This window comes from Paenalcaligenes sp. DL 309, from assembly GCF_057475285.1.
On record NZ_JBYBKW010000005.1, the window covers coordinates 114,062 to 229,404 of the forward strand.

The window sequence follows — 115,343 nt, forward strand, 5'->3', positions numbered from 1 at the left end:
TTGTAATGGCTATGGAAGAGGGCAAGCCCTGACTTAACACGATGAAAGCAATTTCGCACTTCTTCTAGCATGATTTTTCCGGCTCGTATAGCCACTAGTTCTGGGTCAAAAGGCGATAAACCGGCCGCGATATAATCCGCATTAATAAACCGAATTGAGTCTTTAAGGGGCGCAAGAAGGGTTCGTGCTAAAGTGGTTTTACCCGCTCCGTTGGGGCCAGCAATAATAATGACGCGCTTAGTCTCGCTCATAGATAGTGTGTATTTATTTTAATGGTTGAGAAGGAGGGGTAATCCACGTGGTTCTCATTATAGTCTGATATTGGGCATGATGACCCGGTCTAACTATTTTTGCCATAACCACCAATCATTTAGCCTTGATGATGCGCTCCTTACGCAAACGCAAAGGCTGGACGCAAGCTGATTTGGCAAAACGGCTCAACGTCTCCCAGCAAGCGGTGTCTAGAATGGAGGTGAACGCGGATAACCTATCGTGGGCGCGTTTACACCATGTGTTAAACGTTTTAGACGCTAAGGTGTCAGTGGTAACCGATGAATACCTAGGGGCCACACGGTCACAGACGGAGTGGTGATGAGCGTCTTAGCTATCTGGATTAATAGGGTTCTGCTAGAAGAGACCCATTTTAGGTCTTATCATACCCATATTGGGTCTTTTCGAGGGGTGTCTAGTGGGGAAGGTTTGAGCTATAGCGAAGTCATGCAGCTATTAGAGCAAGCCGAGTTGGAATTACAACGCAGCGTTAATCCCACGATTTACACGCCCGACGAGTTTGCAAAACGGCTAGCAGAAGGGCAGAGTTTTTTGACTAAGGTTTTGGCAGAAGAAACGATTGATTTATTGAAGGAAATCTAACCGAAAAAACATTGCCACTGCTACAAAGAACTACTACAATATAAAAATCAGCTTGTAGGTCATTGAAAGTAAACGAGTTTTCTGGTTCGGTTTTGGTTTTCACCAAGTCAGGGATGAGCCACCAAGAATTCTGCAAGCTGCCCCGTATCGTTAAGATGCGGGGCAGTTTTCGTTTAAGCCCCCCGTAGAGACCACGCCCGGTCTAACACCCGCACTTCGCTACTTATTATCCCTGTGAAAGTCAGGTCGTGCCCGGCCTGATTCTTTCTCCCGTAGTGGCCCTCGGTGCTGTTTAGTTTGTGGATCTCGATGCATACGATGCTGGTCTTGGTAGTGGTGCCTATCTTGTGGGCCCTGGTGCATTCTATGCGGTTCTTGGTGGCGGTGGAATCTATCTTGTTGATCTCGGTGCATACCTCGTGGCTCTTGTTGCATACGCGTTGAGGGTTCTTGCTCGCGAGTCGGTGAGTTTTGCGCCTGCACGGAAGAATAAGTCGTGATTGACAGTAATGAAATAAAAGAGAGTGCTAATAGGTTTTTTCTGCTAATCATAATGAAAACCCCATAATTCAAAGAATATGTATTAACCGTAGCACAAATGAAGGGAATATTCTGCCCGATGACGGCGTTATCAAGACGGATTAACTAGGTGGTAGAGACTAACAGTCTGTCTGCCGCTGCGCTTAAAGCCAATACAAGTAATACAGGGAGTATCCAGCCTAAGCCGAGTTGAGCACCAGGCAACTCTTGTAACCCATTAGGCAAAAAACCTCCTAGGCCCGCGGCACGTAAACCATCCATCAAACCAAATAGAGCGGCTACCCCTAGAGTTGGGATAAAAACGCGAGAAGCATTACGCCAGTAAGACATAGCCAAACATAAAAACACTAAGCTAATAGCAATGGGGTATAGCGTGAGCAATACAGGAGCAGCAATAGCAATTAACTGAGTGAGTCCTTGGTTTGCAATTAGGGTACTCATTAGGCTCAAGGCCAGTACCGCCTTGGTATAGGAAATATTCAGCAACTGACTAAAATACAAACCACAAGCAGAAATTAAACCAATGGCGGTGGTTAAACAAGCTAAAGCAATAATCAAAGCCAAAAGTAAACTGCCCATAGAACCAAAAATATGGTTCACAAAAGCACTGAGTATGGGGGCTCCCGTGGGCGCATCCGGGGCTAACGTGCCGCTGCTGGCGCCCAGCCAAATGAATGACACATAGACTAAGGTCAAACCAATGGCTGCAATTAAACCGGCAATAATGGTGTAACGTGTTAAGCGCTTAGTTTCTGTAATGCCTTTATCGCGAATGGTTTTAATAATTACAATGCCGAACACTAATGCGGCAAGAGCATCCATGGTCTGATAGCCTTGCGTAAAACCTTCGGCAAAAGCATGTGCTAGGTATGGGCCATTGGGTGTGCCAATGTTGCCTGCAGGCCAAAAAATCGCAGCCAATGCCAGCGCACTTAGTGCCACGATTAGAATCGGTGTGATGAGCTTACCTACCGTATCTAATAGGCGACCTGGATACAGCGCAATCAGCATCACAATAAGAAAAAAGAGGGTACTGTAAATAGCTAAAGCCAGTGCACTCTCTCCGACATAAGGCACCAAACCGATGGAGTAGGACACAGTAGCGGTACGCGGCGTGGCAAATAACGGGCCAATAGTGAGGTAAATTAAGGTGCCAAAAATTGTACCTGCCACTTTACCTATAGGCTGTGTTACGGCAGTTAAACCACCACCTATACGAGCTAAAGCGACTACGGCCAGCAACGGAAGACCCACCCCAGTTAACAGAAAACCCAGCGCGGCAGACCAGAGGGAGTTCCCTGCTAGTTGGCCAACTAGCGGGGGGAAAATGATGTTCCCCGCGCCTAAAAAAAGAGAGAAGGTCATGAAACCCAAGCTAATCAAATCTCGGGTGTTAAGAGTGGAGTTCATAAAAAGACACACGTATGAAACAGAAGAGAGGGGCTCATCATACCGTAAATCAAGAGTTAATAATCGTTATAAAACATCTGTAAGTGCTCTTGAAATGCTAGGCTAGAAAGTATTAACTAATAGCAATTGCTTGCTGTGTAAATGTCTACTACTTAAGGAAGAGCCATGATGTCAAAATTAAACCGTCCGGATTTGTTTCGTCAACAGTGCTATTTAAATGGGGAATGGGTTGATGCTGAAAACGGAAATATCACCGATGTATTTAATCCCGCCACCGGTGAAAAAATAGGTACCGTTCCTGAAATGGGGACGGAAGAAACCCGTAATGCCATTGAAGCAGCCAGTCAAGCCTGGCGTCAGTGGCGCGATCTAAGTGCAAAACAGCGTGGCGATATTTTGCATCGTTGGTTTGAGCTTATGACTGAGCATGCCGATGATTTAGCGTTGATCATGACGGTAGAGCAAGGCAAGCCGCTTGCGGAGGCTCGAGGTGAGATTGCCTATGGGGCTTCTTATTTCGAGTGGTATGCCGAAGAAGGGAAACGAGCTTATGGTGATGTGATTCCCGCTGTCTCTAAAGATCAAAAAATTGTAGTGACTAAAGAACCCATCGGCGTATGTGCTGCCATCACGCCTTGGAATTTTCCCACCTCCATGATTACGCGTAAGGCAGGGGCTGCATTAGCTGCAGGTTGTCCCATCGTTATTAAACCCGCCCCAGCAACCCCTTATTCTGCTTTAGCTTTAGCTGTTTTAGCTGACGAAGCGGGTGTGCCTGCTGGCGTTTTTTCAGTGGTTACGGGTAATGCGACTGAAATTGGCGCAGAGATGACATCCAGCCCCATCGTGCGCAAGCTTTCTTTTACAGGATCCACAGCTGTAGGCAGTTTGTTAATGAAGCAATGTGCGGAAAGCGTGAAAAAAGTCAGCTTAGAATTGGGTGGTAATGCCCCCTTTATTGTTTTTGATGATGCGGATTTAGATGCTGCCGTTAAAGGAGCCATCGCCAGTAAATTTCGCAACTCAGGTCAAACATGCGTGTGCGCTAATCGTTTTTATGTACATGCAGATGTGTATGAGGAATTTAGTAAAAAACTGGCCCAAGCTGTTTCTCAGTTAAAAGTAGGTAATGGTTTGGATGAAGGTGTTACTCAAGGTCCTTTGATAAATAGTGCAGCAGTAACTAAAGTCACCGAATTGGTAGAAGATGCCGTATCTAAAGGTGCCACTGTATTGCTTGGAGGCAAATCTCAAACCCCAGAGTCTTTGTTCTTTGAGCCCACAGTGCTAACGCACATGACTTCTTCCATGAGAGTGGCTCAGGAAGAAATATTTGGTCCGGTGGCTCCTTTGTTCATGTTTTCTTCTGATGAAGAGGTGGTTCACATGGCGAACGATACGAAATTTGGCTTGGCTGCTTACTTTTATAGTCGTGATATCGGGCGTGTGTGGCGTGTGGCCGATGCGCTCGAATACGGCATGGTAGGCATCAATACCGGTCTTATTTCTAATGCTGCGGCCCCCTTTGGTGGCGTTAAACAATCGGGTTTAGGTCGTGAAGGTTCTTTTTATGGATTGGATGATTATTTAGTCATTAAATACATGTGTATGGGTGGATTGGAGGGTTAACGCCGTTTTTTCTTTGTAGATTTTTTTATTTTGAGCGTAACCGATCTCTATTCAATAACATTGTACTTGTATATTGTTACGTTTGGTTTCAGGAAAGGTTGCGCTCTTAAAGCAAAAATTACTGCTTGGCTTAGGCTGTTTAGCGCAACAGTAATAGTTTTAAAAAGGTATTTAAACAGCCTAAAACACCTTAAAAAATCAGCATTACAACATTTTTTATTAATAAAGAGTTCTCCCACTCGCTCTCTTTGGCTTAGGCCATCTGGTTTGCTGTCATCGCTTAATAGCTTAAGACATTAAGCTAATTACTAATTAATACAAATACTTCTAGCATATCCCTTAAGCCTGCAAATTATTCAATGCTTAAAAAAAAGCAATAAATAACAAGTAATAAAGCAGGAGTTTATAGAATAAACAAAGGGGAAGAGCAGTGCTTAGGCGCATAATCAAAAGACGAGTGAGACAGCCCCAGTATTTACTTTCAGACATCCATGTAGGAGGGCGCTGGTTCTGTTTGTGTTCTTTTACGTTATTAACCTTAACCACGGTTCCGGTTAAGGCTCAAGCAGATACTTATGATCACTGGATATTACAAGCACGACAAGGTTTGTATGCTCCCGCCCTTCAGGGATTACAACAATACCAACGTCAGCATAGTGGTGATTTACGTGTACAGTTGGATTTAATTCGGGTGCATTATTGGGCCGGAAATGCTGCCGAGGTTTTAGAGGGCTATCAACGTCTGCCCCGAAATGTACATATACCGGTCGATGTGTTGCTTTTTGTTTCACGTACTTATAGGGTATCAGGCCAACCTTACGAAGCCTTAGGTGTCAGCCAGAAAGCCTTAGCACGACAACCGCATAATACGGAAGTTATTCGCAATCACGATCTTGCTTTACATGCGGCCGGTTTATATCGTCAAGCCTTGGAATGGCAAACGCAGCATGCTTCGGTGTTCTCAGATAAGGAAAAAAGAAACCGACAGGCGGATTACGCTGCTGAGTTGACCCGCTTAGCCCCTCAACCTACGCGAACCTTAGCCGAACGCTTTGTTCTGGCTGAACGTGCTGTGCAGATGCAAGATCAGCTATTAGAAAATAGCGATACGAGTCTGGAATCTTCTTTATTTCTCCAACGTCTCCATGGGGACCGCTTAATGGCAGTGGATGTGCGCGAGGAGATTGTTCCCAGTGTGGATATTAACTCTCTTCATGCACATCAATATCCGGGTTATGCCTTAGGTGCCTTGGGTGCATTACAACTGCGGGCGCGTCAGCCTGAGCAAGCCATAGCCAGTTATCAACAAGCGTTGGCGGAACCTAAGCTGGATGCAAAAACTCGTCTGGAATATCAAACAGGTTTGGCTTTTTCGCTACTAGAAGCAGGTCATGAATCGGAGGCTCTGGCATTAACGGAAACCATGGAGCGTGAAGCGCCCACCACTTACTTTTTGCCCGGTAATCCGGAGGCTTTACCCAATCCGGATCACACTGATGCCCTGATTCTGAAAAATTCTCTTTATATTTATACCGGTTTACTTCGCTCTGCCCGGGAGAACTTGGCGCAAGCCAGTGCTCTGGCACCAAACAATGTCAACTTGCGTGTGTCGCTGGCAGATGCGCAGCGTATGTCTACGCTTCCTCGTCACGCTGAGCATAATCTAAAAATTGCTGAAACCTCATCTCCACGCCAAGAAGATGTGGTCATCAGTCAAGCTCAGACAGCTTTGGATTTGCAGGAGTATAGGCAAACCGAAGAGTTGCTTGACTATGCAAAAACGCATTACCCCACAAACACCCGTGTACACGAGTTAGAGAAAGATTGGCATACGTATCGCAAAAATGAGCTGGTTATACGTAGTGGCTTTGAAAGTGGAAATGGGGCGGACGTCTCTGGGCAAGACGGACTGACCACTGAAGCACAGTGGTATAGCGCACCGTTTGCTTACAACTGGCGCGCTACTGTGCTGGCTGGTTACTTGAAAACCGATGATGATTTGGGCCATAACGTGAGCTGGCAAGGGGCGGGAGTGGAATGGCGTGCTCGAGATTGGAATTCACTGATGCTAGTGAGGAGTCAGGATTGGGGGCAGGGCGTCAAGGTTGGGGCCAGTGTGCAAGCGGATTATGACCTCAATGATTATCTACGCATAGGTACCACAGTAGATTATCGCACCTTAGATATCCCTAACCGAGCCCTAGCGCAAAACATTACGGCGAATTTAGCTCAAATACGTCTAAGAGGACAAAACGGACCAGAGCAATGGGTAGAAGCGGCTTACACGGCCACAAAGTTTTCAGATCATAACTTACGACACAGCTTTCAGCTCACAGCTAATCAGCGCTTGTACACCACCCCGCGTTTTCGTGTTGATGCCCAAATGGAGCTTTGGGCGTCGGGTAACAATGCCATCAGTGCACCGTACTTTAATCCACGTCGTGAATACATGGCTGTCCCTATGTTGCGGTTAGAGCACTTGCTTTATCAACGGTATGAGAAGCGTGTCAGCCATGCGTTGAATATTGGAGCAGGCGTCTACCATCAGCAGGATTATGGCCGTGGGGGGGTGGCTAAAGCGGGCTATGAAATCACCTATCAACATGATCGTAACCTAGAAATAGGCCTAACACTGCAAGCCTTGAGCCGTCCCTATGATGGGAAACGCGAGCAACAAGTCAGTGGCGCCCTTGAACTGAAGATCAAATTTTAGGTAATACAACATGAGAAACAAATCAGTTTTTACTTTTTTTCTGTTGATGATCAGTCTGATGTTAGCCTCTTGCAGCATCAGCACTCCAGCAACCTATGTCTCACCTGAGCAGCGTCGTATACCGCCACAGGAAGAAGACTGGAAAGAAAATGAGCTACTTGTTATTGCATACCATGATGTGGAAGATCACAACCCTAATCAAGCGTATTTAAGTGTTAGTACAGAGCATTTACGTCAGCAGTTTTCTTGGTTACATGAAAATAATTATGTACCGGTAAGCGTCGATGAAGTGTTAAGTGCTCGTGATGGCAAAAGTGTGCTACCCAAAAGAGCAGTGATGTTGACCTTCGATGATGGTTACCGCAGTTTTTATACCCGCGTTTTTCCTTTGCTGAAAGCCTATAACTGGCCGGCAGTTTTGGCTCCTGTGGGTAAATGGCTGGATACGCCTGCGGATCAAGAGGTGGATTTTGGTGGGCAACTTACCGAACGTGAACGCTTCTTGAGTTGGGAACAGGTAGCTGAAATGGCGCAGTCGGGTCTGGTGGAGTTTGGTGCACATACACAGGATATGCATTTTGGCGCTATTGCTAATCCACAGGGAAATACGCAGCCCGTAGCGGCCGCACATCGTTATTTGCAGGAATTAAAACGTTACGAGACCGATGAGGAATTTCAGGCGCGTTTTCGTAAAGACGTACGCGCCATTTCCGCTAGCGTTAAAAAATATACAGGTGTTGCTCCCCGTGTTTGGGTCTGGCCTTACGGTCGGGCGAGTGGATTGGGTTTGGCTATTCTCGAAGAAGAAGGCTATCAGATGGCCATGACTCTCACGGATGGACTAGCGACCACTGATGATTTGATGAATATGCCCCGTTATTTAGTGGATAACGATCCGAAAATTAGTACTTTTGCCGGTTTTATAACGTCGCGTGAGGACGTGGGATCTAGTCGAGTCATACACGTAGATTTGGATTATGTGTACGACACAGACCCCGTACAAATGGAGCAAAACCTGGGCGAGTTGGTGCAACGCATCGCTGATCTCAGACCACGCAGTGTTTATTTACAAGCCTTTGCTGATCCCACTGGTGATGGTTTAGTGCGTTCCGTCTATTTTCCAAATCGCCATCTGCCTATGCGAGCCGATCTTTTTAATCGGGCGGCTTGGCAGTTGCACTCACGTGCTCATGTAGAGGTATATGCGTGGATGCCTGTGTTAGCTATTGAAACAAAAGAACCAGTGGATCGGGTGCTGCAATGGCATCCCGACGGCTCGGTCTCATTGCCTCTTGCAGAAAGCTATCTACGCTTATCTCCTTTTGATCCACGAGCACGGCAATTGTTAGGGGATTTATATGAGGATTTAGGACGCAGCAGTTACTTTCATGGCGTGCTTTTTCATGATGATGCCACCTTAAATGATTTTGAAGACGCGTCGCCTTCCGCTCTGACGGCTTATGAGCAGGCCGGCTTTGGTCGTGATATTGGAGCCATACGAGCCAATCCTGAGCAAATGCAAGCTTGGACACGTTTTAAATCTCGCGCTTTAACAGACTTAACACTGGAGCTTGCCCAGCGCGTTAAAGATCAACATGGCCCGCAAATTGTTACTGCACGAAATATGTATGCCTTACCTGCATTAGAACCTGAAAGTGAAGAGTGGTTTGCACAAAATTTAGATGATTTTTTAGAAGCATATGACTGGACCGCGATTATGGCAATGCCTCTTATGGAAGGTGTAGCACCCTCAGAGGCCATAAGTTGGCTAAAGGAATTGGTCCAGGCTGTAGCCCGTCATCCTCAAGGTTTACAGCGCACTATTTTTGAAGTTCAGGCGGTGGATTGGGCAGCTAAAGGCGATGAACCTCGAGACATTAAGTCTAAGCAAATCGCTCAATGGCTAAATGTCCTAAGCGCACAGGGGGCCCGCCATGTGGGCTACTACCCTGACGATTTTGTGCGCAACCACCCTGAGATGAACGTGATTCGTCCGGAAATCACGACTAACTGGTATCCAATAAAAAATGATTGAACGACTGATTGCTCTATTGGCATTAAGCCTCATCGTAGGTATCCCGTTTGGGATCATCTTCGCCTTAACTAGTCACTTATTACTGTATTTCATTTTTATGTACCCACTTTTCATGTCTGGGTTGTGGATAGGTGGTGGGCTGATTTTCTGGTTTCAGCATGAACGCGGCTCGTCCTACAAGCCTGACCCACCGCCTCAGCTTGAAGGCATGCCTTTAGTTAGTATTTTAATCCCCTGCTTTAATGAAGAGCTAAATGTAGAGCAGACCATACATGCCGCCTTAGCACAGGTCTATCCGAATATTGAAGTTATCGCTATTAATGATGGTTCTAGTGATAACACCGCTAAAGCACTGAATCAATTAAGTGAAAAACACGAAAAGTTGCGAGTGATTCATTTAGCCACTAATCAAGGCAAAGCGATGGCATTACGCATGGGTGCGGTGACCGCTAATGGAGATTATTTAGTCTGTATAGATGGCGATGCGTTATTAGATCCAGAAGGAGTGAATTATTTGATTGCTCCTCTGTTAGCGAATCCTGAAGTAGGAGCGGTCACTGGAAACCCCCGTATTCGAACACGTTCAACCCTCATTGGGCGTATTCAGGTAGGCGAGTTCTCTTCCATTATTGGTTTAATCAAACGTACCCAACGTGTATATGGCAAGGTTTTTACGATATCCGGAGTGATTGCAAGCTTTAGACGTCAGGCTTTGGAGGAAGTTGACTATTGGAGCTTAGACATGATCACAGAAGATATTGATGTGACGTGGAAGCTGCAGTTGGCGGATTGGGAGGTGTTTTACGAACCTCGGGCCTTGTGTTGGGTGTTGATGCCAGAAACGCTAAAAGGCTTATTTAAACAGCGTCTGCGTTGGGCGCAAGGTGGCGCAGAAACGTTCTTGAAATATATCCCCCAAGTACTGCACTGGGAAAATCGCCGTATGTGGCCTCTCACTGTGGAGTATCTGCTGTCTACTTTGTGGAGTTTCGCGCTAGGCGTTGCGGTGCTGGTGTGGCTAGCAGGACAGCTATTTCCTCTGCCCAATGCTATGCACATTGATGGCTTATTTCCACCTTCCTTCACAGGAATGGTACTCGCCGGCATGTGTTTACTGCAATTTACGGTAAGCACTTGGATTGATCGACGCTATGAGGCCAATTTGCATCGATCAATGTTCTGGATCATCTGGTATCCCTTTGTGTACTGGTTGGTCAATTTTTTCACCACTCTTTGGAGCTTTCCTGCTGTCATGTTGCGCTTACGTAGGCAGCGCGCACGCTGGAGTAGTCCCGATAGAGGTATCAAGGAGTTGTCATGATTATCACTACACAACGTCATCCTTTTAATTCCTGGGTAGACAGGCTATTAACCTTAGCAGGCTGGTTTGTATTTAGTTATTTGCTTGCACATGGTTTGTGGTTATTGCTGCAACATTCGATGAATACAGCTGGGTTCGAGAAAATAGATCCCATTTTCCCCACGTTAACCACTTTTTTATTGTATGGCTTGGTATTAGCTATGAATGCGTTGCTGTTACTCGGTTGGTCACGTTGGCATCAGCGGGTCATGCAGAGACGCTGTTTACAACGTAGCGACTTACAGCCTCAAAATACACGCACGGCTAAACAAGCATCAATAGATTCACCGTTGCGTTTTCCTGATGAGCACATTGATACCGCTCGACAAAGCCAAGTGGTTGTGATGTATCACTCGCAGGATGGAACGGTAGAGGATGTAAAACCCACATTTTCTCATCGGCCTAGGCCAAATTCCCTAACTCTAGTGCATTCTGAGCCAGTTTTTAGTAAATCGGCCTAGGCATTACAGCTCGACTAGCCTAGGCATTACGGCTCATGGAATTAGATTGAAAACTTCTTATTATATTTAGTAACGGTAATGTATCACAACATGAAAGGGCTGAGATGAGACAAACCTATCGGCAGGGAATAAGCATCTTATTTGTAAGTGTACTGATGGTGCCGAGCCTTGCCGTAGCACAGCCCGGTAAAGCGCCAGAAAAGACTCGGCCAACTGATTTTATGGAAGCGATTCGGCAGGCTGAAATTGTGCGTAAAAACCTATTTGATGACCCGCTTACAGGCATTGTAATAAATCGCACAGTAACAGTGCAAGGGCATGAGTTTTATCGTTTCTTTTCGAATCGTTGGCGTCAGTTTAGTGAAGCTAATCCATTTACGATCACTGTTTTTGAACGGCCTTCGGCTCGATGGGGCAGTGAGATTTGGGTGGAGTACCGAGGTCAACGTATGTATCACGCATTTCTGTCTCCCGCTCGCTCTAGTACTAAAAAAGCCAGTGAGCTAGCAGTGGACCTAGTCATAGAAAACGTAAATAGAAGTGAAATCGAACGCTTACTCACCAATAATCCGGATTTGGGTCCGGAGGAATTTTAGAAGAGGACATAATAACGTGAAAAAATTAATGCCCCTCGCAGCCGCCGCGTTAATCACCACACTTTGCGCCCCGGCCCACGCGACCGAAATGGTTTATACACCAGTTAATCCAAATTTTGGCGGTAGCCCATTAAATGGGCAATGGCTACTTAACTCCGCCCAAGCTACGAATAAACATAAGGATCCTTTAGCCAAAGATATGGAGTCCGCTTTTAAGCAGCGTACGCCGTTTGAGGATTTTAATGATCAATTAGAGCGTTCAGTTTTAAGCCGACTAGCTTCGGCAGCCTCCTCACAGTTTGTGGATAGCTCTGGCAAGTTTATTCCTGGCACCTTTGAGACAGGTAACTTCACCGTCAGTGTGGTGGATATAGGCAGTGGAGCACTCACTATCACAACTACAGACCGTATTAGCGGTTCTTCCACAACTTTTCGGGTAATGCAGCCATGATGAGAACACGTCAATTTTTTGCTACCCGTTCTATGCGTCTGTTAACCGTCTTATCGCTGAGTGCAACCTTGGCAGCCTGTGCGGTGCCGTCGATGCCGTCGGATATAAACAGCTCTGCTCACTTAACGCCAACATCACCGGCCACCCATGACTTATTGGCGCTGCCCGATCCTTTGCAACGTTTAACGGTTGCGGTGTATGGGTTCCGCGATCAGACGGGTCAATATAAGCCTAATCCAGATAGTTCATTTTCGACCTCTGTTACCCAAGGAGCGGCTTCTTTACTTATTAAAGCCTTGCGTGATTCCAAATGGTTTATTCCCGTAGAGCGCGAAAGTCTACAAGAGCTGTTGACTGAGCGGCGTATTGTACGGGCCCTGGATGGTTCACAAGAAAATGGGGCGCAACCCTCCGTTTATATTCCACCGTTGGATCCCGCTGAAATCATGATGGATGGAGGAATTATTGCTTATGAAAGCAATGTGCGTACAGGAGGGGCGGGAGCACGATTTCTTGGCATAGGTCTTTCCACGCAGTATCGAGTAGATCAGGTCACCGTCAATTTACGTGCAGTAGATGTACGTACAGGCAATATTTTACAGACCGTTTCCACAACAAAAACCATTTTTTCCTATGAAATTCGACCTAGCGTTTACAAGTTTGTGAATTTCAAAGACTTATTGGAAATTGAAGCGGGCGTAACGAATAACGAACCCACTCAACTCTCGGTTAAAGAAGCGATTGAGTCCGCGGTTGTGCACTTGGTTGTACAAGGGATGAAAGAAGGGCAGTGGAAGCTGAAAAATGAGGCAGATTGGAATAGCAAAATCATTCAGAGCTATTTACAACAGAATGAAATCCATCGCAGTTCGCGTACCACAACAGAATTAGCAAACGATATCGCAGTACCTAACACTGTGAGAAATGTGCAAAACACACCGGTTACCGGTAGTTAGCACCAAGCAGTTAAAGCGGTAGTACTTACGAAGGCCGGCTATCGCTCTTTTTCCATAATAAGGTCTTCACAGGTGTATTGAGGAGAAGTTCATGAATATCAAATTATCAACGTTGGCTTTAGCTTTGGGCGCAGCCCTAACCCTCCCCACGATTGCTATGGCAGATACTGCTACAGTCACTCAGACCGGGAATTATAACGAAGGCGTGGTGTTACAAAACAGTAACTCTAACGCTACTGCTACTATTGACGTAAGAGGAAATAGCAACGACGATTTTATTGACCAATACGGAAACAGGACAGTGACCGCTACCATTAAGGTTAATAATGGTAACAATAACAAAGCTGTGGTGGAGCAGTTCCGCAGCGGCGGTAACGCTAACGTCACCATAACCCAGTCACGCAACCGTAACGATGCCTTTGCAAATCAAGTGTATGCTGACGGATCTAAGATCACTATTACCCAAAATCGCTCAGATAACGAAGCAGTAGTTGAGCAAGGAAAAAGCTGGCGCGATACAGCCACTGTGCTGCAAAATGGTAATCATGGTGATGCCTTTATTGAGCAATATAACACCGATCGCACCACGGCTAGCATCACCGATAGTGGTTATTATGATAAAGGCGTTATTGATCAGTGGAATGTTTCTTGGTCAGAGGCAGCCATTACCCAAGGGGGAGGTTTCCGTAATGACGCCACTATTAATCAATACGATGGTGCGTTATTAAAGGCTTCTGTCAATCAAATGGGTTCTTTAAATACCGCTGTTGCAGAGCAGACAGGTTATGCTAATGACAGCAATATTATCCAAATTGGCTTAGCAAATGATGCTTTTAGCTCTCAATCCGGTAAGTATCATGACTCTTCTATCATTCAGAGAGGGGGATATAATACGGCTGTAGCCCTTCAAAGTGGTTACGGTCATGATTCTGGTATCACGCAAAACGGCTTAGGTAATAATGCCCATGTGGTTCAAGGTGGTTGGAATCACGTTAGCAACGTTACCCAAAACGGTAATTACAACGATGCATACGTTCAGCAACACTAAACATGCATAAGTAATCCCGTCGTGTATATCGGCACCTTAGTCTCTCTTTGAGGTGCCGATATTTCATATGGTTTATCAACTATAAAAACAACCAAAAAAACAACAATAAAAACCTATGCAATATAAAAAATTATTCTAAACGTTTCATTATGCAAAGCTGCTCATAAAAAAGAGGTTAAAAGATGTGCAGCAGGGGGAGATAAAGAATGCCTACGATTGCCATTGTGGAGCCACATACGTTGTATAGATTAGGAATGATTCGATTATTAGCTGATACCTTACCCAGCGCTAAATTATTAGAGATGGATTATCCGTCGTTAGAGACTGAAACGGAGCAGCAACCATGCGAATTGTTGCTACTGTCCGTACCTTCAGCAGAAGCAACTCGTACTTTATTAAAGACGGCGGAACGCATTTTCAACCCTGAAGCCGTTTTACTGTTGGCAGAGACAGCCTGCGCTTTTCCTAGTTCCTTTGATTCTTCTGAAATAGTGAAAGGGCATTTAGTTAAGAATGTGAGTCCTGAACTCATGGTTGCATCAATTAATTTAGTGCTCGCTGGAGGAACCTGTTTTACCTATCCTGCTACCCCACCTTTACAAGATATGACTACAGAAGAGTTTAATTCCCTAGTAATTAAGCCCTATCAGCCCATGCGTTGGCCTCCAGAAGAAAAAGCGTTAGGCGTTCCTCAAGAAAATGAGGCTGAGTTGTTAGGTATTACACCTCGTCAATATGAGGTGCTTGTACTCTTAGCACGGGGCATGACCATTAAAGGCGTTGCCCGCGAGCTTAATATCTCGGCAGCCACTGCCAAAGCTCATGCTGAAAGTCTATATATGCGCATGAATGTGAATAATCGTAATGAAGCGGTTTACCAAGCCGTTGCCAAAGGGGCACGGTTAGGTATACCTACTTGGGTTGCCTAATAAGTGTTGGTTTGAGCCTAGAGGTAGGGGTATGGATACATTAGACTTAATTTCAAAAGCGTTCTTTTTTGCTGGTGCTGTCTGTTGTATCATCATTTTTTTTATTATAGATAAATGAAGTAAATAGCTGTCCGCATTACCCCTGCCACTAAAACTTAGAGTCTGGTAATTTCAAAAACGCAATTTCCTCTGCTGTAGAAACTCGTCCCAGTATGTCATTTCTATGTGGGTAACGGCCAAAGCGGTCAATAATGACTTTATGCTTGAGCTCTGCTTCGTATCTAATGGGGGCGTATTGCTTGAATAATGCTTCTGCCTGCACGTGAATGGCTTTGGATTCACTATGCATATAGGGCATAAGCAGAAAGGCACGCTCTTCTTCGTTGAGCTCAGACATAGCGCCTGACGTTATCGCTTCTTGGGTTAGTGCTAATGCCATGGCGTCTTGATCAAAGGCCCTAGGGGTATTTCGATAAATATTGCGGGAGAGTTGATCCAAAACAATAATTTCTGCCAAACGCCCGCGGGCTGTTTTACGCCAAATAGATAATTCACCGGCTGAGGCTTGTTGTAGTAGGTTGAGGTAGCGTTGTTTTAGTAGGGCATCGAACTTGGGGTCAAATTCTCGCCATTGATCAGCGGGAATTTCTTCAAACCAAAAGCGAAGTATTTCTTCGCATAATGCCGTAGATATAAAATTTAGCAGCCATTGCGCCATAATATGAGCATCTTTTGGTGTATATAAAGAAGCTAGGCCTGTTTCTACGACGTCATTTGCAATGTACTTACGTTGATAGGCCATTAAATTTGCGGCATAAGCATCCGTAAATTCGGGATGACCTTGTAGCCCAAGAAAAGTGGTTCCTATTTGTATTAAGTAGTGGGGGCAAAATGGACTGCTGGCTAAAACAATAGCATCAGTGGGTAAATGAGCCACGTGATCTTGATGGCTGACTAGAAGGTCTAAGGTAGGTTGCCAAGGTTCCATCCAGAGTTGTTTTGTAGTCACTACGTTGTGAGATAGTCCTACACCCCAGCCTTTGGGATTACGTTCTACTTGCCCATATAAAGCATGCGCTATGAGTTGATGTCCAAAACAAACACCAATTACCGGTTTTTTGAGCCTATAGAGCTGGCGAATCAAATCACAGAGTTGACCTACCCACGCTAAGCCATCATTCACGCCATATTTCGAGCCGGTAATCAGCCAAGCATCTACTTCAGCCTCGCTATCTGGTATTTCGTTTTCATGACAACGCCAAACTTGAAACTGCAGCTTAGGATCTACACCACGTAATAAATCCATGAACATTTCAGGATAATTGCCGTGTTTTTCCTGTAATGCTACCATCACATCATCACATTGAAGTATGCCTATTTTCATCAAAGAAATTCCTTGTCCACATCTATCACCCGCCCATCCACAGCGGCTTGAATTTTATTTTCAATTTGGCTGCATAGCGACTCCACCTCCCGCTTCGAGAGAGCCGTTACTACAAAAGACCACACGCTAATATCTAGCGTGTTGCGTTCATCGCTTTCGCACACAGCAATAGCTGGGTTGCGGCCAAAGCGCTGGTGTAGGCTGCCTAGACGTTGGCGTTTTTCTTTTAAAGACCGACAGCCGGGTAGGGAAAAAGTAAAGGTTAAAATACCAATATGCATAATTGTCTCTTAGGCGTTTTGTAGCCACTTTTCATAAGCTAGCCGCGTGGGCTCACTGACTGATGCCAGTACTTTTTTATGGTCTATTTTATGACGCACCATCAAACGAGCATCCGCTACGGGGCGTGATTTACAAAACCAGTGGCAGCTGTGCTGAAATAAATACAGTTCGGCCGATAAATGATAGGCGCGATCTTTAGGTGACCAGTTGGCCTCGTTATCGGCCACATACCGTAAGCCAGCTGCATGAATTTGTAGTAATTGTCTAAAGTCTCGTTTTATGCGGGGGAAAAGCTGTGTTAAAAATGGCAGATTAAAAGCCAATATACCCATCAGAGTAGCAGCCTCAGACTCTTTTTTCATCGCTTGGGCTAAGCGTTGCATTTGAGAGGCTACGGCTTGTTCGGTTTGGTTTACGGTGGCTAAGACTTGAAATTGGCGGGACTCTGTATGCTCTTGGATAGCACGTGCATAGGTAGTGGTGAGCGTTTCCATGTGGCTTTCAAGTTGCATTTGAGATAGGTGTTGACCTAATAAAGCGATGTGAGCGCGTTGATAGCGTACTCGGAATACCTGCCCTACAATAAAAATACCGAGTAGGAGGAGTGCAATATCCATGATTTTTGCTTCCTTGGAGTCAATAAAAGGTTTTTGCTGCTTTGTCTGCAGCAGCGCGTAAAACAGGTAGATGCTTTACCAGTTGTTCCATTGAAATGCGCTCAGAAGACGCTTGAATGGCAATAGCAGCGCACATTCTACGGGTATTTAACATAACGGGTACCGCAATAGCAACCATACCCGAAATAAATTCGCCCTCATTCAGGCTATAACGATTTTTACGTATTTCCACCAGTTCCTTACGAAGTTCATTTTTATCAGTAATACTTTGCGTGGTGCTACTACGCAAGGGTAAGCGTTTGATTAAGTTCTCTCGTTGCTGCTTTGGTAAAAAACTCAAAAAAAGCTTGCCGCTGGCTGTGCAATGAAAAGGAACGCGCGAGCCTGCATTCAGGACAAAACGCTGAGGCCAATTCATTTCCACCCGATCTAAATAGACGATGTCATCTCCTGTAGACATCGATAAATTACACGTCTCTTTTACGGTATCAACTAATTCTTGCAAAATAGCGCGTCGTGCTGCGGCAGGTCCAGTAGTCATCAGCATACTCACCGCCATGCGGCGAATCCGCGAGGAGCACTCATAGCGGCGCCCTGTTGCTGTGCGTGTGACGAGTGATGCGCTTTCTAATTGCTTTAGTAAACGATGTACCGTTTGTTTGGGTAGCTCAATGCGTTCAACGATATCGGTGAGAGAAAGAGGTCGTTCTGCATGAGCCATGATTTCGATAATGCGAAACGCACGGGTTGCGGCGGAGTTGGTATGTGGGATAGCCATAACTTGCTGTGATAGTAATTTGTCTCGAATTTTACATATTTAATGATTGTTAATTAGAGTGTATCAAAAGTATCGGAAAATGGGACTTTGTATTGGAGGTGCTCAAGTATATTAAATTCAGATTCGAGCAAAACCCGAATAGATATCTGGCGAAACCGTTTTTTTAAAGCGCAGTTTCTGCTTAATAAAATGTGGAAAAGGAGTACGAAAATGGAAGCTTTACGAATTAATCCGGAGAAGCAAAGTTCCGCGCCAGTGCAGTCTGGAGCGCCTGAGACGGATGTGGTTACGATTATTACGGCATTAATAGAACGCGCTCGTGCCGCACAAGAAAAATTCGCTCTGATGGGGCAAGAAGCGAGAGATGATGCGGTTGCGGCAGTGGCTTGGGCCATTATGGAGCCGGAAAGAAACCAACAGCTTGCTGAGCTGGCGGTTGAAGCCACGGGTTTGGGAAATGTACCAGATAAAGTCACAAAAAACTACCGTAAAACCCTAGGCTTATTACGTGACTTACAGGGAGTTAAAACAAGCGGTGTAATTAATCATAATCAGAGCACTGGAATTGTAGAGATTGCTCGCCCAGTTGGCGTGGTTGCGGCAATTACGCCCTCAACCAATCCCGCAGCTACACCCGCTAATAAAATTATTAATGCCTTAAAATGCGGTAATGCCATTATCGTAGCCCCTTCTCCTAAAGGGGTTTCAACGAGTGAAATGTTGATTGGCTTTATCCATGAGCAAATGCGTAAGTGCGGATTGCCTACAGACCTAGTGCAAACACTGAGTGCGCCTATTAGTAAAGCCTTGACCGCGGAGTTGATGAAGCAGGCTGACTTAGTAGTAGCTACTGGCTCGCAGTCTAATGTGAATATGGCTTATGCCTCAGGTACACCTGCTTTTGGCGTAGGAGCGGGTAATGTGGCATCGGTGATTGACACTTCAGCTGATCTGGCAGAGGCGGCAAAAAAAATAATACTATCTAAAACATTTGATAATGCAACCAGCTGCTCATCTGAAAATAGTGTGGTGATATTAGATGAGGTTTATGATGCCATGCTAAATGAGCTTGAGGCGGCCGGCGCTGTACTGTTAGATGAAAATGAAAAGAAGACGCTGCAAGAAGTCATGTGGGAAGGGGGGCGGTTATCTGCTGCAGTGACAGGACTCAATGCTGCAACAGTGGCAAAAAATGCCAAACTAGATCGTGTGGCGGCCATGCATGATGGGCAGCCTAAAGTACTGTTGGTAGAAGAAAGTGGTTTTGGGGCAGAGCACCCCTTTTCTGGTGAAAAACTCTCTCCGGTACTGACGGTGTACAGAGCCAGTGACTTTGAAGATGCGATACAGGTAGTGGCACAAATTTATGACTATATGGGTGCTGGCCATTCCGTAAGTCTTCATTCCACTGATCAAGAGCAAGCATTAACGTTAGGCCAACGTTTACCGGTTGCCAGAGTAATAGTTAATCAGCCGCATTGTTTTGCAACCGGTGGCAACTTTGATAATGGGCTGCCATTTTCCCTGTCTATGGGATGTGGTACATGGGGAGGGAATAACTTTTCCGAAAACATGAACTACAAGCATTACTTAAATATCACACGAGTTGCACATCAGGTAACGCCCAATCAACCAGCAGAAAAGGATGTGCTGGGTTCTTTTTGGACGAGGTATGGACAATGACGATGACATCTACCCTTGGTAACTACATTGATTTACGTGCAGAGCAAACACCACATAGTCCCTATTATATTTCCGCAGAAGACGGTGATGTTTTAACTTATGGTGAGCTGCAAAAGCAAAGCAAAGAGCTCGGTCAACAGCTGCAAATGCTCGGCTACCGCCATGGCGATAAAGTATCTATTTATATGCCTAACTGTCAGGTGGCTACGGTGATATTGCTAGGGTTAATGGCAAATGGATTAGTAGCTAATCCTATTAATCTATTAGCCCAGAAAAGCCAGTTAAAACACATTTTATGGCACTCTGACACCCGTCTTGTGGTGACTACACAGGAGCTTGCTAAAGACATTCAACCAGTAATAGCTGAAATTGATCGTCCCATAGATTTAGTAATCGTAGATCCACAAACTAAAGAGCTACCTCAACTTGCAGCCGCTATCAAGAAGGACACCTTTAAAAATGGTGGTACACAAAGTGTATTTAATCATACTGAGGTAGCTCCAGATTGGCCGGCATTATTAATGTACACCTCTGGTACCACCGGGGTTCCTAAAGGCGTTGTGCTAACGCATAACAACTTAATTTCTAATGCGGTCACCATTTCTAAAGAGCATAAACTAACCGCAGCAGACCGAGTGCTTGGCTCCTTACCTTTATTTCATATTAATGGTCTAGTAGTTACTGTAATAACACCGCTTATTCATGGTGGCTCTGTGGCCATGACGCCGCGCTTTTCAGTGGCTTCGTTTTGGGATGATGTTAAGAAATATCAATGCACGTGGATCAATGGTGTTCCTACCATTATTGCCTATTTGTTAAATGAACCCGTTTCGGAAAAAGAGCTAGAGCTAACACAGGTACGTTTTTGTCGAACCGCTTCCGCTGCTCTTTCCCCTGATCATTTAGCAGCTTTTCAGGAACGGTTTGGAATTAGCATTATTGAAACAATGGGGCTAACAGAAACGGCTGCACCCGCCTTCAGTAATCCTTATGAGCCTGAGCAAAGACGCCTTGGTAGTGTGGGAAAACCTTCAGGAACACAAGCCAAAGTCATTGATGAGCAAGGCCTAGAGTTAGGGGATTATGAGCATGGCGAAATCATCTTATCTGGTCCAAATATTATGAGTGAATATTATAAAGACCCTGAAAGAACGGCTGAAGCCTTTACTACGGATGGTTGGTTACGTACGGGTGATATAGGTTATAGGGATAGCGATGGATTTTATTATATTGTTGGTCGGGCTAAAGAATTAATTATCAAAGGAGGGGAGAATATAGCACCGCGTGAGATTGATGAGGCCGTTGTTAAGCACCCCAGTGTTTTAGATGCGGCAGCCGTAGGCATCCCACATACCGATTACGGTCAAGATATTGCGGTGTATTTGGTATTGCGAGATGATGCGGTTTTTGATGCCGAGTCAATGAAAGAACATTGTTTGGCAGAGCTAGGGAGATACAAGGCGCCTAGTCAATATATAGTTGTTGATGAGCTACCCCGGGGCCCTTCTGGGAAGGTGCAGCGCTTAAAACTACTAGAGTTGTGATTTTAGTCCCACTGATGATAATCATAAGAAATACGCGCTTTGATAAAGCGCGTATTTCTTAAAAAACGGGACTTTTTTTAAGAAAATTTTCATATAGTAGTAAGTAAATAAAGGTAGCTTAGACTACTAGTAGTAAATAATTTGTAAGGCCGGAGACAATCAAAGTCCAGAGAACGAGTGACATCACTTATAGAGTCGAGTCACAACGCTTGGAATAAGGAGAAAGATGTGGATTTATTTGAATATCTACCCCAAGTTTTTATTGGCTGGAACTTGGCGATACTAATCGTAGGAACTGTGGTTGGTCTTATTCTAGGTGCTACGCCTGGCCTTAGTCCTACCATGGCGGTTGCTTTATTAATTCCCTTTACTTTCAAGATGGAGCCCGTGTCAGGTTTAGTTTTATTAGGCGTGTTATACACTTCCACCGTGGCAGGTGGAGCCGTTAGCGCCATTTTAATTAATATACCTGGAGCCCCCGCTAACATTGCTACGTTGCTTGACGGTCACCCCATGGCTAAAAGCGGGCGTGCTAATGAGGCGCTACATTACGCCTTTATCAGTTCTGGCGTAGGAGGGGTTATAGGCGTATTAGTATTAATTTTCTTAACCCCTGTCCTTATTAACTTCGCACTCGGTTTCGGACCATCGGAGTTATTTTGGATCGCAATCCTGGGTATTACGGTTATAGGTTCTTTAGGAAGTGCTTCTGTATTGAAAGGGCTGCTCGCCGGGGCGGTGGGTATTTGGATTTCTATGATTGGCTTTAATCCCGTATCAGGTTCCGAGCGCTTTGTGTTCTCTGATCATCTTCAAGGTGGCGTTACTATTATTCCAGCGCTCATTGGTTTATTTGCTATTCCTCAGGTGTTTCAAATGGTAGAAACCGCTAGACGAGAGCTGGGTGGTGGCGAGTATAAAATGGAAAAGCGCTCGATTATGGCTTCACTTATTTTAAATTTAACCCGTATCCGGGCTTTAGGTATTGGTAGCTTAATTGGTACTTTAGTGGGGATTATTCCGGGAGCGGGAGGTCAGATTGCAGGTTTGATCGCTTATGATCAGACAAAAAAATTTAGTAATAATCCAGATAATTTTGGTAAGGGTGAGCCGGATGGGATTATTGCTTCTGAAAGTGCGAATAGCGCCATGGTGGGTGCATCGTTAATTCCCATGCTTTCTTTAGGAATTCCAGGAAGTCCTACGGCAGCAGTTTTACTGGGTGGATTGTTAATTCAAGGTCTTTTTCCTGGGCCTGATTTATTTACCGAACATGCCCCCGTAGCATGGACGTTCATGAGTGCTATGTTGGTCAGCCAGTTCCTAATGGTGATATTTGGGCTTTATATTACCGGTTTTAGCAAATACGTGATTCGAGTACCAAAGCACTATATGGCAGGCGCTGTGGTTATCTTAGCGGTATTTGGGACGTATAGCGTGCAAAACAGTGTTTCTGACGTGATTATCATGATGACCTTAGGCATTATGATGTATTTTGCTTCCCGTTTTGGTTTTGGTCCTGGGCCGGTTGTGCTTGGCATCATTTTGGGACCCATCGCAGAAACGAACCTTTTACAAGGGTTAATGATTGCTGACGCCATGGACGGAGGCTTGCATTATTTCTTCACCGGGAAAATGAATTTGCTCTTGATCAGCATTTGTGTTTTATCCATTGCATATAGCACATATGCAGAGTTTAAATCGCGTGCACGTATCAAACAGCGGGAGCGCGAGATGCAAGATATTCAAAACAGTGAGGTGGCATTATGATGAGCACTCGCCGAAATCAACTGACCGTAGTTTTTACTTTGCTTATTACGTTAAGCTTGGCTTACTTTACTTTTTCTCCTGCGGGATCCGGGTATTTGTTTCCTAAAATTGTAGCAGGGTTCATGGTGTTCCTAGCACTTTTTATGGTGGCATTAACGTTTATTCCAAAAAAATCCATTATCACTACAGATGGAGAACGTATACCTTGGGGGGTGGTACTACCTACCTTGCTAATTCTAATAGGCTTTTTACTGGTAGCTGAGTGGCTAGGTTTCTTTGCAACTTCATTTATTGCGTTTTATACCATAGTCCTCATTTACACGCCCGGTATCTTAAATCGACGGCAGTATCTGAAATCAGCGGCCATTTCCTTCGTTTTTATCGCTGTTCTTTATCTAATATTTGTCATGTTGTTAAACGTTCAAATACCACATGGTATTTTGATCTAATTTTGATCTAAATATAAGTATAAATATAAATAAACGCCTCCAAAGGCACAGGAGACAAGCATGAAAAAACTAACTCAATTAAGATTTTTTAAAAAGTCTAAAAAAACGATTTTAAGTATGGGCGTACTAACAGCCTTGACCTTAAGTACAACCGCAGTTTTAGCCGACGATTTTCCTAGTAGTCCAGTGACTATGATTGTTTCTTATTCAGCGGGGGGGCCACAGATTTCCAAGCTCGTATTGCGAGTGCAAAGGGGGAAGAGTATTTAGGCGCTCCAATTGCCATTATTAACCGTCCCGGTGCGGGGGGCCAGATCGGTTGGAATTATTTAGTGCAAAAAGGCAAAGAGGATGGTCATGATATTGCCGCCTATAACGTACCTCATTTTATTGCTCAGTCCTTAGTGTATGACATCTATTACAACGTGGATAATTTGGAGCCAATTGCTAACTGGGGAGCGGACCCGGCGGTGCTCATCGTAGGTAAAGACAGTCCTTTCAAAACGATTGAAGACTTAGTCAGTTATGCTAAAGAAAACCCAAATAAAGTGACCGTCTCTGGCGCAGGCCTATTCGTGGGGCATCACATAGCCGCCTTACAGCTAGAGAAAGCCGCGGGCATTAAGTTGAAATATATTCCCACAGCAGGTGGTGTGGATGCACTGCGATTTGTGCAAGGTAAGCAAGTTATGGCTGGATTTAATAATCTTTCAGACGCCTATCGCACACAAGATCGAGTAAACATTATTGGCGTAGCAGATCTGGAGCGTAACCAGGATTTTTTACCTGATGTACCCACCTTTATTGAGTCGGGCTATGACGTTGATGATGAAAGTGTGAATTTTCGAGGGGTGATGACTCGCTCAGGAGTTCCTGAGGAACGTCTTAATTATTTATCTGAAAAAATGGTGGAAATGTTCAATGACGAAGAAGTTGTGGAACAAATGAAAAAAGGCGGAGCCACCATGCGTGTTATGGATCGAGAGGAAATGAAAGAGATGTGGCAGCGGCGCAGTGCCTTTATTGCGGAGCTTTTTGAGGAAATCGATGCAAAAAAATTGGCGCAAGGAAAATAGCCTAATCACATTATAACGGGAGACAATACCGATGACAGTTCAACAATTGATTAGAAATAAAGCGTCTAAGTGGGACGATAGAACATTCTTGATTTTTCCAGAAAGTGGTGAGAAACTCTCGTTTGCAAAACTTCAAGAACGAGTGACGCAGCTAACCGCACAGCTTGATGCCATAGATGCAGAAAAAGGAGACCATGTTGCTTTGCTTATGGAGAATGGTCAATGGACTGTATCATTACTGTTGGCGATTATGGCCAGTGGGCGTGTGGCTGTCCCGCTTGATATTACTGAAGATGAACAGAGGCTAAAAGAGGTATTTACACACAGTGATGCTAAGATTTTATTTGCCTCAGAGCAGCAGTTAGAGCGCGCACGTGCATTGTGTGTTGATGTCCCAGACATACAAGTAATTGCAGTCAATGTAGAAGAGGGGCCGCAATGGGATACGGAGCTAGAGCCAGCGTCTCTTTTACCTACTATAGAGCCTGACACCCCGGCTTTACTGCTTTACACCACAAGTAATACAGATGGTGTTCCTAATGGCGTATTACTAACTCATCGTAATCTACTAGCAGGGGCTCGTAATACGATTCAAGCCCATTCTTTATCCTCAGAAGACCGTGCTTTATGTGTGCTACCTCTTTATTACATAAACGCAATGGTAGTTACTGTCTTGGCTCCGTTACTTAGTGGGGGTAGCGTAGTCATGCCTAACCGTTTCAGTAATAGTGCTTTTTGGGATTTATTAGGCGACTACAAATGCACATGGTTTAGCATCGTACCTACGATTGTTGATTATCTATTAGCCCGTCATGAAGAGCAACCAAGCAATGTATTAAATAATGCCAACTATAAACAGGTGCGTTTTGGGCGCTCTGCCTCTAGTCCATTGCAAACTGATGCTCATCAAAAATTTGAGCAAACATTTGGAATTCCGTTGATTGAAACCATGGGGTCTACAAAAACAGCAGCGCAGATTCTTTCAAATCCCCTCCCTCCTTTTCAAAGTAAATACGGCTCTCCTGGAATAGCGTACAGAAATGAAGTGATGGTTGTACGTAATAATGGTCGAGAAGCACATCGTGGTGAAATTGGAGAGCTACTAGTTCGAGGTGATAATGTCATGTTGACGTTTTATAAAAATCCGGCAGCCACTGAGAAATATCTAATGAATGATGGCTGGCTGCGTACGGGAGACTTAGGTTACCAAGATGAGACAGGATTTTTCTTCATTACTGGGCGAGACTAATACGTCTGCATTGAGAAGCAAGGAGTAGGCTTCATGTCATACAACATCCAACATATTTTATATGCTACAGACTTGGGGCCACACGGGCCTGATGTGTTTCGTTTTGCTATCAGTATTGCCGAAAAATACGGGGCGGCTATTCATTTATTGCACGTAACCGAGGAGCCGGCGTATTTGCGACGAAATCTTGCCGAACGTTATATATCTACCTCCGTATTAGGCACCTATAGGGATGCAACACTGAATGAAGCAATGGTGGAGCTTAGGCAGCGCCTTGAGCAGTTTACTCGATCCACTCTAGAGTCAGAAGATACTAAACATGCCACTGTTGCAGACATTAAAGTAATGACAGGAAAAGCAGGAGCTACTATTTTAGCCGAAGCTAACCGTATTAATGCGGATTGTATTATTATGGGTTCGCGCCGTTATTCAGGAGTTAGCGCCGTTACCATTGGCTCGGTTGCGCGTGAGGTGACTCGTAAATCAAAGCGGCCCATCTTTTTGTTTCCGATTTGAGTGGAGGGAGCGAGAACCCGAAAAATAAACGTGTTAATAACTATTGAGTGGGAATAAATCTTCATTTCGTCTTATACTGATGGAAATTGGTTGGTAAAAAAGGAAAGGAGATTCGTTATGAACTCAACAGATAAAGAAACAAAAAAGGCTGAAGGCCTTTCTTTGTTGCAAGGTTTAGCTATTTTGGCAGCCTTAGGTTTAATTGGTGCAGCCATTGCACGTTATTTTGCGGGTTAGTATGTCAACTCCAGAAAAAATAGTTATCGCCACGCGCGCCAGCCGTTTAGCTTTGTGGCAGGCAGAGCATGTCCGTGATCGCCTTAAAGAGCTTTACCCTCAATGTGCAGTAGAACTATTGAGTATGACCACTAAAGGAGATCGTATTTTAGATCGTAGTTTATCTAAGATCGGTGGCAAAGGTTTATTCATTAAAGAGCTAGAAACAGCCATTTTAGATGGTAGAGCTGATATCGCGGTGCACTCTCTTAAAGATGTGCCCTATGATATGCCAGCGCCTTTTGCTTTGCCGGTTATTATGGAACGCGATGATCCGCGCGATGCCTTTGTTTCAAATGATTATGATTCATTAGCAGATATGCCTGAGGGCGCCATAGTAGGGACTTCAAGTCTGCGCCGAGAATCACAAATACGCGAGCGCTTTCCCCATTTAGAGATTAAACCTTTACGTGGCAATTTAGATACACGTTTAGGGAAACTAGATGCGGGCGAATACGATGGCATTATATTAGCTACCGTTGGTTTACGTCGTTTAGGTTTAGAAGGGCGTATTCGTTCCTCTATATCGGTGGATGAGAGTTTACCTTCTGCTGGCCAGGGGGCTTTAGGGATTGAAATCCACGCGGATCGCGAGGACTTAAAAAGATACTTAGCCCCCTTAATTTGTCAGGAATCCACATACCGTGCAGAGGCCGAACGGGCTGTAACACGTGTGTTAGGAGGATCTTGCCAAGTACCTTTAGCAGCTTATTCAGTGGTTGAGGGTGATCAGATTTGGGTACGTGCTTTAGTTTCTGAACCTGATGCTTCGGTGGTTTATAAAGCTGAACTACGCGGTTCTGTGGCAGAAGCAGAGCAGATTGGCCGTCAAGTAGGCTTAGATTTAATCGCTCAAGGAGCTGACGAAATATTAGCTAAATTAAGCGTACCCGAAGAGGACTAAGCGATGGCAACGGTAGTACTAACCCGCCCTCAAGGTAAAAATGAAGATTTAGCAACTGCCTTAGAAGAGCAAGGCGTAAATACATTAGTGCTACCTGCATTGAGCTTGAGTTCTACCATCACCGCGTTGCCCACTCACTATTTACCGGTCAATTTTGATTTACTGGTGTTTGTGAGTGCACAGGCGGCACGCTATTATTTGGCTGCCTTGGCTGCTGTAGGACAAACGTTTACAGCTAAGCAGCGTATTGCTACAGTAGGCGCTGCTAGTGCTCAACCCTTTTACGAAACTGGATTAGCTGATCGCGTACAGCTTATCCATCCACCCGCCGATCATCCCTATCAAGACTCGGAAGCTTTATGGGAGCTATTACAGCCGCAACTGGCTGAGTTTGATCAGATATTGTTAGTGCGTGGGCAGCAAGGGCGGGAATGGTTGAGTAATAAACTAATAGCTGCAGATAAAAAACTCACACATTGCTGTATTTATGAACGCCTACCAGCAATATGGAGTGCCAATGATATTACCTACTTACGACAGGCTTTAGCTCAGCCTAAAAATGTCACAATGTTACTAAGTAGCTCAGAAAGTACGCAGGCCATATATACTACTATTAACAACTTAGGTTTATTGCAGGCATGGTTACAAATTAATTTTGTCGCAATTCATCCTCGTATTGCAGAATGCTTACAAGACGTAACCGCCTTTTCAAGCACGCAGATCGCCGCACAAGTTACCTTATGCGCACCTAGCCAACCAGCTATGCTAGAGGCCCTGTTATCGGTAGCACTACCTACTAACGCTTAACGGATTTTAATCGAGTTATGAAAGATAAAAACGATAATACGCCCCAAGCGGATCAGGCTACGGTAAAAAAAACTGATCCAGTCCAGACAAAGACAAACTCTACTAATAAAAGCAAAAGTGCCACAGGTCCACTGCTTCTTACAGTTATTGCTGCTGCTTTATTAGTGGGTGGTACTTTATGGTATATACAAAAAAATCAAAAACAGTTGAGTGATCAATACGATTCTCAGTTACAGGCGCTAGTGCAGCAAACGAAAAAAAATGAGCGCCTAGTCAATGAAGCTCTCAGTGCTTCGCGTAATCAAGCGCAACAAATTCAACGTTTAAGTAATACCTTGGCCTACACCACAGAGCAACTCAATGATATTAAAGTGGCCGTGCAAACCATGTCGGCTTCTGACTCAGATATCATTATGTTAAATGACATCGAGCAGCTTATTACCTTAGCGCAACAGCAATTAATGATTGGTGGAAATTTGGCGAATGCCATTGTTTCCTTAGAAACGGCGCAAGCACGCTTAGCTCATGCTAATAGGCAAAGTTTAGCCACGTTGATGCAAACTATTAATGGCGATTTAGATCGCCTGCGAGCTGTGCAAGTGGCAGACGTGGCTACGGTTACCGCGCAGTTAAATCGTCTCAAAGAATTATTGAATGAAGCGCCTTTATATGTGCCTGATAGTAGAAATAGCAGCATTAATGGTGCTCAAGCTAGCAGTAATGGCATGGGAGCATCAGAGCTAGAGTCTGCTAAGGCAGAGAATTTGGCATCTGAAGATATAGATCCAAATGCACCATGGTGGCAACGTACATTAAATCAAGCTACAGACCTTACCCATAAAGGTTGGCAAACTATTAGTCAAGATTTAGGGCAATTTGTTAGCATAAGACGTATAGAAGACAGTGCTGCTTTATTGATGTCAGCAGATCAAGCAGATCGTTTTCGAGACAATCTAAGTTTGCGTGTCACCATGGCGCAATTGGCTTTGATGACCAAACAAACCGCAGTTTGGCAAACTGAGTTAGGCCATATTATTACGGCAGTAGAGCAGCGTTTTGATCCCTCTTTAGCCTTAACGCAACGTGCTCTTAGCTTAGCCACTAAGTTAGCAGACACAAATATCGATGTGAAACTGCCTTCTTTAGATAATAGCTTAGCGGCCATAGAAAGTTTGAAGCAAGCCGATCAAAATAAGTTAAAAGACGACATGGAAACCGAGGCTAACAAAGAAATAGAGGAAGCTACCAACCAAACAGCAGAGCCCACAGAAGCTGATCCCAAAGTAGAGCCTACAGTTACTACTGAGCAGGAGGCGTAAACCATGAGAACATGGATTTGGACGTTTATTGTTTTTGTGGCTGCTGTGGCATTAGCCTTAGTTTTACGTGAGCATAACGGCAATGTACTCATCGTAGCCCCACCTTGGCATGTAAGTTTTTCTATTACTTTTGGAGTATTGGGAGTAATTGCATTATTTGTGGTGCTTTATGCGCTGTTACGTTTCTTATCTTGGCTCACAGGTAGTCCAGAGCGTTTTAAGATTTGGCGCTCAAGGCGTGCAGAGCAACGCGATCAACATTTATTGCAAAATGGTTGGATTAGTGTGCTTGAAGGGCGTTATGCTCAAGCTGAGAAAGAGTTATCTAAATTGTTGGCCAAATCGCGCTCAAAAACTGCCAAGGTGGTAGCAGGTTTAGCAGCTGCCCAAGCTTCTCAGCATTTAGGAGAGTATCAACGTCGTGATGACTCCCTACATTTAGCACGTAAAAATGCGGGTAATGATGGACGTTTAAAATTAGCTTATGCTACGGCGGCAGCTGATATGCACTTAGATCAAGGGCAAGCGCAAGCCGCTATTGATTTACTGCAACCCGTACAAGATGCGAGCACCAGAAACTTTCAAGCGACGCGTTTGTTATTACGAGCATATAAACAAAAAAACGATTATGAACGAGTCTATGAGTTAACCCGTTTATTATTGCGTCGTAGCGCTATAGATAAAACCGAGGCATTAAATTATATTGAGTATGCTGCCGCTAAACGTATAACAGCCGCAACCAGTCCAGAGCAGTTTAAAACCATTTGGAGTGATTTGCGTACCGAGGAAAAAAATAGTGTGTTAGTGGCGTTGGCCGCCGCCCAGTTTTTAGGGCAGCAAGAAAAATACGATGAGATCGCTAAAATCCTAGAGTCGGCTTTGCAACAGCATTTTGTACCTGAATTGCTTAGTGCTTACGCAAGTTGTCCAGAGGGTGATTACAGCCGACGCTTAAGCAAAGCAGAAGAATGGTTGCAAAAGCATCCTCAAGATCCCGCACTATTAGCCACCTTAGGGCGGCTGTGTATTACCGGGCAGCTATGGGGGCAGGCGGAGCACTATTTAAAACGCAGCATGAAAATCCGTAATGATCTACGTATACATGCTTTACTCGGTCAGCTGTATGACGTGCTAGGTCGTCAAGAGGAGGCGACACATCATTGGCGTATTGCCTCTTTAGCCTTAGGAGCTTTGCCTATTATGCCGCCCACGCGTTTACTACCTGCTGCAGATTTGGATAATGATCCTACGCTGGTGGATGGTCATTTACTTGAAGAGCCTGAGTTAAAAGATGAGGCACTTCCCATGGCTGCGAGTGCAGTAGATAGTACAGTTTTTGAGAAATCTGTTTAATATTTATTTAACTTTTATTTTTAATTTTAATTTTCATATAAGGGGTAGTAATGAGCTTAACGAAACTTGGCTATGGTGAAAATGCGCCAGAAGAATTTAATGTAGTGGTTGAAATTCCTATGAATTCCGATCCGGTTAAATATGAGGTTGATGAAAGCACCGGCCTTATTATGGTGGATCGTTTTATGTTAGCAGCTATGCATTATCCCTGTAACTATGGCTATGTGCCGCAAACGATTTCTGCAGATGGTGATCCGGCTGATGTATTAGTGTTATCGCCTTTTCCTATTCAAGTGGGGGCTGTAGTTAAGTGTAGAGCGATTGGTGTGCTTAACATGGAAGACGAAGCCGGTGGTGATCCAAAAGTATTGGCGGTGCCGGTGACTAAGCTTTATCCTCCATATCGCCATTTAAATAACCCAAATGATCTACCACAAGAAGAATTAGACCGTCTTGTGCATTTCTTTGAGCGCTATAAAGATTTAGAAAAAGGTAAATGGGTCAAAGTGGAAGGCTGGGCTGATGCAGCAGCCGCTAAAGAGGAAATTCGTAGCAGCATAGAACGTTATAAGGCTGAGCAGTAATTAGCCAGTGCCTCATTTCCTATACTTATGAAAAAAGACGCTTCGGCGTCTTTTTTGTGTTTGTGTTACGAGTAGGAGCATTTAGTCTGTTGTGATTTTTACGAATAGGAAGAGTAATTAAAGTTTTGCATACTGAGTTTTAAGTCCTCATTCCTTTTTAAGACTTAGGGTATAACAATGCAAAACACAAATAGTAAAAAAATACGCAATAAGAAACAGCGGGGCCAAGGCATGGTGGAGTATGTCATTATTGTGGCCCTAGTGGCTATTGCCGCTATTGCTGTTTTTCAGCTTTTTGGGCAAGTGGTCCGATCACAAACCGCCGCCATGGCTAAAGAATTAGCGGGTGAAGATGGTACGGCTGAATCACAGAAAGCCCAAGATGCGGCTAGTCTAAGTACGGTACAAACAGACGCGAAGAGTTTGCAAAGCTTCACGGGTAATGCAGCACAAGCCGGTGGCCAGTAAAAACGAGCGCTAATGATGAGAAATCTACGGCTTAGCGCCCAGCAAACACAACGAGGACAGGTATTGGCCTTGGGGTTGGTGTTTGCCCTCTTACTTAGCTTAGTGCTGGTACGTTTTTTTTACGTGGGCCTGATTAATACGGCTGTGGTTCGACAGCGTCATGCTTTAGATGCAGCCACTTATAGTGGCGCTCTGATGCAAGCACAGGCTTTAAACTATGCTGCGTATTTAAATCGTGCTTATACTGGCCATCAAGTGGCCATGGCACATGTGATTACTATGGCTTCTTGGGCGCATTTTGCTGATACTGAGGCCACGCGTGTAGGAATGGGTAATCCGCCCGCCAGTTTGATTACTATGATGTTTGGGCCACAGCATGGAGCGGCCTATAGAGCGGCAACTTTGGCTACAGGGTCTCAGGTACATGCCTTAGCTAGTGGCAGTTTAGGTAAGGCGTTTAGGCAGCACGATGCTTTTAGTGCTGCCATACTACAGCCCGCTAGTCATGCCATTTATAGTCAGTTACCTCAATGGCGTGAAAATGTGATTCGGCAGGTATTACAAGATAATTATCCCGAATACGATTTTAACCCTCACAGCAAAGAGACACAGTTACAAATTAATAACGATAACTGGTTAGAACATGTAAGTTGGCAGGAAGCCCAATCCTTACGCCCTTGGTTAATGCATTTAGTAGAGCATTACGACTTTTTAGCTAATCGTAATCATACCGCCCGCAATGTTTGGGTGGTTGATCCACGCTGTCCGCATAAACGCCATGAGCTCCGGCGTAGAGGGCAAACGCAATTAGATGAGCGAGGGCAGTGGCAAGCTCAAGACACCCAATCTTTTCATGCCTTGCGCTCTAATCGGTGGATAGGTTGTTATTTCAGAGAATACCCCATGGGTTGGGCGTGGATTCCCAGCCAATCTAAGCAACTGCCAGCGGGTAGTTATAGCGATGAAGCTCCTGCGGATTTTTCACAACAAGATTTCTGGCGCTGGGTGCAAGAAAAAACCAATTGGAATATTTTTACTGGTAGTAGTAATCCTTTAGCTACTTCGTGGGCAAAAAAAGATCAAGTGCAATGGCAGGGCAAAGGGTTAAGCCAGTACTTAGACACCCTAACACCTAATACTACCGTGCGTTTTGAAACCCGCTTAAGACTAAAAGGACCTAGAGAGCAATGGTTATTAAGTGAAAGTGCGGCGGAAAGTTATTTTATACGGCCTACGATACGCAGTGATCAGCAACTAGAGCAAAACAATCTTTTTCATGCCTTTTGGCAGGCGAGGTTACAGCAGCCGGCATGGCAGCAGCGTTTTCAAGAGTTAGTAGGAGCAGGGCTATGACACAAATATCGCAGCGAGGTCAGGCAATTGTAGAAATGCTAGTGAGTATAGTGGCTATTTTAATGCTGTTTTGGGGGTTGTTGTGGTTACAGCGTTGGCAGCAAGTTAAGTTGCAAACTCAGCACCATGCGGCTTTACAAGCGTTTAAGTATAGTCATAGCTACGAGTTAGAGCAAAAGCAGGGAGAGTTAACCATAGCTTATTTGGCGGGGCTTTATAGCCCTATTGCTCATCAAGAGTACACGGAGCAACAGGCCTTAGGCGTGATGCCAGCACCACACCATTTTTTAGATTTAGCACAGCAAGAAGGACTATTAGGCGCTGCGCAGCGGTGGCGATTTAAAAGTACGGCACAAGGTGAAGGCATGCAGTTACAAAGTCAAACTAGCATATGGGTGGGGGCTGCCCATGCCAATTCTGATGAGCAAATAGTGAAGCGTTTGGAGGCGAGTACTTCTTTATGGAAATATGCTCAAAGAAACTCAATAAGAGCCATCAAAACACTGCAGCCAGTAGTAAGTCCAGTAGATGCGGCTTGGGGGCGTAAAACACCCAGTACAGATTGGCTACGCCCTTGGCAGGAATCAGTGCCAGCCCATCATTTTCACGGCAACTAAGGGGATAGCCATGAAATTAAACGGTGTAAAAGATTTTTTTGGATTTTTTTTAATGTATGTTTTTTTGTTACCAACTGCTTTTTCTCAGGAGTTGCCAACATTTACTGATTTACCTGTGCAATGGCAACCTCTGGAACGTTGGCAATGGCAAGGGCAGAAGTTATCGAGTCAACGTTTTAGCAGTAAACACGATGTGTTTATTGTGGCACAACAGATTCAAAAACATGCTGCTGGGATAAATTTACGAGTGCAACGTTTGGCCTCAGCATGGTTACTTAGTTTTGATCATGAACCGACAAAAAGCCATTATTTATTTTTATTATCAGCGCAATCCCACGGTACGGTGGGTTGGTTTTCTATCATGAGTTTAGTGAATACTCAAAACTCTACCGCTACTTTAGTTCCCACCACTTTGTTTACTGGGCTTTATGAAAATAGTTGGAGCATAGGTAATGTGGATGAAAATACGATAGATGAGCCACTCTATGTTTTATTGAAGCCTAAAAGCAGGAGTCAAAAGTTATGGCAGCAGCTAAATACACGTCTGTTGCAGTACGCTTGGCAAGGTGCATCTTGTCAGCGAGGGCAATGGTGTCAATGGCATAAGGGCTTGCAGAAAATTTGGTTTTGGGAGGATTCTCAGCTGGGTTTATGGCATGTATTGTGGTGGCCTAATCAATTAAGAGGTAAACAATGAAACAGTTTGCTGCGCATCATAAGGTTTTGGTTTGGTTAGTGTTTTGTGTGTTGTGTGGAGCTTTAGCTGCTTGGTCAGGTTACAGGTATTTACAGCAACAAAGTCAACGGCTTGAAGAGCAGGCTAAGCAGCCCACGGTAGATAGAGTGGTAGCCGCTTTTAATTTACCTGCGGGCACTGTGTTGCACGAAGAGCATTTAGCCGTGCGTTCTTTTCCTCAAACTGCTGTGGCCACTAATAGCTTAAGTCCCACACAGTATCAGCAAGTAATAGGTATGGCTTTACGCGGCGAGGTGACAGCGGGCGATATGATATTGCCCATACATATTTCACAAATTGTGGCTGATGCCTTTTCCACTCGACTGGCTGCAGGGCGTAGAGCTATCACCATGCCAGTAGATCAAATTAACTCCTTGGCAGGTTTGTTACAAGCGGGTGATTTAGTGGATTTGTATGTGAGTTTTGATCATCAGCGCCGTAAAATTACGGCGCCGCTCTTACAGGGTGTTTTGGTGTTGGCTACTGATGAGAGTACGGTGGATATGCCTATAGAGAGCGGAGGGCACTATGCCACAGTGACTTTTGATTTGGCACCGGAAGATGGTGCCAAGCTGGTGGCTGCTAGACAAACAGGAGTCATTACGGCGATGTTGCGTAACCCGCATGATGCCAGACTGTCTAATAAAGCAGTGCGAGGGGATTTGGCTACCTTACTGGGCGTAAATAAACCGAATGCTGAATTTAAAACCGTACCGATTATATACGGTAATAAAACTAGCAGACACGTACGTAGTTTAGATGCTACGCCAGTTGCCCCTCGTAGCGCGTTATTAGATATAGATACGCCCGAGCAGTTAAGTTTTCAGTATGAGGATAGCCATGCATTACTGGACTAGATGGAGTTTACGGTTTTTTTGGTTATTGTGTTTTATGTGCTGGCCAACGCTAGTAGGTGCACAGACCCAATGGCAATTACAAGTAGGAGAGATGCGGGTTTTATCAATACCTAATGTGGCACGCGTGGCAGTGGGTGATGGCCATGTGATTAATGCCGTAACTTCAGATGATAAGGAGGTGTTAGTTTTTGCACGTAATACAGGCAGCAGTAGCTTAACGATTTGGTTTGTTTCCGGGAAGCACCAAAGCTATCAAATACAAGTCAAAGAGCCCAGTGAGCAACATGCCTTGTCTGAGCTTAAACAGCTTTTACAGCGTATACCTAAGCTGACGGTAACTGAAGTAGGCGATACCGTAGTGGTAGAAGGAGAGCAGCTTAGTGCCCATCATAGGCAGCAATTAGAAGAGTTAAAAAGCCGTTATGCACAAATCGTAGATTTAAGTAGCTCTATGCCGTGGGAGCCCATGGTGTTATTAGATGTACAGGTATTAGAGCTGCCACGTAATTTTATGCGTGAGTTGGGGGTGCAATGGGCAGATCAAAGTGAGGGTGGGTTTAATATAGGTGCTGCCTGGGACGCAGGCAGTCACCGCTTACTTGATAGACCCGGAGAATTAGTGATGCCCATGCCATATAAACCAGGCGCCATGGCAGGCTATTTTGGCTTAAATGCTCTATTGTCATCGCGTATTAAGGCAATGACTCAGAGTGGTCAAGCGGTGGTTTTAGCTCAACCTCAGCTTTTGGCTCGCAGTGGTGCTACGGCTGAGTTTTTAGCAGGGGGGGAAGTACCTTATTCCACTACCGATAATAATGGCAATAGCAATACTTCTTTTAAGCCTTATGGTGTTTCGTTAAAAATCACTCCTTTTTTAGAAAATAATGGGGCTGTTCGCTCGCATGTGGATGTGGAGGTGAGTTCCATAGATCCCAGTTTATCTATTCCCACTGGACCTTCACTGAAAACGCGGCGTGCGAGCACCGAATTTAACGTGCAGTCTGGCCAAACCTTAGTACTTGCAGGTTTTATCTCACAAGATATGGCCGAAAATGTGAATGCTGTACCCGGCTTGGGCAATATGCCTATTTTAGGGGCGCTCTTTAAATCGAAACGTTATCAACGCAACGAAACGGAACTGGCTATTTTTGTGACGCCTGTATTAGTAGATGCACAGCATGAAGGGATACAGCAGCGTGCGCAACGCGCTCAACACATCGTGCAGGAATCTTTTACACAACCCGTACTGAATGTACCTTTGGCAAATAACACCTCTCTAGAAAATACAGTGAATACAGTTAAAAGCGGCTGGAATCCTTGGGCTGGAGAAGGTTCTCAGTGGCAAACAACGGGAGACAGTCATGCGCCTACACCTTGAGTTGCATTATCAAAATGGGCATAAACAGCAGCAATGTTATGTCTTACCTTTATGCATAGGTAAAGATCACACCATAAATCAATTAATCTTATCTGGTTGGCGGGTAGCTAAGCAGCACGCACGTTTTTTTATAGAAGGTCAAGCGGTGTATATAGAAGATTTTGGTAGTCTGCACGGCACCATTGTGAATGGAAAGCGCATTAGTCGATATGGACCCTTAGCCGTGGCAGATCAAATTGTGATTGGACCTTGTTTGTTATCGGTGGTGCAGTTAGAGCCGCAAGAATCGGTTATTAAGCAGACATTACAAGCTCAAGAATCAATCGTTATTAATAACATAAGTAAACCATCACTCTTATTACAAAAACGTTTACATCAACAGTTGGTGGCAGCTTTGGATTTGCGGCGTAAAGACATAGAAGAGTTATCTGATCAAGACTTACGTGAGCAAGTATCGCTGCATTTAGCTCAAATACTGGCTGAAGAACCCATAGATTCGAATATTGATCAACAGGATTTACTGCGTACTGTTATAGATGAGGCCATTGGTCTAGGTCCTTTAGAGCGCTTATTAGAGCAAGAGGATATTAGTGAAATAATGGTTAATGGGCATCAGCAAATATATATAGAACGCCAAGGTAAATGCGAGCTGAGCCCTTATGCATTTAGTAGCGAATCGGCTTTGCTAGCGGTAATAGACCGTATTGTTAGCCCTTTAGGGCGGCGTATAGATGATAGCTGGCCTATGGTAGATGCGCGTTTAAAAGATGGTTCCCGCGTTAATGCGGTAATTAACCCTATTGCGATCACTGGCCCTTGTTTAACCATTAGAAAATTCAGTAGAAAACGCTTAGATTTGGAGGATTTGTTAAATTTTCAGGCCTTGAACTCAGCCATGTCTTCTTTTTTAAAAGCCGCGGTAGAGCATAAGAAAAACATTCTGGTGGCCGGAGGCACGGGCAGTGGTAAAACCACTTTATTGAATATTTTATCGAATTACATTCCGGCTTCTGAACGCATTATTACCATTGAAGATGCAGCAGAGCTGCAGTTGCAAGAGGGTAATGTAGTGAGTCTAGAAGCCAGACCTAGTAATAGTGAAGGCAAAGGCTTAGTCACCATACGTGATTTGGTGCGCAATGCCTTGCGTATGCGGCCAGATCGTATAGTGGTGGGTGAGTGCAGAGGGGCGGAGGCCTTTGATATGTTGGCCGCCATGAATACCGGGCATGAAGGTTCACTTACCACTCTACACGCTAATAGCCCACGTGATGCTTTGGCACGTTTAGAAACGCTTATTTTAATGGCAGGCATGGATTTACCACTAGTTGCTGTGCGTGAACATATTGCCTCAGGCATACAAATCATAGTGCAGCAAGCTCGCTTAGCTGACGGCAGGCGTGTAATTAGCAGTATCAGTGAGATTACGGGAATAGAGAGTGGGCGTATACAAACACAAGATTTATTTTCTTTTGAACCGCAGCAACGGCGTTTTACGGCAGCCGGCCTGTTTCCTCAGTGCTTTGCAGAACAAAGCCGCTACCTAGAAGCGCATTGGTTTGATAATGCGTTTCTAGATTGAGGTGTTGTTATGTGGTTGTTTCTAGGTTTAATACTATTTTTTTTATTAATAACAGTTTTTATGTGGTATGTGCCCCCTTGGTTGTGGCGCCTTAGTCAGCAGCAAAAAAAGCAGTTTGAACAACGCTCTGAACATCATTTTGCAGCGAGTTTTGTTTTTTTGCGAGGTCAGGAAGTATTTAAGTTTTTTGTGGCCATATTACTCGTATTGTTATTTATTTTATGGCTTTTAGGAGCGAGGATTGTATTAGTATTTCTAGTCGTTTTAGGGTGTTTTTTATTATGGCCTTTGTATTTACGTATTTTAAAAAAACGGCGTTTAATGCACTTTGAAAAGCAATTTCCTGATTATTTATTGGCTTTAGCCGGCGCTTTACGTGCGGGTAGTAGTTTAGGGGTAGCTATGCAACGCATTACCCCCTTAAGTCACGCTCCTTTGTCTCAAGAAATGGGGTTATTGTTGCGTGAGCAACGCATGGGTATTGGTTTAGAGCAAGCCTTAGAGCAATTATATAAACGCATGCCTTGTGAGGGTAGCAGTTTGTTTAAATCCGCCATAACCGTTGCAGGTCAGAGTGGGGGTGGTTTGGCCGAGTTATTTGAAAGTATGGCACAGACCATCAGTAAACGGCTTTATGTAGAAGGACGCATACGTGCCTTAACTGCTCAAGGGCGTTTGCAAGCGTGGGTCATGGCTTTATTGCCTGTATTAGTAGGCGGGGCTTTGTATGTGATTGATTACGAGCTTATTGCTCCCTTATGGCAGCAGCGCTCAGGACAAATGATATTAGGACTTATGGTAGTTCTGGAGTTATTTGGATTGTGGCTTATCAGTAAAATTGTGAATGTCAGCCTTTAACTTTAATTAAGTGAAAAAGAGAGGTGGCAATATGTGGTTAGCTTTAAGCTTATTGTTTATCGTCGTGCTTATTGTGATGTTGTTTGCTGGGTTGTTGTGGCCATTATTATGGCAAGATAAAAATAAAACAGCGCTGACTGCAGAGCAACCTCCACGCTGGTTTACGCCTTGGTGGAATTATTGGCTTTATGTTACCTCGCCTTTATTAAATTGGCGTCACAAGCAGCGCTTACAGCATTTAATAGCACAAGCGGGGCAGAATGTAGCGCATGTTGAACAGGTGTTTGCACAGCAATGCTTGGCTTTTATGCTTGGCTTTGTTTTTAGTGTAGCCCTGCTTGGGTGGATAGGTGTTGGGTTCTTATCTGCTTTACCATTGCATCTGGGATTAAGTGTATTGCTATACTGGTATCCTGTGTCTTTGTTGCGTCACAGTATAAAACAACAACAATTACAGCTACAGCGTGATTTCCCTTTTATGCTGGATTTGCTTACGTTAAGTATAGAGGCTGGCATGGGGATTTTAAGTGCTTTGCAGATTTGTGTGAGGCAGTTACCACCGCATGCTTTAAGGCGTCATTTGCAGACTACGCTTGATGATTTGCGTACTGGTTTAAGCCGTGAGCAGGCGTTTACGCGTTTTGCTGAACGCACGGATCTTGACGAGGCGCATGCTTTTGTAGCTGCCCTGCAGCAATCATTTGAGTTGGGAGGCAGTTTAGGGCCTTTATTAAGGCAGCAAGCCGAACAACGGCGTCAGGATCGGTTTTTACGCGCTGAAAAGAAAGCTTTAGAAGCTCCCGTTAAAATGTTGTTGCCCTTAGTAGTGTGTATTTTCCCTTGCACTTTTCTAGTCATTGGCTATCCGTTATTTTTTCAATTATCGCAAAGTTTATAATCTTACAACCGATGACGAATATTTATGAGGCCAAAGGTTTTTGGGCGCGTAGTTATGGCTGGCATCGTTTTGCTACACAGCATTCTCAGCACTGGCTTTTTTTCCCACGTTGTCAAGCGGTGCATAGTATGGGCTTAGCCGTGCCTCTTTGGTTGCTTTTTGTAGATAGTGAAGGCAGGGCGCTAACTGAATGGCGTTATTTAAAGCCTAATCGGTTTTCTTGGCATCAAGGTGCCTATGGGGTCATAGAAACCACAATGAGCTCATATAAAAAACGCCACCAGAAGCAGGCGGCGTTATTACATAGAGATTGGTTAAGGCGTACTATTGCATGGGAGGTGGATTGTTTTGGCCAAAAATACTACGGAAAATAGGGTAAAAGTTACTATAAAGCACAGCCATCATTAAGAGGTTTAATGGCATGAGTAAAAAGTAAGCCCACGAAGGCTCTAAGGTAGCAAATAACATATTTGCTATAAACTGTAAGGCAAAATAAATGGCTGCCCAGGCAATACCAAATACAATTAAGGCTCCTTTATTGCGCCAGCAAGCCACCATGGAATAAAACAACGCCTTTTTAAGAGGAATCTGATACCAACCCATTAAGGCGGGAGCATGCCAAAATAATATAGAAATACCAAGGTATAAAATACCAAAGAGTATGAAAGGAGTTCGTACCGCCGCCATGACTTGCGTAGGTTCCATCGTATCACCTGACATAGCGGCCATAATACTATTGGTAAAGGGTAATACAGAAACGAAGCCGGCTAATAAACAAAAGCCTAGATAGACAACTCCTAATTTAAAGAGAGCTGCTCTAGTTTCCTTTTTTTTCAAAGGAGCTAGCCACATATTGGGTAACATGGACTTGCCACGTTCTATATTTAAGCAGGCATTTAAAGCAATAAAGCCTAAGGCAGGGGTAGCTATAATTAACGCTAGTTGCCCCACTAAAGGGATCAAATAGCTAATGTTAATTAGTAAGCTAGTCATAAGGCTCCAGAAAAGCATGGCCATGGGTTGTTGCTTAAATATAGCCCACCCTTGTACTAGCCAAGCCCCGCCGTAACTCATAGGTAAATGTGCTGCTTGCATAGTGATGTGTTATTCCTGAGCTAACAATTCATTGAAGGAGCAGGGGTACTGACGGCGTTGATAAAGTACACGCTCAAAGTGAGTGGGATCGTGTGGAGTGAGGCTTTGAGCTGGGCGGGGCATAAAATAATCATAGAGCCTAGATACCCAAAAACGCAGTGCGGCCGCTTGTAAGATAGTAGGCCATGCGGTTTTTTCTGCCATAGTGAAAGGGCGTACTTCTTCGTAAGCTCGTAGCCATGTCGTTAGTAAAGCGGGTTTAAACTTACCAGTATCACGCTCAATACACCAGTCATTTACGCTGACTGCAATATCAAAGATCCACGCATCACACCCTGCAAAGTAAAAATCAATAAATCCGCCCATTACGGGTTGTTCTGCTGAGCCAGCAAATAATACATTATCACGAAACAAGTCACAGTGAGCGGGCCCAGTGGGCAGCTCTTTGTATATATTGCTAGTAAAGAACTGTTGTTGTTCGGCTAGAGCGCTTTGGATGAGTTCTGTTTGACTCTCAGATAAAAAAGGCAGTAGGTTTGGAATCGTTTTTTCCCACCAAGGTAAACTACGTAAATTAGGCTGAGAGAGGGGGTAGTCTTGGGCGGCTAAATGCATTTGCGCTAGCGTGCGTGCAGCTAAAGCACAATGCGCAGCATTGGGTTCGGGCACAAAGCTGCCTGTTAAGCGTGTCACAATAGAACAAGGTTTATTGTGTAGTGTAGTAATGCGCTTGCCATTTTTTAAGGTTTGAGGTGAAGGCACAGGCAGACCTTTTTGAGCTAAATGGTGCATAAGCTCTATATAAAAAGGTAGCTGTTCATGGTTTAATACTTCAAACAGCGTAAGTACGTATTCGCCGGTAGTGGTGGTTAAAAAATAGTTAGTGTTTTCAATGCCGGCACTTATGCCTCGTAAGGAGAGTAGTTCACCCAGCTCGTAGTGAAGTAATAAAGTGCGCGCATCGGCGTCGCTGACAGGAGTAAAAACAGCCATGGTGTTGTTTCAGTAGTTAATTTAAAAAATACAGGCCTAGCCAAGCAGCTTGTTATTATAGGTCAATATATATAGGTATGTTGTGAGTCTACATTCAAATATCGCTCTAAGCCAATCTAATCCTTTACCTGAGCCGAGTCCGTGGGCATTATGCGTGGCACCCATGATCGATGTGACAGATAGGTACTGCCGCTATTTTCATCGGCTATTAGCGCCTAATGCTCGTCTTTACACCGAGATGATTACTACAGGAGCTCTACAGTACGGTAATGTAGAGCGTCATTTACACTTTGATAGTAGTGAACACCCTGTAGCCTTGCAGTTAGGAGGTAGTGATCGTGATGCTTTAGCCTACAGTGCAAAACTCGGTGAGCAATGGGGGTATGATGAGATTAATCTTAATTGTGGCTGCCCGTCTGATCGTGTTTTAAAAGGCTCTTTTGGTGCTATTTTGATGAGTCAGCCATTAGTAGTGGCGGATTGCATTAAAGCCATGCAGGATGCAGTGAGTGTGCCTGTTACAGTTAAGCACCGTATGGGCTTAGACTATAACGATTCTTATGATTTTGTCCATGATTTCGTAGGTATACTTCATAGCGTAGGCGTGCGCGTATTTATTGTGCATGCGCGTAATGCTGTTTTAAAAGGGTTGTCTCCTAAAGAAAATCGTGATGTACCGCCATTACGTTACGACATGGCAGCGCAGCTACGGCACGATTTTCCTGACGCTACTTTTGTGCTGAATGGGGGCATTAATACAGCTGCAGAAGTAAGCACGCATTTAACAACTTTTGATGGCGTGATGATTGGGCGTGCGGCGTGGCATACGCCGGCAGTATTGAGTCAAATGCACGATGTGATTTGGCCCAAAGTAGAGCGTTTAAGTGAAGAAGCCATAGTTCAGCGCATGCATGAGTATTTAGTAACTGAAATGGCTAGTGGTACTAGGCCACGCCAAATCATTAAAGCTATGCTTGGATGGGCCCACGGCAGAAAGGGCGCACGCCAATGGCGCCGCTATTTATCTGACCCCCAGCAAATGGCACGTAATGATGCGGATGTGCTTTTAGAGGCTTGGCAGCAACTGCAGCAGGCAGCAGTGTCTGAAGACCACCTTACTGACTCCGTGCTGCCGTTAACTCAGCGCTAAGCAGGCGAACTAAATCCCTAGCGGGAAGTGCTCTTGCTAAGGGGGCACCTTGGCCTGCCCAGTGGGCAGCGAAGTCATGATTGCCTTGCTGGCTTGCAGCGGCATGCAACGCTTTGGCAGCGCTATATGCGATAGGGTAGTCAGGTAGAGAATCGCTAAACTCTGAAATTTCACTATGCATACGGTTTTTAATACCACGAGCGGGTCGTCCTGATATTACTGCAGTAATCGCTGTTTCTAAGGCGGCTGCACTTTGCAAAGTGGCTTTGTAGTTTGTATCGGCTGCTGATTCAGGGCATAAGATAAAAGCAGTACCCATTTGCACACCATCAGCACCTAATTGTAAGGCTGCGGCAATACCAGCGCCATTCATAATACCGCCTGCCGCAATAATAGGTATGGTTAAGTGCTGTTGAAGTAAAGCCACCAAAGCCAGAAGACCTATCGCTTGGTCTTGATTTGGGGCTGGATCAAATACTCCGCGATGCCCACCGGCTTCTATACCTTGAGCTATAACTGCATCTACGCCCGCTTGCTGTAAAGCTAACGCTTCAGAAAGATTGGTAGCACAACCCCAAATTTGGATATCTGCTTGCCTTAAGGCTTGAATGGCGACAGGTTCAGGCAAACCAAAGTGAAAGCTAACAACAGCAGGACGCTCATAACACAGCATATCTATAAGCTCGGGGTTTTGTAGTGCCGTTTGATAGGAAGCCTGTAAGTGTTTTGGAGGCCTTACCGAAAACTCAGCAAAATAAGGTTCTAATAAGGTCAACCACTGCTGCTCTATAGCGGGGTAGGGCTGTGCCGGCTGGTGACAAAAGAAATTAACATTAAACGGTTTATCTGTTACAGCTTTTAGAGCCTGTATTTGTGTTCGGGCGTGGGCTGTAGATACATGTCCTAAACCCAAAGAACCCAAGGCTCCCGCTTCACTAACCGCAGCAGCTAGAGCCACGGTAGAAACGCCCGCCATAGGAGCCTGGATTACCGGCAACATAAGCTCAAATTGAGTTGATAAATAAGCCATTTAACTATTACCCATTAGCTTTCAACTCGGTCTGTAGGCCAGTCACGTATGTAGGCTTTGAGCATATTGTTTTCAAATTGCTTAGCTTCTACGATGGCTTTGGCAATATCATAAAAAGAAATAACACCTTGTAGTACTGGACCATCCATGACCGGTAAGTAACGTGCATGCTTTTCTAAAATTAAACGCTGTACTTCATCGGCATTAGTATTAGGCGTAACACTAATAGGGGCATCATTCATAATGCTACGAATGGTGTAATGACTGGCTTCACAACCTTTGGTATGTAAATGACGAATAATCTCTCTAAACGTCACCATACCGACTAATTCACCGTGATCCATTACCACTAAAGAACCTATATCTTGCTCACTCATGATTTCCATCGCTCTATTAATGGGCATATCTGGGTTAGCGGTGTAAAGAATATTGCCCTTTACACGTAGTATTTCACTGACCTTTAGCATAACTATCTCCTAAATCTTGAATTGCATTACGCGTTTGTTGTTGTATTTGCTCACTAAGTTGCACTATTTTATCAGGATTGCTTAGTAAGGTTTCTAAGTTGATGGCAGGGTTAGCCATGGTTGCATTAATAAAAGCCACCATACTTTCAGCAGTGGGGTTGTCTGCTTGAGCGCGGTCTATGAGTAGCGTATCCACCAAAGGGGCCAAGGGAGTGGTAGCAGGATCACAAGCTAATACCCATCTTTCCTCCTCATTAACCATAGTATTTACAATGTAATCGTGTTTTTTGAGAGTTTCTAGTAGTGGAGAAAGCTCGGAGGAATCACGTTTTAACGCTTGGCTGATTTCATCTAGCTTAAGCCCTATGGGCGTGTGGTTTCGCTTTTTCCATAATAACGCAAGCATAGAAATGGCGTTTATGTATTTTGCACCCGCATATTGATTCGTTACCCATTTACGGCTGCGTAAATTAGGCAAAATAGCCGCCAAGCTAGCGCCCAGTAATACCACTAACCAAGAGAGGTAAATCCACATTAAAAAAATAGGCACAATGGCAAAGGCGCCATAAATCAAAGTGTAAGTCGGGAACTTGGCAATATAAAATGCAAAACCACGTTTGAGTATTTCTAAGGCAATCGTCGTGGCTAAGCCGCCTGCTAACGCATCGAGCCATTTCACTTTGCAGTTAGGCACATACACAAAAAGAGCGGTAAAAGCGACAGTGGTGATGAGAAAAGGGAGTAGTGATAGAGTGAAGGTGAGCAGTGTAGAAAGGTCTCCTATGTAGCCCATGGACTCCTGAGCCAGGATGCTGCTGGCCCACAAGCTAGCACCACCTAATATTGGCCCTAAAGACACCACAGCCCAATACACTAAAATACGTTGTCCTATAGGGCGTTTTTCTGTTACTAACCAAATGTCATTAAAGGTTTGATCAATGGTAGAAAGCAGCATGATGGAAGTGACTATCAGAAACAAACTGCCAATAGCCGTTAAACTGGATGCTTTTTCTGCAAAGAGGTTCAAATATTCCATGATATTTGCAGACACTACCTCAGGCATTAAGTTAGATGTTAAAAAACCTTGTAGAGCATCCCTAAACTCATTAAATAGAGGAAAGGCTGTAAACAAAGCTAACACAACTGCCAGTAATGGCACTATCGCCAAAATGGTGGTAAAGGTTAGACTAGAGGCAACTTGCGTAAGATTACGTTGTATGAGGCGCTGTATAATAAAACCTGCGCTCTCCTTAGTCTTGTTCCACCATGTGGGCTCAGCATTTGCTGTTTGTATATTCGTACTCGTTTGTGTATTCGTACTCATAAATACTCTGTGATCATTGATAATACTAGGATGAAACCTAAATTAAACCCCATTCTATCTTATGTGGCTGCTGCTGCGTTAATTAGCTTAATTGTGCTTTGTTTAGTGTGGGAGCTGTTTTTAGCGCCTATACGGCCTGGCGGATCCTGGTTAGTACTCAAAGTGGTGCCTTTATTGTTTCCTTTACGAGGGGTGTTGAAAGGTAATGTTTATACCTTACAGTGGTCATCTATGCTTATTTTGCTTTATTTCATGGAAGGCGTCACCCGGGCTTGGTCAGACCCAAACTCACTTTCGGTATATATGGCATTAATTGAAACTGGCTTATCTTTGATCTTTTATCTATGTGCCATGTTTTATCTATGGCCTTCTAAAAAAGCCGCCAAACAACGTAAAAAAGCGGCGCTGGCAGCCTCTGTTTCTACACCCAAGGATTAACTGTTATGTCTTTATTTAGCTCACTGACGGTGAGTAATCAATTTGCCGATGAACTAGGCAGCGCTTTTTATACACGTTTAGAGCCTCAAGGTTTAAATTCACCCCGTTTACTGCATGTAAATCCACACGTGGCCGCCCAGCTAGGTCTCACCAAAGAGCAGTTAAAAAGCGATGAGTTCGTACAAATGATGGCGGGCAATCAGCCTTTGCCTGCAGGTAAAACGTTGGCCGCTGTTTATAGCGGCCATCAGTTTGGTCACTGGGCTGGGCAGTTAGGTGATGGCAGAGCGCATTTGCTAGGTGCCATTGAAACCGCTCAGGGCGCGTTGGAAATACAGCTGAAAGGAGCGGGGCTTACCCCTTATTCACGTATGGGTGATGGTCGAGCTGTACTGCGTTCGTCTATACGTGAATATTTAGCCAGTCATGCGATGCGCGGCTTAGGCGTGCCCACTACAGATGCTTTATCTTTAGTGGTATCGGATGATCCAGTTTATAGAGAAACGGTAGAAACGGCTGCGGTAGTTTCACGTATAGCCCCTAGTTTTGTACGTTTTGGCTCTTTTGAGCATTGGGCCCATAGGCCTAAACAGATGCAGCAGTTATTGCATTACGTGATAGATCACTTTTATCCCCAGTGCGGAACGCCTGGGCTTACCTCTGATAGTGATTTGGTGTTGGCGCTGTTTAGGGAAGTGGTGCGCCGTAGTGCGCACATGGTGGCCCATTGGCAAACCGTAGGCTTTTGTCATGGGGTGATGAATACCGATAATATGTCTATCTTGGGTTTAACCATTGATTACGGCCCGTATGCCTTTATAGATAACTTCAAAATTGATTATGTGTGTAATACCACTGATACCGGCGGACGTTATTCATGGGTACGGCAGCCTTCAGTAGTCCATTGGAACTTAGCGCGCCTAGCAAGTTGTTTTTTAGATATTTGTACCGAAGAGAGTTTGCAAGAGGTGTTTGCTCATTATGAGGCCGATTATTTGCAGCAATATCAGCAAAATATGCAAGCAAAATTTGGCTTTGATGATTGGGGCAAAGAGGACCATGAATTGACTAATGATTGGTGGCAACTTTTACACGACCATGAGGCAGATTTTACATTAAGCTTTAGATCATTAAATACGGTGCTTGAACATCCAGAGGCCTGGTTAGGTTTATTTAACAACAGTGCAGCAGCCCAAGCTTGGCTCACACGTTATTTAGATCGCAGTCAGCAAAATAGATCCAATAGCACGCAGCGTATGCAGCAAATGTTGCACAGTAACCCTTTATACGTACTGCGTAATCATTTAGCCCAAGAGGTAATTGTTGCTGCCAAAGAAGGTAATGTTCAGCCTTTAGAGCGCCTTTTTACCGTATTGCATACCCCTTATGAATGGCAAGAAGGCTATGACGACTTGGCCTTGCCTCCTAAGCCTGATCAATTAATGCCCGCCTTAAGTTGTTCTTCGTAGTGTCTTAGGCGTTATTTGGTTATGATTAGCTCAATGAAATCAATTGATATTTTTATTTTGGAAAACACACAGTTATGGCGGCGAATACATTAGGTACGCTTTTTCGCGTTACAAATTATGGTGAATCCCATGGGCCTGCTATTGGGGCGGTAATTGATGGTTGTCCTCCGGGTTTAACTTTATGTGAGGCAGACATACAAGCAGAGCTAGATCGCAGACGCCCGGGTACATCAAGACATGTAACGCAACGCCAAGAGGCGGATCAGGTGGAAATACTTTCTGGTGTTTATCAAGGTAAGACCACAGGCACTCCCATCAGTTTATTAATACGTAATACTGATGCGCGTAGTAAAGATTATGGCAATATTTTAGATACCTTTCGCCCTGGTCATGCTGATTATAGCTATTTGCAAAAGTACGGCATACGCGATCCTCGTGGGGGCGGCCGTTCTTCTGCACGCTTAACCGCCCCTACCGTAGCTGCAGGCGCCATTGCTAAAAAATGGTTAACCGAGCATTTCGGTATACGTATACGAGGTTATATGAGTCAGTTAGGGCCTATTGTTATTCCTTTTCAGTCTTGGGAAGAGGTGAGTAATAATCCTTTTTATGCGCCTAATGCACAAGTGGTGCCTGAGTTAGAAGCGTATATGGATGCCTTACGCAAAGATGGCGATTCTATTGGTGCTCGTATAGAAGTAGTCGCTGAAAATGTGCCTGCAGGCTTGGGAGAGCCTATTTATGCACGTATAGATGCTGAGTTGGCGTATGCCATGATGGGGTTAAATGCGGTGAAGGGAGTAGAAATAGGGGCTGGCTTTGAATCCGTATCGCAGCGGGGCTCTGAGCACGGCGATGCTATTACGCCTACAGGGTTTGAGAGTAATCATGCCGGCGGTATTTTGGGCGGTATTTCTACTGGTCAAAATATTGAAGTCTCTTTAGCCATTAAACCCACTTCTAGTATTCGTATTAAACGACCTTCTATTAATCAGGCGGGAGATGCCGTAGAAGTACAAACCTTAGGCCGTCATGATCCTTGCGTGGGTATACGCGCCACACCTATAGCCGAAAGTCTGATGGCTATTGTTATTATCGATCAGTTATTACGTCAACGCGCGCAGTGTGGCGATAACTGGCTAAATAAAAATAATGAAAATTATGAAAATAAAGCATAAAAATAAAACCTTTACTACGACCACGAGTAAGCTAAAAGGCTTGAAATGGGGAGGGGTTGCTCTCTGTAGTAGTTTATTAGTGGCCTGTGCTGCTGTAGATACTACTGGTACCGGTACAGTAGGCATAGAGCGTAAGCAGTATATGTCGGGCTTGGTTTCAGAGGCTGAGCTTAATCAAACGGCCTCTCAGCAGTATAGCCAGCTTATAAGCCAAGCACGCCAACAGTCCGCCTTAGATGTAAACAAAGCACAAACGCAACGTGTTAGAACCATCGCTCAACGGCTTATCGCTCAGGTGGGCGTGTTTAGACCGGACGCGCAAAATTGGGATTGGCAAATACACGTTATTAATAGTAATGAGGTTAATGCTTGGTGTATGCCCGGTGGTAAAATGGCGGTTTATAGTGGTCTTATTAATCAAACTAAAGCCACCGATGATGAGTTAGCAGCGGTTATAGGGCACGAAATGGCCCATGCTTTACGTGAGCACTCCAGAGAGCAAATGTCCCAGAAAATGGCCACAGGCATTGGTTTATCTGTGCTCTCTGCGATTACTGGGGTTTCGGCTGTAAATGATTTAGGCGGCACTTTAACTGAGGTAATGTTTGAGCTGCCCAACAGCCGTACGCATGAAATGGAAGCAGATCGTTTAGGCGTAGAGTTAGCTGCACGTGCGGGTTATGATCCTAGAGCGGCTGTTAGCTTGTGGCAAAAAATGGGAGCACTAGGAGGTAGCGGCACGCCTGAGTTTTTATCTACGCATCCTTCACCGGCTTCGCGTATTAATGATTTGCGGGTGGCCGCTGAACGAGTCATGCCTTTATATCAGCAAAATAAAAGATAATAGTTCTTCCAGCGCCGTGCTTACTTAATGCTTAGTCCAATACACGGTGCTTTTTTATTATTAACTAAAGGTGTTACTTTTTATACCAGTATATTTAATTGTCTTGTACCGGCTTAAAAACTTGGCATAATAATAGATAATCATCGCACTTTTAACTTTTGGCGAGGCAAAAATGGCTCAAACTTTATATGACAAACTTTTCGATTCTCACGTGGTGCATCGTGAAGACGATGGCACCTGTTTACTTTATATTGATAGGCAACTATTGCACGAGGTCACCAGCCCACAAGCATTTGAAGGTTTAGACTTAGCAGGGCGCAAGCCATGGCGGGTGAGTGCAAACCTAGCAGTGGCTGATCACAACGTGCCAACCACTTCGCGCGCCGAAGGCATTGCAGATCCTATTTCTAAATTGCAAGTGGATACTTTAGCCAAAAACTGTGAAAAGCACGGTATTACCTTGTTTGATATGAATGATGCGCGTCAAGGTATTGTGCATATTATTGGCCCAGAACAGGGGGCGACCTTGCCCGGCATGACCGTGGTATGTGGTGATTCTCACACCAGTACTCACGGCGCAGTAGGAGCGTTGGCTTTTGGTATAGGTACCTCAGAGGTAGAGCATGTGTTAGCTACGCAGACGTTGCTAATGAAAAAAAGCAAAAGCATGCTGATTAATATCAATGGCAAACTTCCTTTTGGTTGTACCGCGAAAGATTTAATTTTGTATGTGATTGGTCAAACAGGTACTGCGGGCGGTACAGGATACGCCATTGAATTTGCCGGTGAGGCGATTCGTGATCTCAGTATGGAAGGACGCATGACGGTCTGTAATATGGCCATTGAAGCTGGTGCGCGCTCGGGTATGGTGGCGGTTGATGATAAAACCATTGAGTATTTCCGTGGCCGTCCGTATGCGCCTAAAGGTGCCTTATGGGATCAAGCAGTAGAATATTGGAAAACCTTGCATTCTGATGAAGGGGCACATTTCGATAAAGTCATTAATCTAAATGCGGCAGATATAGCTCCACAGGTTACCTGGGGCACCTCACCGGAAATGGTATTAGATATCACACAGTCTATTCCTGATCCTGATAAAGAAAAAGATCAGGTAACCCGTGATGGCATGATCCGTGCATTAGAGTACATGGGTTTAAATCCCATGCAGCCTATCACTGATGTGCGCATTGATAAGGTATTTATAGGTTCTTGTACCAATGCCCGCATTGAAGATTTACGTGATGCGGCCAAGGTGGCGCGAGGTCGTAAGGTAGCATCAAATGTGACCCAAGCCATGATTGTGCCGGGGTCTGGTTTGGTTAAGTTACAAGCAGAGCAAGAAGGTTTAGATAAAATTTTCCTTGAGGCGGGCTTTGAATGGCGTGAGCCGGGTTGTTCAATGTGTTTAGCAATGAATGCTGACCGTTTAGAGCCAGGAGAGCGTTGTGCAGCCACCTCAAATCGTAACTTTGAAGGTAGACAAGGTATGGGTGGCCGTACGCATTTAGTGAGTCCTGCTATGGCTGCGGCTGCGGCGATTGCAGGACATTTTGTTGATGTGCGTAACTACAACTAAATCAATCAAGGAATTATCATGCAAGCATTTACTACTCATAAGGGTGTAGTTGCCCCTTTAGACCGTGAAAACGTAGATACGGATTTAATTATTCCTAAACAGTTTTTAAAATCCATTAAACGTACCGGTTTTGGACCTAATTTGTTTGATGAGTTACGTTATTTGGACCACGGTGAGCCAGGTGTAGATAACAGTAAACGTCCTCTAAACCCGGATTTTGTGCTCAATCAAAGCCGGTATCAGGGAGCTTCGGTATTATTAACTCGCAAGAATTTTGGCTGTGGCTCTAGTCGCGAGCATGCGCCATGGGCTTTGTTGCAATACGGTTTTAGGGCCATTATTGCACCTTCTTTTGCTGATATTTTTTATAATAATAGTTTCAAAAACGGTCTTTTACCCATCGTGCTTTCTGAGCTGCAAGTGGCTAGATTGTTTGATGAGGTTAAAGCTTTTCCAGGCTATGAGCTCACTATTGATTTAGCCCGTCAAGTGGTAATTACGCCTTCTGGTGAAGAGTTCGAGTTTGAGATTGATGCTTCAAGAAAAAACTCATTGCTTCAAGGTTTAGATGAAATTGGACAAACGCTACAAAAATCAGACGCCATAAAACAGTTCGAAGCCGAGCGTTTAGCTCGTCACCCTTGGTTAGTCGCAGAGGCTTTGGCTTAGTGTTACAAAAAGCATAAACAGATAGACGAAATAAGGAAAATATAAATGACGCAAATTGCAGTATTACCGGGTGACGGTATTGGCCATGAGATCACTACCCAAGCCGCGCGAGTATTGAGTGCAGTGGCCCCAGATTTAACCTTGGTTGAAGCACCTGTAGGTGGCACAGCTTATGATCTACATGGCCATCCTCTGCCACCTGCAACCTTAGAGTTAGCGCAGAACTCCGCGGCTATTCTCTTTGGCGCGGTAGGTGATTGGAAGTATGACACGTTGGCTCGTGAATTACGTCCAGAGCAGGCTATTTTAGGTTTGCGTAAAGCCATGGGATTATTTGCGAATTTTCGCCCCGCCATTTTATACCCACAGCTAGCTTCTGCTTCTAGCCTTAAGCCAGAAATTGTATCGGGCTTGGATATTTTGATCATTCGTGAGCTTACGGGTGATATTTACTTTGGTGAGCCACGTGGTGTGCGTACCATAGAAGAGGGGCCTTTTGCTGGTGACAAACAAGGTTTTGACACCATGTTATACGCGGAAACAGAAATTCGACGTATTGCTAAAGTGGCATTTGAGGCAGCACAAGCACGTAACAAAAAACTGTGCAGTGTAGATAAAGCCAATGTGTTAGAAACTTCGCAATTGTGGCGTGATGTCATCATTGAAGTCGCAAAAGACTATCCTGATGTAGAATTAAGTCATATGTATGTGGATAATGCCGCCATGCAGCTAGTGCGAGCACCCAAAGCCTTTGATGTGATTGTAACTGGAAATATTTTTGGTGACATTCTCTCCGATGAGGCTGCCATGTTAACGGGGTCTATAGGCATGTTGCCTTCCGCCTCTTTAAATGCTTCTAAACAAGGCCTATATGAGCCTAGTCATGGTTCAGCTCCTGATATTGCCGGTCAAGATAAAGCGAATCCTTTAGCAACTATACTTTCAGCTGCAATGTTATTGCGTTATTCTTTAGGGCGTGAGACGCAAGCCCAACGTATAGAGCAAGCGGTAGCTAAAGTGTTAGAACAAGGCCTACGTACGCCAGATATCTTCACTGAGGGTGACACCTTAGTGGGCACTATACAAATGGGTGATGCGGTATTAGATGCATTAAAATAACGCTATTATTCTTCTATTATTAGGTGAGTTTTCATGAAACAAGCAGTAGGATTAATTGGTTGGCGCGGCATGGTGGGCTCAGTGCTCATGCAGCGCATGCGCGACGAAAACGATTTCTCTTTATTCGAACCCGTTTTTTTCTCTACAAGTAATGCCGGCGGCGCAGCACCGAGCTGGGCTGAGGGGGCCGGGCCACTTCAAGATGCTTACGATATAAACGCCCTTAAAAAGTTACCCATTATTCTTACTGCCCAAGGGGGCGATTACACCACCGAAGTGTATGGTAAATTACGTGCCGCTGGCTGGGATGGTTTGTGGATTGATGCCGCCAGTACCTTACGCATGGAAGACGATTCCATCATTGTGCTTGACCCTATTAATCGGGATGTGATTGATGCAGGTTTAAGTAAAGGCATTAAACAGTACGTGGGAGGTAATTGCACCGTAAGTTGTATGTTAATGGGCCTAGGGGGCTTATTTAAGCACGATTTGATTGAGTGGATGACTTCCATGACCTACCAAGCCGCTTCGGGTGGTGGGGCGCAGCATATGCGTGAGTTGCTTACGCAGTACGGTGAGATTAATAAATCAGTTAAAGAGTTATTAGACGATCCTGCTGGTGCTATTTTAGAAATCGATCGTAAAGTGCTCGCCAAGCAACGCGCTGATGATTTAGCTCAAGAGCATTTCGGCGTGCCTCTAGGCGGTAATCTCATCCCTTGGATTGATTCCGATATGGGTAATGGCGTCTCCCGAGAAGAGTGGAAGGCGGGAGTAGAGTCTAATAAATTACTTGGCCATACGGCTGAAAACTATGTGCCCATAGATGGACTTTGTGTGCGTATTGGAGCCATGCGCTCCCATAGTCAGGCTCTAACTATTAAGTTACGTAAAGATGTACCTCTAGATGAAATTGCCGATATCATCACACAGGGTTCTGCATGGGCAAAAGTAATCCCGAACGAGCGCGAGCGTACTATGAATGAGCTCACACCAGTTGCCGTCACGGGCACCATGGATATACCCGTAGGACGTTTACGTAAACTTGCTATGGGTAACGATTATCTCAGTGCTTTTACGGTAGGCGATCAATTACTTTGGGGCGCTGCTGAGCCATTACGTCGTATGTTACGTATTGCTCTAGGAGAGCTATAGTCATGAAAACACACCGTCGTCGCTTAATAACTCTTCTTATGCATAGTGGTATTTGTGCGGCGGCGGTGTTCGGTGCGCTTCATGCACAAGCGGTTACTTTAGGTCATAGTCGGGTCACTTCTGCCCCCGATCAACCTTTACGCATTGTGGTGCAAGTTAAAGACCTCAATGCTACGGACTTAAAAAGTATTACCGCGCAAATTGCACCTGTTGCTGCGTGGCAAGAGGCAGGTCTTACGCCACCCGTAGAGCTCAATTCGCTCAGCACCCATTTATTACCCGGTCACCAAGAAAAGGTGATGCAATTGGTGTTGCAATCGCGCTTGGTGTCTACAGATAAGGTGTTAGATGTTTTGGTAGACATCCGCACAGATGCTTCTACTCAGCGTCACCAAGTCAGTGTTTTACAAACGCAACGGCCTGTGTCAGTGCAATTAGCCGTTACAGACCCTGCGGAGGCGTCTAAATCTTCTGTACCTGTGATCGCGCCTACACCGCAGACAAAAACTCTGACACCCGCCACATATACCGTTAAAAAAGGCCAAAACCTCTACGGCATAGCACGTACCTTACGTGATGAACGTTATAATCATTTGCAGTTGATGGCTGCTTTAGTGGAGGCCAATTCAGAAGCTTTTATTAATGGCAATATGAATTTACTCCGAGCAGGAGCCAGTTTAACCATTCCCGATGCGGCAACGGTAGCGGCGATTAGTCCCCAACAGGCTCGTCAGATTTATCAAACGCAACTGGAGCAGTTTGATGAATATCGTCAACGCATAGCCAAAGGGGAGCCGCCGGTTACGGTTCTCAGCGCCACTAAAGAAAGCAATTCAGATCAAGACCGTGTAGTCTCCGAGACATCTGCCAATACAGATCGTCTACAGTTATCCGCTCAAAGCGATGAAGAGGCGCACAAAGACCAACAAACGGCTACCGCCCAAGAGTTAGCTCATACAGCACAGCGTTTGAGCCAATTAGAAGCTGTGCCATCTATAGAAGAGACTCATCAAGCTGGTTTCATGAGTGAGCCAAGTGATCCAGATGAGCGTATTTTAGACCAAAAGCCAGCCGCTTTATTAGAGTCTCAAAATACGACTGAAAGTAAAGAAGAAATAACTAGTACGGTAGCAGTAGCATCTGCTACTACTGCCTCAGAGAATGAAATCCTCACAACAGAATCCAGTTCGGTTTCCTGGTGGAAGTCTAATGCGGTGGCTTTGATTTTGAGTGTATTTGTCTTATTGGTAGTCTTAGTGGCCTGGTTTTTACGCAGAACCTATGCCACACGTATGGAATATGCAGAAATAGTGCCTGCGAGCTCGGTGCGTACACGAGAAAAAGCAGAGACGACTGAGGCTGAGTTTAGGGAAATAGATTAAAGTGGTAGCATCACCTCAGCAGCGTGTAGCCTTAGGGCTTTGTTATGACGGTGCCGCGTGGCACGGCTGGCAAACGCAGCCTTCTGCCCATACGGTTCAAGATCAGCTTGAAAAAGCCTTAAGTCAGTTTTTGGCAGTGCCTACGAGCACAATTTGTGCTGGCCGCACTGACTCCGGCGTACACGCTTTAAACCAAGTAGTACATATAAACACGACAGTAATACGTAGCATGGAGTCTTGGGTACGGGGTTTGAATGCCTTATTGCCACAGAGCATTTCCGTACAATGGGCTCAAATCGTTTCGGATGAGTTTCATGCACGTTTTTCAGCGCAAAACAGACGTTATGTGTATTTATTGCGAAATACGCGCGTGCGCTCTCCCTTATTGCACAATAAAGTGGGTTGGGTGTTTAGACCCTTAGATTTAGATGCCATGCGTTTGGCGGCTAGTCTCTTTTTAGGGAAGCATGATTTCACCACCTTTAGAGCTGCAGAGTGTCAAGCCAAAAGTCCTATACGTGAATTGCGCCAGTTGGAGATTCACCAGCGAGGCGATTTATTTATTTTTGAGTTTGCTGCAAACGCTTTTTTACACCATATGATACGTAATCTTATGGGTGCGTTGGTGTATGTGGGCATGGGGCGTCAGGAGCCGGCGTGGGTATCTTATTTATTGGCCGCAAAAGACCGCCATGTTTCAGCCCCCACTTTTGCGGCTGAAGGTTTGTATTTGGCTGGAGTAGACTATCCTAGTCAGTACGGTTTAGCTTCATTGAGTTCAGTTCAGCTTTGTGAGCAGCATCTAGGTATTAGTTGGTAAATTTATTTTTCTTAAACATGAAAAGCCATGTCATTCTTATTTAAAATTTCTTCACTTATTGACCGCCTTAATCAAGCGGTAGGCAGGTCTGTTGCATGGCTTACCTTAATTGTAGTGGTAGTTAGTGCTACTAACGCCGTTATTCGAAAAGTATTTAGTATCAGCTCAAATGCGTGGTTAGAATTGCAATGGTATTTATTCGGTGCCATTTTTTTGTTAGCCGCAGGCTATACCTTTTTACGTAATGAACACGTAAGAGTGGATGTAGTAGCGCAGCGTTTTACGCGTAGAACCAAAGCCTACATAGAAGTGTTTGGGGTGATTTTCTTTTTATTACCAGCCTGTGTTTTAGTGTTTTGGTTGTCTATCCCTTATTTCTATAAATCTTTAGTGTTATTAGAGCAATCTTCCAATACCGGTGGGCTTATACGTTGGCCTGTTAAGTTGCTTATACCGGTAGGTTTTGCCTTGTTAATTTTAGCTGGGATTTCACATTTGATTAAATCGGTGGGCTTTTTAATGGGTCTTTGCCCTGATCCCATTGAGCAAGCTGAGGCTATGCAAAAACCTGAGGTAGAAGAAGCGGCTGCCGACGTGCGCGCCCACGCGGAAGCGCTCTTAGCTGCTGAACAGGAAGCGGCTAAAACCAATGTAAATGTAAAGATAAATAACAATAAAAACAAAGGTAAAGCGTAATGATGGAGTTTATTACGGCTAATTTAGCCCCTATTATGTTTATTAACCTCATTGGTTTTTTACTTTTGGGGTTCCCGGTAGCTTTTACCTTAGCAGCCATTGGTATTTTATATGGCTTAGTCGCCATTGAGTTTAATCTCATGCAGCCGGCTTTATTTCAGGCCTTACCACAACGTATTTTTGGTATTGTGGCAAATGACACCCTCCTAGCTGTCCCATTTTTTACCTTAATGGGATTGATTTTAGAACGGTCAGGCATGGCCGAGGATCTACTTGACACTATAGGCCAATTATTTGGCCCTATACGTGGCGGTTTAGCCATCGCGGTGGTTTTAGTAGGAGCCATGCTGGCAGCTACTACAGGGGTTATTTCTGCCTCAGTAATTTCAATGGGGTTGATCTCCTTACCTATTATGTTGCGCTATGGCTATAGCAGCCGTTTAGCTACAGGGGTAATTGCAGCCTCAGGTACCTTATCACAAATTATTCCTCCTTCTATTGTGTTAATTATTTTAGCCGATCAGCTAGGGCGTTCTATTGGTGATATGTATCGGGGAGCTATGATTCCGGGCCTAATATTAACTTCTTCTTACATATTTTATGTGGTGCTCTTGGCTATTTTTCGCCCTAAAAGTGTGCCTGCCTTACCACCCGAGGCGCGAGTATATGTAGAACCGGATGGCAGCCGAGGAGTGCGGTCTTTATTGGTAGTGACTCTTATTGCTACATTGATTGCTTACGCAGGAACGCAGTACTATTTTGCAACTCACGAAAGTGCCCCTGTTGATGAGTTAGTTGTTATGGCTTTACTTATTTGGGGTACTGCTGCGTTTATTATGGCTTTATTTAATAAGTTTTTTAAATTAGGCTTGCTGTCGCGTATCGCAGAGCGCGTTATTTTTGTCATGATTCCGCCTTTGTTTCTCATATTTTTAGTGCTAGGTACTATTTTTATTGGCCTTGCTACTCCTACTGAAGGCGGGGCCATGGGGGCAGTAGGGGCAATTATTATGGCTGTGGCACGTGGTAGACTGTCCTTTAAGCTTTTGCGTCAAGCCATGGGTTCTACTACACGTTTGTCGTGTTTTGTGGTGTTTATTTTAGTGGGCTCCACAATTTTCAGCCTAAGTTTCCGAGGTATTAACGGAGATTTGTGGGTAGAGAGTTTATTGCTTGATTTGCCAGGTGGAGAAATTGGCTTTTTAATAGCAGTTAGTTTACTAACATTTTTCTTAGCCTTTTTCCTTGATTTCTTTGAGTTGGCTTTTATTATTGTGCCTTTACTCGGTCCAGTAGCCGATAAAATGGGTATAGATTTAATTTGGTTTGGTATTTTGCTCGCTGTGAATATGCAAACCTCATTTATGCACCCACCCTTTGGCTTTGCTCTGTTTTTCTTGCGCTCGGTAGCACCACGGGAAGATTATGTGGATAAAGTGACTGGAAAAATGGTCAAGCGAGTGACTACCGGAGATATTTACTGGGGTTCAGTGCCTTTTATTGCGATTCAGATAGCTATGGTAGCTGCCGTACTTGCTTTTCCAGGCATGGTAACGCACTACAAAGGCAGCGGCCCCCTCATTGATGCAGCGGAAGTGGAGTTTAATATAGGTGATACCTATGGAGATGACGACGGCTACGGGTATGGCAATGACAATCCTTTCCAGTAAACGTATACGGGTTAAGATGTGCGGCTTCACACGCGCACAAGACATTCGAGAGGCGGTAAGCTCAGGAGCCGATGCTATTGGTTTTGTTTTCTACCCCAAAAGTAAGCGTTATTTAAGCTTAAATAACGCAGTCAGTTTGCGTAGATATGTACCGGCTTTTGTGCAATGTGTGGCGTTGTTTGTGAACGCTAAGCCAGCCTTCGTACAACAAGTGATTGAGCAGGTGCAACCGGATTTATTACAGTTTCATGGTGAGGAATCCGTGGCGTATTGTGAATCCTTTAATTACCCGTATATACGGGCTTTTAGGGTGGGAGCGCCTAACATGAACACGCCTAAAGCCTTGCTTCAGGCGTGCAGACAATATCCACACGCCAAGGGTTGGTTATTTGATAGCTATAGCCCAGGGTATGGGGGCAGTGGTTTAAGTTTTGATGATCAGCAACTCAGCGTTTTACATCAGCAGCATACGGTGAATGATCCACCTTTAATCTTAGCGGGTGGTATTACCCATGATAATGTGCGAGCTAATATTGTTCAGCATCGTCCTTTTGCTATAGATATCAGCAGTACCATTGAAGAGGCTCCGGGTATTAAAAGCGCAGAAAAAATCCATACATTCATGCAGCATTTAAACGATATTTAGGTTTGTTTTATGCAGGTAATTACCTTAGGTCCCTTATCCATGGATGCCAGTTTGCTTTTTAGCTTGGTGGCGCTCATGGTGATGTTTTTTACCGCCGGTTACTTAGAAAAAAAGCAAAAAGTTAAAATAGAAAGCCGTTTATGGTTGATTGCACTACTTGCCGTTATTGCAGGGCGAGTGGTGTTTGTGGTGCAGTATTGGACGCAATATCAAAGCAGCTGGTTAGGTGTGCTCAATGTCAGAGATGGCGGGTTTAATTGGCAAGCGGCTGTTGTCGTAGCTTTAATGGCTTTGGTTGTTTGGTTGTTTAATAGACCGTTGGTACGTCGTGCAGTAATGGGGAGTGTAGCGGCAGGTGCTGCCGTACTATTAATGAGTTTTGCTGCACTCAGTGTATTTCAGCCAAGTGGCGTTATTGCTATGCCTAAATTAGAGCTACGTAATCTGAATCAAGAACCAGTAGCACTCACGCAATATGTCGGAAAGCCAGTGGTACTAAACCTTTGGGCGAGTTGGTGCCCACCTTGTAGGCGCGAAATGCCCGTATTAGAAAAAGCTCAACAACAGCACGCGGATGTGCATTTTGTGTTTGCAAATCAAGCTGAGTCTTTGCAAATAGTACAGGATTATTTAAATAGTGAAGGCTTAGCCTTAGATAATGTATTATTAGATACTCAAACCCAAATTGCTGACTTTGTGCAAAGTCGCGGCTTGCCTACCACTTTATTCATAGATGCTGAGGGCAATATGCAGAGTTACAGAATGGGAGAGTTGTCCGCCGCTAGTTTAGCTTCTCATCTAAATGCCTTGAAGCCTTAACAGAGTTTTTATTTGCAAAGGTGGTAAAAAGGTTTCAACTTGTTAAACTAGTACCCCTTATTCATTAACTATAAATGGTTGTCATGAGCGAAAAAACCTCTGAAAGTACAATTAGTAAACCAGTATTCTTCAGTTCGGCAGGCATTCTCGTGCTCTTAGCCTTTCTGGTTACTGTGTTTCACGAAGGCTCCTTACAGGTCTTTGAGCAAGTGCAAGGCTGGATCGTTGAAGATGTGGGTTGGTTTTACATCTTAGCGGTTGCCGTTATTTTATTATTAACGGTGTTTTGCATGTTTAGCCGTTTTGGTGACATCAAACTGGGTCCTGATCACAGTACGCCTGATTACAGCACTATAAGCTGGTTTGCCATGTTGTTTTCGGCAGGTATGGGTATTGGTTTGATGTTCTTTGGGGTGGCTGAACCTTTGATGCATACTCTAGCCCCTCCGGTAGGTGTAGCTGGCTCACCCGAAGCCGCTCGTGAGGCCATTCGCATCACTTTTTTCCATTGGGGCTTCCACCCATGGGCGATTTATGGCATTGTGGCGCTTGCCTTAGCTTTCTTCTCTTATCGATTTGGCTTACCACTTACTCTACGCTCCGCGTTGTACCCACTTATTGGCGATAAAATATATGGCCCTATTGGAAATGCCGTAGATATATTTGCGGTCGTAAGTACGGTTTTAGGGGTGGCCACTTCTTTAGGTTTTGGTGTATTACAAATCAACAGTGGTTTAAATCACTTATTTGATGTGCCCGTTAATACCACAGTGCAGGTTTTATTAATTGTGGGTGCTATTGGCTTAGCGGCTATATCAGTTACTTTAGGTTTGGATGTGGGCGTGCGTCGTCTGTCTGAACTTAATATCATTCTTGCTGTGAGCTTGATGATTTTTGTGTTGGTTTTAGGCCCTACCGTTTTCTTAATTAAAGCGTATGTAGAAAATACCGGTGGGTATTTATCAGAAATTGTAGGTAAAACTTTTAATCTTTATGCTTATGAAAAAACCGATTGGTTAGGTGGTTGGACCTTACTTTATTGGGGCTGGTGGTTATCTTGGTCACCTTTTGTAGGTATGTTTATTGCCCGCGTATCTCGGGGCCGTACCATTCGTGAGTTTATTGCGGGTGTAATTTTATTACCTACGGCTTTTACTTTCCTTTGGATGACGGTATTTGGTGATAGTGCTATTGATTTAGTAATGAACCAAGGCATACAAGAAATTGCCGATGCTACCCTTAGAGATAATTCCATCGCCTTATACGTGTTCTTAGAGAACTTTCCGTTTTCTTTCTTTCTCAGCATGTTAGCGGCCTTTATGGTGTTGGTGTTCTTTGTGACCTCGGCTGACTCAGGGGCGTTGGTTGTTGATTTATTAGCCTCGGGCGGTAAAGAGCATACTCCCGTGTGGCAGCGTTTATTCTGGGCAGCAGCTATGGGGGGGATGGCCATTGCATTATTGTTAGCAGATGGATTGCAGGCTTTAAGTACGGCTACCTTAGCTTCGGCTTTACCATTCTCTATAGTATTGATGTTTGTACTCTGGGGCCTGGTGAAAGCCTTACGAGCAGATGTAATGAAGCGCGATACTCATACGCAACTGCATTTAGCGCCGCGTCATAGTGGGCCTACTACGCACGATTGGGAACGCAGAGTGCGTAATTTATTAACCTATCCTCGTCGTCGCCATATTCAGCGCTTTATGTCAGAGGTGGTGTATCCGGCGTTTGAAGATGTATCAGGCGCTTTAGATAAGCAAGGGGCAAGTACTCGGATTCTTAAAGAGGATGATCGTGTGGCCTTATATGTGGGGCATGACGATGAACTAGACTTTGTGTTCAAGGTGCGTCCGCAAGCCTATGCGTTACCTAGCTTCGTTGAAAGCGACGAAGACGATGGCGTTGAGCGTAAATACTTCCGCGCTGAGGTGCATTTAAGCGAAGGTGGGCAAAACTACGACATCATGGGTTGGAGCAGGCAAGAGGTAATTGACGACATTCTTGATCAATACGAACGTCATTTGCATTATTTACATCTAGTGCGAGATTAGGAACTGCCTCGTCTAGCAGCCCATAGGCTGCTAGCTACGGGTGCCTGTTTGGTTGCCGAGGCCTCCGTAGCGGTAATAATCAAGTCACAGTCGTTTGCGCGGCTGTGGTTTTTTTTGCGTAGTGATTTGCTATGACAGAGCAGGCCATGAGTTGCAGCTGATGAAAGATCATAATAGGTAATAAAGCGGGGCCCAGCATGGCACTGCCAAAAATCACTTGAGCCATGGGTACACCAGTGGCCAAGCTTTTTTTGGATGCGCAAAAAATAATGGTGATTTCATCCTCGAGATTAAAACCCAAGCGCTGTGCTAGAAATTTAGTGAGCCACAACACAATAGCTAAAAGTAGTAAGCACACAATAAATAAGTAAGTTAAAGCAGAAGGTGGTACTTTTTGCCATAGACCTCCCACCACAGAGGCACTAAAGGCCGTATATACTACGAGTAATATTGAACTTTGATCTACATACTTAAGCCATTTGGAGTTTTTAATAATAAAATTGGCGGTTAAGGGGCGGGATAAATGGCCTACTATAAATGGTAGAAGTAATTTCACACTAATATTTATAATTGCAGCTCCCATACCAGCTGAAAGCTTAGAGCCTTCTATGTCTATCATTAAGCTCAGCACCACAGGAGTAATGACAATACCCAATAAGCTAGACGCCGAGGCACTACATACTGCAGCCGATACATTGCCTTTAGCTATGGAGGTAAAGGCAATGGCTGATTGCACTGTGCCAGGTAGGGCGCATAGATATAACATGCCCACTGTTAAAGGCACCCCTAACAATGGCACTAAAGCAGGCTTCATGGCTAAGCCAATTAAGGGAAAAGCGGCAAAGGTAAAGAGAAAAACTAAAAGATGCAAACGCCAATGCATAATGCCTTGAATAATGGCTTGGCGAGATAGCTTAGCCCCGTGCATAAAAAACAGTAGTGCAATCGCAAAAGTAGTGATCCACTCAAAGAGCACAGCTGTTTCCCCTTGTGCTGGTAAAAGGGTAGCTACCAGCACTACAGCGATTAATATAAGGGTGAAATTATCAAAAATAAGGCGCAGCTTGCTGAACATAAAAATCACTTAAAGAGAAAAGGAGTAAAGCTTAGGAGGGTAGTAAAAACTTTAAAATTAGCCAACCTAGGCTAAAACACAACAACGTACCTACTAAATGTAGTAGTAAATGCAAAATAAAATAGAAATAATCGCTTTGGTGTAGCAAAGTAAAGCTTTCAGCGGTAAAGGTAGAAAAGGTAGTAAGAGCGCCTAAAAACCCAGTCATAATAAATAATTGCCATTGGGCAGGTAATGAAAGGGCTTTTTCTATTACCCCAATACATACCCCCATGAGAAAGGCACCTAACAAATTCGCTGCTAAGGTGCCCATAATAATATGAGGAGATAAATGATTAAGACTTAAACCAATCACCCACCGTAGCACAGCGCCTAAGGCACCCCCTAAGGCCACCCAAATAACAGAGTTAAAGCTCAGCATTGTTTGATTACCAACATATGGAATAGGTAAATTGATAGTGAGGAAAGCATGATTAGTGAAGCCGTAGTTAATGTTGTTAAAAAATCACGCCGTATTGTAGTTTTTAGTGGCGCAGGCATGTCTGCAGAAAGTGGTGTGCCTACCTTTAGAGACGACTTAACCGGGTTATGGACGCAATACGATCCTAACGCATTAGCTACCCCTGAAGCTTTTGAGACGGATCCGTCTTTAGTGTGGGGTTGGTATGAATGGCGTCGCAGCCGTATTTTAGGCGTAGCGCCTAATGCAGGCCATAAAGCTATTGCGCAATGGCAAAAGCATTATCCGCTCACTATAGTGACGCAAAACGTAGATGATTTACACGAACGTGCTGGCAGTTACAGCGTGATTCACATTCATGGCAGTATTTTTGCACCGCGTTGTACTAAGTGCAAGAGTCCTTATACGTTCAGTAGTACTTATGCACATGAGCCGGAATCAGGGCGCCGTATAGATCCTCCTTTATGCGAGCTATGTAAAAACCCTGTGCGGCCAGGCGTAGTGTGGTTTGGAGAGCCGTTGTATGAGCCTGATTTACGTTCTGCTATTTACGCAGCGGAAAACTGTGATTTATTAATTGCCGTAGGCACTTCAGGCGTGGTGCAGCCAGCCGCTTTGTTGCCGCGCTGGGCCAAAGACAAAGGAGCGCAGGTGATACAAATAAACCCAAATAGCACTCCTATAGATGATGTCAGTGATTACAACATACGTGCTACGGCTGCAGCGGCATTACCGGAGCTAGTAGGGGCGCTTGGCTTAGAAAAATAAGTATCTATATTTTCGTTTTATGTTTAAAAATACCGTTTGGGAAAACCACCCTTCACTTTGGCAAAATGATTTGCCCCCTATAGGTGCAGCAACGCATAAGTACTCGCGTGGTCATGCTCTTGTGTATGGCGGCACCTTGATGACAGGGGCAGCTCGTTTAAGTGCTCTAGCTTGTGCACGAGCTGGAGCAGGAGCCACTACGGTGGCTTGCTCAGAAGCCGTGTGGTCCATTTATGCCAGTCATTTGCTATCTATAATGGTGAGCCCTTGGAGCTCAGAAGAGGAGGCCTTAGCTTTATTGCAACCACAGCACAAAGCCGTACTTATTGGACCCGGTGGGGGCGCTATGCCTGAGTTAGCAGCATTGGTTAGTGGGCTGCTAGCGCAGCAGTGTGCAGGTCAGACGGTAGTATTGGATGCCGATGCTCTATCTATGCATCAGAATGCACAACAGCCATTTTTTGAGGCTATACAACATAGCGCAGCAGCTGTAGTCTTAACGCCACATGAGGGGGAGTTTGCGCGTCTCTTTCCAGATCTGGCTTTGACACAGAGTTCCCTAAGCAAAGTAGTACGAGCTCAGCAAGCCGCTCAACGTAGTGGTGCAGTAATAGTACTTAAAGGCAGTGATACAGTGATTGTTCAGCCCAATGGGCATGCAGTAATACAAATGGCCTCCACTCCTTATTTGGCTACCGCAGGCAGTGGTGATGTCTTAGCCGGTCTTATTACGGGTTTAAGTGCTCAGTCTATGTCGGTTTTTTCCGCTGCTTGTGCAGCCGTGTGGCTGCATAATCAAGCGGCTTTGGCGTTTGGTCCCGGTTTAATCGCTGAGGATATTATTCAAAGTGTGCCATTGGCTTGGCAGCGTTTATTTAAAAAACAATGAATTTTACTGATGCTGATACCCACGCTATGCAAATGGCGCTACAATTAGCCCAGTGCGCTTGGGATCAAGGAGAGGTGCCGGTAGGTGCCGTGCTGTTAGATGCACAAGGTAAGCTCATAGGCCAAGGTTTTAATCAAGTTATTTCTGGCCATGACCCAAGCTTGCATGCAGAAATGATTGCTCTTCGGCAAGCCACCACGCAGTTAAGAAATTACCGTCTGCCACAAGCTCAGCTTTTTGTAACTTTAGAGCCTTGTATGATGTGTTTAGGGGCCATGTTGCATGCGCGTATTGCGCGCGTTGTTTATGCAGCCTCAGATCCTAAAACAGGCGTTTGTGGCAGCTTATTAAGTTTGCATGAAAATACACAGCTAAATCACCACACACACGTTCAATCCGGTTTACTTCAAGCGCCAGCCGCTCAATTATTGCGTGACTTCTTTAAAGAACGCCGACAGCTAGCTAAACAAAATAAGCAAAAAAGATCTTTGTTATGACTTCTCACCATCATGATTCGGCTTGTGCTTTGCACGAGCCCCAAGGTATTTATATTATTTCCTCCTCCAGTGCAGTAGAGGAGGCGGCTCAGCTACAACTCGCACAAAAAAATTTAGAAACCCTAGACTGGGAAGTGGTCCTGGATCCTGACGCTTTGGCCGTTTATCAGCGTTTTGCCGGCACTGACCAGCAGCGTTTGGAGGGTATTCATCGTGCTTTAACTCAGCCCCATAATGTGGTGTTATCTAGCCGTGGTGGGTATGGTATGAGTCGGTTGTTACCTGCTATTAATTGGCGGGGGGTGGCCGATAGTGGTAAACGCTTTGTAGGACATAGTGATTTCACTGCCTTTAATTTGGCATTATTAGCGCAAACAGGAGCCGTTAGCTATGCCGGCCCTTGCGCTGCTTTTGATTTTGGTGTGCCTGAACCTGACGATCTTACCGTGGATTTATTTCATGAAGCCATGACAGATCAGCTTGAGATACTAAGCTTTGAATCTGAAGGCTCTGATGCCGTAGATGCACGAGGAATACTTTGGGGTGGTAATTTGGCCATGGTGAGTTCATTATTAGGCACGCCTTATTTCCCACAGGTTGATCAGGGTATTTTGTTTTTAGAAGACATTGGTGAGCACCCATATCGTATAGAACGTTATTTGGCGCAGTTATGGCAAGCAGGGGTGTTAGCCAAGCAACAAGCCATTGTCTTGGGTAACTTCACCGAATATACCCTTAGTCCGCGTGATAATGGTTTTGATTTTGAAACCGTTGTGCAGTGGCTGCGGCAGACGGTAAAAGTACCGGTGGTGTTGAATTTACCCTATGGTCATGTACCCTTAAAAGCCACCTTACCTATAGGTAAGAAAATTGGCATAGCCTGTGAAGATGAGATGGCGCATTTGGTGTTAGATGAACATCACGCTTAAATTTATTCATTATTTTATTATTTATACAATTCTTTTATAAAGATATATTGCTTTGATATCGACTTCTAATTTGACCATTCAATTTGGTCCTAAACCTTTATTTGAAAATGTGAGTGCCCGTTTCGGTGATGGTAATCGTTACGGTTTAATTGGTGCAAATGGCTCAGGTAAATCCACTTTAATGAAAATCATAGGGGGTGATTTAGAACCTTCGTCTGGTAACGTGGCATTGGCGCCCAATGTGCGCCTAGGTAAATTGCGTCAAGATCAGTTTGCTTTTGAGGAAAATACCGTTTTAGACGTAGTACTCATGGGACATACTGAAATGTGGGAGGCCATGACAGAGCGCGATGCTATTTATAACAACATGGAAGCCACAGAAGAAGATTACATGCGCGCTGCTGAGCTGGAAAATGTTTTTGCAGAGTATGATGGCTATACAGCGCAGGCACGTGCTGGTGAGTTATTACTTGGTCTAGAAATCCCTACTGAGCAGCACACGCTGTTAATGAGTGAAATGGCACCCGGCTGGAAACTGCGTGTACTTTTGGCCCAAGCCTTGTTTTCTAATCCTGATGTGTTGCTTTTAGATGAACCCACAAACAACTTAGACATCAACACTATCCGTTGGTTAGAAGATATATTAAATAGCTATGACAGCACCATGATTATTATTAGCCATGATAGGCATTTTTTAAACCAAGTGTGTACCCACATGGCGGATTTGGATTATGGTGAGTTACGAGTGTACCCAGGTAGTTATGATGAATACATGCTGGCTGCTGCCCAAGCGCGAGAACGCTTAAGCCAAGCGAATAGCCGAGCTAAAGAACGTATTGGTGAATTGCAAGATTTTGTGCGCCGTTTTTCAGCGAATAAATCCAAAGCACGTCAGGCCACCTCACGCATTAAACAAATTGACCGCATTAAAGCAGAGGCGGTAGAGGTGAAACCCTCTTCACGCCAAAATCCTTACATACGTTTTGAACAATCAAAGCCATTACATCGTTTAGCTGTTAGTGCAGAGGCGCTTACTAAGTCTTTTGATAAACCTATTATCAATAATTTAAACTTAGCCGTAGAGGCTGGTGAACGCATTGCTATTGTAGGAGCAAATGGTGTGGGTAAAACCACGCTGTTACGTTTATTATATGGTGATTTAACGCCAGACTCTGGTGAGGTGACATGGGCTGAAAACGCGGATATTGGTTATATGGCTCAAGATGTTTCCGACTATTTTGATGATGATAGCACTCTTTTTGATTGGCTTTTAGAGTACCGCAAGCCTGGCGATGATGATCAGGCCTTACGTTCAGTGCTAGGACGTTTATTGTTTTCCAATGATGACATTAAAAAACAAGTGCATGTGCTCTCAGGGGGCGAGAAAAACCGCTTGAGTTTTGGGCGCTTAATGTTGTCGCGTAATAATGTGTTGATGCTTGATGAACCCACGAACCACTTAGATATGGAATCCATTGAATCCTTACAAATCGCCCTAGAAAAGTACGAGGGGACCTTACTCTTTGTGTCGCATGATCGGGAGTTTGTTTCTGGTGTGGCCTCACGTATTATTGAGGTGTTTCCCGATGGTAGACTTGTGGATTATGTAGGCTCCTATGATGATTACTTAGAGTACAGAGACAATAATAATCCGCATTAATTCATTATCTGTTTTTTTAAGGACGCTATGCAGTATCAGTTAGACGAACTCTATCAATACGAAGAAGATATTAAAAAAAGCCGCTTCTTAGCCTTGGCTGCTCCGGTTAATAGTGCTGAAGAAGCCATGACCTTTTTAGAGCAGCATAGCGTGCCCGATGCTACGCATAATTGTTGGGCTTATAAAATAGGTGATGAATACCGTTTTAATGATGACGGCGAGCCCGGTGGCACAGCAGGGCGTCCTATGTTGCAAGCCATAGAAGGCCAAGATTGCGACAGAGTGGTAGTGTTGATAATACGGTGGTTTGGGGGAGTAAAGCTAGGTACTGGAGGCTTAATGCGGGCGTATGGAGGTGTGGCCGCATCATGCCTAAGATTGGCGCCTAAAAGCCCTATTGTGGCCTTAGAAACCATTCAGTGTTCATGTGGGTATAGTGATAGCGATATTGTGCGCTCACGTTTTGAGCAATATAAAGCGCATGTAATCTCTGAGGAGTTTGGTGCTACCGGGGTAGAATGGCAACTAGCCTTACCACTAGATCAAGTTGAAGCGTTTGAAGAAACTTTTAACAACTTAACCCGTGGCCAAGGCTTTTGGTCTAAGCAGGGCCAAACAGATAGTCAAGCCCTTTAATAGCAAAGTGACACTGCTAGACAATTAATTAAGCGTCTTCGCTATTTTTCTGCTGCGCTGCAATTTCAGCATGTACTTCAGCCATGTCCACGGCTTTAACCTGTGTAATCAGCTCCTCGAGCTGAGATTCAGAAAGTGCACCTGAATGTTGAAATAATAAGACTTGCTCACGGAACACCATAATGGTGGGAATAGAGCGTATACGCATAGCAGCAGCTAAATCCTGCTCGTCTTCGGTATTTACCTTGGCAAAGCTCATGTCTTCGTGTTTGGCAGCAGCCGCTTCAAAAGTGGGAGCAAATTGCTGGCAAGGGCCACACCAAGGTGCCCAAAAATCAATAATTAAAGGCTTGTCGCTTTCAACGGCAGCTTGGAAAGTGTCTTGAGTAAGATCAATGGTGCTCATAATGGCTTCCTTTAATTGAATAAGCGACTACATTTATAGTCGCTTATTTGGTATTAGTTACGTGTTAATTACGTTCATATCTACTAACTAGTGTAACGTGTTTTTTAAATAAAAGAACCCCTACTACGAAATTAATCAGGGAAAAAAGTGTATTTAATTATAAATAAAACCGCCACAATAGCGGTAGCTGGGTGTACCTCACGTACTCTCCCCGTGCTAATTTTAATTATTACATAACTAATAAAACCAAAAGCCAAACCATTGGCTATAGAATAGGTAAACGGCATGGCTAAGGCGGTGAGAGCCGCCGGAGCGGCTTCGGTAGCTTCATCCCAATTAATATCAGTCATCTCACGTAGCATTAAACCTGCTACATACAAGAGGGCTGGTGCAGTGGCGTATGCAGGGACCATTTTCGCCAAAGGAGCAAAAAACAGTGCTAATAAAAAACAAGCCGCCACGATGAGTGCTGTAAGGCCAGTGCGACCACCCGCTTGTACGCCCGAAGCGCTTTCCACATAAGCGGTGGTACTGCTAGTACCAATCACAGAGCCGGCAATAATAGCAGTACTGTCTGCAAATAAAGCACGCCCTAAGCGGCCGGGGTTATTATCGCTAATTAGCCCAGCGCGTTTGGCTACACCAAGCATAGTGCCTGTAGCGTCAAACACTTCCACTAACACTAAAACTAAAATCACATGGGCCAAACCCATGTGTAGTGCACCTATAATATCTAACTGCATAAAGGTAGGAGCAATACTAGGAGGTAAGGAGAAAATGCCTAGATAGTCGTTGTAACCCATAGCAGTAGCTATAGCGGTTACTGCTAAAATACCAATTAAGATCGCACCCCGCACTTTAAGCGCATCTAAGGTAGTGATGAGAAAAAAACCTAAAATAGCAAATAAGGCTGCTGGCTGTGTTAAATCACCAATACCAATTTTTGTAGCGGGATGCTCCACCACAATACCCGCATTCATTAAAGCGATAATGGCGAGAAATAAACCAATACCTGCCGCAATAGCAGCCCGTAGAGATTTAGGAATACCAGCAATAATCCAGGATCTAATTCCGGTAGCAGTTAAAAACAGGAAAATAACCCCAGAGATGAAAATAGCACCTAAGGCTTGTTGCCAAGTGTAGCCCAAAACAGCTACCACCGTAAAAGCAAAGAAGGCATTTAAGCCCATGCCTGGCGCCATGCCTATAGGCCAATTAGCCACTAAAGCCATTACTAAGGTGCCTACCACAGCAGCTAAACAGGTAGCCACAAAAATGGCGCCATGATCCATTCCTGTGGTGGAAAGAATATTCGGATTCACAATGATAATATAAGACATAGTGAGAAAAGTGGTGATGCCAGCCACCACTTCGGTCTTTATATTGGTACCGTGCTCACTAAGCTTAAATAAACGCTCAAACATAAGGTTTCCTGTTTAGAATAGAGATATTTAGCGATTTTAAGCTTGTTTACGCATTCGCGCTATAACGCATTGCTGCATAATGCTATTAAACTAGATAGGTTTTATGAAAATACTTGGATACGAAAGCTCTTGTGATGAAACCGGAGTGGCAGTGGTTTGTACAGAAAAAGGCTTGTTAGCGCACGCATTACATAGCCAAATTGCGATGCATCGTGCGTATGGTGGGGTGGTGCCAGAGCTGGCATCGCGTGATCATATCCGTCGTATTATGCCTTTAACAGAACAGGTGCTAGCAGAAGCTAGGCTCACTTTGGATGAGATTGATGCGGTTGCCTATACTGCTGGCCCTGGTTTAAATGGCGCTCTATTAGTGGGGGCAAGCTTTGCTAGCTCCTTAGCTTGGGCGCGCGGTTTACCCATCATGCCTATACACCATTTAGAGGGGCATTTATTATCGCCCCTGATGGCAGATCCGGCTCCTGATTTTCCTTTTGTCGCCTTATTGGTGTCCGGGGGGCATACGCAAATTATGCAAGTGAATGCAGTAGGGCAGTATGAGTTGTTGGGTGAAACCCTCGATGATGCTGCTGGCGAGGCTTTTGATAAAAGTGCAAAACTTTTAGGATTGTCTTATCCAGGTGGACCTGCCCTAGCACAACTTGCCGAAAAAGGGGATAGCTGCCGTATTAGCCTACCGCGCCCTATGCTCCATAGTGGCGATTTTGACTTTAGTTTTAGTGGCCTTAAAACAGCGGTGCTCACGGCTTTACGAAAAATGGAAAAAGAGCAACACGTCGTCACTGAACAAGATCGAGCTGATTTAGCTGCGGCCACACAGCTCGCTATTGTAGATGTATTGGCGATTAAATCGTTACGCGCTTTAAAGAAAAGTGGCCTCAAACGTTTGGTGGTAGCAGGCGGAGTGGGAGCAAATCGCTTATTACGCGATCATTTATTGGCAGAAACGCAAAAAATGGGGGCCACCGTTTACTTTCCTCCTGTAGCGCTATGCACCGATAACGGTGCTATGATCGCCTTTGCGGCTGCTATGCGTATTAAACATGGCGTACAGAAGGCCGAACGAGCCGCCAGTTTCACTGTGCAGCCGCGCTGGGCGTTAGAAGAAGTAGCAGTTTAGATTATTTCTTTTTACCAATACGGCTTTCTTTACCTACAAGTAAACGGCTTATATTGGCCTGATGACGCCATAGTAGCAATAAGCTCAATGTGATAATGCAGGCGGCCAGGGCTTTATCTAAAGGCCATAAGCTGCCTGCTATGAGTAAATAATAAGCGGGCGCCAGCACAGCCGCAATAATGGCAGCAAGTGATGAGTAACGAGTGGTGTAGGCCACTAGTAGCCAGGTTAATACGCATAAAAGTGCTAATAAAGGTTGTATGGCAATTAAAATTCCAATTGCAGTGGCTACGCCTTTACCCCCTTTAAAACCTAGGGTAAAAGGAAACACATGGCCTAAAAATACGGCAATTGCACTAAAGGCAATTACCAATGTGGGTAGCTCAAAATAAAAGCTGACTGCTTGCGCTATCCACACTGCAGCACAGCCTTTTAGTAAATCACCCAAAAGAGTAAAGGCAGCCGCTTTTTTATTACCAGAACGTAGTACATTGGTAGCCCCCGGGTTATGAGAGCCAAAAGTTCGTGGATCATCTAAACGCATAATATGGCTTACAATAACGGCAAAGGGGAGTGAGCCCAACACATAAGCAAAAGCAATAACAGCTACAGCAATAACCCAAAGCATATAGATAACCCCAAATAAAAAAGCGCAATGTGCACCACAATCTGTGGATTCTACTCGATGAAAACAAATCCTACAAAATAAATTGAGTATAATTCAATCACGTTTCTACACATATTTAGAGAGGCTTATGAAAATTCTTCTTGCCAATGATGATGGCTACAACGCTAAAGGCTTACAGGCACTTTACGAGGCTCTTTATGATTTGGGTGAGCTCACTGTGATTGCGCCTGAAAGTAATTGTAGTGGTTCATCAAATTCATTGACATTAAACAGGCCCTTATCGGTCTCTAAGGCGCATAATGGATTTTATTATGTAAATGGTACGCCTTCAGACTGCATACATATAGCCTTAACCGGTATGTTAGATTTTAAGCCTGATCTAATTGTTTCAGGTATTAACAATGGCGCTAATATGGGTGATGATACGCTGTATTCGGGCACAGTCGCAGCGGCTATGGAAGGGCATTTATTTGGTATTCCTGCGTTGGCATTTTCTTTAGTTGAACGTAACTGGTTAAATTTGGATACTGCCGCGCAAGTAGCTAGAGAGATAGTGCAGCAAGCTATTTCACAGCCCTTAGCTGCTGACACTTTACTCAATATCAATATACCTGCTGTACCGTATGAGGTATTGAAAGGTAAAAAAGTAACGCGATTAGGTAAGCGATATCATTCTGAACCCGTTATTAAAAGTAATACCCCCTATGGTGATCCCGTGTATTGGATAGGTCGCGCAGGGCAAGCATCAGACTTTGCTACTGATACTGACTTTGGTGCTACCCAAAATTTATTAGTTTCTATTACTCCATTACGTTTTGACTTAACAAATTATGACCATTTAACTGCTACAAAAGAGTGGGTTTCATCAAAATGAACAAGAAGGCATCAGTGTATAGCACCTGTAATACGCGTATACTAATGCCTTAGTCGTATCATACTTATTATATTCATATATATTTTAAATTTATTCAGGAGAGTACTATGCAGCTAGCCGGCAAGACTCCGTCCCCCGCTGCTTCAATTTATACAGTTCAACGTTCTATGACTAAATTATTGACGGGCTTTTTGTTGGTCTCGGCGGTACTAGCAGGGTGTAGTACGAACACGCCTGCTCCCATTACGGATATTCATAGCACCACTCCAAGTACTGCAGTAGATACTCCTGCGGGTAATTACACCGTACAGCCGGGTGACACCCTGTATAAAATAGCTCAGCAACATGGCACCACAGTGCAAGCCATTGCACAGGCCAATGACATCACTGATCCTTCGCAGCTACGTGTAGGGCAAACGCTTGCTGTTCAAGGAGCTACAGCCGGCTCTGTTGTAGCTGCTAGCACACCCAAAAAAGCGGCGCCAGCTCCTACTACTCCTACTGAATCCTCTGAACCAAAAACAGAGACGCAACCGGTAGTAGAGGATGAGCAGGCTTCACCCGTAGCGACTAGTAGTCCACGCGCTAGTGATGCCAATTTAATTAGTTGGGGGTGGCCTGCCAATGGCACCATAATTCAAGGGTTTACTGCCAATACTAAAGGGATAGATATTAAAGGTAATATTGGTGATCCTGTTGTGGCTGCCGCTAATGGCAAAGTGATGTACGCCGGTAACGGGGTACGTGGCTTAGGTAACCTTATTCTATTAGGTCATAGTGATGGTTTTATCACCGCCTATGCCCATAATGACTCTTTACTAGTAAAAACAGGGCAAGAAGTGAAAAAAGGTGAAAAAATAGCCACCTTAGGTGAAAGTGATACTACTTCCCCTCGTTTGCATTTTGAAGTGCGCAGACGTGGCACTCCCGTAAATCCCATGTCTTATTTGCCTAGTCGTTGAGTTGGTTGAAGTTAATTTACTATGAGTTATTTATTAGATATTGAGTCTTTGGACTTAGAGGGGCGAGGCGTTGCGCACCGAGATGGTAAGGTGGTGTTTGTAGACGGCGCGTTGCCTGGGGAGCGTGTGCGTGCGCATACTACTAGGCAAAAACCCAGCTATGATCGCGCCAAGACGCTTGAAGTGATTCATCCTTCTTCACAGCGCACTACGCCCCCTTGCCCAAATTTTGATATGTGTGGGGGCTGCATTATGCAGCACTTACAGCCTGCTGCGCAGGTAGCTATTAAACAGCGAGTGTTAGAAGATGCTTTTCATCATTTAGGTAAAGTAAAGCCTAAACAGATTTTGCCACCTATGCATGGGCCGTATTTTGGTTATAGATACAGAGCGCGTTTTTCTTGCCGCTTAGTGAATAAAAAGGGCGGAGTGTTAGTGGGCTTTAGAGAAAGCAATGGCCGCTATGTTATGGATATGGAGGAGTGCTTAGTGATTCCTCCCCATGTATCAGCGCTATTACGTCCTTTAAGAGATATGTTGAGCACCTTGTCGCGCCCAGACCGTTTGCCACAACTAGAATTGGCAGTAGGAGATGGTGGCACAGTTTTGACACTACGCCACATGGAGCCTTTAACAGATAGTGATATCCAAACTTTAAAAGATTTTGGTTTAAAACACGATGTAATGTGGTGGTTACAACCTAAAGGCCCAGAAACGGTACATCCGTTAAATCGTGAAGATGCCGATAAGCTTTATTATGAGCTGCCCGATTATGATTTACGCATGCCTTTTAAGCCGTCTGATTTCACCCAAGTTAATCCACACATCAACCGCGAGCTAATTCGCCGAGCTTTATGTCTTTTAGAAATAGAGTCTGAGGATAGGGTGGCGGATTTGTTTTGTGGTTTAGGAAACTTTAGCTTACCCATAGGTCGATATGCTAAAGAGGTAGTAGGTGTAGAGGGTAGTGCTACTTTAACGCAACGAGCAACGGAAGCGGCGGCATTACATGGTATGAGTGAGAGCGCTACCTTTAGCACCTTAAATTTGTTTGAGGTAGATGAAGACTGGCTGCGAGGTTTAGGGTATTTTGATCGCGTACTTATAGATCCACCGCGTGATGGTGCTTTAGCGGTAGCCAATGCGTATGCCGCTTTATTACCTACTGAGCGCCCCAAACGTATTGTTTATGTCTCTTGTAATCCTGCTACTTTAGCGCGTGATGCCGGTATTTTAGTTAATGAGGGTGGTTACGAGCTTGCAGCAGCAGGGGTAATCAATATGTTTCCACATACAGGACATGTGGAGTCTATTGCGGTATTTGAGACCGTTAATTAATTAGTTAAAATGCGTTGAGCTTCAAGACGCACACGCTCAGGAGCAGTGCCACCAATATGGTTACGTGCTGCTACTGAGCCCTCCAAGGTTAGAACGTCAAAAATGTCTTCTTCTATAGAAGAGTGGAAGGCTTGAAGTTCTACTAACGACAAATCCGCTAAGTCACAGCCTTTTTGTTCACAGTCGCGTACGGCCAAGGCCACGGTTTCGTGCGCATCACGGAAGGGTAAGCCTTTTTTTACCAAGTAATCGGCTAAATCTGTAGCCGTAGCATAGCCTTGCAACGCGGCAGTACGCATAGCCTCTGCGTGCACTTGTATGCCTCCCACCATATCCACAAAAATAGTTAAGGTGTCGCGAATGGTGTCGGCCGCATCGAACAAGCCTTCTTTGTCTTCTTGGTTGTCTTTGTTGTAGGCTAAGGGTTGGCCTTTCATGAGGGTTAATAAAGCAATCAAATGGCCATTTACCCGCCCGGTTTTACCTCGAGCTAATTCAGGTACATCGGGGTTTTTCTTTTGGGGCATGATGGAGCTGCCCGTACAAAAACGGTCAGCCAGTTCAATAAAACCAATGCGTGGGCTGACCCATAAAACCAATTCTTCAGAGAAACGCGAAATATGTGTCATAATCAGCGCGGCTGCAGCGCAAAACTCAATAGCGAAGTCTCGGTCTGACACAGCATCTAAGGAGTTTCTACATACCCCGTCAAAATCGAGTAATGCTGCAGTTTGTTCACGATCTATAGGAAAACTAGTTCCTGCCAACGCGGCAGCGCCAAGTGGTGAACGGTTCACGCGCTTACGGCAGTCTTGGAGTCGCTCAATATCTCTGCCGAACATTTCAGCATACGCTAATAAATGATGGCCAAAGGTCACGGGCTGGGCTACTTGTAAATGAGTAAAACCAGGTAAAATCGTATCAGCGTGTTTAAGAGCCAGCTGAGCCAATGCTTTTTGTAGTTGTTTTAATAGATCAACGCTTTGATCTATTTCGTCGCGTAGCCATAAACGTATATCGGTAGCAACTTGGTCGTTGCGAGAGCGTCCGGTATGTAAACGTTTACCGGCATCACCAATAATTTCTACTAGGCGTTTTTCAATGTTTAAGTGCACATCTTCTAAGTCTAGTAACCATTCAAACTCGTTGTTATCAATTTCATTAATAACTTGCTGCATGCCCCGTTGTATCTCAACGAGGTCTTCTTGGCTAATTACCCCTACGGTAGCTAGCATTTGTGCATGCGCTAAAGAGCCTTGGATGTCGTAATGAGCTAAGCGCTTATCAAAATTAACAGAAGCGGTGTAGCGTTTCACTAAATCTGAAACAGGTTCTGAAAAACGGGCAGACCAAGCTTGGGACTTATTGTCGAATTGGTTGTGTTCGGTAGACATAAAAAGCAATATCCTAATAAAGATTAGAAAACTCAATAAATATATTTAATACACTATGTTAACCTTTTTGTTTTTGGCTTGGTGTTGATATTTTTAAGGCTAATAAAATGGAAGGCAGATTAGAAGAGAAGATTTTAGAAGGTGATTGGTATATACGTGGCTGGCTTTACCAGTATTTGCCCGAAATCTGGATGCAAATTATAGCGGGCATTCTATTTCTGATTATCGTGTACATGGTGTTACGACGCATTACCTCAATGGTATTGCGTGTTTTTGTGGGACGTTTTTTACAAACTATTGGGAAGCACGAATGGTTACAAGCCGCCCAATATAGGCATATAAGAAAGCATTTAAGTGATGCTATTCCCTTGTTTATTACGGCGGCTGGTCTAGGCTTAATTCCTATTGAGCAACACACTTTAGACTTTGTTTCACGTATTGTGTTTGCGGTGGCGCTATTCTTTTTGTTCCGAGCTATTAGTGCCATTTTATTAGCCAGCGAAGATATTTACGAAAGCCGTCAAAAAGATCAAGTGCGTTCTATTAAAGGCTATTTACAGTTGTTGCGCATGGTGTTTTGGTGCGTCTCTTTAATTATTTTGATTTCAGTGGTGCTGAATAAATCGCCCTTCTTAATGATTTCCGGTTTGGGGGCATTATCGGCGGTACTGCTTTTGGTGTTTAAAGATACCTTATTATCCTTAGTGGCGAGCGCCCAAATGAGTACCAATGATATGTTGCGTATTGGCGATTGGATTGAGATGCCACAAGCCAGTGCGGATGGTTATGTAATTGATATGGCGTTGCATACCGTAAAAGTACAAAATTGGGATAAAACCGTCACTACCATTCCTACGTATAAATTGTTTTCCGAAAGCTATAGAAATTGGCGTCAAATGTTTGAGTCAGGGGGGCGACGCATTAAGCGCAGCTTACGTATAGATGCACGTACGGTGCGCTTCTTAACGGAGGAGGAAATAGAAAGTTTGCGCCGTTTTGAGTTACTCAGAGAATACATAGATGAAAAAAGGCAAATCCTGGCTCAGGTGAATCAAGACGCCATAAAAGGAGAGATGCATCCCGTTAATCAGCGTCGTCTAACAAATATAGGTACGTTTAGAGCGTATGCGAATGCTTATATAAAACATAAAAAAGGGGTGCACCCTGATATGATAATGATGGTGCGCGTTATGGAACCCACGGCTGAAGGGATTCCTATGGAAGTGTATTGTTTCAGTAGTGATACCGCCTGGGTTAATTATGAGGCTTTACAAGGCGATATTTTTGATCATTTATTAGCCATATTGCCAGAGATGAATTTAAGGCTTTATCAATCGCCCTCAGGCGCGGATGTTACTGAGCTAATACGACACAGCACTTAATGCTACTATATATCATTACCTTGTTATGTCTTTTTTCTCTTAAAAAATGAAACAAATTACCGCCATTATTAAACCCTTCAAACTTGATGAGGTGCGTGAAGCCTTAGGTGAGCTTGATGTTAACGGCCTTACTATTACCGAAGTAAAAGGTTTTGGTAGACAAAAAGGGCATACTGAGCTGTACAGAGGCGCTGAATATGTGGTGGATTTTTTGCCAAAAATACGAGTGGATATTATTGTGCCCGCCGCCCGTTGTGAAGAAGTGATAGAAGCTATAGTGCGTGTGGCTCAAACGGGAAAGATTGGGGATGGCAAAATATTTGTCACCCCCGTAGAGCAAGTAATACGCATACGTACGGGTGAAACCGGCTTAGCTGCTCTTTAGTGTGACTCTTTTCTCTCTTGAAACCAAAGCCAGATTAAGGCCATTATTACTATGCCTACAATAGGAAAGGTGAGTAAGTTAAGACCATGCCAACCATAAAGCGCTAGCATTTGCCCTGATGAAAAAGAAGAAACAGCCACAGAGCCAAAAACGAAGAAATCATTAAACGCTTGTACGCGGCTAGTTTCTTCAGGCTGGTAGCAGTCTGTAACCAAAGTGGTGGCGCCAATAAAACTAAAGTTCCAGCCTACACCGAGCAAAATCAAACTTAACCAGAAATGCATCACGCTCAAGCCTGCTAAAGCGGCTAAACCCGCTGTGCCTATCAGCACAATACCCGTAAGAGTAATGGTGATTTTACCAAAGCGCTTAATGAGGATTGAAGTAAAAAAGCTCGGGCTAAACATCGCTAAAATATGCCATTGAATACCTAGCGTAGAGTCGCGTACACTGTGGCCTATATCTATCATAGCGAGTGGAGCTGCGGTCATCATAAAGCTCATTAGACTATAAGAGACCATGCCCGTTAATAAGGCCACGATAAAACGTGGGTTTTTAATAATTTCTATTAACGGTCTACCGGCTGCCGCAGCCCCTTTTTCTTTGGGTGGGGCTTGATGAATGGCATCGCCGCGCACTAAGGTAATTAGGGGGATGGCTAAGGCCGCTAAAGCGGCTTGGGCTAAGAAAGTAGCTGCAAAGGGTGTGCCGGGTATGAGATCTTGCGTAAACATAATGAGTTGAGTGGCAAGTACTGCTGCTACTAATCCCCCAAGCATCACCCAAGAGATGGCTTTAGGTCGCCATTTTGCCGCCACACTATCGGCGGCAGCAAAGCGATAATTTTGCACATAAGAGGAGTAAAAACCAGCTAGAATGGTCCCTAAACAAAAAACTACAAAGGACTGTAGGTTTATTCCGAAGTAAGCGGTTAAACCACCTGATATACCCAGTAAAGAGCCAATGAAATACGCATTTCGTCGGCCAATTTTACGCATAAAAAAAGCCGCAGGCAATATGCCTATTGCCATGCCTAGATTAAATAGGCTTACCGGTATGGTGGCGTACTCTGGGTTGGTAACCAACTGCTGGCCTACAATACCACCTAAGGCCACAACTAGCGCAGGGTTTGCGCCACCTAAGGCTTGCAGCCCTGAAAATAAAGCCGCGTTGCGTTTGCCGGGGCCAGAAAAAGAGTGTTGATTCATGAGAATTAGCTTAAGTGCAGGTTGTTAAAGATCAATTTATTACTTTAATTGATTAATTTAAAACTTAAAATTTAATTGTTTATATTATATGTTTATATATAAAAGTGAAATGAAGTAGATTATGGAAATACGTATATCAAAAATTATGGCCGATAGAGGTATGTGCTCTAGGCGTGAGGCAGATGCCTTCATTGAGCGAGGCTGGGTATCGGTAGATGGTCAAAAAGCCGTGTTAGGGCAAAAAGCACTGCCTGATGCCAAGATAACCTTACATCGTACGGCAAGAGAAAAGCAAACGCAGCGCGCTACTATTATTCTAAATAAACCCGTGGGGTATGTATCGGGTCAAGCTGAGAAAGGGTATAAAAATGCGGTGTCTTTAATTCAAGCCCACACGCAGTTTAAAGGTAGGGATAAAAAAACCCCACGTTTTAATCCATCTCATTTACGTGGTTTAGCTCCTGCCGGTCGTTTAGATATAGACTCTCAAGGTTTGTTGGTTTTAACCCAAGATGGTCGCATTGCGCGTCAGCTCATAGGGGAAGACTCAGCCATAGATAAAGAATACTTAGTGCGGGTTACGGGTAATCTTGATGAGCGTGGTTTAGCGTTGCTCAACTATGGCTTAAGTTTAGATGGTGAGGCCTTGCGGCCTGCTAAGGTGAGTTGGTTAAATCAAGATCAATTGCGCTTTATTCTCAACGAGGGTAAGAAGCGACAAATTCGTCGCATGTGTGAAGCAGTAGGTTTAAAAGTAGTTGGTTTAAAGCGCATGCGTATGGGGAATGTGGTGTTGGGTGATTTGCCAGAAGGAAAATGGCGTTATCTCAGACCCAATGAGCAGTTTTTGAAGGGGTGATGGTATCAATGGCATCCGTAACGATGCCTCTACAGCCCCAGCTGATTAACTCTTGGGCGCGTAAGGAGTCGTTGACGGTCCAGATACAGAGCTCATAGCCCGCAGCTAAAGTGTTTTTTACTACGTCTTTGGTGGTCAATTTGTTGTCTAAGTTTAAGGCTATACAGTCCAACCTTTGTAGGCGTTCTAGGTAGTCAAGGGGTAATTGTTTCTCAATGAGCAGGGCGCGCGGTAGGTCGGGTGCAGCAAGCTTAGCGGCTTCTAAAGCGACTTCTGAAAAAGAAGAGAGCAGAGGTGGTGTGCTGGCATGTTGCCATAAATCACGAGCTATGCGAGCTACTCTGGCGCCTGTTTCGGCCTCAAAACCGGTCTCAGGTTTAATTTCAATATTGCTATATATACCTTTGGCTATACTGTAAGTTGCTATGGTGCGTAGCGTTAATATAGGCTCGGCAATGAATTCCTCACTTAACCAGCTACCAAAGTCAAATTGCAACAGTTCCGTTAAACTATAGTTACTGGCCAAGCCTGAGCCGTTAGAAGTGCGATCAATACTATCATCGTGTAATAAGATAGCTTCGCCGTCTTGGCTTAGTTTGACGTCATACTCCATCATTTTAAAGCCATGTTGTGCGCCTAGGCGTACGGCAGCTAAGGTGTTTTCGGGAGCAAACTTACCGGCTCCCCGATGGGCAATAAGCGTTGGATATGGCCAATGATAGGTGGAAATTGTCATAAAAGAGATAATGTTTTGAAGTAAAATACCGGATTTGAACTAAAGTGGTAAACTGCTTTGGCTAATTCCTAATAGGTGACTCATGTTCAATTTTATTCGTAGACACCAACGCCTGATGCAGTTGGTGTTGTTAGTGCTTATTGTGCCATCATTTGTCTTGATCGGTGTGGGTGGTTATACCAATTATAATTCAGGTGATGAAGATTTGGTCACAGTGGGTGGTCAAACCATCACTTTGCAAGAGTTTGATGCCGCGCGTCGTAATCAGCTCAATGAGATGCAACGTTCTATGGGGGATGGTTTTGATCCTGCCTTAGTTGATACTCCTCAAGCCAAACAGCAGCTTTTAGATGCGCTGATTAATCGTCGCGCTTTAATTGAAATTGCTACCAGCCAGCATTTTAATGTGTCTGACATGGCATTACGCCAAGCCATAGCAAAAATGCCTGAAATGCAAGAAGAAGGGGTGTTTTCTGCTGAGCGTTATAATCAATTATTAGCAGGTGCGGGGTTAAGCTCTAAGGAGTTTGAACAGTCACAGCGTGCGGAATTGACACTAAATCGTGTGGTGGCCCCGGTTATTGAAACTGCGTTATTGCCACAAGATATTAGTGCTGAGCTGCAGAAAATTTTAACTGAAAGCCGTACGGTTCAATTACATAATTTTAGCGCTGAGCAGTTTATGGCTGAGCAAACGGTAACAGATCAAGAGATTGAAGCGTGGTATGAAGTCAATAAAGAACAGCTTCAATTACCCGATTACGTGAATGCTGATTTTATACTTCTTAATGAAGAAGCGGCCGTAGGTAGAGTAGAAAGTATAAAAGATGACGATTTACACGCTTATTATGAGCAAAATAAATCTCGCTTTTTCACCCCTGCTCGTATTCACCTTAGCCACATTTTAATTGAAACTGGCACCAGCGATAATGAGCATCAAGCCGCAAAACAACGTGCTAAAGAGATTGCTGAACAAGCTAAAGATAAAACCCAGTCTTTTGCAGAATTAGCTAAAGCCCAGTCTGAAGATAAAGGTAGTGCTTCGGCCGGCGGAGAGCTGGGATGGATTACTCAAGGTAATTGGCCTGAAGGCTTAGAAAGAGCCGTTTTCTCTTTAGACAAGGGAGAAGTCTCGGGGGTGATTGAAGGGCCAGACGGTTATCATATTTTCAAAGTAAATGACTATGAAGCGGAACAGAGTCAACCTTTTGAGACCGTACGTGATGAGATTACGGATGAGGTACGCCAACAGCTTGCGGCCGAACAGTTTGCGGAAATGGCCACTCAACTCACTAATCTCGTCTATGAAAGCCCTGAAAGCTTGGAGGCGGCAGCGGATGCTTTAGGCTTACCTATACAACAGGCCTTAGGTGTGGCACGTGATCGTTTGCTGACTAATGCCGAGTTAGGAATTACTGAACAGCCTGCCACAGCCGCCGAGTTGCTTGATGATCCTCGGGTACGTCGTGCACTATACAGTGCACAAGCGTTAGAGCAAAGACAAAACGCAGGCTTAGTAGAGCTGTCTTCCGATGCTATTTTAGCCGTTCGAGTGAATGATTTTGTGCCTGCGCATGTGCCTGAGTTAGCCCTGTTGCGAGATCAAGTCAAAGAGCAGCTGTTGTATGAGAAATCCTTAACTGCAGCACGTCAAGCCGGTGAGCAAGCGCTCAAAGAGCTAGCTGCGGGTGCGGAAAGTAATCTCAGTTTTAGCCCCTCTATAGAAGTAAGTCGTATAGATAGTCAGCAGTTGCCCAAAGAGACTTTAGAAACATTGATGAATGTAGATATTCAAGCGTTACCTGCTTTTACAGGAACTCAGAGCGCAGATGGCTATCAGCTTGTAAAAATAGTAGCACAAGAGAGTAGTTCTCTAGATCCTCTTATCGCCGATATGTTGCAAGCCCAGTTACAACAGTTATGGGGCGATGCCCAAGAGCAAGCCTTTTTAGAAGCTTTGCGTGTGCAGTTACAAGTTAAAGAGCTGCCCGCTATAGAAAAAGCCATGAGTGCTGAGCTAGACGAAGCACAGTAGTCCATGAAAAGAGTAAGGCGAGGAAGAGTAGCGCGGACGGCAACGCCGTCCTTTGAGTCTGATGCCCTTGTCACAGATATAGCAAAAGCACCATTGCAGCCACTTTTACAGGCGTAGCTATCTACGCGCTAGTATTATGGCTGCAAAGTTAAGCTACGCATTCCCTTTAACACGTACAATTTTTTGTACTTGCGGTACTTGACGCATAGAACGTATCACTTGAGCTAAGTGATTACGGCTATCTACTTGTATGGTTAGGTGTAATAACGTAGCAGCGCCTTCATCGTCAGGCATAGTTAGATGAAGAATATTGGAGTCCGCTTCGGTGATAGTAGCGGCTAAACGTCCTAATACACCGCGCTCATTTAGCGCAGTCACATCTAAGCGCGTAGATAAATGGCGAGCCGTTTGCGTATCCCAAATAACCGGTATCCAGCGCTCAGGCTCTTTGGCTTGAAGGCGTTGCGCTACAGTACATTCAGCCATATGCACCACTAAACCATGCCCCATACGTATACCGCCAACAATGGCATCACCCGGTAGGGGACCGCAACAAGGGGCTAATTGCACGGCCTGACCTTCGTTGCCATGGATAACGACGGGCGCGCGGGTATTAGAAGTGAATTCATCCACTGCGGCAGCGGTGGTTTCTACTAAGGGGTTATTAGCAATAAAGCGTCTAGCGACTACAGCAGCTAAGCGTTTACCTAAACCTATATCAGCTAAAATCTCTTCATGCGATGCTGCCCCCGAGTTTTTAGCTACATTTTCCCAAGTAGTGTCATCATCGGCAGGCATTTCAATGTTGAGTTCAGTGAGTGCTTGCTTTAAGAGACGACGACCAAAGGCGACGGACTCTTCGTATTGTACGGTACGTAAGTAATGGCGAATCTCAGATCTAGCACGTCCCGTACGCACGTGATTTAACCACTGCGCACTAGGTCTAGCGGCTGGGGAGGTCACGATTTCTATCATGTCGCCACTTTTTAGTTCGCTGCGCAATGATACAAACTTATCATTGATCTTAGCGGCAACCGCGTGGTTTCCTATGTCTGAGTGAATGGTATAAGCGAAATCAATGGGAGTAGCTCCGCGTGGTAAAGATATAATTTTGCCACGAGGTGTGTTGACATAGACCGCATCCGGGAATAAGTCCACTTTGACGTGATCTAAAAACTCACCAGAATCGCCCGTTTGACTTTGAATATCAAGTAAAGACTGTAACCAACGATGAGTGCGTTTTTGTAACTCATTTAACGAAACGTTTTCGTCTTTATAGAGCCAATGAGACGCCACGCCTTCTTCGGCCACATGGTCCATTTCACGTGTGCGGATTTGAAACTCTACAGGAGTGCCATAAGGGCCAATTAGCGATGTATGTAAAGACTGATAGCCATTGATCTTAGGGATGGCAATATAGTCTTTGAACTTGCCTGGCACGGGTCTATAAAGCTGATGTAAGGTACCCAAAGCTAAATAGCACTCAGGCAAGGTGTGCACAATAATTCTAAAACCATAAATATCTAATACATCGGAAAACGATTTTTTTTGCTCTACCATTTTACTAAAAATGCTGTAGAGCGATTTTTCACGACCAGAGATATCGGCTTCTATACCAGCCGCAGGCAGAGCCGCATGAACAGCATCGCTGATTTTACCTAAGGCGTCCCGGCGATTGCCTCTAGCGGCAAGCAGCGCTTTATGTAAAACGCGATAGCGATTTGGGTAAATGGCCTTGAAGCAGCGATCTTGAAGCTCTCTAAAGAGCGCATTTAAACCTAAGCGGTGTGCAATGGGGGCGTAAATGTCTAAAGTTTCTTTAGCGATGCGATGCTGTTTATCTGAGCTAACGGCATCTAAGGTGCGCATATTGTGTAGACGGTCTGCTAGCTTGATGAGAATAACGCGCACATCTCTAGACATGGCCAACAGCATCTTGCGGAAACTTTCCGCTTGTTGTTGACTTCGGGTTTCAAAGTGCAAGCGCTCAAGTTTAGATACGCCATCTACTATTTCAGCGACATCAGTACCAAATTTTTCAGCTAACTCTTGTTTGCTAACGTCTTGATCTTCTATTACATCGTGTAATAGCGCTGCCATTAAGGAATCTGCATCCAGTTTCCACCCAGCACAAATTTCAGTTACGGCGATAGGATGAGTAATATAAGGCTCACCACTAGAACGAAACTGACCTAGATGTGCTTCATCAGCTAGTTTATAGGCTTCACGCACGCGTTCAACTTCGGACTCACTGAGGTATTTGCTGATGATCTTAGTTAAAGGAGCCAAGGAAGCAATGGTATTTTTGGCAGGTGTGAGTTTAGGTACTGACACCGTATCTTTACGTCTGCCAATTCTAGACCCTTTTTTAATAACGGCGAGTAAGCCCGATGATGCGTTTTTAAAAGTAGGTAATGCCATTGCTTGTCTTTTCTCCTGTGGTCATAGTTGATGTGTTAAGTAGGAACTTTACGCAACATTTCTAAACCGGTAACGCCAGCAGCGATTTCGCGCAGAGCGGTTACTGTGGGTTTGTTTTTGCTTTCGAGCCGGGGTTCATGACCTTGCGCAAGTTCACGCGCTCGGTAAGCGGCTACCAAGGTTAAATTAAAACGATTAGGAATCTGTTCTAAGCAGTCTTCAACCGTAATACGTGCCATAAGGGTCTACCTGTAAAAATAATAAATAATCTATAATAAATCTGCGGCCACAGAGGCACTAATACCTAACTGATTAAATAAATCAGCATGGCGCTTAGCTTGTACTGGCGTACGTAAGCGACTGGATTGGATAATTGCTGTTAATTGTGCCAAAGCGACATCGAAGTCTTTGTTAATAATAGCATATTGGAACTCACCCACATGAGCCATTTCGCCACCTGCAGCTAATAAACGGCGTGAAATGACTGAATCTTCGTCTTGGCCACGCTTACGTAAGCGTTTTTCTAGTTCGGCAATAGAAGGCGGTAAAATAAACACCCCTATGGCTTTAGGAAAGTGCTCTCGGACCTGACGTGCACCTTGCCAGTCTATCTCTAATAAAACATCATGCCCATCATTTAGTGCTTGGTGCACAGGCTGGGCGGGAGTGCCATAAAAGTTGCCATGAACCTCAGCATGTTCGAGTAAATTATTGCTATCACGTAAACGTTGGTATTCAGCCGTAGTAATGAAGTGATAATGCTCGCCATTTTTTTCACCCGGCCTAATAGCTCGCGTGGTACAAGAGATAGAAAGCGTGATGTTTGGCTCATTAGCTAATAGCGCATTAACTAAGCTGGACTTGCCGGCACCACTGGGAGCAGCGATTAGATAAATGTTTCCTGGGGTAGGGGTTGTCATGAATGAATAAACCTTAATGATGTTTGGCTTGGCCTGCGCTGATACCGAATTGCTCTAAGACCGCGTCTTTAGTTGCCGCATCAATGCATAAAAACACAAGGGTGTCGTCCATATTGATATTTTGGCTGACATCGTCAATAAGCGTACTGGCATCTTGAGGTTGGCCTACTGCCATAACGTGAATATCACCATCCGCTTCGAAACGTTCTGCTGGTAAGATATCCGCAACACGGTCTACGGTAGGCTCACTAATAACCACATAGGCGCGTACCGTGGTGCCGTCTAAATAAACTTGTAATACGGCGCCATCGGCTAAAGTTGAAATAAGGTGATTGGTTGGGTTCATAAGGCCTTCCTTTAGATTTTTAATTGCACAATAACTGGGGTGTGGTCTGAAGGCTGTACATTTGAGCGTGGTGCTTTATCCACTACGCAATCCACATAATACGGTTTTAAAGCGTCTGAGATTAAAGCGTGATCTATGCGTAAACCCGCATCACGTCTAAATGCGCCGCGCCTATAATCCCACCACGTAAAACCGGGTGACTCCGTATCATCTATTCTAAAAGCGTCATGCAAGCCTAAATCAATCAATTTTTGCCAGGCTGCGCGCTCGGGCCCTGAAACGTGGATTTTTCCTTCCCACTTTTTGGGGTCGTGCACATCTAAGTCTGTGGGCGCTACGTTATAGTCACCTAATATCAATAAGTTAGGATAACGCTTTAGTTCTTCTTTTAGCCAAAGGTGTAGAGCGCTGAACCACTCCATTTTGTATTGATATTTATCACTTTCTAGATCTTGACCGTTAGGACAGTAAGCGCTGATTACCCGTAACGGACCTTGGCTGCTGTCGTAGGTAGCAGCAATAAGGCGCTGTTGATGATCTTCAAAGTTAGGGATGTTTCGTTGCACATCCGTGCCTTCTATTTTACTTATAAGTGCTACACCATTATATGTGGGTTGGCCAGCCCATTGGGCACTATAGCCAATTTCCTCTAAGGCTTCTAAAGGGAATTTATCTTGAGGTAATTTTAATTCTTGTAGGCAAAGCACATCTACCGGGTTGGCTTGTAACCAATCAATCACCTGAGGCAAGCGCACGCGCAAGGAGTTAACATTCCAAGTAGCAAATTTCACAATAGCAACCCTAAATAAACAAAATATATAAATGATCTGTAGAGCCTGTAGATCATAACCGATATCAGAAAACAAGTAGTCATTAGCCAAACCGCTTTACATGGAAAATAGGTCTAATTCATCTAAGTGCCTGTCTTTATTGGAATTTTTTTGTTCGGGATGCTATAATTACACTTTGTGGAGCGCGCGAGTGCGCCCCTAAAGCCTATTGATAGGAGATGTTATATGGCTAGGAAACGCCCTACACGTAGACGTCAACAACTTGAAATTGAGCCCTTGAATTGGGTAGCGCCCGAGGCAAGTGAAGAACGAAGTGATGAACGCCTTGAGCAAGATGATCAAGAGCAAAGCGATAAAAAAGCAGCCAAAAGCTAGTGTTTATCGTTAAAATAGAGAATACTTAACGCGCAGGCATACAATCGCCTGCGCGTTTTTGTTTTTATAATGTTTTTTCAGAATACTAAAGGATGATAACGACGATGGATGGGGAAATGTCAACTATTGATAAGGACGATGTGACCTTATCCGAACTGGACGGTATTCGTTATCTGCATTTTGGTACTTCCTGGATACAAGGAGCCATGCGAATTTCACGTCCGCACGATTTAGTCCTGACTTATACTCAACAAATGATGACTTGGCTTTTGTTTCACGACATACAAAAAGACGATGAAATTGCTATTTTGGGTTTAGGTGCTGGTTCTTTATTGCGTTATTGTATGAAACATACGGCTAGCCCTATACATACTGTTGAAATTAACCCGCGCGTTACAGCCATGTGCAGATCCTTTTTTCGATTGCCTGAAAATAAGCGCTCGCAAATTTATCATCAAGATGCCGAGCAATGGGTGCTAGATCCTCAGCATATTGGCCGCTATAAAGTGTTAATGGTAGATCTTTACGATGCAGAGGCCGAAGGGCCGGTGTGTTCATCTTTGGCGTTTTATCAAAATTGTTATCATTGCTTAGAGGAAGAAGGGCTGATGACGGTTAATTTATTTGGTGCTCATCATAGTTATGATGAAAATATAAATCGCATTGCAGAAATTTTCCATGGAAATGTGTTAGTTTTACCTGAGATTGAAGAAGGTAATGTCATATTACTGGCCTTCAAAGGTGATTACTTGGCTCAAACCACTACAGCTCAACTTATAGAAAAGTCTCAGCACGTGCAAGAACAGTACAAATTACCGGCTCGTCGATGGGCAAAAGCCATATTAGCCGAGCAGCCATAGTATTATTTATCATAAATTGGTATATAGTAAGCGCATATTCTATTTAGGTAGCTAGGAGCATCATTATGAAAGGCAATAAGACCAAGATATTAAAATCATTAATGGGATTCGCATTAAGTGCTAGCGTATTAGCTAGTGGTTTGGTTTTCTCACAAACCGTTTCAGTTTCTTCTATTGTTGAACACCCCGCTTTAGATGCAGTTCGTGATGGGGTGAAGCAGGCTCTAACAGATGCGGGCTATACCGAAGAGAATGGCTTGAAGTGGCAATTTCAGACTGCCCAGGGTAATACGGCTATTGCAGCCCAAATTGCGCGTAAGTTTGTGGGTGATGATTCCGATGTAATCGTGGCTATTTCAACTCCTTCAGCGCAAGCAGTGGTGGCAGCCACAAAAACCATTCCGGTGGTGTATTCTGCTGTCACCGATCCGATTGCGGCCCAATTAGTACCTTCCTGGGAAGCTTCCGGCTCAAATGTAACAGGGGTTGCCGATATGTTAGAGCTTGAAAAGCAATTAGAGCTCATCAAACAGGTGGTGCCCGATGCCAAAGCAGTCGGTATGGTTTATAACCCAGGTGAGGCAAATTCTGTGGTAGTGGTAGAGCGTTTACGTGAATTGTTGTCTGCCCATGATATGAGCTTAGTTGAAGCCACTGCGGCTCGCACGGTAGATGTGGGGGCGGCGGCACGTAGTTTAGTAGGTAAAGTGGACGTGATTTATACCAACACAGATAATAACGTAGTGTCGGCTTATGAAGCCTTAGTAAAAGTAGGCAATGACGCAAAAATTCCTCTAATTGCCTCAGATACTGATAGCGTAGCACGTGGTGCAATTGCAGCTTTAGGTATTAATTATTACGATTTAGGCATACAAACCGGCAAACAGGCAGTGCGAATATTAAAAGGTGAGAAACCGGGTGACATCGCCTCTGAGTCCAGTGATAAGTTGGAGTTATTTGTTAATCCTGCTGCGGCTAAAAAACAAGGCGTAACGCTTTCTGACGCTTTTCTTGAGTCTGCCGCCACGATTATCGATTAACAACCATCACTCTTTATAATGTCTATTTATTCCTTATGGGGAGCTTTAGAGATAGGTTTAATCTTTAGTCTAGTGGCTTTAGGTGTGCTTATCTCTTTTCGTATTCTCCGCTTTCCAGATTTAACCGTTGACGGCAGCTTTCCTTTAGGTGGGGCGGTGGCTGCCATTCTAATATCGAATGGTTTTGATCCTTTTTTAGCTACGCTTATTGCCACCCTTGCGGGCGCTTGTGCGGGTATGGTGACTGGTTGGTTGAATGTTAGTCTCAAAATTATGGATTTGTTAGCCAGTATTTTGATGATGATTGCCCTCTATTCTATTAATTTACGTATTATGGGTAAGCCGAATGTGCCGTTAATTACGGAGCCCACTGTTTTTTCACTATTGCAGCCTGATGGTTTAAGTGATTATGTCTTTCGTCCTCTGTTATTGGTTTTAGTGGTGCTAATAGCTAAGTTTGCTTTAGATTGGTTTTTTACTACACAAAAAGGCTTAGCCATGCGTGCTACGGGATCGAATGCGCGCATGGCAAGGGCTCAAGGGGTGGCTACAGGTAGTATGGTTTTATTAGGTATGGCTATCTCAAACGCTTTAGTTGCCTTGGCAGGTGCTTTATTTGCCCAATCCCAAGGGGGCGCAGATATTTCTATGGGTATAGGAACCATAGTGATTGGTTTAGCCGCTGTGATTGTAGGCGAAAGTATTTTACCTTCTCGCCGTTTAGTTTATGCGACCTTGGCTGTCATTATTGGAGCGGTTGTTTACCGTTTCTTTATTGCATTAGCCTTAAATGCTGATTTTATTGGCCTTAAAGCACAGGATTTGAACTTAGTAACCGCTATACTTGTCACAATTGCTTTAGTTATACCTTTACTTAAAAAACGACTTTTCCGCAGGCGCAATGCGTAATATTGATGTTAGAAGCCAACGATTTACACTTAACTTTTAATCCGAATACGCCTATAGAGACCAAGGCCTTACGTGGTATGGCATTAACCATACCTAGTGGTCAATTTGTGACTGTCATAGGCTCAAATGGTGCAGGGAAGTCAACTTTTTTAAATGCAGTCTCTGGCGATCAAGAGGTGGATTCAGGTACTATACGCATTGATGATAAAGACGTAACTCATATGCCGGTGTGGGAGCGCGCTAAATATGTGGCGCGTGTTTTCCAAGATCCCATGGCGGGTACTTGTGAGGATCTCACCATTGAAGAGAATATGGCTTTGGCGTCTAATCGAGGTATACGCCGCGGTTTAGCTACCGCCGCTAAGGCCTCAATGCGAGATGAGTTTAAAACACGCCTAGAAACCTTGGGCTTAGGGCTAGAGGACCGTCTTACAGACCGTATTGGGTTATTATCTGGGGGGCAACGTCAAGCCGTCAGTTTGTTAATGGCAGCCATACAGCCGTCGCGTATTTTGCTTTTAGATGAACACACCGCCGCACTAGACCCCCGCACGGCCGATTTTGTTTTGGCGCTTACCGAGCGGCTTGTTACAGAAGGGCAGTTGACCACCATGATGGTTACTCACAGCATGAAACAAGCCTTAGAGGTAGGACAACGCACGGTAATGCTGCATCAGGGCCAAGTGGTACTAGATGTTAGCGGCTCAGAGCGTGAGGGCCTACAAGTTACTGATTTGCTCGCCATGTTTGAAAAAGTACGTGGTGAAAGTATTACTGATGATGCCTTGTTATTAGGCTGATTTGTTTGTTTTTAATTTTTGATTGCTAAAGTCACAGGAGCTTATCCATGTTTAAAACCCGCCGTAGGGCGTGGCGCCCGTTAGGCGCAGTTTTGTTATCAGCCTCTTTTTTATTAGCGGCTTGTGGCGAAAAACCCAAAGAGCAAGATATGTCGGGTATGAAGGTTCCTGTCAATGTTGTGCAGGTTGAGCCTGAAGTCACCACCATTTATACGGAGTTACCAGGTCGTGTTGAAGCCATAGAAGAAGCACAAGTACGTGCTCGAGTCACCGGTATTTTAACTTCCTTTAATTTTGAGCAAGGTTCAGAAGTTAAAAAAGGGGATTTACTGTTCACCATAGATCCAGCCCCTTATGAAGCAATTAGGGATCAGGCGGCGGCGCAGTTAAAAAATGCCCAAGCTGAAGCCAGTACTGCTAGGATTCTTGCGCAGCGTTATGCCAAACTCATTAAAGAAAATGCAGTGAGCCGTCAAGAATATGACGCTGCTACTGCGGGTGCTCAACAAGCTGAAGCGGCAGTTGCAGCGGCGCAAGCCACTCTTAAATCTGCGGAGATTGATTTAAGCTATACCAAAGTCACCGCACCTATTTCTGGCCGTATAGGGGGGGCCGAAGTTACAGTCGGTGCGCTAGTGAGTGCTGCTGAAGCCACGCAGTTAGCTACCATTCAACAGCTTGATGAGCTTTACGTTAATACGACTCGCCCAGTGGGTGAGGTCATGAGTCTACGTAAAGCCATCGCTGATGGCACCTTAAAGTCAGATCCTGATGGCGCGGCTAAAGTATCCGCTATCTTAGATGATCAAACCGTCTATGGTGAAACAGGGCGTTTGCTTTTTTCCGGTGTTTCGGTCGATCCCACCACGGGGCAATTACGTCTACGCGCTGTGTTTCCTAATCCAGACCAATTGCTTTTGCCAGGCATGTTTGTACGTGTGCGCTTAGAACAAGGTATTGATGAAAAAGCCCTTTTAATTCCAGCACAGGCGGTGCAATACGCTACCGATGGATCAACCACGGTTATGTTAGTAAAAGACGGTGTGGTTAAGCCTGCGACGGTAAAGCTTGGGAGTGAGGTGGATGGCCGAATTATTATTAACGAAGGTCTAGATGCCGGTGATACTGTGATTGTGGCGGGCTTTCAGAAAATACGTCCTGGAGCGCCAGTGCAGCCAATGCCTTGGCAAGATGGGCCTACGGATGAGCCTGAGCCCGATGCCATACCAGAACAGGCTGCACCCTCAAACTCGAATAACAACGGATAAGCTTCATGCCACAGTTTTTTATTGATCGCCCTATTTTTGCGTGGGTGGTTGCATTGGGTATTACATTATTGGGCCTACTGTCTTTGGCCAATATGCCAATTGCTCAATATCCCGAAGTTGCACCACCTGTTATTACTATTACTGCTACGTACCCTGGCGCTTCCGCTGAAGACGTATCTAGTACCGTAGCAAGTGTGATTGAAAATGAGTTAAATGGCGCCGAAGGGCTGCTATATTATGAGTCCGTGAGTGATTCTTACGGGCAAAGTGAAATTACCGTTACTTTTGCGCCTGGCACGGATCCTGATTTAGCTCAGGTTGATGTGCAAAACCGTCTCTCTAACGTAACCTCTACCTTGCCTTCTGCAGTGGTAGAGCAGGGTTTACAAGTAGGTAAAAGTAATGCGGGCTTCTTATTAGTGGGAGCTTTATCTTCTGACGATGGCAGTTTAGGTCAGACCGCCTTAGCTGATTATGTAAAGCGCAACATACAAAACGCAGTTTCTAGAGTGGATGGCGTAGGTAAATTCCAGCTGTTTGCGGCGGGGCGCGCCATGCGTATTTGGGTGGATCCCGAAAAGTTAGTGAGCTATAACCTCAGCATGAGTGAGGTAAATAGCGCTATTAATCAACAAAACGTGTTGGTGTCTGCGGGTATATTAGGTTCACCGCCTAACTCTGCCAGTCAACGCGTTACTGCACCTATAGTAGTGAATGGTCAGCTTTTAACTAGCGAAGAGTTTGAAAACATTATTTTACGTTCTTTTGCCGATGGCTCTTCGGTGCGCATAAAAGATGTAGCTCGAGTAGAGGTAGGGGCAGATAACTACCAGTTTGGAGCTAGATTAAATGGTAAGCCTACAGCAGCTTTTGCTATCTCTTTAGCGCCTGACGCGAATGCTTTATCTACGGCCAAAGGTGTGAAAGAGAAGCTAGATGAGTTATCTGAGTTTTTTCCTGCTGGCATTAGTTACGATATTCCTTATGACACTTCTCCTTACATTGAAACCTCTATAGAACAGGTAGTGCATACACTCTTAGAAGCCATGGTATTGGTGTTTATAGTGATGTTTGTGTTTTTACAAAACATACGCTATACCGTCATTCCTGCTTTAGTAGTACCGGTGGCGATTTTAGGTGCTCTAGCGGTAATGAATGTGCTTGGCTTTTCCGTAAACGTCCTCACTATGTTTGCCATGGTGCTTGCCATTGGTATTTTGGTGGATGACGCGATTGTGGTGGTGGAAAACGTAGAGCGAATCATGGCTGAAGAAGGACTTTCGCCTAAAGAGGCCACGAAAAAAGCCATGCCACAAATTAGTGGTGCCATTGTGGGTATTACGCTTACTTTAACAGTGGTGTTTTTGCCATTGGCGTTTATGTCAGGCTCAGTGGGGGTGATTTACCGGCAGTTCTCGGTCGCCATGGCGGTATCTATTGCTTTTTCGGGCTTTTTAGCACTGTCATTTACTCCCGCTCTTTGTGTGACCTTACTTAAACCCGTCCCTAAAGGAGAGCATAGTGGGGAGCGCAAAGGGTTTTTTGGTTGGTTCAACCGTGTTTTTGGTCGTATTACGCATGGTTATACCTCAGTAGTAGGTTCAAGCTTACGTCATGTAGGCCGCATGATGATTTTATTTGTGCTACTAATAGCGTTATTAGCTTGGGGTTATATGCGTATGCCCACGGCCTTCTTACCCGAAGAAGACCAAGGTTTTGTGATCACGAATATTGAATTGCCTGCGGGATCATCGGTAAATCGCACTTACTCTATTATTGAGCAGGTTGAAAAATATTTTATGGATCAATCCATAGTAAAAAACATGGTAGCCGTACAAGGTTTTAGCTTTAACGGGAATGGATTAAATTCTGCGTTAGCGTTTATTACGCTTGAGGATTTTGCAAAAAGAAAAGCACCCGGTGATTCAGCACCAGCAGTGGCTGGTAAAGCCATGCAAAACCTCTTGTTTGGCTTGCCAGATGCCATGGTGTTTACTATTGTGCCCCCGGCTATTAGCTCTTTAGGTAATGCCTCAGGTTTTGACATGCGCCTAGAGGATCGAGGTAACCATGGTCATGATCAATTAGTAGAGGTTTCACAGCAATTGTTGCAGTTGGCTTCACAAAGCCCCGTTTTAAATCAAACGCGGATTACGGGATTAGCACCTGGGCCGCAGTGGCGATTAACTATAGATCGTGAAAAAGCCGCCGCACAAGATGTGAACTTTAGCGAAGCCGCTCAGCTTATTTCTACCGCATTGGGTTCAGCTTATATTGGTAAATACACAAACGCCGGTTGGGTGGAAAACGTGTGGGTGCAAGCGGATGAGCGTTTCCGTGGTGACATTAACGAAGTTTTAAAACTGCAAGTGAAAAACGGCAGTGGCCAAATGGTACCGTTACGCACGTTTGTGACCGCTAAATCTGAATTAGCACCGGTACAAGTAGTACGTTACAACAGCTATGAAGCCATCCGTTTTGGGGGTGAAGCCGCTGCGGGTTATACCACGGGTGAGGCCATGGCGGAGATGGAGCGCTTAGTCGCCGAATTACCTGATGGTTATGGTTATTCGTGGACCGGCCTGTCTTATCAGGAGATTCAAGCAGCTGGCCAAAGCAGTATTCTCATGGGTTTAGCTATCTTGGTGGTATTTATGGTGCTTGCGGCTCTGTATGAAAGCTGGGCTATACCGCTAGCGGTAATGATGGCGGTGCCTTTAGGCATGCTAGGTGCGGTGTTGCTGGTATCGGCTATGGGAATGGCGAATGATGTGTATTTCCAAGTGGGTATGGTGACGGTCATTGGTTTGGCGGCGAAAAACGCTATTTTAATTATTGAGTTTGCTAAAGATGCGGTAGCGCGTGGTGGTGATTTGATTGAATCCACTACTGAGGCCGCACGTATGCGTTTTCGTCCTATTTTAATGACCTCTTTTGCTTTTATTTTAGGTGTGACCCCATTGGCATTCTCTACTGGAGCAGGTGCCGCTAGTCAAAACGCAGTGGGCTTAGGGGTGTTAGGCGGTATGTTGGCAGCCACGCCTTTAGCGGTGTTGTTCGTGCCGGCTTTCTTTGTTGGAGTTGTTAAACTCTTTAAAACCAAGCCTCGTCTTTTAGGGGCAGAGGCTAAAGAATATCAGCGTGAATTGGCTGAGCAAGAAGCGCTGCAAGCAAAAAAAGAGAACACTGGGGGTAAAGCATGATTTTAAGATTTAAATCCAGTGTGTCTACACTAACGGCTGCACTTGTTTTGGCAGGTTGTTCCTTAGCGCCCACTTATGAGCGGCCTATGGCGCCTGTGGCGCCTGTGTTTGATCATCAGGATCCAGCTCAGGTTGAGCAAGAGCTCGCTAAATTAGACGCCTTAGGGTGGCGTGATTTCTTTACTGATCCTTATTTAGAGGATTTAATTGAGCTCGCTTTGCTTAACAACCGTGATTTACGTATGGCAGTAGATCGCATAGAAGAGGCTAGAGCTCAATTAGGCATTACTCGCAGCGATCAGTTCCCGAGCTTTGGTGTGAGTGGATCGGGTCAAGTGACTCGTAACCCGGCTGATATGCGCCCCGCTGGGCCTGAGTCCTCTAGCATTAATCGCGTGTTTAATGCGGGGGTTGGGGTAACGTCTTTTGAACTTGATTTTTTTGGTCGCTTACGTAATTTGTCGGAAGCGGCTTATGAGCAGTTTTTAGCAACTGAGCAAGCCCAGCGCACCGTGCGTATTAACGTGGTGGCCCAAGTTGCTGAAGCTTATTTTCAGTGGCGTAGTGCCCAAGAAATGCAAAAGCTTATGCGTTCTACGATGGCCAGTCGTGAACGTTCTTATAAGCTGGTAAATACATTATTTGAGGTGGGAACGGCATCAGCTCTAGAGTTAAATCAAGCCAAGTTACAGCTAGACACCATACGTGCTGACTTAAAACAAGCGCAGCGCGCTGAGATGCAAGCCTACAACGCCATGACGTTGATGGTAGGCACTACCATTCCCGATGATTTATCTGAACCCGCCATTTTTGGTAAAAATCAAATTGTGGCAGAAATCCCCGTTGGTTTATCGTCTAGTTTATTAGAACGTAGGCCTGATATCATCGAAGCAGAGCATCAACTTAAAGCAGCTTATGCCAATATAGGCGCAGCGCGTGCAGCTTATTTTCCTAATATATCTATTACTGGTTTATTTGGTATAGCCAGTCCTGCACTCAGTTCTTTATTCGACTCAGGACGCACACATTGGCAATATTCACCTCAGGTCTCTATGCCTATTTTTTCAGGTAGTGTGCGCGGTAACTTAGAAGTAGCTAAAGCACGACAAAATATTGCTATATCTAATTATGAAAAAGCCATTCAAACGGCGTTTAAAGAAGTGGCAGACGCTTTAGCAGGTAAAGCGACGTATGGTGAACAATTAGATGCCCTACGAGCTATGGAAAAATCGGCTGCTGAGAGTCTGCGCTTAGCAAATCTACGCTACGAAATAGGTATTGATAGTTTCTTGCAAGTGCAAACGGCAGAGATTAATCTCTATAGTGCGCAGCAAGCCTTTGTGCAAACGGGAATGGAATCTTTATTAAATCGCGTAATGCTGTACAAAGCCCTTGGCGGTGGATGGCAGCTGGATGCAAACTTAAAGGAACATAATGATTGAACTAGGTGTAAATATTGATCATGTGGCAACTTTGCGCCAGCAGCGCTTAACTACGTACCCAGATCCTATTTTGGCTGCCGTACGTGCTGAAGAAGCGGGTGCTGATTTAATTACCTTACATTTACGTGAAGATCGCCGTCATATTCAAGATGCAGATGTTTACGCTATGCGTAAAGCGATTACTACGCGTATGAATTTAGAGTGTGCGATTACCGAAGAAATGTTGGCTATCGCTTGCGATGTTAAACCTGAAGACGTGTGTTTAGTGCCTGAAAAACGTACGGAGTTAACCACCGAGGGTGGTTTAGATGTGCTTAAACACTTTGATGACGTACAAGCGGCCACAAAACGATTACAAGCAGCAGGCATTCGGGTATCGATTTTTATAGATGCTTGCGTAGAACAAATTGATGCAGCGCATAAAGCAGGCGCTACTGTTATTGAACTACATACGGGTTGTTATGCCGATGCCGTAGATGAGGCGGTTGCTAATAAAGAACTAGAGCGTATACGTCAGGGTGCCGCACATGGTGTGTCTTTGGGCTTACGAGTGAATGCAGGCCATGGTTTGCATTATGGTAATGTGCAAGCGGTTGCCGCTATTCCTGGTATTGCTGAATTAAATATCGGTCATGCCATTGTGGCGCAATCGGTATTTGATGGCTGGGAGAAGTCCGTACGTGATATGAAAGCCCTAATGCGTACGGCTGTAGCACATAGTTAATCAGCAATAATTAATAAGGAAAACACAATGTCGATTATTGATACGTTATTAAGCCGAAACTCGACTAAACAAATTACCGGCCCTGGTCCATCAGAAAAGCAAATTGAACAGATTTTCGCTGTTGCCATGCGAGCGCCCGATCATGGCCGACTGCGTCCGTGGCGCTTTAAGCGTATAGAAGGTGAAAATATAGATAAGTTGGCTAATTTAGCCGTTAAAGCCATGGCCGATGAAGGCAAGCCTTTAAATCCCACTAAAGAAAAAAACATGCGCAAATGGTTAGGTCATGCGCCTTTAGTGATTGCGGTGGCTTCTTATGTTGATCACAGCAATGAGCGTATTCCCGAGCACGAGCGCATGCTGGCTACAGGTGCTGCCGTTATGAATATATTAAATGCGGCACATGCTTTAGGTTTTGGGGCGTTTTGGAGCACAGGTATTGGAACTTATACTGAGGCGGTGCCTGAGGCGTTGGGCTTTGACACCTTAGAGCACGAGTTTTTAGGCTTTGTGGTTATTGGCAGCCTAGACGGCGAAGTCCCTCCTAAAGACCGTCCAGATGCGGCAGATTATGTGAGTAGCTGGGAACCAGCTAATTAACAGCTGAGGATATAAGGGGCTTTTCTAAGCCCCTTAATATTGGGCAGTCGGGGCGGGCATCGCCGTGACATTGTTGGGCTAGGGTGCGCAGTACTTCCGCCATATCGTGCAGTTGCTGAGCTTTTTGTTCAAGCTCCGCGATATGTGCTTCCGCCATTTTTTTTACTTCAGCACTACTGCGATTTTTATTTTGCCAAAGCGCTAATAATTCGTTGATCTGCTTCAAAGAAAAGCCGAGTTCACGGGCATGAGCAATAAATAATAAGGTATGTAGATCATCTTCTGCATAGAGTCTATACCCGGCCTCATTACGCTTAGCTGCCGGCAAAACGCCTTTACTTTCATAATCTCTAATCATTTTTGCGCTAAGACCGCTATGCGCCGCGGCCTGGCTGATGGTGTATTTTTTCATGATTTTTTGGGATTAATACGCTTTAAACGTAAAGCGTTTGAGACCACAAACACACTAGATAAGGCCATGGCAATCGCGCTATAAATGGGTGAGAACACGTGCCCAGTAAGTAGCAATAATAAACCACCGGCTAAGGGGATGAGGGCAATATTATACGCAAAGGCCCAGAACAGGTTTTGCTTAATGTTACGTAAGGTGGCCTGCGATAGCTTTACGGCTGCACTGGTAGTCCGTAAATCATTATTTAATAATACAATACTAGCCGATTCAATGGCCACATCGGTGCCTGCTCCTACGGCAATGCCTATATCGGCCTGTGCTAGGGCGGGGGCGTCATTAATACCATCACCCACAAAAGCGGTCTTGCCGTAATTCGTTTGCAGCTGCAGTACAATTTTGGCTTTATCGCTAGGTTGGGTTTGGGCGTAAACCACATCGATGCCTAGCTCTTCAGCCACATGATGGGCCGTTAAGGTGTGGTCACCGGTAATCATAGCGGTTTTAATACCTTGGGCATGCAGTTGATCAATGGCCTCCTTGGCTTCAGGGCGTATAGCATCCACAATAGCGAATACTGCCACCACAGTCCCTTCTTTGGCCGCATAAATAGGCGTTTTACCTTGCTGTGCAAACTGTTCAAAACTATTTTTTTGCGTCTGGGTAGGGCGGATGTCTTGACTTTCCAGCAGACGCTGTGAGCCTAAGTAATAATGCTGCCCTTTAATTTTGGCAGAAACACCCATCCCGGTATGGGTAATAAAATCTTCAGGCTCAGTAAAAATTAACTGTTTTGCTTGCGCTGCATCCACGACGGCAGTAGCAATAGGATGCTCAGAATGTTGCTGTAAAGAGGCGATATCCGCTAGCAACATGTCTTCATCTAAACCCTCAGCTACTAGCATTTCGTCTACTACTGGCTTAGCTAAAGTCAGGGTACCGGTTTTATCAAAAGCCACCATGTTGATTTCTGCTAAGAGCTGTAAGGCATCACCTTGTCTAAATAGTACGCCTAATTGAGCGGCGCGCCCGGTAGAGACCATAATAGAAGTGGGTACTGCCAAGCCCATAGCACAAGGACAGGCCACAATGAGTACGGCTACCGCATTGACTACCGCGTAGTTGAGACCGGGACCCCAGAGCCACCAGCCAAAAAACACCAAGGTGGCAATAACTAAAACAATAGGTACGAACCAAGCGGTAATATTATCCACTAGATTTTGTACGGGTAATTTAGTGGCTTGAGCAGACTCCACCAGACGAATAATATTGGCCAAGGTGGAATTACTTGATACCTGAGTGGCTTGAATCTCTAAGGTAGCATTACCATTAATGGTGCCGCCAATCACGTAATCATCAATACCTTTGTTAATAGGCATGGATTCACCGGTCACCATGGCTTCATTGACATGGCTTTGGCCCTTAATGACCACACTATCTATAGGGATAGCCTCACCAGCACGCACTAAGATGCGATCACCCACATTAATTTGATCTATGGGTAAATCAACCCAGTTCTCATTGCGGTATACGCGGGCACTGGCGCTTTGTAGTTCGAGTAGGCTGTTAATGGCTTCACCGGTTTGCCCTTTGGCGCGGGCCTCCATAAATTTACCTAATAGAATTAAGGTAATAACCACTGCAGCGGCTTCAAAGTACATATGATTGGCACCCGCAGGTAATACGTGTGGCGTAAATAACGCCACTACTGAATACAGCCAAGCGCTACCTGCACCTATGGCCACTAAGCTGTTCATGTCAGGGCTACGATTAAACAAAGCCCTAAAGCCTAAAGTAAAAAAATCACGCCCCGGGAATAAAATAACCAGAGTGGCCAACACAAACTGCATTAAATTTATATTGTGAGGATCAATAGTGGCATGCAGCCATTGTGCAAAAGGGGGAATTAAATGACTACCCATATCGGTAATAAACACCGGCAAAGAAAGCACCAACGCCACAATGAATTGATTTTTTTTCGTTTGCGCTTCTTTTTGTAGGGCTTTTTGATTAGCTGCTGGTGCATTAAGCTCATTTTCAGCGGTGAGCTCTTGGGCATCAAAGCCTTTTTTCTCAATAGCTGTAATTAGTGCAGAGCTAGCCACTTGTGCGTCGTCTTTAAGGGTGACATAGGCTTTAGCATTCGCTAGGTTTACAAAAGCCGTGTCTACGCCTTCAATAGAGGTAAGTGCATTTTCTACATGTCGCACGCAAGCGGCACAACTCATGCCATGCACAGCTAAGTTTATTCCTGATGGTTTGCTCATAGTCCTGCCCGTTTTAAGTTTAATTCCATATAAAGAGTATAAACCTTAACCTTAGGTAAAGGTCAATGCATGTATGATTTACGAATCCGTTGTAAAATGAAGGCTTCATTTGCAGCTTAAAACAAAGGAAAGTTATGAAACAAGAATTTTTAGTCCCTGATATGACATGTGGTCATTGCGTAAAAATGATTACATCCACCATTCATGAGTTTTCACCTAATGCTATTATTCAAGCGGATCCTGCTACGCACTGGCTCACTGTAGAGGCCACAGATACAGACCCACAAACCATTATTATGAAACTGCAAGCAGCAGGATACAGTCCCCAGCAAGTGTAGTTTAGTGAGGCAGGTGTAGGTTTTAGAGATTACAAACAGTAAAAGTAGTCGTTGTAGTAGTTTTATAAAGGATTTTTTATGCAAAAGCGACAAGCAGATGTAGTGGTAATTGGTGCCGGATCAGCAGGCATGGTAGCGTACCGCGCTGCCGTACGTGCAGGTAAAAAAGCAATTTTAGTCGAAGGGGGCGAGTATGGTACCACTTGTGCCCGGGTAGGTTGCATGCCTTCTAAGCTGCTTATTGCTGCTGCTGATGCCGCTTATGCCGCTCAAAATACAGCGCCCTTTGGTATACATATAGACGGTGAAGTGCGTATTGATGGCAAAGAAGTCATGCAACGCGTGAAGTCTGAACGTGATCGTTTTGTGGGCTTTGTATTAGAAAGCATTGAGCAAATTCCCACTGAAGATAAGGTATGGGGCTATGCGGCGTTTCTTGATGATAATACCGTACAGGTAGGTGATCATACGCAGATTACTGCGACTAGCTTTGTGATTGCTACGGGTTCTACGCCTTTTAAACCTCAAGCATTGAAAGGTGCTGCTGATCGATTAGTGGTTAACGATGACGTGTTCGACTGGGATGATTTACCTACAAGTGTAGTGGTAGTTGGTGCTGGAGTTATAGGTTTAGAGTTAGGTCAAGCCTTGCATAACCTCGGGGTAAAAACCACGTTATTAAATCGTAGTAATAAAGTAGGTGGTATCACAGACCCCGAAGTGCGCGAGGCGGCGCGTGATGCTTTTTGCTGTCAATTTGATATGTTAGCGAATGCCGATGTAACACGTACCGAGTTTGTAGATAATCAAGTGGTTGTGTATTACGAGCATGAAGGTAAAGAACAAAGTATTAAAGCGGATTTTGTTTTAAGTGCGGCAGGTCGCACACCGAATGTATCGGCCTTAGGTTTAGAAAACACCTCTGCCGTACTGGATGATAAAGGCATGCCTGAGTTTGATAAGCAAACCTTATTAATCAATAATACGTCTATTTTCTTTGCTGGAGATGTGAATAATTTACATCCTATTTTGCACGAGGCCTCTGATGACGGTTTTCAGTCAGGAACTAATGCGGCGCATTGGCCAGCGGACCCTAAGCCTGTAGCACGCCGTGCTCCTATGGGGGTAGTGTTTACGGACCCACAGATCATGAAAGTGGGTCAAAGCTTTGCAGAATTGGAAGGCAGCGCGATTAATATCGGTGAAGTAAATTTCGAAAACCAAGGTCGAGCGCGTGTAATGCTCAAAAACTGCGGCCGCTTACGTGTGTATGCAGATAAAAACAGTGGCAAGTTTTTAGGGGCTGAAATGTTGGGGCCTGCAGCAGAGCATATAGCGCATTTATTAGCGTGGTGCTTGCAAATGGAGTTAACCATAGATCAAATGCTTGCTATGCCATTCTATCATCCGGTCGTAGAGGAAGGGCTACGCACGGCATTACGTGGCGCTGCGGTGCGTAGTTAAACAGTTGAGAAGGTTTATAAAATAGCGCGTACTTTTTCCACTAAGGCCTCAACCTCTTCGGAGTCTGAGGCCAAATAACGCGCCTTACCTTTGGCATCAAAAAAATATACCCCACGGCTATGCGATACCTCATAGTTGTTGGGGTTATTGGGGTCTGGCTTTTCTAATTGATACGCCACACGGTAGCGGCGTGCCAGATTCGCGATCTCTTTTTCTGTACCCGTTAAGCCAATGGCATACCGGTCATCAAAATTTTCCACATACTCTTGTAACATCTCAGGATTATCGCGATGTGGGTCCACGCTCACAAATAAAATACGCACTTTAGGGGCATCGTCGCCCAATTGCTCCATGACTTCTGCTAATTGTGCCATGGACGTAGGGCAGATGTCAGGACAGTTAGCATAGCCAAAAAACATCAACACTACTTTGCCGCGCACCTCTTTTTCCGTGAATTCAGTATTATTTGCTGCTAGTAAGGTAAATTTCAAATCCGGCATAAAGCCACGTACAGGATGAATTTGCGAATTGGCAAGAGCCATGGCACTACTAAAAAGCAATGCCAGGGCAAGTAGCCATTTAAAACTAATTTTAGGCATAATCATAATGAATAATAGTTATTCAGCGCTTACTAGGCCACTATGACGTAATAGAGCTTCAGGAGAAGGCTCTCGTTCACGGAAGGCTTCAAAGCTTTCAGCAGCAGGGCGCACGCCTCCTATAGCCAGTACCTCATCTCGGAATTTAATACCGGTAGGTTGATGCAAGGTATTGCGGCTGCCATCGGGTTCAGTGGTAGCGTTTTCTTCAAAGGCACTATAAGCATCAGCAGATAAAACTTCTGCCCATTTATAACTGTAATAACCTGCGCCGTAGCCCCCTGCAAATAAATGTGAAAAGGCATGAGGGAAGCGGTGCCAGTTGGGAGGAATGATCACAGCCACTTCTTCACGCACGCGTTCTAAGGTTTGCATAACTTCATCGATGCTTAACCCTTGTGTTTGATTATGAATAAGCATATCAAACAGCGCAAACTCCACTTGACGTACCATTTGCATGCCACTTTGGAAGTTTTTGGCCGCTAACAATTTTTCATATAAAGCAAAGGGCAAGGGGGCGCCGCTGTCTACATGAGCGGAAAGCTTTTCAATGACTGGGTATTCCCAGCAGAAGTTCTCCATAAACTGCGAAGGCAATTCAATGGCGTCCCACTCTACGGCGGCAAAGGCGGACACATCAGGCTCATCTACTGTTGAAAGTAGATTGTGTAAGGCATGTCCACTTTCATGAAAGAGGGTAATGACATCGTCGTGTGTTAAGAGAGCAGGCTTGCCGTCTTGGGGTGAGCTGAAATTACATACCAGATAAGTAATAGGTAACTCTAAGCTCGTTGCCGTTAAGCGGCGACTGCGTTCACTATTGACCCAAGCGCCCCCTTGTTTACCGCTGCGCGCATAGAGATCGGTGTATAAATAACCTATGCGTTCTTTTTGAGCGTTATATACTTCAAAAGCTTTGACGTCAGAGTGCCATACGGAGACTTCGGCCGGCTCAAAACTGACGCCAAATAATTGCTGCGCTACATCAAACAAACCATTGATGACTTGAGGCTCTGTGAAGTATTGCTTTACTTCGTCTTCAGAATAGGCGTATTTATCTTGACGCAACTTTTCCGAAACAAAGGCAGCATCCCATGGTTGGAAATCCTCTATACCTAACGTAATGGCATAAGCTTTAAGTTGTTCCAAATCCTGGCGGGCAAAGGGCAGGGCGCGTTGTGCTAAATCACGTAGAAACTCGATGACTTGAGGAGCGGTGTCCGCCATGCGGGTTTCTAGGCGCAGATCAGCAAAGGTATCAAAGCCGAGTAGAGCGGCCTCTTCAGCGCGTAGTGCTAAGGACTGTTCAATTACCTCAGAGTTATCAAGTTCCGCTTTGGCGCCTTGATCTGAGGCGATAGTGGCATAGGCTTTGTAGAGGGTATGACGTAACTCACGATCAGTTGCGTATTGCATAACTGGCAAATAGCTAGGCATCTGTAAAGTGATTTTCCAACCTCCTTTATCGTCAGCTTTAGCTGCTGCGGCAAAGGCAGCCTTAGAATCAGCAGGAATGCCATCTAGCTTGCTTTCATCGGTAATGTATAGAGCCCATTGGTCCATACTGTCTAATACATTTTCAGAAAAACGCTGTGAAGCTAGGGCTTGTTGCTCGGAGATTTCACCATAACGCTTGCGCGCTTCCCCTTCTAATTCCACACCACTTAAACGAAAGTCGCGTAAGGCTAACTCAATGGCGCGTTTTTGTTCGGCATTGTAAGAGGAAAAAGCTTCGGAGTGTTCTAGTTGCTTGTATTTTTGGTAGAGCCCTTGGTGTTGTCCTAGCCAAGTACCAAACTCACTCACTTTAGGTAAGCAAGCCGTTCTGGCTTCACGTAATTCGGGGCTATTGATCACGGAGTTTAGGTGACCCACTACGGTCCAAGCACGCGATAGCTGTTCGGTGGCATCATTTAGTGCTTGTACGGTGTTTTCCCACGTGGTGGTGGGCTGTTCAGTAATGGTAGTAACTGCGTTACGTGCTTGGTTGAGCAGTTCAGTAATTGCCGGCTCAATGTGTTCTGCCTTAATAGCGGCGTAATCCATGAGCTGGTTAATGGGAACAATTAAAGGGTTAGAAGGTTTAGACATAAATATTACACTTCACTTTATATTTTATATGTAAACACATATAGATAGAATTAAGATTGCTTTAGGAGACGCTCGGCAGCTTCTACTGTGTTGACTAAAAGCATGGCGATAGTCATGGGGCCAACGCCCCCCGGTACAGGCGTAATCGCTGAGGCCACTTGGCTAACAGAATCAAAATCCACATCACCGGCTAATTTGCCATTTTCTAAACGATTAATACCTACATCAATAACTACGGCACCGGGTTTAACCATTTCAGCGGTAATCATATGAGGGCGCCCAACCGCCACTACTAGCACATCGGCACGGCGCGTGTGAGCGGTAAGATCTTTAGTTTTGCTATTGCAAATAGTCACTGTGGCGCCTTCTGCTTGCAGCATCAAGGCCATGGGTTTACCGACGATATTGCTGGCGCCAATAATCACCGCTTCCGCACCACGCAGATTGACGCCTTCTTCTTTTAGCATTTTCATGACTCCGTAAGGAGTGCAAGGTCTAAACAAGGGCTTACCTGTTAAAAGTAAACCGGCATTGCTGATATGAAAACCGTCTACGTCTTTAGCTGCTGAAATAGCCTCTATGACAGCGTGTTCATCCAGATGGGCGGGTAAGGGGAGCTGTACTAAGATACCGTGTACATTTTGATTAGTATTGAGTTTTTCAAGCAGCGCAAGTAGTTCAGCTTGTGTGGTGCTGGCGGGCAACTTTATAACGTCCGATTTCATGCCCGCTTTTTCGCATGCTAAGGCTTTATTGCGTACATACACATGTGAAGCTGGGTCTTCGCCCACGAGCACCACCGTTAAGCCCGGTGTAATGCCGTGATTTTTGAGGTGTTGAACTCGGTTAGCTACCTCATTACGAACTTTTAAGGCGAGGGCTTTGCCATCGATAGTACGCGCACTGCTTGTACTCATATTAATTTTCTCCAGTTTTGACTAGGGCAATTTTCATTAAATCGGCCACCGTGGTGACTTCAAGTTTTTCCATAATGTTGGCGCGATGCGCTTCAACAGTTTTAATACTGATATTAAGATCACCCGCTATTTGTTTGTTTAATCTCCCTGCAACAATACGCTCTAGTACTTGCTGTTCGCGGGCGGTAAGACGGGAGATGATTTTCTCATGATTACGTTTCTCTTTCTCTTGAGAAGCTAAATCTAATGCTTGTTCAATCATACGTGCGACAATAGCGCGTAAATCGGCTTCATTAAACGGTTTTTCTAAAAAGTCTATGGCTCCTTTTTTCATGGTGTTTACTGCCATAGGCACATCACCATGGCCTGTAATGAACACCATAGGAATAGTGGCTTTACGCGCAATAAGAGCTTCTTGTAATTCCAGCCCACTCATACCCGGCATACGTACATCTACAATTAAGACGGCAAGTGTATTTGGATCGTAGGTATTTAAAAACTCTTCGGCAGCGCCAAAGCATTTGACACGGTAGCCATTGGCTTCAAGCAGCCAGCGTAAGGAGTCGCGTACGGCTTCATCATCATCGACTATAAAAATGGTGCAAGGGGTTTGGGTACTGCTCATGCTTGAATCTCCTCAGTATGAGTGAGCTCACTCGTATCAATAATGGAACTAGGTTGCGCGCAAGGCAAAGTAAAACGAAATATAGTGCCACCCTCAGGTGCGGCTTCAGCCCACAAGCGGCCATGATGGGACTCTATAATAGTACGGCAAATATTTAATCCCATGCCTAATCCTTCCGTTTTGGTGCTGTAAAAAGGTTCAAATAAACGCTCAGGGTCTTTTAGACCATAACCTTTGTCTATTACTGCCACCTCTAACAGATTATTTTCTAATACTGTCACATGCACATGGAGCACAGAGTAATCGCTGTCTTCCATCGCTTCTAAACCATTTTTGAGTAAATTTAATAACACTTGCTCAATCAAAATGGGGTCAGCGATCACGTCCGGTATGGGTGTGGGTAAGTGTAACTCAATAGTGATTTGGCGCTTATGGGCATCAATATCAGCAAAAGCCACAGCATTGTCTAATATAGGCATGAGTGGAACTTGAGCGCGTTTAGGTTCACTGCGCTTAACAAATTCACGGATGCGGCTAATTATTTTCCCAGCACGTTCGGCTTGCGTGGCGGACTTTTCTAAGGCTTCTATTAAGGATTCAGGATTATATCGCCCCGATTTTACCATAGCTACTGCCCCCATATTGTAGTTACTAATGGCAGTAAGAGGCTGATTGAGCTCGTGGGCTAATGAAGAAGCCATTTCACCCATAGTGGTTAAACGACTAGTTAACTGTACTTTTTCTTGTTGAATTCTAGAAGCTTCTTCGTGTGTGCGGCGTTCGGTAATATCACGAGCTACCTGTAAACGTACGCGTCGGCCATCAGTCCACGCCAGCATACGATGATGCACTTCAAACCATAACTGAGAAGAAGGAGAAAAAGTCTCCACAGTTTCATCCGTAAAGCGCCCAAGACGGCCTCCTAAAAGCTCTAAGTGGCCGTTAGCCTGTGCACTGAATATACGTCTATAGGTACGGTTAGCGAAAAGCAGTTCGGGGCCTTCGGGGCTGTCGGCTACTACAGAAATGGCGTCGTCCAGCCCTTCCAGTACAGTCATAAAGCGTTCATGAGCTGCGGTTAAGGCTTCACGTATGCGCTTGGGCTCGGTAATGTCTGTCATGGACGTCATCCAGCCGATTTGTTCACCGTTTGGGTCCCGTAGAGGAGATACATACATGCGTGAGGTAAACCGTGATCCATCGCGGCGTTGGGCATCGACTTCTAAGCCGCTACTAGGCGTGCGACCCGACATAAGTAGATCAAGGGTGTCTTGGTGTTGTTGGTGACGTCCGGGCAGCCAATAGGGAAAAGGCGCGGTGCGACCAATAAGATCCGCCTCATTCCAGCCTATCATTCTACAAAAAGCAGGATTTACATAAGCAATACGACCATACATATCAAAAACCCGCATCCCAGTGGACATAGAGTTTTCCATAGCGCGCCTAAATCCGGTTTCAGCAATTAGCGCTGCCTCCGCATGTGAGCGAAAACGAGTATAGCGCCATAACACAAGTAAGCTTAAAATGATTACAAAAGATAGGGCGATAACCACCATCAGCAAACGCTGCTGGCGAATCTCTTGATCTATGGTGACAAACATCACACTGTCATGTTGTAGACGTTGTAACCAGAAAAAAACCCCCATCACACAAAGATAGAGAATTAAGACAATAACAGGGGTGAGCCAATAAACACCACGTCGAGTTTGGCGAGCTTGTTCGTAGAAGGTAGTCGGAATAAGCGACTTTTTAGAGTAGTTTGCCATATGGAATACAAAGTCAATTTAATATCTATTGTAAGCGGATTTGTGAGGGATATACCAGATTCATTTTTCGCAATATGAAAGGTCATGTCGTAAAATGGAAAATAGCTTGAGCCTTTTACGTTTATTACATAGAATGAATGAAACAAAGGCCTATAAAAGAAAGAGGCTGCTTGTTTTGCGGTTCGTACTATTTAGTAATTCTTACACTTCAGTACGCACTTCATATTCATTCACTGGAGACACGCCACATGTCCTCTCTTGACCAAGTAAAAAACTCGGCGAGTGCTGATAACGATGAAGCTTTAGAAACACAAGAATGGCTAGAGGCACTCGAAGCCGTTTTAGATCGCGAAGGTCCGGCTCGTGCCCACTACCTCATTGAGCGTTTAACTGATGTAGCTAGACGTTCTGGTTCACGCATCCCTTTTTCTCCATATACGGCTTACGTCAATACCATACCGGTAGGCTTAGAGCCTCAATACCCCGGTGACCCTGTATTAGAAGAGCGTTTACGTTCCTATATACGTTGGAACGCTATGGCCATGGTAGTGAAAGCAAACCAAGAAACTCCTGCTGATGGGGGGGGGTTAGGTGGTCATATTGCCTCTTTTGCTTCCTTAGCAACCATGATTGAATGTGGACAAAACCACTTTTGGAAAGCGGATAATGATGAGCAAGGCGGAGACCTAGTTTATTTTCAAGGTCACACCTCTCCCGGGATGTATGCTCGCGCTTATTTAGAAGGGCGCTTAGAGGAAGAGCAGCTCGATAATTTCCGTCAAGAGGTTGATGGTAAGGGTTTATCGTCTTATCCGCACCCTAAATTAATGCCGGATTTTTGGCAGTTTCCTACTGTATCCATGGGCTTAGGGCCATTGATGGGGATTTACCAAGCGCGTTTCTTAAAATACTTGCACGCTCGTGGTATTGCTGATACATCCGGGCGTAAAGTGTGGGTGTTTTTAGGCGATGGAGAGATGGATGAGCCGGAGTCTTTAGGTGCTATTGGTGTTGCTGCTCGTGAAAAATTAGATAATTTAATTTTTGTCGTGAACTGTAACTTACAGCGTCTAGACGGTCCAGTGCGTGGTAATGCAAAGATTATTCAAGAGTTGGAGGGCGTATTCCGTGGGGGTGGTTGGAATGTGATCAAACTCATTTGGGGTGGTTATTGGGACCCTCTATTAGCGCGAGATAAAGAAGGCATCTTACGCCAAGTAATGGAAGACACCATTGATGGCGAATACCAAGCTTATAAAGCAAATGACGGCGCCTATGTACGTGAGCACTTTTTTGGTAAGCACCCTAAGCTATTAGAAATGGTAAGCCGTATGTCCGATGAAGACATCTGGCGCTTAAACCGTGGTGGTCATGACCCTTATAAAGTGTATGCAGCTTTTGATTCCGCCACTAAGCATGAAGGGCAGCCTACTGTTATCCTAGCTAAAACCATTAAGGGTTATGGAATGGGTCATGTGGGCCAAGCGCAAAACCCCTCGCATCAGCAAAAGAGTCTTGATGTAGAAGCCATTCGAGAGTTCCGCGATAGATTTAATATCCCCATACCTGATTCTGAATTAGAAAACTTACCCTATTTCAAACCGGCGCCTGATTCGCCTGAAATGAAATACATGCACGAGCATCGTCAGGCCTTAGGTGGCTATTTACCAAAACGCCGCATGAAAGCTGATGAGCACTTAGCGGCGCCTGGCTTAGATGTATTTAAAGCTGTATTAGAGCCCACAGCAGAAGGACGTGAAATTTCAACCACTCAAGCTTTTGTACGTGTGTTGAATCAGTTGTTACGTGATAAGAAGTTAGGACCACGTGTGGTGCCTATTTTGGCCGATGAGTCCCGTACTTTTGGTATGGAAGGTTTATTCCGTCAAATTGGTATTTATGCGACTGAAGGCCAAAAATATACACCGGTCGATAAAAATCAGGTGATGTACTACCGTGAAACCAAAAACGGTCAGTTACTACAGGAAGGCATTAACGAGCTGGGCGCGTTTAGCTCGTGGATTGCGGCAGCCACGTCGTACTCCACAAATAATCGCATCATGATTCCTTTCTTTATCTATTACTCCATGTTTGGTTTCCAGCGCTTTGGTGATTTAGCCTGGGCGGCTGGTGACATGCAGGCGCGTGGTTTTGTATTAGGTGGTACCGCTGGGCGCACTACACTGAATGGTGAAGGTTTACAGCACGAAGATGGTCACAGTCATATACAGTCTTCAGTGATTCCAAATTGTGTGTCTTATGATCCTACCTTTGCGCATGAAGTGGCCGTTATTATTCGTGATGGCTTATACCGGATGGCTGAAAAGCAAGAGGATGTGTACTACTACATTACGCTCATGAATGAGAACTATGCACAGCCAGGTCTACAGCATGGTGATGAAGAGGGTATTTTACGTGGTATGTACAAATTTAAATCGGTAGAGGCCGAAGGCACAGAGACACATAGAGTGCAACTCATGGGCTCTGGCACCATTTTACGTGAAGTAATAGCTGCCCAAGATCTATTGGATAAAGATTGGGGTATTAGCTCTGATGTATGGAGCGTTCCTAGCTTTACAGAGTTGCGCCGTGAAGGTTTAGATTGTGAACGCTATGCCTTACTGCATCCCACTGACACAAACCCACCCGTGCCTTATGTCACGCAGTTGTTAGCTGACACCACCGGGCCTATCGTGGCATCCACCGATTATATGAAAGCGTTTGCTGATCAGATTCGCGCCTTTATACCGGAAGATCGTACTTACCGTGTGTTGGGCACAGATGGTTATGGTCGCTCTGATTTCCGTTCTAAATTGCGCTCACATTTTGAGGTGGACCGTTACTTTGTTGTGTTAAGCGCGCTGCGTGCTTTAGCCGATGAAGGCAAGATCAGTATGGATAAGGTCATTGAAGCCATGAGTAAGTATGGCATTGATGCGAATAAATCAAACCCACATCACGTTTAATTAGGGGGAAAGTCATGAGTGAATTAATTCAAGTCATTGTCCCAGACATCGGTAGTGATGAAGACGTTGATGTGATCGAGATTCTCGTTAACATCGGTGATACCGTTGCTGTAGAAGACAGTTTAATCACCGTGGAGTCTGATAAGGCCTCCATGGAAATTCCCTCCTCGCATGCCGGCGTGGTGAAGGCCATTAAGGTTAACTTAGGTGATAAGGTGCGTGAAGGATCTTTAATCTTGGAATTAGATGCTACGCAGCAAGCTGCGGCCACAGAAGCTCCTACTGCAGCAGCCTCTGAACCAAGCACGGCCGAGCAAAAACCCGCCTCCGATACGGCGGAAATTGTGACGGTAACCGTACCAGATATTGGTGACGTGCATGATGTAGACGTGATTGAAATTTTGGTAGCCGAAGGAGATACCATTGAACTTGATCAAAGTTTAATCACCTTAGAGACAGAAAAAGCCTCTATGGAAGTGCCTTCCAGTCACGCGGGTATTGTTAAACGTATTTTAGTGAAAGTGGGCGATAAAGTTTCTGAAAATTCAGATATCTTAGAAGTAGAGCTGAGTGCGTCAGGCGTAGAGCCTGCTAAAGCTGCCGTAGCTGCTGCCCCAGTAGCAGAGACTGCTTCGGCTCCAGCAAAGCCTGCTCCGGCTGCTGCTTCAGAGAGCACTCCAGCTATGGCGTCAGAACCCCCACAGCGTGAGTCTCCAACCTCTTCGTTTGCGGATGCCAATGTGCCGTTACGTAATTTACCGCATGCTTCACCCTCTGTGCGTAAATTTGCCCGTGAATTAGGCGTTGATTTAACTCTAGTAACAGGCACGGGTAGCAAAGGCCGTATTAAACCCGAAGATGTGCGTAATTTTGTTAAGCAAGTAATGGCTGATAGCAGTGTAGGCGGGGCTTCACCGGCTGCGGCTGCTACGGTTTCGGGGGATTTTCAGGTTTTACCGTGGCCGAAAGTGGATTTCAGTCGCTTTGGTGAAATCGAGACCCAGCCTTTATCACGTATTAAAAAGATCTCTGGCGCAAACTTGCATCGTAATTGGGTCATGATTCCCCATGTGACCAATAACGATCTGGCCGATATTACTGAGCTAGAGGCTTTCCGTAAGCAGTTAAATGCAGAAGGGAAAAAATCAGGGGAAAATGTACGCTTAACTATGCTGGCTTTTTTAATCAAAGCCAGTGTAGCTGCTTTGAAAAAATACCCTGAGTTCAATGCATCACTTGATGGCGATAACTTAGTGTTAAAGCAGTATTACAACATTGGTTTTGCTGCGGATACGCCTAATGGTCTGGTTGTGCCTGTGTTAAAAGACGCTGATAAAAAAGGTATTTTAGAAATCTCTGAAGAAATGGGCGAATTGGCGGCAGCAGCACGCGACGGTAAGTTGAGTGCAGCCCAAATGCAAGGCGGTTGCTTTACTATTTCTTCTTTAGGAGGTATAGGTGGAACCGATTTCACGCCCATTATTAATGCACCCGAAGTGGCTATTTTAGGTGTATCACGCTCTAGTATGCAGCCGGTATGGAACGGCAAAGAGTTTGAGCCGCGTTTAATGTTGCCCTTGTCATTATCT

The 115,343-nt window shown here is 44.8% G+C and carries 111 protein-coding genes (2 of these 111 running past the window's edge); 79 read left to right on the plus strand and 32 right to left on the minus strand.

Annotated features, from left to right (window positions below):
• Positions 1-251: the 5' portion of a hypothetical protein gene (locus tag AC2UZJ_RS08270; protein WP_486949671.1), read on the minus strand. 79 nt of this gene lie to the left of the window's left edge; the window shows 251 of its 330 coding nt (coding positions 1-251); it begins with the start codon at positions 249-251; its stop codon lies off the left edge, out of view.
• A gap of 128 nt (positions 252-379) precedes the next feature.
• Between AC2UZJ_RS08270 and AC2UZJ_RS08275 the strand changes: the two genes are divergently transcribed.
• Both AC2UZJ_RS08275 and AC2UZJ_RS08280 read left to right on the plus strand, forming a co-directional pair.
• Entirely contained in the window at positions 380-592 is a 213-nt protein-coding gene (locus tag AC2UZJ_RS08275; protein ID WP_486949672.1) for a helix-turn-helix domain-containing protein, read from the plus strand.
• The gene (locus AC2UZJ_RS08280; protein WP_486949673.1) at positions 592-873 is read left to right on the plus strand and encodes a hypothetical protein; all 282 of its coding nucleotides are present in this window, start codon (positions 592-594) and stop codon (positions 871-873) included. Before AC2UZJ_RS08275 ends, AC2UZJ_RS08280 begins: the two co-directional genes overlap by 1 nt.
• 219 nt (positions 874-1,092) lie before the next feature.
• On the opposite strand, the gene AC2UZJ_RS08285 is transcribed toward AC2UZJ_RS08280, so the two are convergent.
• Positions 1,093-1,425 carry a hypothetical protein gene (locus AC2UZJ_RS08285; RefSeq protein ID WP_486949674.1) on the minus strand — a complete coding sequence of 111 codons (333 nt, stop codon included), beginning with the start codon at positions 1,423-1,425 and terminating at the stop codon, positions 1,093-1,095.
• A 93-nt stretch (positions 1,426-1,518) separates the two neighbouring features.
• Positions 1,519-2,823: a branched-chain amino acid transport system II carrier protein gene (gene brnQ / locus AC2UZJ_RS08290; protein WP_486949675.1), complete on the minus strand. Its 1,305-nt coding sequence runs from the start codon at positions 2,821-2,823 to the stop codon at positions 1,519-1,521.
• A 168-nt stretch (positions 2,824-2,991) separates the two neighbouring features.
• On the opposite strand from brnQ, the gene AC2UZJ_RS08295 reads away from it, so the two are divergent.
• The 10 genes from AC2UZJ_RS08295 to AC2UZJ_RS08340 all read left to right on the plus strand — a co-directional run bounded on the left by AC2UZJ_RS08295 (position 2,992) and on the right by AC2UZJ_RS08340 (position 15,001).
• Positions 2,992-4,452, plus strand: a complete 1,461-nt coding sequence (locus AC2UZJ_RS08295; protein ID WP_486949786.1) for an NAD-dependent succinate-semialdehyde dehydrogenase — start codon at positions 2,992-2,994, stop codon at positions 4,450-4,452.
• A gap of 514 nt (positions 4,453-4,966) precedes the next feature.
• Positions 4,967-7,165: a poly-beta-1,6 N-acetyl-D-glucosamine export porin PgaA gene (gene pgaA / locus AC2UZJ_RS08300; protein ID WP_486949676.1), complete on the plus strand. Its 2,199-nt coding sequence runs from the start codon at positions 4,967-4,969 to the stop codon at positions 7,163-7,165.
• 10 nt (positions 7,166-7,175) lie between these two features.
• Positions 7,176-9,200: a poly-beta-1,6-N-acetyl-D-glucosamine N-deacetylase PgaB gene (gene pgaB / locus AC2UZJ_RS08305; protein ID WP_486949677.1), complete on the plus strand. Its 2,025-nt coding sequence runs from the start codon at positions 7,176-7,178 to the stop codon at positions 9,198-9,200.
• A complete protein-coding gene (gene pgaC / locus AC2UZJ_RS08310) occupies positions 9,193-10,521 on the plus strand; it encodes a poly-beta-1,6-N-acetyl-D-glucosamine synthase (RefSeq protein ID WP_486949678.1) in 1,329 nt (442 codons plus the stop codon). Before pgaB ends, pgaC begins: the two co-directional genes overlap by 8 nt.
• On the plus strand, positions 10,518-11,021 hold the full coding sequence (gene pgaD, locus AC2UZJ_RS08315; protein WP_486949679.1) for a poly-beta-1,6-N-acetyl-D-glucosamine biosynthesis protein PgaD: 504 nt from the start codon (positions 10,518-10,520) through the stop codon (positions 11,019-11,021). The genes pgaC and pgaD overlap by 4 nt, the downstream gene beginning before the upstream one ends.
• 104 nt (positions 11,022-11,125) lie before the next feature.
• Positions 11,126-11,617 (plus strand): curli production assembly/transport protein CsgE, encoded by a 492-nt coding sequence (locus AC2UZJ_RS08320; RefSeq protein WP_486949680.1) that lies wholly within the window; start codon positions 11,126-11,128, stop codon positions 11,615-11,617.
• Between the two features lie 16 nt (positions 11,618-11,633).
• Positions 11,634-12,068: a curli assembly protein CsgF gene (locus AC2UZJ_RS08325; protein WP_486949681.1), complete on the plus strand. Its 435-nt coding sequence runs from the start codon at positions 11,634-11,636 to the stop codon at positions 12,066-12,068.
• A complete protein-coding gene (locus AC2UZJ_RS08330) occupies positions 12,065-13,024 on the plus strand; it encodes a CsgG/HfaB family protein (protein ID WP_486949682.1) in 960 nt (319 codons plus the stop codon). The genes AC2UZJ_RS08325 and AC2UZJ_RS08330 overlap by 4 nt, the downstream gene beginning before the upstream one ends.
• 91 nt (positions 13,025-13,115) lie before the next feature.
• Entirely contained in the window at positions 13,116-14,072 is a 957-nt protein-coding gene (locus AC2UZJ_RS08335; protein ID WP_486949683.1) for a curlin-associated protein, read from the plus strand.
• Between the two features lie 206 nt (positions 14,073-14,278).
• On the plus strand, positions 14,279-15,001 hold the full coding sequence (locus AC2UZJ_RS08340) for a response regulator transcription factor (protein ID WP_486949684.1): 723 nt from the start codon (positions 14,279-14,281) through the stop codon (positions 14,999-15,001).
• 148 nt (positions 15,002-15,149) lie between these two features.
• On the opposite strand, the gene AC2UZJ_RS08345 is transcribed toward AC2UZJ_RS08340, so the two are convergent.
• The 4 genes from AC2UZJ_RS08345 to AC2UZJ_RS08360 are packed head-to-tail and all read right to left on the minus strand — an operon-like array spanning position 15,150 to position 18,062.
• The gene (locus tag AC2UZJ_RS08345) at positions 15,150-16,385 is read right to left on the minus strand and encodes a DUF924 family protein (RefSeq protein WP_486949685.1); all 1,236 of its coding nucleotides are present in this window, start codon (positions 16,383-16,385) and stop codon (positions 15,150-15,152) included.
• Complete coding sequence (locus AC2UZJ_RS08350; RefSeq protein ID WP_486949686.1) at positions 16,385-16,666, minus strand: DUF503 domain-containing protein; 282 nt, start codon at positions 16,664-16,666, stop codon at positions 16,385-16,387. Before AC2UZJ_RS08350 ends, AC2UZJ_RS08345 begins: the two co-directional genes overlap by 1 nt.
• Before the next feature lie 9 nt (positions 16,667-16,675).
• Complete coding sequence (locus tag AC2UZJ_RS08355) at positions 16,676-17,284, minus strand: hypothetical protein (protein ID WP_486949687.1); 609 nt, start codon at positions 17,282-17,284, stop codon at positions 16,676-16,678.
• 19 nt (positions 17,285-17,303) lie between these two features.
• On the minus strand, positions 17,304-18,062 hold the full coding sequence (locus AC2UZJ_RS08360) for an IclR family transcriptional regulator (RefSeq protein WP_486949688.1): 759 nt from the start codon (positions 18,060-18,062) through the stop codon (positions 17,304-17,306).
• A 210-nt stretch (positions 18,063-18,272) separates the two neighbouring features.
• On the opposite strand from AC2UZJ_RS08360, the gene sauS reads away from it, so the two are divergent.
• The 23 genes from sauS (at position 18,273) to AC2UZJ_RS08475 (ending at position 40,713) form a co-directional block, all read left to right on the plus strand.
• The gene (gene sauS, locus AC2UZJ_RS08365; protein ID WP_486949689.1) at positions 18,273-19,745 is read left to right on the plus strand and encodes an acylating sulfoacetaldehyde dehydrogenase; all 1,473 of its coding nucleotides are present in this window, start codon (positions 18,273-18,275) and stop codon (positions 19,743-19,745) included.
• A 2-nt stretch (positions 19,746-19,747) separates the two neighbouring features.
• On the plus strand, positions 19,748-21,289 hold the full coding sequence (locus AC2UZJ_RS08370) for an AMP-binding protein (protein ID WP_486949690.1): 1,542 nt from the start codon (positions 19,748-19,750) through the stop codon (positions 21,287-21,289).
• 228 nt (positions 21,290-21,517) lie between these two features.
• A complete protein-coding gene (locus AC2UZJ_RS08375; protein WP_486949691.1) occupies positions 21,518-23,059 on the plus strand; it encodes a tripartite tricarboxylate transporter permease in 1,542 nt (513 codons plus the stop codon).
• Complete coding sequence (locus AC2UZJ_RS08380; protein ID WP_486949692.1) at positions 23,056-23,508, plus strand: tripartite tricarboxylate transporter TctB family protein; 453 nt, start codon at positions 23,056-23,058, stop codon at positions 23,506-23,508. The genes AC2UZJ_RS08375 and AC2UZJ_RS08380 overlap by 4 nt, the downstream gene beginning before the upstream one ends.
• A 60-nt stretch (positions 23,509-23,568) precedes the next feature.
• The gene (locus AC2UZJ_RS08385; RefSeq protein ID WP_486949693.1) at positions 23,569-23,778 is read left to right on the plus strand and encodes a hypothetical protein; all 210 of its coding nucleotides are present in this window, start codon (positions 23,569-23,571) and stop codon (positions 23,776-23,778) included.
• Positions 23,779-23,795: 17 nt separating this feature from the next.
• Positions 23,796-24,584, plus strand: a complete 789-nt coding sequence (locus AC2UZJ_RS08390) for a tripartite tricarboxylate transporter substrate binding protein (protein WP_486949787.1) — start codon at positions 23,796-23,798, stop codon at positions 24,582-24,584.
• Between the two features lie 31 nt (positions 24,585-24,615).
• The gene (locus AC2UZJ_RS08395; protein ID WP_486949694.1) at positions 24,616-25,833 is read left to right on the plus strand and encodes an AMP-binding protein; all 1,218 of its coding nucleotides are present in this window, start codon (positions 24,616-24,618) and stop codon (positions 25,831-25,833) included.
• A 33-nt stretch (positions 25,834-25,866) separates the two neighbouring features.
• Positions 25,867-26,349, plus strand: a complete 483-nt coding sequence (locus AC2UZJ_RS08400) for a universal stress protein (RefSeq protein WP_486949695.1) — start codon at positions 25,867-25,869, stop codon at positions 26,347-26,349.
• A 238-nt stretch (positions 26,350-26,587) separates the two neighbouring features.
• Positions 26,588-27,529 carry a hydroxymethylbilane synthase gene (gene hemC / locus AC2UZJ_RS08405; protein WP_486949696.1) on the plus strand — a complete coding sequence of 314 codons (942 nt, stop codon included), beginning with the start codon at positions 26,588-26,590 and terminating at the stop codon, positions 27,527-27,529.
• A gap of 3 nt (positions 27,530-27,532) precedes the next feature.
• Entirely contained in the window at positions 27,533-28,336 is an 804-nt protein-coding gene (locus tag AC2UZJ_RS08410) for a uroporphyrinogen-III synthase (RefSeq protein ID WP_486949697.1), read from the plus strand.
• Between the two features lie 17 nt (positions 28,337-28,353).
• Positions 28,354-29,655 carry a uroporphyrinogen-III C-methyltransferase gene (locus AC2UZJ_RS08415; RefSeq protein ID WP_486949698.1) on the plus strand — a complete coding sequence of 434 codons (1,302 nt, stop codon included), beginning with the start codon at positions 28,354-28,356 and terminating at the stop codon, positions 29,653-29,655.
• A gap of 3 nt (positions 29,656-29,658) precedes the next feature.
• Positions 29,659-31,008, plus strand: a complete 1,350-nt coding sequence (locus tag AC2UZJ_RS08420; protein WP_486949699.1) for a heme biosynthesis HemY N-terminal domain-containing protein — start codon at positions 29,659-29,661, stop codon at positions 31,006-31,008.
• A gap of 50 nt (positions 31,009-31,058) precedes the next feature.
• Positions 31,059-31,592: an inorganic diphosphatase gene (gene ppa / locus AC2UZJ_RS08425; protein ID WP_486949700.1), complete on the plus strand. Its 534-nt coding sequence runs from the start codon at positions 31,059-31,061 to the stop codon at positions 31,590-31,592.
• A gap of 177 nt (positions 31,593-31,769) precedes the next feature.
• Positions 31,770-32,060: a hypothetical protein gene (locus tag AC2UZJ_RS08430; RefSeq protein ID WP_486949701.1), complete on the plus strand. Its 291-nt coding sequence runs from the start codon at positions 31,770-31,772 to the stop codon at positions 32,058-32,060.
• 12 nt (positions 32,061-32,072) lie between these two features.
• Complete coding sequence (locus AC2UZJ_RS08435) at positions 32,073-33,413, plus strand: hypothetical protein (protein ID WP_486949702.1); 1,341 nt, start codon at positions 32,073-32,075, stop codon at positions 33,411-33,413.
• Complete coding sequence (locus tag AC2UZJ_RS08440; RefSeq protein ID WP_486949703.1) at positions 33,410-34,030, plus strand: hypothetical protein; 621 nt, start codon at positions 33,410-33,412, stop codon at positions 34,028-34,030. The genes AC2UZJ_RS08435 and AC2UZJ_RS08440 overlap by 4 nt, the downstream gene beginning before the upstream one ends.
• 91 nt (positions 34,031-34,121) lie before the next feature.
• Positions 34,122-34,727 carry a hypothetical protein gene (locus AC2UZJ_RS08445; RefSeq protein WP_486949704.1) on the plus strand — a complete coding sequence of 202 codons (606 nt, stop codon included), beginning with the start codon at positions 34,122-34,124 and terminating at the stop codon, positions 34,725-34,727.
• Entirely contained in the window at positions 34,724-35,623 is a 900-nt protein-coding gene (gene cpaB / locus AC2UZJ_RS08450) for a Flp pilus assembly protein CpaB (RefSeq protein ID WP_486949705.1), read from the plus strand. Before AC2UZJ_RS08445 ends, cpaB begins: the two co-directional genes overlap by 4 nt.
• Positions 35,607-37,001 (plus strand): type II and III secretion system protein family protein, encoded by a 1,395-nt coding sequence (locus AC2UZJ_RS08455; protein ID WP_486949706.1) that lies wholly within the window; start codon positions 35,607-35,609, stop codon positions 36,999-37,001. The genes cpaB and AC2UZJ_RS08455 overlap by 17 nt, the downstream gene beginning before the upstream one ends.
• Entirely contained in the window at positions 36,985-38,583 is a 1,599-nt protein-coding gene (locus AC2UZJ_RS08460; protein WP_486949707.1) for a TadA family conjugal transfer-associated ATPase, read from the plus strand. Before AC2UZJ_RS08455 ends, AC2UZJ_RS08460 begins: the two co-directional genes overlap by 17 nt.
• Positions 38,584-38,643: 60 nt before the next feature.
• Entirely contained in the window at positions 38,644-39,441 is a 798-nt protein-coding gene (locus AC2UZJ_RS08465) for a type II secretion system F family protein (RefSeq protein WP_486949708.1), read from the plus strand.
• 31 nt (positions 39,442-39,472) lie between these two features.
• Positions 39,473-40,339, plus strand: a complete 867-nt coding sequence (locus tag AC2UZJ_RS08470; RefSeq protein WP_486949709.1) for a type II secretion system F family protein — start codon at positions 39,473-39,475, stop codon at positions 40,337-40,339.
• An 11-nt stretch (positions 40,340-40,350) separates the two neighbouring features.
• Positions 40,351-40,713, plus strand: coding sequence for a hypothetical protein (locus AC2UZJ_RS08475; protein ID WP_486949710.1), 363 nt, complete (start codon positions 40,351-40,353; stop codon positions 40,711-40,713).
• Here the strand turns inward: AC2UZJ_RS08475 and AC2UZJ_RS08480 are convergent.
• Together AC2UZJ_RS08480 and AC2UZJ_RS08485 are read right to left on the minus strand one after the other, a co-directional pair.
• On the minus strand, positions 40,664-41,434 hold the full coding sequence (locus tag AC2UZJ_RS08480) for a BPSS1780 family membrane protein (protein ID WP_486949711.1): 771 nt from the start codon (positions 41,432-41,434) through the stop codon (positions 40,664-40,666). The genes AC2UZJ_RS08475 and AC2UZJ_RS08480 overlap by 50 nt on opposite strands.
• A 9-nt stretch (positions 41,435-41,443) precedes the next feature.
• The gene (locus AC2UZJ_RS08485) at positions 41,444-42,427 is read right to left on the minus strand and encodes a homoserine kinase (protein ID WP_486949712.1); all 984 of its coding nucleotides are present in this window, start codon (positions 42,425-42,427) and stop codon (positions 41,444-41,446) included.
• Between the two features lie 82 nt (positions 42,428-42,509).
• Between AC2UZJ_RS08485 and dusA the strand changes: the two genes are divergently transcribed.
• Entirely contained in the window at positions 42,510-43,577 is a 1,068-nt protein-coding gene (dusA, locus tag AC2UZJ_RS08490) for a tRNA dihydrouridine(20/20a) synthase DusA (RefSeq protein WP_486949713.1), read from the plus strand.
• On the opposite strand, the gene AC2UZJ_RS08495 is transcribed toward dusA, so the two are convergent.
• The 3 genes from AC2UZJ_RS08495 to AC2UZJ_RS08505 are packed head-to-tail and all read right to left on the minus strand — an operon-like array spanning position 43,543 to position 46,398.
• Positions 43,543-44,607, minus strand: coding sequence for an NAD(P)H-dependent flavin oxidoreductase (locus AC2UZJ_RS08495; RefSeq protein WP_486949714.1), 1,065 nt, complete (start codon positions 44,605-44,607; stop codon positions 43,543-43,545). The two genes, dusA and AC2UZJ_RS08495, sit on opposite strands and share 35 nt — an antisense overlap.
• 14 nt (positions 44,608-44,621) lie before the next feature.
• Complete coding sequence (locus AC2UZJ_RS08500) at positions 44,622-45,074, minus strand: CBS domain-containing protein (RefSeq protein ID WP_486949715.1); 453 nt, start codon at positions 45,072-45,074, stop codon at positions 44,622-44,624.
• A complete protein-coding gene (locus tag AC2UZJ_RS08505) occupies positions 45,058-46,398 on the minus strand; it encodes a YihY family inner membrane protein (RefSeq protein WP_486949716.1) in 1,341 nt (446 codons plus the stop codon). Before AC2UZJ_RS08505 ends, AC2UZJ_RS08500 begins: the two co-directional genes overlap by 17 nt.
• Before the next feature lie 30 nt (positions 46,399-46,428).
• Here AC2UZJ_RS08505 and AC2UZJ_RS08510 point away from each other — a divergent pair, with 30 nt between their 5' ends.
• The 15 genes from AC2UZJ_RS08510 to betT all read left to right on the plus strand — a co-directional run bounded on the left by AC2UZJ_RS08510 (position 46,429) and on the right by betT (position 62,930).
• Complete coding sequence (locus AC2UZJ_RS08510; RefSeq protein ID WP_486949717.1) at positions 46,429-46,836, plus strand: DUF2069 domain-containing protein; 408 nt, start codon at positions 46,429-46,431, stop codon at positions 46,834-46,836.
• A 5-nt stretch (positions 46,837-46,841) separates the two neighbouring features.
• Positions 46,842-48,305 (plus strand): protein adenylyltransferase SelO, encoded by a 1,464-nt coding sequence (locus AC2UZJ_RS08515; protein ID WP_486949718.1) that lies wholly within the window; start codon positions 46,842-46,844, stop codon positions 48,303-48,305.
• A gap of 74 nt (positions 48,306-48,379) precedes the next feature.
• Entirely contained in the window at positions 48,380-49,483 is a 1,104-nt protein-coding gene (aroC, locus tag AC2UZJ_RS08520) for a chorismate synthase (RefSeq protein WP_486949719.1), read from the plus strand.
• Positions 49,467-50,327: a M48 family metallopeptidase gene (locus tag AC2UZJ_RS08525; protein WP_486949720.1), complete on the plus strand. Its 861-nt coding sequence runs from the start codon at positions 49,467-49,469 to the stop codon at positions 50,325-50,327. Before aroC ends, AC2UZJ_RS08525 begins: the two co-directional genes overlap by 17 nt.
• A gap of 172 nt (positions 50,328-50,499) precedes the next feature.
• Positions 50,500-51,903 carry a 3-isopropylmalate dehydratase large subunit gene (leuC, locus tag AC2UZJ_RS08530; RefSeq protein WP_486949721.1) on the plus strand — a complete coding sequence of 468 codons (1,404 nt, stop codon included), beginning with the start codon at positions 50,500-50,502 and terminating at the stop codon, positions 51,901-51,903.
• A gap of 18 nt (positions 51,904-51,921) precedes the next feature.
• Positions 51,922-52,572, plus strand: coding sequence for a 3-isopropylmalate dehydratase small subunit (leuD, locus tag AC2UZJ_RS08535; protein ID WP_486949722.1), 651 nt, complete (start codon positions 51,922-51,924; stop codon positions 52,570-52,572).
• A gap of 45 nt (positions 52,573-52,617) precedes the next feature.
• A complete protein-coding gene (leuB, locus tag AC2UZJ_RS08540; RefSeq protein ID WP_486949723.1) occupies positions 52,618-53,691 on the plus strand; it encodes a 3-isopropylmalate dehydrogenase in 1,074 nt (357 codons plus the stop codon).
• A 33-nt stretch (positions 53,692-53,724) separates the two neighbouring features.
• Positions 53,725-54,846: an aspartate-semialdehyde dehydrogenase gene (gene asd, locus AC2UZJ_RS08545; protein WP_486949724.1), complete on the plus strand. Its 1,122-nt coding sequence runs from the start codon at positions 53,725-53,727 to the stop codon at positions 54,844-54,846.
• A 2-nt stretch (positions 54,847-54,848) separates the two neighbouring features.
• Complete coding sequence (locus AC2UZJ_RS08550) at positions 54,849-56,228, plus strand: type IV pilus assembly protein FimV (protein WP_486949725.1); 1,380 nt, start codon at positions 54,849-54,851, stop codon at positions 56,226-56,228.
• A gap of 1 nt (position 56,229) precedes the next feature.
• Positions 56,230-57,048 carry a tRNA pseudouridine(38-40) synthase TruA gene (gene truA, locus AC2UZJ_RS08555; protein ID WP_486949726.1) on the plus strand — a complete coding sequence of 273 codons (819 nt, stop codon included), beginning with the start codon at positions 56,230-56,232 and terminating at the stop codon, positions 57,046-57,048.
• A gap of 27 nt (positions 57,049-57,075) precedes the next feature.
• Positions 57,076-57,744 (plus strand): TRAP transporter small permease subunit, encoded by a 669-nt coding sequence (locus tag AC2UZJ_RS08560; protein WP_486949727.1) that lies wholly within the window; start codon positions 57,076-57,078, stop codon positions 57,742-57,744.
• Positions 57,745-57,746: 2 nt separating this feature from the next.
• A complete protein-coding gene (locus AC2UZJ_RS08565) occupies positions 57,747-59,414 on the plus strand; it encodes a TRAP transporter large permease (RefSeq protein WP_486949788.1) in 1,668 nt (555 codons plus the stop codon).
• A complete protein-coding gene (locus AC2UZJ_RS08570) occupies positions 59,365-60,060 on the plus strand; it encodes a phosphoribosylanthranilate isomerase (RefSeq protein WP_486949728.1) in 696 nt (231 codons plus the stop codon). Before AC2UZJ_RS08565 ends, AC2UZJ_RS08570 begins: the two co-directional genes overlap by 50 nt.
• A gap of 9 nt (positions 60,061-60,069) precedes the next feature.
• Complete coding sequence (locus AC2UZJ_RS08575; RefSeq protein WP_486949729.1) at positions 60,070-60,879, plus strand: TlpA family protein disulfide reductase; 810 nt, start codon at positions 60,070-60,072, stop codon at positions 60,877-60,879.
• An 83-nt stretch (positions 60,880-60,962) separates the two neighbouring features.
• Positions 60,963-62,930: a choline BCCT transporter BetT gene (betT, locus tag AC2UZJ_RS08580; RefSeq protein WP_486949730.1), complete on the plus strand. Its 1,968-nt coding sequence runs from the start codon at positions 60,963-60,965 to the stop codon at positions 62,928-62,930.
• Positions 62,931-63,009: 79 nt separating this feature from the next.
• On the opposite strand, the gene AC2UZJ_RS08585 is transcribed toward betT, so the two are convergent.
• Positions 63,010-64,005: a bile acid:sodium symporter family protein gene (locus AC2UZJ_RS08585; protein ID WP_486949731.1), complete on the minus strand. Its 996-nt coding sequence runs from the start codon at positions 64,003-64,005 to the stop codon at positions 63,010-63,012.
• A 31-nt stretch (positions 64,006-64,036) separates the two neighbouring features.
• On the minus strand, positions 64,037-64,426 hold the full coding sequence (crcB, locus tag AC2UZJ_RS08590; protein ID WP_486949732.1) for a fluoride efflux transporter CrcB: 390 nt from the start codon (positions 64,424-64,426) through the stop codon (positions 64,037-64,039).
• A gap of 48 nt (positions 64,427-64,474) precedes the next feature.
• Between crcB and AC2UZJ_RS08595 the strand changes: the two genes are divergently transcribed.
• The 6 genes from AC2UZJ_RS08595 to AC2UZJ_RS08620 are packed head-to-tail and all read left to right on the plus strand — an operon-like array spanning position 64,475 to position 69,844.
• Positions 64,475-65,233, plus strand: coding sequence for an SIR2 family NAD-dependent protein deacylase (locus AC2UZJ_RS08595; protein ID WP_486949733.1), 759 nt, complete (start codon positions 64,475-64,477; stop codon positions 65,231-65,233).
• Positions 65,234-65,252: 19 nt separating this feature from the next.
• Entirely contained in the window at positions 65,253-66,122 is an 870-nt protein-coding gene (locus AC2UZJ_RS08600) for an NAD(P)H-hydrate dehydratase (protein ID WP_486949734.1), read from the plus strand.
• The gene (tadA, locus tag AC2UZJ_RS08605; protein ID WP_486949735.1) at positions 66,119-66,619 is read left to right on the plus strand and encodes a tRNA adenosine(34) deaminase TadA; all 501 of its coding nucleotides are present in this window, start codon (positions 66,119-66,121) and stop codon (positions 66,617-66,619) included. The genes AC2UZJ_RS08600 and tadA overlap by 4 nt, the downstream gene beginning before the upstream one ends.
• Positions 66,616-67,548, plus strand: a complete 933-nt coding sequence (locus tag AC2UZJ_RS08610) for an LD-carboxypeptidase (RefSeq protein ID WP_486949736.1) — start codon at positions 66,616-66,618, stop codon at positions 67,546-67,548. The genes tadA and AC2UZJ_RS08610 overlap by 4 nt, the downstream gene beginning before the upstream one ends.
• Positions 67,549-67,600: 52 nt before the next feature.
• The gene (locus AC2UZJ_RS08615) at positions 67,601-69,208 is read left to right on the plus strand and encodes an ABC-F family ATPase (RefSeq protein ID WP_486949737.1); all 1,608 of its coding nucleotides are present in this window, start codon (positions 67,601-67,603) and stop codon (positions 69,206-69,208) included.
• Positions 69,209-69,235: 27 nt separating this feature from the next.
• The gene (locus AC2UZJ_RS08620) at positions 69,236-69,844 is read left to right on the plus strand and encodes an IMPACT family protein (protein ID WP_486949738.1); all 609 of its coding nucleotides are present in this window, start codon (positions 69,236-69,238) and stop codon (positions 69,842-69,844) included.
• Positions 69,845-69,872: 28 nt separating this feature from the next.
• On the opposite strand, the gene trxA is transcribed toward AC2UZJ_RS08620, so the two are convergent.
• Together trxA and AC2UZJ_RS08630 are read right to left on the minus strand one after the other, a co-directional pair.
• On the minus strand, positions 69,873-70,250 hold the full coding sequence (gene trxA / locus AC2UZJ_RS08625) for a thioredoxin (protein ID WP_486949739.1): 378 nt from the start codon (positions 70,248-70,250) through the stop codon (positions 69,873-69,875).
• A gap of 131 nt (positions 70,251-70,381) precedes the next feature.
• Positions 70,382-71,674 (minus strand): NCS2 family permease, encoded by a 1,293-nt coding sequence (locus tag AC2UZJ_RS08630; protein ID WP_486949740.1) that lies wholly within the window; start codon positions 71,672-71,674, stop codon positions 70,382-70,384.
• Between the two features lie 103 nt (positions 71,675-71,777).
• On the opposite strand from AC2UZJ_RS08630, the gene tsaD reads away from it, so the two are divergent.
• Entirely contained in the window at positions 71,778-72,812 is a 1,035-nt protein-coding gene (gene tsaD / locus AC2UZJ_RS08635) for a tRNA (adenosine(37)-N6)-threonylcarbamoyltransferase complex transferase subunit TsaD (RefSeq protein WP_486949741.1), read from the plus strand.
• 1 nt (position 72,813) lies between these two features.
• Here tsaD and plsY read toward each other — a convergent pair whose 3' ends face one another.
• On the minus strand, positions 72,814-73,440 hold the full coding sequence (gene plsY / locus AC2UZJ_RS08640) for a glycerol-3-phosphate 1-O-acyltransferase PlsY (protein ID WP_486949742.1): 627 nt from the start codon (positions 73,438-73,440) through the stop codon (positions 72,814-72,816).
• A gap of 127 nt (positions 73,441-73,567) precedes the next feature.
• On the opposite strand from plsY, the gene surE reads away from it, so the two are divergent.
• The 3 genes from surE to rlmD all read left to right on the plus strand — a co-directional run bounded on the left by surE (position 73,568) and on the right by rlmD (position 76,614).
• Positions 73,568-74,314 (plus strand): 5'/3'-nucleotidase SurE, encoded by a 747-nt coding sequence (surE, locus tag AC2UZJ_RS08645; RefSeq protein WP_486949743.1) that lies wholly within the window; start codon positions 73,568-73,570, stop codon positions 74,312-74,314.
• 167 nt (positions 74,315-74,481) lie between these two features.
• Positions 74,482-75,276, plus strand: coding sequence for a peptidoglycan DD-metalloendopeptidase family protein (locus AC2UZJ_RS08650; protein ID WP_486949744.1), 795 nt, complete (start codon positions 74,482-74,484; stop codon positions 75,274-75,276).
• A 21-nt stretch (positions 75,277-75,297) separates the two neighbouring features.
• Positions 75,298-76,614: a 23S rRNA (uracil(1939)-C(5))-methyltransferase RlmD gene (gene rlmD / locus AC2UZJ_RS08655; RefSeq protein WP_486949745.1), complete on the plus strand. Its 1,317-nt coding sequence runs from the start codon at positions 75,298-75,300 to the stop codon at positions 76,612-76,614.
• On the opposite strand, the gene argH is transcribed toward rlmD, so the two are convergent.
• Positions 76,611-78,008, minus strand: coding sequence for an argininosuccinate lyase (gene argH / locus AC2UZJ_RS08660; RefSeq protein WP_486949746.1), 1,398 nt, complete (start codon positions 78,006-78,008; stop codon positions 76,611-76,613). The genes rlmD and argH overlap by 4 nt on opposite strands.
• A 107-nt stretch (positions 78,009-78,115) precedes the next feature.
• Here argH and AC2UZJ_RS08665 point away from each other — a divergent pair, with 107 nt between their 5' ends.
• Together AC2UZJ_RS08665 and AC2UZJ_RS08670 are read left to right on the plus strand one after the other, a co-directional pair.
• Positions 78,116-79,390: a mechanosensitive ion channel domain-containing protein gene (locus AC2UZJ_RS08665; protein ID WP_486949747.1), complete on the plus strand. Its 1,275-nt coding sequence runs from the start codon at positions 78,116-78,118 to the stop codon at positions 79,388-79,390.
• A 46-nt stretch (positions 79,391-79,436) separates the two neighbouring features.
• Entirely contained in the window at positions 79,437-79,775 is a 339-nt protein-coding gene (locus tag AC2UZJ_RS08670) for a P-II family nitrogen regulator (protein WP_486949748.1), read from the plus strand.
• On the opposite strand, the gene AC2UZJ_RS08675 is transcribed toward AC2UZJ_RS08670, so the two are convergent.
• Positions 79,772-80,983 carry an MFS transporter gene (locus tag AC2UZJ_RS08675; RefSeq protein WP_486949749.1) on the minus strand — a complete coding sequence of 404 codons (1,212 nt, stop codon included), beginning with the start codon at positions 80,981-80,983 and terminating at the stop codon, positions 79,772-79,774. The genes AC2UZJ_RS08670 and AC2UZJ_RS08675 overlap by 4 nt on opposite strands.
• A 118-nt stretch (positions 80,984-81,101) precedes the next feature.
• Here AC2UZJ_RS08675 and AC2UZJ_RS08680 point away from each other — a divergent pair, with 118 nt between their 5' ends.
• Positions 81,102-81,842: a pseudouridine synthase gene (locus AC2UZJ_RS08680; protein WP_486949789.1), complete on the plus strand. Its 741-nt coding sequence runs from the start codon at positions 81,102-81,104 to the stop codon at positions 81,840-81,842.
• Here AC2UZJ_RS08680 and ugpQ read toward each other — a convergent pair.
• The gene (gene ugpQ / locus AC2UZJ_RS08685; RefSeq protein ID WP_486949750.1) at positions 81,811-82,578 is read right to left on the minus strand and encodes a glycerophosphodiester phosphodiesterase; all 768 of its coding nucleotides are present in this window, start codon (positions 82,576-82,578) and stop codon (positions 81,811-81,813) included. The two genes, AC2UZJ_RS08680 and ugpQ, sit on opposite strands and share 32 nt — an antisense overlap.
• A gap of 82 nt (positions 82,579-82,660) precedes the next feature.
• Here ugpQ and AC2UZJ_RS08690 point away from each other — a divergent pair, with 82 nt between their 5' ends.
• Positions 82,661-84,613, plus strand: coding sequence for a SurA N-terminal domain-containing protein (locus AC2UZJ_RS08690; RefSeq protein ID WP_486949751.1), 1,953 nt, complete (start codon positions 82,661-82,663; stop codon positions 84,611-84,613).
• Positions 84,614-84,766: 153 nt separating this feature from the next.
• Here AC2UZJ_RS08690 and AC2UZJ_RS08695 read toward each other — a convergent pair whose 3' ends face one another.
• Genes AC2UZJ_RS08695 through xth form a run of 5 tightly spaced genes read right to left on the minus strand, consistent with a single transcriptional unit; the run spans position 84,767 to position 89,091 of the window.
• Entirely contained in the window at positions 84,767-87,034 is a 2,268-nt protein-coding gene (locus tag AC2UZJ_RS08695; RefSeq protein WP_486949752.1) for a RelA/SpoT family protein, read from the minus strand.
• A gap of 35 nt (positions 87,035-87,069) precedes the next feature.
• Positions 87,070-87,273 (minus strand): DNA-directed RNA polymerase subunit omega, encoded by a 204-nt coding sequence (gene rpoZ / locus AC2UZJ_RS08700; RefSeq protein ID WP_486949753.1) that lies wholly within the window; start codon positions 87,271-87,273, stop codon positions 87,070-87,072.
• 30 nt (positions 87,274-87,303) lie between these two features.
• The gene (gene gmk, locus AC2UZJ_RS08705) at positions 87,304-87,954 is read right to left on the minus strand and encodes a guanylate kinase (protein WP_486949754.1); all 651 of its coding nucleotides are present in this window, start codon (positions 87,952-87,954) and stop codon (positions 87,304-87,306) included.
• A 13-nt stretch (positions 87,955-87,967) separates the two neighbouring features.
• Positions 87,968-88,300, minus strand: a complete 333-nt coding sequence (locus tag AC2UZJ_RS08710) for a hypothetical protein (RefSeq protein ID WP_486949755.1) — start codon at positions 88,298-88,300, stop codon at positions 87,968-87,970.
• A gap of 11 nt (positions 88,301-88,311) precedes the next feature.
• Entirely contained in the window at positions 88,312-89,091 is a 780-nt protein-coding gene (xth, locus tag AC2UZJ_RS08715) for an exodeoxyribonuclease III (protein WP_486949756.1), read from the minus strand.
• A gap of 225 nt (positions 89,092-89,316) precedes the next feature.
• Between xth and AC2UZJ_RS08720 the strand changes: the two genes are divergently transcribed.
• The 10 genes from AC2UZJ_RS08720 (at position 89,317) to AC2UZJ_RS08765 (ending at position 100,312) form a co-directional block, all read left to right on the plus strand.
• Entirely contained in the window at positions 89,317-89,466 is a 150-nt protein-coding gene (locus tag AC2UZJ_RS08720; protein WP_486949757.1) for a hypothetical protein, read from the plus strand.
• 116 nt (positions 89,467-89,582) lie between these two features.
• Positions 89,583-90,326 carry a spermine/spermidine synthase domain-containing protein gene (locus AC2UZJ_RS08725; protein ID WP_486949758.1) on the plus strand — a complete coding sequence of 248 codons (744 nt, stop codon included), beginning with the start codon at positions 89,583-89,585 and terminating at the stop codon, positions 90,324-90,326.
• A 101-nt stretch (positions 90,327-90,427) separates the two neighbouring features.
• The gene (locus AC2UZJ_RS08730; RefSeq protein WP_486949790.1) at positions 90,428-91,366 is read left to right on the plus strand and encodes an ABC transporter substrate-binding protein; all 939 of its coding nucleotides are present in this window, start codon (positions 90,428-90,430) and stop codon (positions 91,364-91,366) included.
• Between the two features lie 18 nt (positions 91,367-91,384).
• Positions 91,385-92,275, plus strand: coding sequence for an ABC transporter permease (locus tag AC2UZJ_RS08735; protein WP_486949759.1), 891 nt, complete (start codon positions 91,385-91,387; stop codon positions 92,273-92,275).
• Between the two features lie 5 nt (positions 92,276-92,280).
• A complete protein-coding gene (locus AC2UZJ_RS08740; protein WP_486949760.1) occupies positions 92,281-93,075 on the plus strand; it encodes an ABC transporter ATP-binding protein in 795 nt (264 codons plus the stop codon).
• Between the two features lie 47 nt (positions 93,076-93,122).
• On the plus strand, positions 93,123-94,343 hold the full coding sequence (locus tag AC2UZJ_RS08745; protein ID WP_486949761.1) for an efflux RND transporter periplasmic adaptor subunit: 1,221 nt from the start codon (positions 93,123-93,125) through the stop codon (positions 94,341-94,343).
• A 5-nt stretch (positions 94,344-94,348) separates the two neighbouring features.
• Positions 94,349-97,546 (plus strand): multidrug efflux RND transporter permease subunit, encoded by a 3,198-nt coding sequence (locus AC2UZJ_RS08750; RefSeq protein ID WP_486949762.1) that lies wholly within the window; start codon positions 94,349-94,351, stop codon positions 97,544-97,546.
• On the plus strand, positions 97,543-98,988 hold the full coding sequence (locus AC2UZJ_RS08755; protein WP_486949763.1) for an efflux transporter outer membrane subunit: 1,446 nt from the start codon (positions 97,543-97,545) through the stop codon (positions 98,986-98,988). The genes AC2UZJ_RS08750 and AC2UZJ_RS08755 overlap by 4 nt, the downstream gene beginning before the upstream one ends.
• Positions 98,981-99,712 (plus strand): pyridoxine 5'-phosphate synthase, encoded by a 732-nt coding sequence (gene pdxJ, locus AC2UZJ_RS08760; protein ID WP_486949764.1) that lies wholly within the window; start codon positions 98,981-98,983, stop codon positions 99,710-99,712. The genes AC2UZJ_RS08755 and pdxJ overlap by 8 nt, the downstream gene beginning before the upstream one ends.
• Positions 99,713-99,739: 27 nt before the next feature.
• Entirely contained in the window at positions 99,740-100,312 is a 573-nt protein-coding gene (locus AC2UZJ_RS08765; protein ID WP_486949765.1) for a nitroreductase family protein, read from the plus strand.
• On the opposite strand, the gene cueR is transcribed toward AC2UZJ_RS08765, so the two are convergent.
• Positions 100,305-100,724: a Cu(I)-responsive transcriptional regulator gene (gene cueR / locus AC2UZJ_RS08770; protein WP_486949766.1), complete on the minus strand. Its 420-nt coding sequence runs from the start codon at positions 100,722-100,724 to the stop codon at positions 100,305-100,307. The two genes, AC2UZJ_RS08765 and cueR, sit on opposite strands and share 8 nt — an antisense overlap.
• Positions 100,721-102,988 carry a heavy metal translocating P-type ATPase gene (locus AC2UZJ_RS08775; RefSeq protein ID WP_486949767.1) on the minus strand — a complete coding sequence of 756 codons (2,268 nt, stop codon included), beginning with the start codon at positions 102,986-102,988 and terminating at the stop codon, positions 100,721-100,723. The genes cueR and AC2UZJ_RS08775 overlap by 4 nt, the downstream gene beginning before the upstream one ends.
• Positions 102,989-103,122: 134 nt before the next feature.
• On the opposite strand from AC2UZJ_RS08775, the gene AC2UZJ_RS08780 reads away from it, so the two are divergent.
• Positions 103,123-103,326 carry a heavy-metal-associated domain-containing protein gene (locus AC2UZJ_RS08780; protein ID WP_486949768.1) on the plus strand — a complete coding sequence of 68 codons (204 nt, stop codon included), beginning with the start codon at positions 103,123-103,125 and terminating at the stop codon, positions 103,324-103,326.
• Positions 103,327-103,404: 78 nt separating this feature from the next.
• Positions 103,405-104,790 (plus strand): dihydrolipoyl dehydrogenase, encoded by a 1,386-nt coding sequence (locus AC2UZJ_RS08785; RefSeq protein ID WP_486949769.1) that lies wholly within the window; start codon positions 103,405-103,407, stop codon positions 104,788-104,790.
• A gap of 14 nt (positions 104,791-104,804) precedes the next feature.
• Here the strand turns inward: AC2UZJ_RS08785 and AC2UZJ_RS08790 are convergent, their stop codons facing one another.
• From AC2UZJ_RS08790 to AC2UZJ_RS08810, 5 genes are all read right to left on the minus strand, one after another.
• Positions 104,805-105,332 carry an SCO family protein gene (locus tag AC2UZJ_RS08790; protein ID WP_486949770.1) on the minus strand — a complete coding sequence of 176 codons (528 nt, stop codon included), beginning with the start codon at positions 105,330-105,332 and terminating at the stop codon, positions 104,805-104,807.
• A gap of 75 nt (positions 105,333-105,407) precedes the next feature.
• Positions 105,408-107,480: a M3 family metallopeptidase gene (locus AC2UZJ_RS08795; RefSeq protein ID WP_486949771.1), complete on the minus strand. Its 2,073-nt coding sequence runs from the start codon at positions 107,478-107,480 to the stop codon at positions 105,408-105,410.
• A 50-nt stretch (positions 107,481-107,530) separates the two neighbouring features.
• A complete protein-coding gene (folD, locus tag AC2UZJ_RS08800; RefSeq protein WP_486949772.1) occupies positions 107,531-108,397 on the minus strand; it encodes a bifunctional methylenetetrahydrofolate dehydrogenase/methenyltetrahydrofolate cyclohydrolase FolD in 867 nt (288 codons plus the stop codon).
• 1 nt (position 108,398) lies between these two features.
• The gene (locus AC2UZJ_RS08805; RefSeq protein WP_486949773.1) at positions 108,399-109,022 is read right to left on the minus strand and encodes a response regulator transcription factor; all 624 of its coding nucleotides are present in this window, start codon (positions 109,020-109,022) and stop codon (positions 108,399-108,401) included.
• On the minus strand, positions 109,019-110,788 hold the full coding sequence (locus AC2UZJ_RS08810) for a PAS domain-containing sensor histidine kinase (RefSeq protein WP_486949774.1): 1,770 nt from the start codon (positions 110,786-110,788) through the stop codon (positions 109,019-109,021). Before AC2UZJ_RS08810 ends, AC2UZJ_RS08805 begins: the two co-directional genes overlap by 4 nt.
• Before the next feature lie 248 nt (positions 110,789-111,036).
• On the opposite strand from AC2UZJ_RS08810, the gene aceE reads away from it, so the two are divergent.
• Together aceE and aceF are read left to right on the plus strand one after the other, a co-directional pair.
• A complete protein-coding gene (gene aceE / locus AC2UZJ_RS08815) occupies positions 111,037-113,754 on the plus strand; it encodes a pyruvate dehydrogenase (acetyl-transferring), homodimeric type (RefSeq protein WP_486949775.1) in 2,718 nt (905 codons plus the stop codon).
• 14 nt (positions 113,755-113,768) lie between these two features.
• Positions 113,769-115,343: the 5' portion of a dihydrolipoyllysine-residue acetyltransferase gene (gene aceF, locus AC2UZJ_RS08820; protein WP_486949776.1), read on the plus strand. It continues 93 nt past the right edge of the window; only the first 1,575 of its 1,668 coding nucleotides appear in the window; it begins with the start codon at positions 113,769-113,771; its stop codon lies beyond the right edge, outside the window.

Excerpts from the sequence above, each read along its gene's own strand:
- sauS (WP_486949689.1), top strand. The coding sequence starts at position 18,273 with ATGGAAGCTTTACGAATTAATCCGGAGAAGCAAAGTTCCGCGCCAGTG.
- rlmD (WP_486949745.1), top strand. The coding sequence starts at position 75,298 with ATGAGTTATTTATTAGATATTGAGTCTTTGGACTTAGAGGGGCGAGGC.
- tsaD (WP_486949741.1), top strand. The coding sequence starts at position 71,778 with ATGAAAATACTTGGATACGAAAGCTCTTGTGATGAAACCGGAGTGGCA.
- AC2UZJ_RS08380 (WP_486949692.1), top strand. The coding sequence starts at position 23,056 with ATGATGAGCACTCGCCGAAATCAACTGACCGTAGTTTTTACTTTGCTT.
- AC2UZJ_RS08410 (WP_486949697.1), top strand. The coding sequence starts at position 27,533 with ATGGCAACGGTAGTACTAACCCGCCCTCAAGGTAAAAATGAAGATTTA.
- AC2UZJ_RS08675 (WP_486949749.1), bottom strand. The coding sequence starts at position 80,983 with ATGAATCAACACTCTTTTTCTGGCCCCGGCAAACGCAACGCGGCTTTA.
- asd (WP_486949724.1), top strand. The coding sequence starts at position 53,725 with ATGAAACAAGCAGTAGGATTAATTGGTTGGCGCGGCATGGTGGGCTCA.
- AC2UZJ_RS08505 (WP_486949716.1), bottom strand. The coding sequence starts at position 46,398 with ATGAGTACGAATACACAAACGAGTACGAATATACAAACAGCAAATGCT.
- AC2UZJ_RS08740 (WP_486949760.1), top strand. The coding sequence starts at position 92,281 with ATGTTAGAAGCCAACGATTTACACTTAACTTTTAATCCGAATACGCCT.
- AC2UZJ_RS08560 (WP_486949727.1), top strand. The coding sequence starts at position 57,076 with ATGTCATTCTTATTTAAAATTTCTTCACTTATTGACCGCCTTAATCAA.
- brnQ (WP_486949675.1), bottom strand. The coding sequence starts at position 2,823 with ATGAACTCCACTCTTAACACCCGAGATTTGATTAGCTTGGGTTTCATG.
- AC2UZJ_RS08670 (WP_486949748.1), top strand. The coding sequence starts at position 79,437 with ATGAAACAAATTACCGCCATTATTAAACCCTTCAAACTTGATGAGGTG.
- AC2UZJ_RS08465 (WP_486949708.1), top strand. The coding sequence starts at position 38,644 with ATGTGGTATGTGCCCCCTTGGTTGTGGCGCCTTAGTCAGCAGCAAAAA.
- AC2UZJ_RS08335 (WP_486949683.1), top strand. The coding sequence starts at position 13,116 with ATGAATATCAAATTATCAACGTTGGCTTTAGCTTTGGGCGCAGCCCTA.
- ppa (WP_486949700.1), top strand. The coding sequence starts at position 31,059 with ATGAGCTTAACGAAACTTGGCTATGGTGAAAATGCGCCAGAAGAATTT.
- AC2UZJ_RS08710 (WP_486949755.1), bottom strand. The coding sequence starts at position 88,300 with ATGAACCCAACCAATCACCTTATTTCAACTTTAGCCGATGGCGCCGTA.
- ugpQ (WP_486949750.1), bottom strand. The coding sequence starts at position 82,578 with ATGACAATTTCCACCTATCATTGGCCATATCCAACGCTTATTGCCCAT.
- trxA (WP_486949739.1), bottom strand. The coding sequence starts at position 70,250 with ATGAGCACCATTGATCTTACTCAAGACACTTTCCAAGCTGCCGTTGAA.
- leuD (WP_486949722.1), top strand. The coding sequence starts at position 51,922 with ATGCAAGCATTTACTACTCATAAGGGTGTAGTTGCCCCTTTAGACCGT.
- AC2UZJ_RS08620 (WP_486949738.1), top strand. The coding sequence starts at position 69,236 with ATGCAGTATCAGTTAGACGAACTCTATCAATACGAAGAAGATATTAAA.
- AC2UZJ_RS08460 (WP_486949707.1), top strand. The coding sequence starts at position 36,985 with ATGCGCCTACACCTTGAGTTGCATTATCAAAATGGGCATAAACAGCAG.
- AC2UZJ_RS08765 (WP_486949765.1), top strand. The coding sequence starts at position 99,740 with ATGTCGATTATTGATACGTTATTAAGCCGAAACTCGACTAAACAAATT.
- AC2UZJ_RS08735 (WP_486949759.1), top strand. The coding sequence starts at position 91,385 with ATGTCTATTTATTCCTTATGGGGAGCTTTAGAGATAGGTTTAATCTTT.
- AC2UZJ_RS08440 (WP_486949703.1), top strand. The coding sequence starts at position 33,410 with ATGACACAAATATCGCAGCGAGGTCAGGCAATTGTAGAAATGCTAGTG.
- aroC (WP_486949719.1), top strand. The coding sequence starts at position 48,380 with ATGGCGGCGAATACATTAGGTACGCTTTTTCGCGTTACAAATTATGGT.
- AC2UZJ_RS08340 (WP_486949684.1), top strand. The coding sequence starts at position 14,279 with ATGCCTACGATTGCCATTGTGGAGCCACATACGTTGTATAGATTAGGA.
- AC2UZJ_RS08395 (WP_486949694.1), top strand. The coding sequence starts at position 24,616 with ATGACAGTTCAACAATTGATTAGAAATAAAGCGTCTAAGTGGGACGAT.
- AC2UZJ_RS08385 (WP_486949693.1), top strand. The coding sequence starts at position 23,569 with ATGAAAAAACTAACTCAATTAAGATTTTTTAAAAAGTCTAAAAAAACG.
- tadA (WP_486949735.1), top strand. The coding sequence starts at position 66,119 with ATGAATTTTACTGATGCTGATACCCACGCTATGCAAATGGCGCTACAA.
- AC2UZJ_RS08805 (WP_486949773.1), bottom strand. The coding sequence starts at position 109,022 with ATGAGCAGTACCCAAACCCCTTGCACCATTTTTATAGTCGATGATGAT.
- AC2UZJ_RS08430 (WP_486949701.1), top strand. The coding sequence starts at position 31,770 with ATGCAAAACACAAATAGTAAAAAAATACGCAATAAGAAACAGCGGGGC.
- AC2UZJ_RS08550 (WP_486949725.1), top strand. The coding sequence starts at position 54,849 with ATGAAAACACACCGTCGTCGCTTAATAACTCTTCTTATGCATAGTGGT.
- AC2UZJ_RS08775 (WP_486949767.1), bottom strand. The coding sequence starts at position 102,988 with ATGAGCAAACCATCAGGAATAAACTTAGCTGTGCATGGCATGAGTTGT.
- AC2UZJ_RS08595 (WP_486949733.1), top strand. The coding sequence starts at position 64,475 with ATGATTAGTGAAGCCGTAGTTAATGTTGTTAAAAAATCACGCCGTATT.
- leuB (WP_486949723.1), top strand. The coding sequence starts at position 52,618 with ATGACGCAAATTGCAGTATTACCGGGTGACGGTATTGGCCATGAGATC.
- AC2UZJ_RS08435 (WP_486949702.1), top strand. The coding sequence starts at position 32,073 with ATGATGAGAAATCTACGGCTTAGCGCCCAGCAAACACAACGAGGACAG.
- AC2UZJ_RS08345 (WP_486949685.1), bottom strand. The coding sequence starts at position 16,385 with ATGAAAATAGGCATACTTCAATGTGATGATGTGATGGTAGCATTACAG.
- pgaB (WP_486949677.1), top strand. The coding sequence starts at position 7,176 with ATGAGAAACAAATCAGTTTTTACTTTTTTTCTGTTGATGATCAGTCTG.
- AC2UZJ_RS08495 (WP_486949714.1), bottom strand. The coding sequence starts at position 44,607 with ATGGCTTATTTATCAACTCAATTTGAGCTTATGTTGCCGGTAATCCAG.
- AC2UZJ_RS08330 (WP_486949682.1), top strand. The coding sequence starts at position 12,065 with ATGATGAGAACACGTCAATTTTTTGCTACCCGTTCTATGCGTCTGTTA.
- leuC (WP_486949721.1), top strand. The coding sequence starts at position 50,500 with ATGGCTCAAACTTTATATGACAAACTTTTCGATTCTCACGTGGTGCAT.
- AC2UZJ_RS08720 (WP_486949757.1), top strand. The coding sequence starts at position 89,317 with ATGGCTAGGAAACGCCCTACACGTAGACGTCAACAACTTGAAATTGAG.
- AC2UZJ_RS08320 (WP_486949680.1), top strand. The coding sequence starts at position 11,126 with ATGAGACAAACCTATCGGCAGGGAATAAGCATCTTATTTGTAAGTGTA.
- aceE (WP_486949775.1), top strand. The coding sequence starts at position 111,037 with ATGTCCTCTCTTGACCAAGTAAAAAACTCGGCGAGTGCTGATAACGAT.
- argH (WP_486949746.1), bottom strand. The coding sequence starts at position 78,008 with ATGTCTACCGAACACAACCAATTCGACAATAAGTCCCAAGCTTGGTCT.
- AC2UZJ_RS08350 (WP_486949686.1), bottom strand. The coding sequence starts at position 16,666 with ATGCATATTGGTATTTTAACCTTTACTTTTTCCCTACCCGGCTGTCGG.
- AC2UZJ_RS08600 (WP_486949734.1), top strand. The coding sequence starts at position 65,253 with ATGTTTAAAAATACCGTTTGGGAAAACCACCCTTCACTTTGGCAAAAT.
- gmk (WP_486949754.1), bottom strand. The coding sequence starts at position 87,954 with ATGACAACCCCTACCCCAGGAAACATTTATCTAATCGCTGCTCCCAGT.
- AC2UZJ_RS08730 (WP_486949790.1), top strand. The coding sequence starts at position 90,428 with ATGGGATTCGCATTAAGTGCTAGCGTATTAGCTAGTGGTTTGGTTTTC.
- AC2UZJ_RS08420 (WP_486949699.1), top strand. The coding sequence starts at position 29,659 with ATGAGAACATGGATTTGGACGTTTATTGTTTTTGTGGCTGCTGTGGCA.
- AC2UZJ_RS08525 (WP_486949720.1), top strand. The coding sequence starts at position 49,467 with ATGAAAATAAAGCATAAAAATAAAACCTTTACTACGACCACGAGTAAG.
- AC2UZJ_RS08400 (WP_486949695.1), top strand. The coding sequence starts at position 25,867 with ATGTCATACAACATCCAACATATTTTATATGCTACAGACTTGGGGCCA.
- AC2UZJ_RS08275 (WP_486949672.1), top strand. The coding sequence starts at position 380 with ATGATGCGCTCCTTACGCAAACGCAAAGGCTGGACGCAAGCTGATTTG.
- AC2UZJ_RS08565 (WP_486949788.1), top strand. The coding sequence starts at position 57,747 with ATGGAGTTTATTACGGCTAATTTAGCCCCTATTATGTTTATTAACCTC.
- AC2UZJ_RS08790 (WP_486949770.1), bottom strand. The coding sequence starts at position 105,332 with ATGGCTCTTGCCAATTCGCAAATTCATCCTGTACGTGGCTTTATGCCG.
- AC2UZJ_RS08285 (WP_486949674.1), bottom strand. The coding sequence starts at position 1,425 with ATGATTAGCAGAAAAAACCTATTAGCACTCTCTTTTATTTCATTACTG.
- AC2UZJ_RS08725 (WP_486949758.1), top strand. The coding sequence starts at position 89,583 with ATGTCAACTATTGATAAGGACGATGTGACCTTATCCGAACTGGACGGT.
- AC2UZJ_RS08475 (WP_486949710.1), top strand. The coding sequence starts at position 40,351 with ATGACGAATATTTATGAGGCCAAAGGTTTTTGGGCGCGTAGTTATGGC.
- AC2UZJ_RS08455 (WP_486949706.1), top strand. The coding sequence starts at position 35,607 with ATGCATTACTGGACTAGATGGAGTTTACGGTTTTTTTGGTTATTGTGT.
- betT (WP_486949730.1), top strand. The coding sequence starts at position 60,963 with ATGAGCGAAAAAACCTCTGAAAGTACAATTAGTAAACCAGTATTCTTC.
- AC2UZJ_RS08295 (WP_486949786.1), top strand. The coding sequence starts at position 2,992 with ATGTCAAAATTAAACCGTCCGGATTTGTTTCGTCAACAGTGCTATTTA.
- folD (WP_486949772.1), bottom strand. The coding sequence starts at position 108,397 with ATGAGTACAAGCAGTGCGCGTACTATCGATGGCAAAGCCCTCGCCTTA.
- surE (WP_486949743.1), top strand. The coding sequence starts at position 73,568 with ATGAAAATTCTTCTTGCCAATGATGATGGCTACAACGCTAAAGGCTTA.
- AC2UZJ_RS08695 (WP_486949752.1), bottom strand. The coding sequence starts at position 87,034 with ATGGCATTACCTACTTTTAAAAACGCATCATCGGGCTTACTCGCCGTT.
- AC2UZJ_RS08470 (WP_486949709.1), top strand. The coding sequence starts at position 39,473 with ATGTGGTTAGCTTTAAGCTTATTGTTTATCGTCGTGCTTATTGTGATG.
- AC2UZJ_RS08630 (WP_486949740.1), bottom strand. The coding sequence starts at position 71,674 with ATGTTTGAGCGTTTATTTAAGCTTAGTGAGCACGGTACCAATATAAAG.
- AC2UZJ_RS08575 (WP_486949729.1), top strand. The coding sequence starts at position 60,070 with ATGCAGGTAATTACCTTAGGTCCCTTATCCATGGATGCCAGTTTGCTT.
- pdxJ (WP_486949764.1), top strand. The coding sequence starts at position 98,981 with ATGATTGAACTAGGTGTAAATATTGATCATGTGGCAACTTTGCGCCAG.
- AC2UZJ_RS08585 (WP_486949731.1), bottom strand. The coding sequence starts at position 64,005 with ATGTTCAGCAAGCTGCGCCTTATTTTTGATAATTTCACCCTTATATTA.
- AC2UZJ_RS08690 (WP_486949751.1), top strand. The coding sequence starts at position 82,661 with ATGTTCAATTTTATTCGTAGACACCAACGCCTGATGCAGTTGGTGTTG.
- rpoZ (WP_486949753.1), bottom strand. The coding sequence starts at position 87,273 with ATGGCACGTATTACGGTTGAAGACTGCTTAGAACAGATTCCTAATCGT.
- AC2UZJ_RS08480 (WP_486949711.1), bottom strand. The coding sequence starts at position 41,434 with ATGCAAGCAGCACATTTACCTATGAGTTACGGCGGGGCTTGGCTAGTA.
- AC2UZJ_RS08280 (WP_486949673.1), top strand. The coding sequence starts at position 592 with ATGAGCGTCTTAGCTATCTGGATTAATAGGGTTCTGCTAGAAGAGACC.
- AC2UZJ_RS08500 (WP_486949715.1), bottom strand. The coding sequence starts at position 45,074 with ATGCTAAAGGTCAGTGAAATACTACGTGTAAAGGGCAATATTCTTTAC.
- cpaB (WP_486949705.1), top strand. The coding sequence starts at position 34,724 with ATGAAACAGTTTGCTGCGCATCATAAGGTTTTGGTTTGGTTAGTGTTT.
- AC2UZJ_RS08745 (WP_486949761.1), top strand. The coding sequence starts at position 93,123 with ATGTTTAAAACCCGCCGTAGGGCGTGGCGCCCGTTAGGCGCAGTTTTG.
- AC2UZJ_RS08810 (WP_486949774.1), bottom strand. The coding sequence starts at position 110,788 with ATGGCAAACTACTCTAAAAAGTCGCTTATTCCGACTACCTTCTACGAA.
- hemC (WP_486949696.1), top strand. The coding sequence starts at position 26,588 with ATGTCAACTCCAGAAAAAATAGTTATCGCCACGCGCGCCAGCCGTTTA.
- crcB (WP_486949732.1), bottom strand. The coding sequence starts at position 64,426 with ATGCTGAGCTTTAACTCTGTTATTTGGGTGGCCTTAGGGGGTGCCTTA.
- AC2UZJ_RS08355 (WP_486949687.1), bottom strand. The coding sequence starts at position 17,284 with ATGGATATTGCACTCCTCCTACTCGGTATTTTTATTGTAGGGCAGGTA.
- AC2UZJ_RS08510 (WP_486949717.1), top strand. The coding sequence starts at position 46,429 with ATGAAACCTAAATTAAACCCCATTCTATCTTATGTGGCTGCTGCTGCG.
- AC2UZJ_RS08785 (WP_486949769.1), top strand. The coding sequence starts at position 103,405 with ATGCAAAAGCGACAAGCAGATGTAGTGGTAATTGGTGCCGGATCAGCA.
- AC2UZJ_RS08780 (WP_486949768.1), top strand. The coding sequence starts at position 103,123 with ATGAAACAAGAATTTTTAGTCCCTGATATGACATGTGGTCATTGCGTA.
- AC2UZJ_RS08570 (WP_486949728.1), top strand. The coding sequence starts at position 59,365 with ATGGAGATGACGACGGCTACGGGTATGGCAATGACAATCCTTTCCAGT.
- plsY (WP_486949742.1), bottom strand. The coding sequence starts at position 73,440 with ATGCTTTGGGTTATTGCTGTAGCTGTTATTGCTTTTGCTTATGTGTTG.
- AC2UZJ_RS08515 (WP_486949718.1), top strand. The coding sequence starts at position 46,842 with ATGTCTTTATTTAGCTCACTGACGGTGAGTAATCAATTTGCCGATGAA.
- AC2UZJ_RS08610 (WP_486949736.1), top strand. The coding sequence starts at position 66,616 with ATGACTTCTCACCATCATGATTCGGCTTGTGCTTTGCACGAGCCCCAA.
- AC2UZJ_RS08360 (WP_486949688.1), bottom strand. The coding sequence starts at position 18,062 with ATGGCTATCCCACATACCAACTCCGCCGCAACCCGTGCGTTTCGCATT.
- AC2UZJ_RS08755 (WP_486949763.1), top strand. The coding sequence starts at position 97,543 with ATGATTTTAAGATTTAAATCCAGTGTGTCTACACTAACGGCTGCACTT.
- cueR (WP_486949766.1), bottom strand. The coding sequence starts at position 100,724 with ATGAAAAAATACACCATCAGCCAGGCCGCGGCGCATAGCGGTCTTAGC.
- AC2UZJ_RS08750 (WP_486949762.1), top strand. The coding sequence starts at position 94,349 with ATGCCACAGTTTTTTATTGATCGCCCTATTTTTGCGTGGGTGGTTGCA.
- AC2UZJ_RS08665 (WP_486949747.1), top strand. The coding sequence starts at position 78,116 with ATGGAAGGCAGATTAGAAGAGAAGATTTTAGAAGGTGATTGGTATATA.
- AC2UZJ_RS08485 (WP_486949712.1), bottom strand. The coding sequence starts at position 42,427 with ATGGCTGTTTTTACTCCTGTCAGCGACGCCGATGCGCGCACTTTATTA.
- pgaC (WP_486949678.1), top strand. The coding sequence starts at position 9,193 with ATGATTGAACGACTGATTGCTCTATTGGCATTAAGCCTCATCGTAGGT.
- AC2UZJ_RS08370 (WP_486949690.1), top strand. The coding sequence starts at position 19,748 with ATGACATCTACCCTTGGTAACTACATTGATTTACGTGCAGAGCAAACA.
- AC2UZJ_RS08415 (WP_486949698.1), top strand. The coding sequence starts at position 28,354 with ATGAAAGATAAAAACGATAATACGCCCCAAGCGGATCAGGCTACGGTA.
- AC2UZJ_RS08650 (WP_486949744.1), top strand. The coding sequence starts at position 74,482 with ATGACTAAATTATTGACGGGCTTTTTGTTGGTCTCGGCGGTACTAGCA.
- AC2UZJ_RS08795 (WP_486949771.1), bottom strand. The coding sequence starts at position 107,480 with ATGTCTAAACCTTCTAACCCTTTAATTGTTCCCATTAACCAGCTCATG.
- pgaD (WP_486949679.1), top strand. The coding sequence starts at position 10,518 with ATGATTATCACTACACAACGTCATCCTTTTAATTCCTGGGTAGACAGG.